This is a genomic window from Sphaerisporangium siamense (assembly GCF_014205275.1).
GTDB classification, from domain to species: domain Bacteria; phylum Actinomycetota; class Actinomycetes; order Streptosporangiales; family Streptosporangiaceae; genus Sphaerisporangium; species Sphaerisporangium siamense.
On sequence record NZ_JACHND010000001.1, the window covers coordinates 3,303,744 to 3,415,765 of the forward strand.

The window sequence follows — 112,022 nt, forward strand, 5'->3', positions numbered from 1 at the left end:
GAGGGCGTGGACGCCAACGCCAGCAAGCAGCACCTCTACAAGGTCGCGGCCAGGCTCGGCGTCGAAGGCCGCTCCAAGATGAGCAAGGACCAGCTCGTCGAGGCCATCAAGAAGGCCAACCGCAGGGCCACCGCCAAGGCGCGCTGACCCGCGGCCCGCGACGGTCCTCCGGTCCGGCGCGCCCGCCGGAAAGCCAGTTAGAGCCCTCGGCTCAGGGGTAGCGGGGGTCCATGGCAAAGGAGGACACGATGGCGGATACCACGGATCGCGCTAAGGACGCGCTGGCCGGAGTGAAGGGCGGCGCGACCGAACTCGCCACCAAGGCGGGCGACCAGGCGGGGACCGCGGCGTCCGCGGCCGGAGCGAAGGCCGCGGACCTGGCGTCGAAGGCCGGCGAGAAGGCCGGGGAGCTCGCCGCCAAGGCGGGTGACAGGGCCGGCGACCTCGCCGCGAAGATGAGCGACAAGGCCGGTGACCTGGCCGTCAAGGCCAACGGCAAGGCGGGCGAGCTGGCCACCCTGGCCGGCGATAAGGCCGGGGAGCTCGCCGGCAGGGCCAGGGAGGCCATGCCCCCCGAGGTCAAGGACGCGGCCGACAAGGTCGTCGCCGGCGCCAGGAACCGCCCGTGGCTCGCCGCCGCCGCCGCGGCCGGTCTGCTGCTCGTCTGGCGCGCGGTGCGGAGGAAGAACAGGAAGTGAAGAAGCTCGCCTACAGGTCCGTCGGTGCGCTGTCCGGCATGCTGGGCGGCTACATCTCCGGCGTGGTCTTCAAGCAGGTGTGGAAGGTGGCCGCGGGCAAGGGCGACGCGCCCCAGGCCACCTCCTCGCAGTACGGCTGGAGCGAGGTCCTGGTCGCGGCGGCGATCCAGGGCGCCATCTTCGGCGTCGTCAAGGCCGCCATCGACCGCGCCACCGCCGAGGGCATCCACAACGCCACCGGCACCTGGCCTGGCGACTGACCCGAAGGCCGCGCGGCGGGGGAGCCCGACCCGGAACTCGCCTGGCCCAGGAGACCGACCTGGAACCCGCCTGGCCGGGGTTACCCATCCCGGGGCCGTGCGGGCCGGTCGATCGAGGCGGAACTCGCCGCCCCCGGAGTCGGCCATGACGAGGTGGCCGGCGCCGAGCGGAGAAGCAGGCTCGTGATGGAGGAGCCGGGTGGCGTCGTGGAAGACGAGCCGCCCGGCCTCCGCCTCCAGGACCGAAATGCGCGCCTCCCCCCTGAACCCCGGGGCGGCGCGCACGCCGATGCGCACACACTTCCTGACCCGGGCATCTTTGGCGCCCGCCGCGAGAACAGCCGCAGCGCGACCTCCGCGAACTACGGCCTCCCTCTGGGCAGACATCGGCCCTGAGAAGCACATCACTTTTTTGGCAGCAGACTCCGCCGGCGAGAAGCCGTCACGGCGACCGCGAAGTATCCGGTGCGTGGCGAGCCGCCTCCTGCGATGAACCTCACTACGCTCGACGCCTGGCTACGGGCGCCCTGCCGGCTTCGCGCTCGCGGCGCGGGACTCGCATGAGGGGACACGAAAGGCGGCCCTTCCCGTCAAGCGAGGAAGGGCCGCGTGGGTCGCGGATCGCGTCAGCGTCTGCGGGTGGCGCGGAGGGCGAGGGCGGCGGTGGCCGTGGTGAGCAGGGCGGCGGCCAGGCGGGTGCGGTTCTGGGAGAGCCAGACCTGGAGGCTGCGGTCCTTGGAGCGCCGGTCGAAGCTGCCGTGGGCGCCGTAGTCGCGGTCCTCGTCGGCGGGCTCCCAGAGGTTGGCCACGCCGGTCGGCTGCTTCTCGTCGGTCTGCTGCGAGTTGACGCCCGTCTTGCCCAGGTAGCGGTCGATCAGTCCGGGCGCGATCCGCTCACCGATGATCGTGGCGGCCGTGCTGCCGCCCACCCAGTACTCGCGCCGCGACGGATGCTCGGCCGCGTACACGATGGCCCGCGCGGCGACCTCCGGCTGGAAGATCGGCGGCACGGGCTGCGGGTGGCGGCCCAGCCGGGACAGCACCCAGTCGAACTGCGGCGTGTTGACCGCGGGAAGCTGCACCATGGTGATCTTCACGTCGCTGTGGGCGTGCAGCAGTTCGGTGCGGACCGACTCGGTGAAGCCCTTGATCGCGTGCTTGGCCCCGCAGTACGCCGACTGCAGGGGAATGCCGCGGTAGGCGAGGGCGGAGCCGGTCTGCACGATGACGCCCTTGTTCCGGGGCCGCATCCGCCGCAGCGCGGCCCGGGTGCCCCAGACGTAGCCGAGGTAGGTCACGGCGGTGGTCCGCTCGTACTCCTCCGGCTCGACCTCGTCGAACGGGGCGAACACGGAGGAGAACGCGACGTTGATCCACACGTCGATGGGGCCGAGCTGCTCCTCGACGGCGTCGGCGGCGGCCTCGACCTGCCGATGGTCGGCGACGTCGGCGGGAAAGACCTTGGCCGTGCCGCCGGCCGCGCCGACCTCGGTGGCGCCGGCGGCCAGGCCGGTCTCGCCCCGGGCGATGAGCGCGACCTTGGCGCGTTTCTCGCCGAGGATCCTGACGACCGCCCGGCCGACGCCACCGCTGGCGCCGGTCACCACGACGACCTTTCCTTCCAGCATGCGGGCGCTCCTCAGCCGGTGGATCGCGGGCCGGTGCCGAGGCGGCGCTGCCGCCTGACGGCGATGGTGACGTCGACGGCGGCCGCCACGATCACCACGGCGGCGATGATGGCCGGGATCGGCGCCCCGGCGACCAGGCTGATCACTCCCACGGCGAACGCGAGGAAGATGACGAACGACGCCAGGCGAATGTGGACGACGTCGCGTGGTGTGGCCGTGACCATGGGCTTTCCGGTCTCGGACCGCTGTTCAGGAGTCTCGTACATCTTCCGTCCCCCTTCCCGATGGACCTTCCCCATACCCGACAAATCAGACGTCATGTGCCCTCCGGGTGATCGCTCGCCGGATACTTCCCGGCGTGTGGGTCCGTCCTCCCACTACCGCGGAGCCGGGGGCCCAAACGACCAGGCCGCCCGCGGGTGATGAGGGCGCGGTCACGGCACGGAGGCGGCGAGCAGTTCGCGGGCCGCCGTCACCACCTGGTCCGCCGGCACCTCCGAGGGTTCGCCGTGGCCTGTCAGGACCCGGTGCCAGGGCCGGTCGGCCGGCGGCCCCCAGCGGGCGGGGGAGCCCGCGCAGAAGACCACCACCGAGGGCGTGGCGTACGCCGTCGCGACGTGCGCGATCCCGGTGTCCGCGCTGACCACCAGGCGGGCCCCCGCCACCAGGGCGCACAGCTCGACGAGCGTCGTACGCCCGGCGAGCACCGCGCGCGGCGACAGCCCCGCCTGGGCGGCGACCAGCAGCGCCAGGGGACGCTCGCGCCGGCTGCCCGTGACGACGACCCGCAGCCCGTCCCCGGCGAGCTCTCTGGCGACCTGGGCGAAGCGCTCGTGCGGCCAGCGCCCCTCCGGGCCCGCGCGGCCCGGATGGACGACCACGGAGCCCGGCCACGGGTTCCGCGCGCGGGGTACGGGAAGCGCCAGGTCGGCCGGGTCGGCGCGCGAGCCGTACCAGGTGACCAGCCGGCACCAGCGGGCGACCTCGTGCTCGTCCTCGTCCCACTGCGGCCCCTTCGACCAGGGCACCGAGGGGTGGGCGAACGCCCACAGGCGCCGGGGCCGCAGGTCCATCGCCGCGCGATGGCTCCGCGGGTCCCGGCCGCGCATGTTCACGGCCAGGTCCAGCCGCCTGCCGTCCCAGGCGATCGCCTCCTGGCCACGTGTGGGGATCACCCCGCCCACCGCCCCGGACAGCAGGGCGAGGTCCCGCAGCTCGCCGGGGACGGCCAGCACGACGCTCAGCCCGCCCCGGTGCAGCGCCCGCAGGGCCGGGACGGCGGTGAGCAGCTCACCGACGCCGGGCGCGCGCAGCACCAGGGCGACGCTCATCGTCCTAAGGCCCTCCCGGCGGTCATGACGCCTTCCTTCCCGCTCCGAGGACACCCGCCGCGACGATGTTCTCCCGCAGGTTCCCGCACACGTTCTCGTACACGGCGGCGGTCGCGGCGGCGATCCTCGGCCAGGCGTAGCGGGCGCGGGCCCGCCGCGCGCCCGCCCTGCCGTAGGCGGCGCGCAGCCGGGGGTCGGCGAGCATGGTGTTCACGGCCGTGGCCAGCGCCCGCGGGTCGCGGGGCGGCACCAGCGCGCCGGTGCGCCCGTCGGCCACCGTCTCGCGGTGCCCGCCCACGTCCGAGGCCACCACGGGCAGCCCGCAGGCCATGGCCTCCAGTGCCACCATGCCGAACGGCTCGTACCACGGCACGCAGACCACCACGTCGCAGGACCGCATGAGCGCCGGCACCTTCTCGTGGGAGACCTGACCGACGAAGCGCACCCGCCCGGCCACCCCCGCCTCGGACGCGGCACGGCGCAGCCGCGTGACCTCCGGGTCGCCGTCGAGCTCCGCCGCCGGGGGCCCGCCCGCGACGATCAGCTCGGCGTCCGGGATCAGGCGCAGGGCCTCGATGATGGTCTGGACGCCCTTGCGGGGCACCAGGCGCCCGATCGACAGCAGGCGCGGCCCGCTCGGGCGCGGCGCGGCCGGGACGGCGGGGCCGAACTCCGCGCAGTCCACGCCGCACGGCACGACGGCGACCGCCTGCCGCGGCACGTCCATGGCCGCCAGCTCCGCGGCCTCGTCGGCGCAGGTGGCCACGACCCTCGCCACCCCGCGGGCGACGACGGCCTCGGCCTTGAGACGCTGGGACGGGCTCGTGTCCTCGGCCCCCTGGTGGCGCCGTTTCACCACGCCCAGGGCGTGAAAGGTGTGGACGACGGGCACGCCGGGGTCGCGGGCCGCGGCCAGCGCGGCGAGCCCGCTCATCCAGAAGTGGCTGTGCACGACGTCCGGCGGCCGGAACATCCAGCGGCGGCGCAGCCAGTGCGCGAGATCGGGGACGTGGGCGAGGATCTCGTCCTTGGAGATCCTGGCCGGGGGACCGGCGGGGACGTGCGTCACCGACACCCCTGGGGCCAGCTCCACCGTCTCGGGCAGGCCGGGGTCGTCCCTGCGGGTGTAGACGGCGACCTCGTGCCCCAGGGCCGCCAGGGCCCGTGACAGCGCCGCGACGTGGACGTTCTGGCCGCCGGAGTCCACGCTTCCCGGCACGGCCAGGGGACTCGCGTGCTCGGACACCATTGCTACCTTCACCGGTCTCCTCCAGGGGGCCGCACAGGGCCGATCACCTGGCTCGGGGGTCACGGAGCGCAGGAGGGGGACGCCCGGCGAGCCCGGGCGGGCGAGCGCGCGCGCCGGATTCGGAGAGGCCCGCACGCGCCGGCGCCGTGGCGCGTACGTCCTGGACGACTTCGCTAAGGCGCGGTTCTATCCTGAGAAACGAGGACCAAACCTCTCCCCGGTTTCGCCGCCCCCTCGACGGGCACGGCGAGACCAGGATTCGAACGGAGGGGGTGGAGATGTCCCACGAGGCACCACACCACGTGGAGGATCACGTCGCCTCGCACCACGACGCTCCCCACTACGTCGCCGCGCGCGTGCAACGGGCTCTCGCGGAGGACGAGCGCACCTACGAGCTGGGCATCCGGGTGGACATCCGGGGCGATCAGCTCTTCCTGCGCGGCCAGGTGGAGGGCGCCGAGCGCCGTGCGCAGGTGGCGGCGGTCGCCGCGGAGAACGCGCCATGGCTCACGGTCCGCAACGAGGTGACCGTGGTCGAGGTCAGGGAGCCGGGAGAGGAGGAGACCCTGTGAGGATCAGAGTGGCCGCCGTCGGCGACGTCCACCTGGGTGAGGACATCCGCGGCAGGTACCGCCGCAGACTGGAGGGTATCGAGGAGCGCGCCGACGTCCTCCTGGTGGCCGGCGACCTGACCCGCCACGGCACGCCGGACGAGGGGCGCATCGTCGCCGAGGAGTTCCGCGACCTTCCCGTGCCGGTCGTCACCGTGCTCGGCAACCACGACTACCAGTCCGACGCCGAGGACGAGATCGTGGACGTGCTGCGCGAGGCGGGCATCCAGGTGCTGCAGGACGACTCCACGGTCATCACCTGCGGGGACGTCCGGCTCGGCGTCGTCGGCGGCAAGGGGTTCTGCGGGGGGTTCGCCGGCAAGTGCGCCAGCGAGTTCGGCGAGCCGGAGATGAAGGCGTTCGTCCGCCACACCCGTGAGATCGCCGACCTGTGGCACAAGGCGCTGAAGGGCCTGGACACCGACCACCGGGTGGTGCTCAGCCACTATTCCCCCGTCAAGGACACGCTGACGGGCGAGCCCCCGGAGATCTACCCGTTCCTCGGCAGCTACTTGCTCGCCGAGGCCGTCGACGCCGAGGGCGCCGACCTGTTCGTCCACGGCCACGCGCACGCCGGGGTGGAGAAGGGCGTGACCCCGGGCGGGGTCCGGGTGCGCAACGTGGCCCTGCCGGTGCTGCAGCGGGCGTACGCGGTGTACTGCCTGGGCGACGAGTCCGACAACTGCTGACCGCCTGCACGCGGACGGCGAACCGGGCGTCCCGGTTCGCCGTTTCCGCGTCCTGAATGCCCCGGACTGGGGCCGGTGGTACCGCTATGGATGAAAAATGCTGACGCCGCCCGGGCCGACGAGGAAGCCGAGGACGATGAGGACGATCCCCCAGAGGAGATCGCGACGAGCCAGGATCACGTAAATCCCGGCGATGACCAGTACGACGGCGATGATCCAGAGTAGTGTTCCCATGCCGGTGCAACTGCCCTGACAAATCCGACCTTAACGTGTTGGCGGATCAACTCTTCCTCTAGACAGGTTCAGGTCAACGTCATGCCCAACGAGCGTCCTGAACAGGGAAAACAATGTCGGCGCCCCTCCCGTACGCCGAAGGGCGCCTCCCGGGATCGGGAGACGCCCCCTGCCGTGCGATGACCGCGGCCCGTCCTCAGACCTCCCGCAGCGGCTCACGGCGCCGGTAGCGCGACACCAGCGGCTGCACGAACCACAGCCAGCCGCTCAGTCCCGCCACTCCCGCCGCCAGGAGCGCGGCGGGCAGCACGCCGAGGAACGCCTCCACGACCAGGCCGGTCGAGCAGGACATCGCGATCGCCAGGGCGATGCCGCCGACGACGCCGAGCCGGTTGGCCCGGTGCAGCATCATCTCCTTCAGCTTCGTGCGGAACAGGATCCTGTGCTGGGTCGCGGGGGCGATGAAGCAGATGGAGGCGACGGCGGCGCTCAGCATGGCGATGTAGAACAGCCACCGCCCGGATGAGTCGACCTTGTCGAAGCCTGTGGAGAAGGGGAGGGTGAGCAGGAACGCGAACATCACCTGCACGCCCGTGGCGGCCACGCGCAGCCCTTGGAGTAACTCCCCGAGCTCGCGGTCGACCCGCTCTTTGTGGGTCTCGTCCGACTCCTGTCCCGCCATGTCACTCAACGTCATCGGTGATACCTGGATCTCTCGAACCTCTGCGAACGGACGATCCGGCGCGCGGCGAACAGGCAGCCCGCCAGCGCGGCATAAGCCATCAGGCCCAGCAGCAGCGTGAGCCAGACCACGCCCGCCAGCCCCGCCGTCACGGCGAGCATCGTGCAGGTGACCAGCCCCAGCAGGGTGATCTCCAGCAGCTTGGCGTAGCGGTTCCTGCGTAACGCCGTCAGCGTCGTGCCGGGCGGTGACAACTTCTTCATGAGCCCTCCTCGGTCGCCTTCATGAGGCGCGCGTAGGCGAGCTGGAGCCAGTCGGAGACCGCGACGGCCGACATGGTCGCCCCGGCCAGCCGGGTCAGGCCCGGCGCGAACACCATGCCGGCGGCGTACGCGGTCGCCACCCACTGCGCCAGACAGAACGGGCAGGTCACCAGCTCGCCGATGGCGTGTTTGACGCCGTGGCCGCGAACCTCCTCCTTCAGTTCGGCAGGGCCGCTCACCCCGGCGTACCGTGTGAAGGGGGCACGGAGCGGGCTCGTCACCGGGTCCTTGCTGAGGGTGCGGGACATCCGGTGCGTGGTCAGCCCCATCAGCACGAGGTCCAGCGGGGCGATCCGTTCCGGCGGCCTCGCGCCGACCAGCCGGCCGAGCCCGACGAGGCCCGCCACCGCGCCCCCGTACACCGTCAGGATGCGCAGGTAGGAGCCGAGCGGCCGATCGGTTCCGTTCTCGTAGGCCCGTTCCTCCTTACGAAGCGTATTCGTCACAGAATTGGTCATAGAGCGCCGAGTACCCTCAGGGGGCGCGCCCATGCCCCGTGTTTGAGCTGGAAGAAGGCGGGTAGCCAAGATCTTCACCAACGCGCTTCAGATGGGGGTGAGCCTTGGGAAGTCACACGCATGAGGTCACCGACGCGATCATCGACACGCTCAAGCGCGCGGGGTCGGCGTTGAAAGCCGAGGGCGTGCGGTTCGCGCTCGCCGGCGGCTGCGCGGCCTACGCCAGAGGCGCGGCGCCGTCGCTGCACGACGTCGACTTCGTGCTCGTCGAGGAGGACGTGCCCCGCGCCCTGGAGACCCTCAGGGGGCACGGGTTCCGCACGGCACGGCCGCCCGAGGACTGGCTGGTCAAGGCGTTCGACGAGGAGGACAGGCTCGTCGACCTGATCTTCAGGATCGAGGAACGCCCCATCACCGCCGAGATGATCTCACGGGCCGACATGATCAACACGGCGGCGCTGAGCCTGCCCGTGCTGGACGCCACCGACCTGGTCATCTCGTGGATCATGCCGATGTCCGAGCACAGCTGCGACTACGGGTCCATCCTGCCGCAGGTGCGAGCGCTCAGGGAGCAGGTGAACTGGGACCGCGTGGCCGAGGTCGTCTCGGTCTCCCCGTACGCCTCCACCTTCCTGACCCTGCTCGACCGCCTGGGCGTCGCCTGCCCCAAACCACCCCCGGAACCCCCCGACACCCGCTGGCCCTGACCTCGCGGACCCCGCTCGCCGGAGACGTCGCTACGACGTTCGGCGGGCGGGTTTCGCGTTTCCCGCCCGGCCGGGCACCGGCTCCGGCCCGCCGCCATCGGACCCGGACGAACGGACGAACGGACGAACGGACCCTCGGACCCTCGGACACGACGGAGGCCGCGCCCCTGGGGGCGCGGCCTCACCCTTCGTCGGGCTCCCTGCAGGGGGATCGCCGGCTAGAAGGCGCCCGTCCCGCCGTAAGGGAAGCGACCGTAGTAGTCGCCGACCTGGCTGCGGTACTCGGGTTCCTTGAATCTCGCGTCGTCGAACTCGGGAGCGTCCTTGATCTCCTGCTTGGTACGGCTCAGGAAGACCTTCTTCTCCTGCGGGTCGATCTGCGTGACGGTGCTCGCCGGGAGCATGACCTTCTTGCCGAAGATCCACGGGCCGGTGTCCACGATGAGGTAGCTCTCGCCCACCTCATAGGTGGCCTCGTCCACGGATCCGATCCGGCCGTCCGTCGCTTCGACGTGGTATCCGACCACGTCGAAGCTCTGGTGCGCGCCGGAGACGGTCGGGCTGTAGCTCCAGAGATCCTTCTGCACTTTGCCTCTCCCTTCGATTTGATTCGTCGGGCTCAGTCCGTCTACCCGCGCTCCCGCCGCCAAACGTCCACCGCCGCACCAATGTCACGGGCACCCTCTTTGTGCCGCTACGCTAGAGGGACCAAGCGCCGCTAGCTCAGTTGGTCAGAGCAGCTGACTCTTAATCAGCGGGTCCGGGGTTCGAGTCCCTGGCGGCGCACCATCGGTCACCAGGCACCTTCCGAAGATCGGAAGGTGCCGCATCGTATCTGGGGCGCCTGGGGGCTTGGCGCCCGTTCGGGCGCCGCGTAGCCCAAGGTCAGCCGGCACGGCCAGGGTGCATTTGCCCGATACTCACGTCGGTGGCCGGTCCAGCGCGCCCATCGGCCGCCACTGAGCGCTCTCGACGAAAACCGAGCACTCAAGACGCGCTCGCATCATCGAACGGGCCGCCCAGCAGGCGACTGACTGGGGCCGCTAGGCGGACACGTCGACAACGGCGCCTTAGTCATCTCCGAGTTGCGGAATCCCTCCCAGGAGAACTCGCGCGTCGTCCGGCCGATCGCGACGTTGACCATCCGAAGTCCGGCCCCACGCGAGGCGTCCGGCTTTCCCCAAGCGCGTCGACGTCTTACGATCCACGCCATATACGGTCGCGATTTCCACAGGTGTCAGCAGGCCGCTCTTCTCGGACAGCAGCAGCAGACCCGCCTCCTCTGTCTTCTGCGCCTCCTGCGCGCCTTTCCGCTCCACGTCGGTCATAGGTTCTAGGGACGATGCGGGGTCGTCAGCGAACTGGCCGGCCCGTGCCGTCGGCGCTGCAGCGTGGTGATCACGGTCTTCGTCCCGAGCGGTGAAGGAAGAGCCCGATAGGCTTTCGTTGTTCTCGCGACCGGTGGTATCTGGTCTGAACCTGACCATCTCCAAAGCGGTACGAAGTATCCTTTGGGCGTACTTGAGGGACTCTTCTGGAGCCGGGAGTAAGGGAACGGCCAATCCCGTGGATGATGGCGTAGCGGCAGAACCGTCGAACATGAAGAGGGCGGAGCGGTATTGCGGACTCTCCGTATTATCCGAAAACGGTGGCAGTGCTGGGTGGCCCCAAGTCCCAGCCGAAATCGAATAGACGGTCTGACAGTCGAGCCATAGCAGCGCCGACGCGATGTCAGTGGCTGATAGTGCAAGGTTGCTGTCCGGAGCACCCAGCAGACTAATGGCTTCTCGGAGGCAGAGAAGTGTCGTCGGTCGATCTAGGGAAGCCGGGATGCCGGGTAGTGGGATCTCGCTCCGTGCGGTGAGCTCTGTCGCTCGTAGGGAAAGCTGCATGATTCGGCTTCGCCTCCGCGCCATCATTTGCACCCACTTCACTCCTTCAGGTGCCGGCAAGGGGCGCGTGTCGGAACGGATCACGCGGTGTAGGACCAGACGGCGGATCGAGGGCATCATCCGGCCGAGTTCGACGACACCGCCAAGAGCGCTGGAACGATCGAATCGATCCCGTGGCGACAACCTCGGGTCCTCGACGTGTTGCCAGATCATGAACGGGCGTAGATCTCTCATGGCATTTCGGTGGCTGCCGTCATGAGAGCTCACCGGGATCTGATCCGTCCTGCCGTCGGCCATGGTATTCACAGCGAACATTCGCGAGGGGTCGCCAGGATCGGTGGCAGGCGGGTTCGTGCTGAGGGACCAGTCGTCAGCGTCGGCGGACGCCATTCGCTGATCGTACCTTTTGAAGGTGGATTCCCATGCGGCAGCGCATGCCAGGGGCAACACGGAGGAGGCCCCGGCAGCACTGGAGAAGGCTGTCGTCACAATGTCGCGAGCGACGTCGGAGCGGACGTCCGCAACTATTCCCTGGTTCACCAGGCGCCGTAACATGCGGGCCGCGTTGCCTGGTTGTTTGATGAATGTCATCAGAGTCCGCAGTGCAGGAGTCGTGGCGGTGGCCAGTTCAAGAGCAGGCGACGCCATGATCACGTCACGCTCTCTTGACCCACGACATGTCTTCTCCGTGACGGACGGCCAGCGTCGAAGCGATGTAGCCGGCAAGAAGCCACTCGGGCATCCAACGGTTTCGACGGACCCACCATGCTCGGCAAAGGTGGTCATCCAGGTTCTCGGCCTCTGCGCGCCGGCACAGATCTTGACCAGCAGGAGAACGAGGTCATCGATATCTCCGGGCCGATGGCGCGGGCGCCTGCCGTGGACGTGCTCTTGGGCCCGCTTCAGTTTTGTGGGCGGGACAAGGTCCTGGATTCGCCGGGCGGCTGGACTGCCTAGGGACGAAGCGTCCAATAGATCGTCGAATTCGTCACGAACGGGCACGCCGAGTTGTATGCCCTCAGGCTCGGCAACACACCGAAAGTCTCGATCACTCATGGCAGTCACCTCTCCGTGCCATCGGTACGTGCGGGGGGACGCTGGACGTCGTCCGCCGCAAGCCTTCTGCGGATACGACCGAGACGCCCTTCGGCGGCTTTGGGACTCAGGCCGACCAGTGCGGCGGCGTCCTTCTGGGTGTAGCCCTGCATCTGGTACCAGAGCAGCTGGCGCACCTGAAGGTCCTTGATCGTGGCCATGGCCCGTGTGATCTCATCGACCATGACGGCCTGAGACTCAGGAGCGCGGCCGAACGCCGGCTGAAAGACCGGCTCTATGAGGGCGAGGTCCTCGATCAGACCGACCCCCCGGGCGTACCGGTCCAAGCGCTTCTGCTTACGCCAGCGCCGGTAGACCTTTTCGAAGCTCAGCAGGCAAGCGCCGATGAAGTAAGTGTTCAATGACGCGCCGCGGCTGTGGTCCCATTGGCCTGCTTCCACCGTCCGACGGAAGCGCGTCACCCCCTCATCCACAAGATCAATAACTATCTGGTCGATGTCATCCTTCGACCACGCCTGCCAGTCGTCGTTATTACTGCGTATCAGCGGCATCTGTCGTGCGCCACGCTGAACCAAGGTGCGATTAGCCTGTTGGCGCAGCGTGTTCACCTTGCCGAAGATCTCTCTCGACCCCACCCAGGCGCTCAAGATCGGTAAAGCGTAGCCGAGCAGCCGGTTGGTCAGCCGCTTGAACAGATCGTCGTTTCCTGCTTCCAGATCCTTGCGGACCCGGTCGACGATCTTCTGGTCGACTTCACGGCGGGCTTGTCGGACTGTCTCGCTCTCTTCCTCATCCTCGGCGACCAGTTGCTGCTCAACCTCGCTCAGCATGATTTCCACGTAAGGCGAGGTCTCCTCGACCGCCTGTGGATCCTCAGGGCTGTCGCGATCAAGATCGGCGCACGCTAGACCGGCAGGCTCGGCATCGAGCTCGCTCTGGTCCGCGCCGGGCTGTCCGAGATGAGCCATCGACATACCCGCTCCCCTCGGGGGGTTGGGGGCCGAGGACGCGCACGGCCCGAGACAGTTGAGGTGTACGCCGTCGCTATATGGAGCCGGCCCGGGGTTCCCCTCGCTGGATCCGGAAGATTTTTCCTCCGGCTCTGGCCGAGGGCAGCGGCGCGCTGATCGCCTACACCTTGACCACACGAACAAGGTGTCGATGGCGCTGGAGGGTCATGATGCGAACCGCTGATCCTCACAACAGGCCCCCAGGGCCTCCTCGGGTCAGAGCCTGTAAGTCTCGCAAGCCACAGCGCTGTCCACTGGCGGTTCGGCCCAAAACGCGGGCACCCGCCCGAAGCCCTGCGAACGAAAGCACGAAGGAGACTCGGATGTTCTCGGAACGCGCTCTACTGGCGTTGTTGTGCGCCGCGATGGTCACCGCCGTCATGACGGGCCTGAGATTGGCCGACCACGCGTCCTGGCCACAGGCGCTCGGCATCGGCCTAGGGGCGGGGGGTGCCACACTTCTGGGGGTCATCAGCCTGCTCAACCGCGGCAAATAGCCTTGCGCGAGCACAGAGGAGCGAGCGCCTCTCGTCGGCCCTGACCGGCCGAGGTGGAGGCAGGGCGCCAGCTGGCGAAGGTGTTCAGCGGCGGGACAGGCGGCGGAACTCGTGGGTGCCGAGGGTCAGGGCCGTGAGGGTGAAGGCGGTCAGGGTGAGGAGCTGGGGGTACAGGGACGGGCGCCAGCCGTGGACGACGAGCGTTCGCATCGCTTCGATGGCGTAGGTCAGCGGGTTGAGGTGGGCGGTGATGGACATCCATGGGGGCATCGCCGTGACGGGGACGAAGGCGTTGGTGGTGAAGACCAGCGGGAGGCTCGCGAAGCCGGTGATGGCGAAGAAGGTGTTGTGGTCGGGGGCGCGGCAGGCCAGGGCCAGGAACAGCGCGGAGAAGGCCATGGCGAGCAGGGCCGCGACGGCGAGCAGGACGAGCCCGCCCGCGATCCCGCCGGCGGGGCGCACGCCGAGCGCCGCCGCGACCAGCAGGATCAGCGCCGCCTGCGCCACGCCGAGGCCCATCTGGAAGGCGAGGCGGCTGACGAGCAGGGAGCTGCGGGCGATGGGCATGCTCATCAGCTTGTTCAGATAGCCGGTCTCCTTGTCCCACAGTAAGGGGACGGCGCCGCTGACCCCGGTGCTGACGATCGTGAAGGCGATCACGCCGGGGAGCATGAAGCCGATGTAGTCGGCGGTGCCCACCACGCGGGCGTCGACGGCGCGGGCGATGGCGCCGCCCAGGAACACCAGCCAGATCACCGGCTGGAGCAGCGTGAACGCGAGGGACAGGCGTTCTCTGCTCACCTCCAGGTACCAGCGTCGCAGCAGCGCGAGGACCTCCTGCGTCCGCGGCCGGGACGGGCGGGCCGCGCCGTCGGAGTCGAGGGGGGCGGGGGACGGCGCGGATGGACGTGGCGCGCGGTCGAGGTCGGGGACGGCGGAGTCGGGGGAGAGCCCTCTGCCGGTGTGCAGGAGGAAGACGTCGTCGAGGGTGGGGGCGGTGTGGGTGACGCCGTGCAGGTCGATGCCGTGGGCCAGGGACGCGCGCATGATCTCGGGGACGGCCTTGGCGGCGTCGTCCACGCGGACGCGCAGGTGTTCGCGGCCGGTCAGCGTGGCCTGCCGCACCCAGGGCGCGCCCTCGACGGCGGCGAGCAGCCGGTCGGGCGCGGGGGAGGACACGTGGACGGTGTCGGCGGCCACGCCGCGCTTGAGCTCGGCCGGGGTGCCGGTGACGACCTCGCGGCCCGCGTCGATGATCGTGATGCGGTCGCACAGGCGGTCGGCCTCGTCGAGGTAGTTGGTGGCCAGCAGCACGGTGACGCCCTGGGCGCGCAGGCCGCGCAGATGGTCCCAGACGCGGTGGCGGGACTGGACGTCCAGTCCGAGCGTGGGCTCGTCGAGGATCAGCACGTCGGGCAGGTGGAGCAGGCCGCAGGCCAGGTCCAGCCGTTTCTGCATGCCGCCGGAGTACTCGGCGACGAAGCGGTCGGCGTCGGGCAGCATGCCGACGACGTCGAGCACCTCCTCCACGCGGCGGGCGCGTGACCGGCGGGGGACGTGGTTGAGGTCGGCCTCCAGCTCGACGCTCTCGCGTCCGGTGAGCCGGTGGCGCACGCCCTTCTCCTGCGAGACGTAGCCGAGGCGGCGCCGTACCTGCGCGGCCTGACGGACGACGTCCAGGCCGCACACCCGCGCCCGGCCCTCGGTGGGGGTGAGCAGCGTGGTGAGCATGTGGATGGTGGTGGACTTCCCGGCGCCGTTCGGGCCGAGCAGGCCGTAGATCTCTCCGGCGCCGATATGGAGCTCCAGATGGTCTACCGCGGGGCGGTCGCGGAACACGCGGGTCAGGCCCTCGGTCTCGATGATCTCGTGCATCCCCGATCCAATTCTGCGTCCCAGAGTGAACGATTATCCTACTTCCGATCTACAAGCCGAGGTGTTACGTTGGTCGGGCCCCCGACTGATATTTACAGGGAGGGTCGCATTTATGAGCACAGGTCCCGCGGAACAGCTCGCGGAAAACGGCTTCTGTTTGGTGCCGAAAGCGCTTGATCAATCGGTTATCGAACGCCTCGCGGAACTGGCCGCCCGGCGGCTGAAGGCCGCCGAGGGCGCCCACCTGTCCCGGTACGCCCACCACGGCAGCCTGCTGCCGCTCACCGTGGACGACCACCCCGTCCCCGAGATCCTCACCTCCGGCGCGCTGCACGGCGTCTTCGGTGCGCTCGGGTTCACCGACCCTCGCTGGATCAGCGGGTACGTCATCGCCAAGCCGCCGCGCTCGCCGGGCCTGTGGTGGCACCAGGACTGGTGGGCCTGGGGGCATCCGCGCAGTTATGTCGCCCAGCCGACGCAGATATTCGTGATGATTTATCTGGAACCGACCTCGCGGCGCAACGGCTGCCTGCGGGTGATACCGGGCACGCATATGCGGCGCCACCGCCTCCACGACGCCCTTCTGGAGCCGCACACCGTGGAAATAGAGGCGGAAGGTCCTGATTCCGTGTGCCACGCGGAAACGTCCGGGGAAATCGATATCGAGGCCGCGCCCGGCGATCTGGTCATCGGGGACGTCCGGGTGATCCACGCCACCCATTCCAATGAGACGGAATCGATGCGGACCGCGATAGACCTGCTGTTCGCCCCGCATTTCGGCACGTTGCCCGCCGAGTTCAGGGCGCATTACGTCAACCAGATCTGCCTGCCTCCCGCCGGCTGGTGGGAGGAGCCGGGCCACCCCCTCCGGGGCACCCCGCTGGGCGCGATGCTGCCCACCTACTCGGGGCCCGAGGTCGATCCCGTAGAGTTCTGCCGGCGTCCCCGCTGGCCCGCCGGGCGGCAGTCTGCACGGACCAGTTGAGGAGGAACCGTGAGCAAGCTTGAGGACACGATCGCCGCCGTCCGCCCGCTCGACGAGGCCGCGATGGCCGAGGCCCGCGCCCGCCAGGACCGCATGACCAAGCCCCGCGGCTCGCTCGGCGTCCTGGAGGACGTCTCGGTGCGGCTGGCCGGGCTCGCGGGCGCCTGTCCTCCGGAGGTTCCCGAGCCCGCCGCGGTCGCCGTCTTCGCCTCCGACCACGGCGTGCACGCCCAAGGGGTGACGCCGTGGCCGCAGGAGGTCACCGCCCAGATGGTCCTCAACTTCCTGGCCGGCGGCGCGGTCGTGAACGTGTTCGCCGCGCAGGCCGGCGCGCGGGTGACGGTCGTGGACGTCGGCGTGGCCGCCGAACTGGAGGCCGTGCCGGGCCTGCTGTCCCACAAGATCGCCCCGGGCACCGCCGACATGACCCAGGGCCCGGCGATGACCCGCGACCAGGCCCGCCAGGCCCTGGAGATCGGCATCAACGTCGCCGAGGGCCTCGCGCTGTCCGGCGTCCGCTGCCTGGCCGCCGGTGACATGGGCATCGCCAACACCACGGCCTCCGCAGCCCTGATCGCGGTCTTCACCGGGCGCGACCCCGGCGAGGTCACCGGGCGGGGCACCGGCATCGACGACGCGACGCTCGCGCGCAAGGTGGACGTCATCGGCCGCGCGCTGGCCCTGCACCGGCCGGATCCCTCCGACCCGCTCGGCGTGCTGGCCGCGGTGGGCGGGTTCGAGCACGGCGCGATCGCCGGGTTCATCCTCGGCGCGGCGGCGGCGCGCCTGCCGGTGGTGCTGGACGGCGTGATCACCGGGGCCGCGGCGCTGGTCGCGGCGGCCTTCGCGCCCGACGCGCTCGGGGCGTGCTTCGCCGGTCACAGGTCCGTCGAGCCGGGCCACGGCGCCACGCTGCGCCACCTCGGGCTCCGCCCGCTGATCGACCTGGACCTGCGGCTGGGCGAGGGCACCGGCGCCGTGCTGGCCCTGCCGATCGTGCAGAGCGCGGCCCGCGCGCTGCGCGACGTGGCCACCTTCGACTCGGCGGGCGTCACCGACAAGGACGACGTCGCCACGCTCGACGCCTAGTCCCGCGCCTGGGCCCGCGTCCGGCTTCCGGGCCGGCGCCCGGCACCTGGGCCGTCCGCCCGCACGCCGCCTCCGTGAGGAAACGGGGGCGGCGTTTTCGTGATCTCCAGTCATTGATCCCGTATACGCCGAAAGAAGATCTCATACGGGTCCGGAGAAGATCCCTTGTGTCGTGCGGTGAATCGGCCGCCATAATCCCGGGGAATTGGACGCCGCCTAATCGGCATTCCTGGCCTTATATTGTCAATCGCGCGATATGACCATGATGTCGAACCTACCCTGAATATGGCCGTGCCGGGGAAAGGAGGTGCCGCCATCAAGGACGACGGACACTATGCGCTGGACGTCGTCGGCGCTCACTACGGGCTCTCCGGCGGTGGACTGCACATCTACTTCACCGGCGACCTCCTGCATCCCCCGATGGCGGCCGACGCCCGCGTCTGGGCCGACGGGAGGCTGTGGCGGCAGGGCGCGGCCGACCACGTCATGACCATCGCGGACCTCGCCGGGCTGCGCGAGGGCGAGCGCGTCCTCGACGTCGGCTGCGGCCTCGGCGGGCCCGCCCGCCTGCTGGCCAGGGCGTGCGGGGTGACGGTCACCTCCGTCACCAACTCCCACGCCCACGCGGTGACGGCCCACTCGCTCAACCAGCGCGAACCCGACTGGCACGACCGGATCACGGTCGTGCTGGCCGACGGCCAGGAGCACCTGCCGTGCGACTCCTTCGACGTGGCGCTGAGCATCAACATGCTGTACCAGGTGCGCGACCACCGGGCGCTGTTCACGCGGGTCTTCGAGGCGCTGGCGCCCGGCGGACGGTTCGTCGTCGACGACTGGATGCTCACGTCACAGGTCACCGAGGCCGATCTGTCCGCGTTGACCGCCCACTTCACCTACCCGCATTTCGCCCGTGTCCCCACCATCGAGGACGACCTGCTCGCGGCCGGCTTCCCCCCGGCGGAGAAGATGATCGACTTCGGGCACGTGGCGCGCGGGCCGATGGCCGAGCATTTCGAGCGGCAGGTACGCGACCACTTCGCGCCACGCATAATCACCGACTGGCCGGGCGATCCGGTGAACCGCCCCGGAATTCCCGCCTACGGAGCGCTGATGGTGGAAGAATTCGTGGCCGCCGTCAACCTGACCATAGAGCTTTACCGTAACAGGCATATGACCTATCGCAGATTGATGGTGCGAAAGGGCTGAAGGAGGTGTTCGACCCCCCGCGAAGGTCATCGAAGTGAGCACCTGTTCCAGTCGTCGGGGAAAAGTCGGGGAATACATGAGTGAGGAGCATCCCTGTGAACAGATTCCCAGCGGCCAGTGCGAGGAGCCGGGCCGGCGTCGCGCTCGCGCTCGTCGCCACGATCTTCGGTGTCGGCGGCTCCGTCACCGGGGCGGAGGCCACGTCCGACCGCGCCGCCGCCTCGGCGTCCGCCGCGCCGTGCGACCGCAACGTGGCCAACCTCGCCGCGAAGCGGCAGGTCACCGGCGCCTGCGCGCAGGCGCCGCAGGGCGAGCTCATCTGGCAGGGCAAGGTGCACCTCGGTGACGAGCCCGGCATCTACGGTGACGCCACCTTCGCCGGGGGCGCCATCGAGTTCCCGATCACCCTGCAGCGCACCTCCGCGCCCGGCGACGCCAAGACCGTGCTCGTGGTCGAGACGCAGGACGCCCAGAACTTCACCGGGTACCCGGGGCACTCCATCAAGGCCATCCTGCACGTGGTCGACACGACGACGTTCAAGGCCAGGGAAGTGGTGCTGGCCACCAGGCGGCTGACCGACAACCGCAGGGAGGTCCCCATCGACCTGACCGGCTACACCGGCCCGTACTTCGTCAGCGTGCAGGTCCGCCAGGACGAGACCGTGCCGCCGGGCGCGCAGGACGACTTCCTGGTGACACGCCTGTCCAACCTCTCGGACGGTTTCCGCTTCTTCGCCAACTACGGCTACAACGTCTCCCCGTACTCCGACTGACCCTCACGCGGCCCGGCAGCGCGCCGGGCCGCGCACACGCCAGCCACACGACAGCGGGACGTCGGCGTCATGTGGTGGACTGAGGATTCAGTCCGCTATGGATGGATTCGGGGGAATCGCATGCACACGCACCTGTACGGCCTGGTGATCTGGGCCTGACGGCGGGGTCTGGCCGGGCCGGGCTGTGGCAGAGCCTCGGCCCGGCCTTCTTCGCGTGCGCCTGCGGGCGTCGGCGTCGCCGGACATCCAGGCGTGCGGCACCTTTACCGCGACGTCCTCGCCGGAGGGCGAGCGTCCGAGGTAGACCACGCCCGGCCCGGGCGCGTCACTGCCGGCGGAACGGGCCCTTGACCTCGTAGGTGATGCCGCCGCTGCCGGTGGACGAGCCGGACGTGCCGCGCTGGGAGGAGAAGTACAGGCGCGAGCCGTCGGGCGAGAACGCGGGACCGGTGATCTCCGAGGAGGACTGGCCGAGGACGCGCAGGAACGGGGCCACCACGCCGCTCGGCGTGATGATGTTGATCTCCATGTTCCCGCCGTCCTCGGCGACGAACAGGTCCCGGTTGGTGGGCGCGCCGGTGATGTTGTCCACGCCGGTCAGCGGCGCCGTGCCGCCGGTGACCAGCGAGTCGTCGTAGGCCAGGTCGAGCGCCGCGTTCACCGTGTCGTACGCCCACACCCGGTTGTCGCCCTTGGTGGTGAAGTAGCAGACGCCGTGGTCGTACCAGCAGCCCTCGCCGCCGTCGAAGTGCTTGGCCGCGCCGACCTGGTTGCGCGTGGCGATCGGGAAGCCGTCGCGGTCGGGGATGTCCTGCCAGGTCACCGGGCCCGTCACCTGCCCGGACGGCGCGCAGAGCACCTGCAGCCTCCCGGTGCGCAGGTCGCCCCAGGTGTCGGGGATGAACCGGTAGAAGCAGCCGTCGCTCTCGTCCTCGGTCAGGTAGACCACCTTCCTGACCGGGTCGCACGCGGCGGCCTCGTGCTTGAACCGCCCCATGCGCGTGCGCTCCTCGCCCGCGCGCCCGCCGCCGGGCCAGGTCTCGAAGACCCGGCCGAGCGCGATCTCCTCGCACGACAGCCAGGTGCCCCACGGGGTGGCGCCGCCCGCGCAGTTGAGGTTCGTCTCGGACAGGATGCGGTACGCGGAGGTGATAGCGCCGTCGGCGGAGAAGCGCACGGCCGAGGCGCCGCCCGCCAGCGGGATCTCGGAGTTGGACACGTAGATCCACCCGGTGCCGTCGGCGAAGCAGGCGCCGCCGTCGGGCGCCCAGTGCCAGGTGTACCCGGCGATGCGCTGGCTTGAGCGGGCGATCACCCGGCTGGTGAACCCCGCGGGGAGCTGGATGCCGCTGGCGTCGGCGGCGAGCAGGTCCCCGTACGGGCTGGGGCCGGGCTGGGCGATGGCCCCGAACGCCTCTCCCCACAGCGCTCCGGAGAACGCCGCCCCTCCCGCTCCGACGACTGCCGCGCGCAATACGGTCCGACGGTCCATCGCTGCCCTCCAGGTCCGGTTCAAGGTCATCCGCCCGAAACCTAGACCGCCCAAGCGTCGCCGGCCGCGCTCCGGAATGAACGTCGGGTGTCGCGCCGGCGGACGGCGTCCCTCACCGGGGCCTCGCGGTCATTCACCGGTTCGACGGCCGGCTGATTCAAACGGCGGTGAGCCGACCCCTCTTCGCCCCGAGGCCGGCCGGGGCCCCCGTGGATCCCGGCCGGCCTTCCGGCACCCCGTCCCCCGCGCCGGGTGATCGCGGCGGCCCGGCGTCTCAGTCCGGGCGGTGGGCCAGGTCGGGGTCGTCGGCCAGGACGGCCTGGTGAAGGCGGGCGAGTTCGTGGCCCGGGTCGATCCCGAGCTCCTCCCGCAGGAGCACGACGACGTTCCGGTACGTCTCCAGGGCCTCGGCGCGGCGGCCCGACCGGTACAGGCTGAGCATGAGCTGCGCCCACAGGCGCTCGTGCAGCGGATGCTCGGTGGTGGCGGCCCTCAGCCCCGCGACGATCCGGTCGTGCCGGCCGAGCCGCAGATGGACGTCGAAGGACCGTTCGAGCAGGCGCAGCCGCTCCTCGACGAGCTGGGGGATCTCCAGGCGGTGCAGCGGGCCGGACGGCACGTCGGCGAGCACGGGCCCGCGCCACAGCGCCAGCGCGTCCGACAGCAGCCGGGCCTCGCCCGCCAGGTCGTGCCGTTTGGCCGCCAGCGCCGCGGCGTGGGCGAGGTCGCGAAAGCGCGTCAGGTCGAGGCTTTCCGGCGGGAGCTGGATGCTGTAGCCGTCGTCGTGGGTCTCGATGAGGCGCTGGCCCTCCTCGCCCACGGTGCGCCGCAGCCGGGCGATGTGCGTCTGCATCGCGTTGCGCGCCTCGCCGGGCGCGCGGCCGTCCCAGGTGCGCTGGATGAGCTGGTCCACGGAGACGTACTGGTTGGCGCGGAGCAGAAGCGCCGCCAGGGCGATGCGCTGCTTGGCGGCACGCACCGGGACCGGCTGGCCGTCGCGGGTGACCTCCAATGAGCCGAGAACGCCGAACCGCAACGCCGTCCGTGCTTTCATGGAGTCATTCTCCAGACGATCCCGGCCGGCGTCGCCATACTTCCGGGCTCGTTGAAATGTCCGGCATGCCGCGTCCGGCGGGCTGTCCGGCGCGCCCGGCTACTCCTCCGCCAGCACGATCACGTTGTCGTCCGCGCCCAGTGAGAGGGGCTCGGTGCGTGGCGGGTTCAGGACGACCCCGTACGACGGGGCCTGGTCGCCGTCGCGCTTGCTCCGGTAGCCGATGGCCGTGTGGCCGCGCCGCCTGGCCGCCTCGATGACCGTGGCGAAGCTCGCCGCCATGCCGGGGGTGACGTAGTCGGACGCGGGCTTCAGGTAGATCTCGGAGCCCGAGGGGTCGAAGAGGTGCGCGAAGACGCCCTGCAAGTGGCGGTTCTCGGCGAGCTGGGTGAGCAGCAGGCTGATCAGCTTGGTGCTGACGATGAAGTCGTCGGCCTTGGTGACCTGGAAGACCTCGCGGTTGTCGTCGTTGTTGATCTCGGTGACGATGGAGTACGGGTCGCCGAGCCGCACCTCGATGTCGCGCAGGTGCAGCAGGGTCACCAGCGTACGGTCGTCGGCTTCCTCGACGCCGACGCCGTCGTCGGCGAGCACGATGATGTGCTTGTAGCCGCCGAGGTCCAGCGACTCCAGGGACGCCCTGCGCGTCGGCTCGCAGTGCTTGTACCCGACCGTCAGGTTCGTGTGGGCGGTCGCCAGCACCTCCTCCGGCCTGCGCGCCGCGGCGATGTCCACGACCGAGCCCGGCTCGACGAGGCGGTCCAGCAGGTCGATGATCTTCGTGGCGCGGGCGTTCCAGCCGATCAGCAGCGTGCGGTCCGGCAGGGGCCGCCGGTCGGGCGCGGTGACGATCGCCGCCTCGTCGACCGGGGCGGGGGAGTCGGCCAGCCGGATCAGCAGGTCGTCCTCCGCCAGCACGATCAGGTGGTCGCGCTCCCCGATCACGGTGTCCATCGGCGGGTTGACGACCACCCGGCCGTCGCCGCGGCGCAGCCCGGCCGGCACGCCCCGCTCGTACGCGTGCAGCGCCTCGCCGTACGTCGCGCCGACCAGGGCGGGCTCGGGGCGGATGTAGAACTCGTTGCCCGCGAAGTCCAGCAGGTCGGTGCAGACCGTGGACAGCCCGGCCTGCCGGTGCGACTGGACGACCAGGCGCACCGCGATGTCGTCGGCGTCGATCACGAGCGCCGCGTCGCCGCCCGCCAGCCGCGCCGCCGCGACGTTCTCGGAGTTCTGCACGGCCGTGACGACGTGCGGGCGCACGCCGCGCCAGGTCCGGTTGTTGAGCAGCAGCAGCGTCTTGATGACGTGGATGTCGGCGTCCTGCCCCGGCGGCGGCAGCACCATGATCGCCTTGGCGGTGTCCGGGCTCACCAGTTCGAGATCGGCCCGCTTCAGCGGGCTCCCGGTGCGGCAGATGACCCGCGTGCGGCCCGTCTCGCCGAGACGGCCCCGGATCTCGTCGTCCATGTCCACCTTGTCGCGGTCGGCGAGGATCACCACGCGCGAGCGCCGCTGCCCCTGGTTGGCCTTCACCAGTTCCTCGATGACGGTGAAGACCTGCTCCGACCAGCCGAGCACGATCGTGTGCCCGTGCTCGATGAGCCGTGAACGGCCCTTGCGGAGCTGGGCGATGCGGTTCTCCAGGCCGGTCGTCAGCACGCCGATCAGCGAGCTGACGATGAAGACGCCGCCGATCGTGATGGTCAGCATGAGCGCGAGGAACAGCGGGCGGCCCGTGTCGCCGCCCATGGTGCCGGGGTCGATGGCGCGCATGAGGTTCATCCACGCGGCGCCGCCCCAGCCGCCGTGCTCCTCGATCTCCGCTTTTGTGCCGACCGCCATGAACAGCCCGGTCACCAGCACGATGAGCAGGACGGACGCCAGGCCCAGCCAGCCGATCAGCGCGGGCGTCCCCCGGTCCATCGTGCCGTCGAACCAGTACCGCAGACGGTCCCGCCATCGCGTCCGCACCGCCGCCGCTCCCCGCGCATCATCGCCGCCCGCCGCACCTTGGAGGTGCCTGATCCCGATCATTGAACCAGCCCCGGCGACCGGACACGTCTTTCGTACACAGGTGTACGTTTAACCGTACGCCGCTGTACGGAAGCAGTCGGCCATGGACGAAAGGACGACGATGTTCGAGCTGGATGGCAAGATCGCGCTGGTGACGGGCGCCGGGCAGAACGTCGGCGCGGGGATCGCCCGCGTGCTCGCCACGCAGGGGGCCACGGTAGTGGTCAACGATTTCCACGCCGACCGCGCCGAGCGCACCGCGAAGGAGATCATCGCGGCCGGCGGCTCCGCGCGCCCCTTGAGTTTCGACGTATCCGACTTCGACGCGGTCACCGCGGCGGTCGCCGACATCGTCGCGCACGAGGGTCGCGTCGACATCCTGGTGAACAACGCCGGCAACGCCGGGCCCGACGGCCCGATGAAGATGGCGCCCTTCTCCGAGATGCCGGCCGACTCCTGGGGCAAACCCTTCGCGGTGAACGTGTACGGCATGCTGAACTGCTGCAAGGCGGTGATCGGCGGGATGATCGACCGTGGCCACGGCCGGATCGTCACCATCACCTCCGGAGCGGGCCAGCAGGGCCTGGACATCGGCGTGTCGACCTACGCGGCCGCCAAAGCCGGGCAGATCGGATTCATGCGGCACCTGGCCGCCGAGAACGGTCCGCACGGCATCACCTGCAACACCATCTCGCTGGGACTGGTGCTGTCCGACACGGAGGCGGGCGCCGTGCGGCAGCTCGTCGACTCCATCCCCGTCCGGCGGATGGGCAAGCCGGAGGACCCGGGCTATCTCATCGCGTACCTGGTCTCGGACGAGGCGAGCTGGATCACGGGACAGACCATCGCCGTGAACGGGGGCGGCCTGATGATCTGACCGCGCCGGTGGGCGCACGGCGATCGCCACCCCGCGCCCTCGTGGTCATCGGTACTCGTCCAGCCCAAGGTCCTGGCGATGTGCCGGGCGGAATCGTACAACGCTGTACGGAACGGCTACGATTCACGCATGCCAGCCGATCCCGATGAGCATGTCCTCCTTGCCAAGCGGGGCGATGCGGCGCGCAACCGCGCCCGGCTCCTCGCCGCGGCTCGGGAGGCCTTCGCCGAGCACGGACACGACGTGGCCCTGGAGGAGATCGCTCGCGCCGCGAACGTGAGCCGGACGACGCTGTACCGCAACTTCGCCACCCGCGAGGACCTGGCCGCCACCGTCTACGCCGAGGGCCTGGACCTCATCGAACGGCGCGCGGCCGAGCTCGCGGGCAGCCCCTTCGGTGTGATCGACCTGTTCGAGTTCCTGCTGGACCTGCAGGCGTCGAGCGGGTCGATCACCCCGGTGTTGTCCCGCTCGGACGCGGCGGTCTTCGCCGGTCTCACCAAGCGCACCGCGGCCGCGTTCGAGCCGCTGGTGGAGGAGGGCATCCGGTCCGGCGTGCTGCGTCCCGGAATCGAGCTGCACGACCTGCTGCTGGCCATCCTGATGGGTGACATGTCGGCGGGCAGGGCGGATTCGGAGCTGCGCGCCGAGCAGCACATGCGCAGCCGCGTGATCCTGCGCCGCGGCCTGTTCACCGACCACGCCCTGGCCACCTGGAAACCACCGGCCGAAGCGCCCGCCTCCGCGTCCTCGAACGGCCCTCCGTCCGGGCGGAACCCGCGCGCGTAGGCGCCGAACTCCTCGCCTGCTACCCCGCGCGCGCCTAGAACACGAGCATCTCCTCCACGGGACGCGTCCGACACCGGTCACATCATCGCCAGGTCAAGGTTGGCCAACCGTTGTTTCCGCTGCTCACCAGTGGCAATGACGCTGCGGGAGGGGCCGGTTCTCAAGGGGGCGCCATGACCAAGACCGGGAGACCCACCAGCCACGGCGACGGCCACCTGACGATGACCGACCGTCAAGGCCACCCCATATACGACAACACGAACCTGCGTACGGTGGGCGATCGCGGGCCCGCGACGCTGGAGAACTACAGCTATCTGGAACGCGTCGGCCATTTCACGCGCGAACGCATCCCCGAACGGGTCGTTCACGCACGCGGATTCACCGCGTTCGGCCACTTCGAGTCCTACGGCACATGGGGCGAGGAGCCGATCTCCCGCTACACCCGCGCCAGGCTGTTCCAGGAGCGGGGCAAGCGCACCGAGGTGGCGGTGCGTCTGTCGCTGGTCATCGGCGGACGTGAGTCCGAGGAGACGGCCCGCGACGTTCGCGGCTTCGCCGTGAAGTTCTACACCGAGGACGGCAACTGGGACCTGGTCGGCAACAACCTGGCGGTGTTCTTCATCCGTGACCCGGCCAAGTTCGTCGATGTGGTGCACGCCTTCAAGCCCGACCCCGTGACGTTCCACCAGGACCCCAACCGGGCCTTCGACCTGCTGTCGCTGACACCCGAAAGCATGCACCTGCTGGTCAACCTGTTCAGCCCGCGGGGCCTGCCGTCCGACCTTCGCCACATGCAGGCGTTCGGCGTCAACACCTACAAGTGGGTCAACGACCAGGGCGAGACATTCCTGGTCAAGTACCACTGGATTCCCAAGCTGGGCGTGCGCAGCATGACCGCGCAGGACGCCGCCAGGATCCAGGCCACCGAGCTCAGCCATGCCTCCAAGGATCTGCGGGCCGCGATCGAGAACGGCGAATTCCCTGAGTGGGAGATGCGGGTGCAGGTGATGAGCGACGATGAGCACCCGGAACTCGATTTCGACCCGCTCGACGCGACCAAGGCGTGGCCGGAGGAGATCTTCCCCCCGAAACCGGTCGGACGCCTGGTGCTCGACCAGAACGCCCAGGACTACTTCACGGAATCCGAGCAGATCGCGTTCGGCGCCGGTGTGATCGTGGACGGGCTCGAACTGTCAGAGGACAAGATGCTGACAGGTCGCACGTTCGCCTACGGCGACACGCAGCGTTACCGCATCGGCCCCAACTACCAGCAGGTTCCGGTCAACAGGCCGAAGAACCAGATACACACCAACCAGCGCGACTCTCAGGCGCTGATGCACCAGGATCCCAGCGGTCCGAACCCGCATGTCAACTACTCGCCCTCCGTCCTGGGAGGGCTGACCCCCGCGCCGCCTCCGCCGCACGACACGCGCGGACCGGAGTACCACGGCCGCCTGACCGGGACGCCGATCACGCGTACGAACGACTACAAGCAGGCCGGGCAGCGGTTCCGCCTGATGGAGCAGTGGGAGCGCGACGACCTGGTGAACAACCTGACCATCGCGCTGTCGGCGTGCGACCGGCCGATCCGGGAACGCATGATCTGGCACCTGCTGATGGTCGAGGACGAACTGGGGCTGCGCGTCGGCGAGGGAATCGGCGTCTCCGTGGCGGACGTCTCCCACCTGGAGCCGTTGCCGGGACAGGTGCTCACAGATGAGGACCGAGTCCGGCTGGCCAATCTGGGCGACAACGGGCCGCGCGACGTGGCCGGACTCCGGATGACCCACTGTGTCCCCAACGAGCGGGCCGAGGTCTCCGGCTGACCCGGCCCCACCCTTGGCGGCACTCCGACGCCTCCACGCTACGACCGCGGCCACTGGTGCTAGGGAACGGCGCGGTCCCTGTTCGCGGCGATGGCGCGGGCCGTGGCGGACGGGTCGCGGGCGGGGTGGGTCTTCGTGGGGAGGCCGTCGGGCCGTCTGGTCAGGTACCAGGCGCCGCCACCGCCGGGGACGTCCACCACGGTGACCGTCGTCACCAGGCGCCCGTCGCCGTAGACGTCCAGCTCGGGAGGGCGGAGGATCGCCTGGTGCGGCCCCCAGTGCATGTGCAGGTACAGGCGTTCGACCATGCGCCCGTACAGCCCGTGCGGCGCCAGCTCCGCGCGCAGGGCGCGCAGGGTCCGGCGGTGCGCTTCCGCCTGCCGCTCGGGGACGCCGTACATCATCAGGCCGGTCATGCGGCCCGACCCCGCTGAGCACGCGCTCCCATCATCCCGGCCGCGGCCTCGGACTCGGACTCGCGCATGAGGGTGCGGAGCCCGTCGATGGTGGTCGCCTGGACGAGGGGCTCGGTGACGGCGGCCGTCCGGGCGATGGCGTAGAAGCGGCGGTGGTACGGGCCGTAGAGGACCAGCCAGCCGGGTTCCAAGAGGTCCAGGTGGGCGGCTCTGGCCTTCTGGCCCCCGTCCCAGTCGCGGTGGGCCGGATGGTCCAGGTCCGGGTTCGGCTGGGAGTGCGGACGGCGCTGGCGGTGCCGTCCTGGGGAGGGGTGGGCGGACGTGCGGTCGTGCATGCGTTCGTACTCCTGATCGACTCTTGGGAAATTTCTCGAACTGACGCTGTGCAACCGGCCCGTCATTTAGGGTTACCATTACGTTGTCGAGAGGTGGGACGGGGCGGCAAGCGCTGATCCACTACGGCGATCTGCTGTCGATTTCGGCGAGCTCGGAGGGGGAAACGGCATGCCCGCACCGCGTAAGAACAGTGACCGATATCGGTCGATGGCGCACTATTTCGGGGCGCTTATCCGTGATCTTCGGGATACGTATGAGCTGCGCGTCGGCGATCCGCTCACCGTGGCCGAACTCGCAGCCAGAGCGGGCTATTCGGCCTCTATGATCGGCCAGCTCGAACGCGGCGAAAGCCTGCCGGAGTCAGGTCAACGCGTCCAGGCGCTGGACGATGCCCTGCGTGCCGATGGGCAGTTGAAAACGGTGTGGCCATTGGTGCAACGGCTCGGACATTGCTCTATAGACGACCTAGCCGCCACGACAATTCGGATAATTGCGGGTTATCGTGAGAACGGATCTGGTTCCCTCCCAGAGGGAGATGATATGGAACGTCGCCATCTCTTTCAGTTGGCTGGCCTCGGCCTGTTGGCTCAAGGACCCCTCTTCGGCGCCGGCGAGCCGGTCCGCCACATGCTCGAACGGGTCCTCAACACGGCCGAGAGCTACACGGCAGCAGACTGGGAGCTCGCCTGCTTTGAGCACATGCATGCGATCCAGACCCTGCCGCCCTCAACCGTGCGTGACGATCTCGTGCTGGACATGGCCGCTGTACAGCAGACGCTCACACGCAGCCGTGCCGACCAGGTAGGCGATTTGCAGCGAGTCGCGGCATGGCTGGCCGTGCTGCATTCGAACGTCCTCACGCGGCTCGGGGAGCACGGCGCGGCTCGTCGCTGGTGGAGGACCGCTCGCCAAGCCGCTGACGCTTCTGGTGACAAGGACATGCAGGCATGGGTGCGGGGTTATGAGGCCGTGTTCGGCCTGTACTCCCCGCGACGGACAGAGGTGATACTGGCCCTGGCTCGTAATGCCCAATCCCTCAACGGGGTCCGCGTCACGCCTGGACTGATGAAGGCTGTGGGCGCAGAGGCTCAGGCGCTTGCCGTGATGGGCAGGCAGCAGGAGGCCGTCGATCGCCTTCACCATCTCCATGAACTGGCCGAGCACTACAGCGTTCGCGAAGATTACGGCTGGACGGAGGACTCCACGTGGTTCACGTCCTCCTGGGTCCACTCGTACGGGGGGGCCACCGAGATGGCACGCGAGGCGCGCGACCGCGTGCGTTCATGCTCGCCCGGCTACCAGAACGCAGCGAACATACGTCTGCACGAGGCGATCAGCGTGGGCAGCAGCGGCGGATACAACGAGGCACTCCAACTCGCCGCGCAGGTGATGTCCGATCTAGAACCCGCGTATCGCACGCACATGATCGCTCATACGGCGCATCGGGTTCTCGACACGATCCCGCTCGACAAGCGCCGTGAGCTGCCCGCTCTCGGCGACTACCGCGAAGCGATCAGCGCGCCTGTGGCCACTTAGGGATCACGGGTTGGCGGGGGAGTCGGGCTAGGCCCGGGGCATCCTGCGCCGCGGCCTGTTCACCGACCACGCCCTGGCCGCCTGGGAACCACCGGCCGAAGCGCCCGCCTCCGCGTCCCCGACCCGCCCTCCGTCCGGGCGGAACCCGCGCGCGTAGGCGCCGAACTCCTCGTCCGCTACTCCTAGTGGGAAGTCTCTTCTCCGACGTCGTAGACGCCGGGGAGACTGCCTACCGCCCGCTCCACGCGGGCGACCGCGTCGGGAGCGTCGAGGACCAGGTGGAACGTCTCGGGGATGTAGGGGAGGGGTTTCGTGGTGCCCGGCGGGTGGGTCTCTATCACCCACATGACGTTCTTCGCGGCGTGCCCACGATCTTCCAGGTAGATCGGGCCTACGCCGTCCAGGGCGCTGAGGGTTCGGTAGACGGCGGTCCGCTCGGACGCGCTCGCCGCGCCGCGCCCGACGCACCGTGACTCCTTGACCACTGGCTTCTCCGGGCAGAGCCAGACGGCCACGTTGGTCTTGCCGGCCCAGAAGCTCGTCCCTTTCACGTAGATGTTCGAGACCCCAGGCATGTTCTCGACCTTCCGCGAGAAGTCGCCCGTCGCGGTCAGATTCACCGCGAAGGATTCAGGCATATCCGTTTCGCGCACCTCCCAGGGAAGTCGGTCACTCATACCCGAGGCATTGAAGTCTTCGAGCGCCTCCGCGCGCGACTTGAGCCGTACGGCGGACACCTCGGGCAGGCCCCGCAGGGTGCGCTCGATCGTCAGCCGCTGCGCGGATGTGGCCTCATCCTCGCCGCAGCTGTTCAGCGCGCTGTTCTCCTTGCACAGGTATACCGTCGCCGTTCCCGACGCCGGCCACGGGTCGTCAGGGGGCGGCAGCGGCCCGGCCGGTGGACGCCGTACGAACCACACCCCCGCGCCGAGCCCGACGAGCAGCAGCACGACAACGATCGGCACCACCGGGCTCCAACGCCTACCGGGGCTCTCCAGAACCTCTTCCGGACCCATACGCACGACTGTGTCGGGGGTCACGTCCCATGGTCAACTCGTTCGGCACACCGCACTTCGACGGTCTGCGGGATGCTCGTCACACGTCCTCAGGCGGCCGGGATGCGGAGGACGAGACGACCATGCGGGCCGCCACCTTCACCACGCACCGCCGCTTCGGTCGCCCGGTGTGCCTCGCGGGCCTCCGACAGCGGGAGCAGGTGTGTGCTCAGGCGCAGACCTCCGCCGGACAGGCGGCGGTTGATCCAGCCGGCGGCCTCGCCCAGCTCCCCGACGGTCGCCAGACTGATCACGAAACCCACGACGGACCGATCGTGAACGGGACGCACGCGAGCCGCGACGCCGCCCCCTGCCGCCCGCCGTGCCCCAGGCTGTTCGACCAGACCGGCGACCCGGCCGCCGGCCCCGACGTCCCGGGCTCCACCACCTCGCCGACGAGGTCACGCCCCAGCACCAGCGGAAGGGGCACGGGTGTGGGGTAGAGCCCGGACCGCACGAACGTGTCCACCCGGTTGACGGCCGTCGCGATGCCGCGCACCAGCACCTCTCCGGGGCCGGGCACCGGGTCGGGCAGCTCGCCGTACCGGATCGCGTCCACGGGCCCGAGCCGTTCGACGTAAGCGGCACGCATGACGACCCGCCCTCCCTTGACGGCACTCCGACGCCTCCACGGTACGGATCGCGGCCGACGCGCCGGACTCCTGGTCCGCCGCCGTACGCCGGGACCTGTGGAAGCGGCGGTGGTACGGGCGAGTCAGGCCGACCCGTGGCGTCGTCCCCGGGCCGTAACCGTCAGGGCCATGGCGGTCATCACGGAGAGGAGGCCCCAGGCCGGGGTGAAGCTGTGCGTCAGGTCCTTGAGGAGGCCGAGAGCGGGAGGGGCCAGGATCACGGCGATTTGGTTGACGGCCATGGCCAGCCCGAGGGCGAATCCGGTCTTGTCCGGTGGAGCCGATTCGGCCACGTAGGCCACCCATGGGCCGTACCAGCCGTACCCGAAGAAGCCGAGCCATATGAAGAGAGGGATGGCCGCGGCGGGCGTCTGTCCTGCGGGTGTCATCAGGGCTGCCATCCCGGCGATCACGGCGACCATGCAGGTCATGACGATGGCGTACCGCCCGGACCTGCCACGGTCGCTCCAGGCCGCCAGGCAGATGCGGCCGGCGACCCCCGCCCCCTGGGCCGCCAACAGCACAAGGGCCGCCGAGCCGGCCGAAAGCTTGGTGGCGTCGTGCAGGTGCAACACGGTCAGCACGAGCACACCGCTCTGCACCGAGATCAGACTCGTTCCCGACAGCATGATCTTCCTCATGGCCGGTTCCCGCAGCATCCGCAGCCGCCCGCCGACCTGCGACCTGACCGAGTCCGCCACCCCAGCGTCGCGCCGCGCTCGCCTGGACGACGCCCCTCTCGCCGCGCCATGGTCGGCGGCGGGGGTGGGTGACGTGCGGGTCGGTTCGCTCGCGGGGCCAGGGGCGTTGGCGGGCGGGGTGCGGTAGAAGGTCATGAAGACGACGGCGCCGAGCAGGGCGACGAGGCCGCCGGCCAGGAGTGTCGCGCGCCAGCCGTACGTCTGGGCGAGCAACGGCAGGACGGCCGCCGCGAGCGCGCCGCCCAGGGGGAGGCCCGCCTGGCGGATGCCCATCGCGAAGCCTCGCCGGGACGCGTCGAACCACGACGCCACCGACTTGCTCCCGCCGGGCTGCGCGCTGCTGTACCCGGCCCCCACCACCAGCAGCACGACCAGCAGGGACGCGTACCCCGGCGCCGTGCTTCCCAAGGTCAGCCCCGCCGCCACCACGCAGGCCCCGACCCCGACGACCCAGCGCTCGTTGTACCGGTCGAGCAGTACCCCGGCCACCAGCAACCCGACCAACGGAACGAACTGCGCGGCGGACAGCAGAAGACCGAGCTGCGCCGTGCTGAGCCCCAGGTCCCGTTGCAGGAAGATGCCGATCGCCCCGATGCCCTGCACGAAGAACCCGGAGGCCGCCTGGGCGAACGTGGCGATGCCGAGGACGATCCACCGGTATCCGGCCGCGTCGGCCGCCGAGCGTCCGACGCTCATGCGCCGCCCCACCACCGTCCGGACCGTCGCTTCGGCGGGACACCGGCACCTGGCAGCTCAAGATCGGCCACTATCGCAACTTAGGCGTAGGTATGTCCGTCGGCAACCGCCACGAGATCCATCCCGAGTCACGGAGTCCACTCATGTCGATCACCCGTCGACCCTGCCTTCGCCTTCGGTGCACTTTCCCGTACAGGTACGGATGGCACTACGGATAGGCAGAACGCGACCCGGCACCTAGCGTCACGGAAAAGGGCGGTTCACCAGGCCGCCCGATCCGAAGGAACCCGGTCACCCCCCAACCCCTTCACGCCGCGGGCCCGCGACGTCCGGCGGCGTGGCCCCGCCGTCCGCGTACCCCGGCGATGGACTCGGCGACGGACCCGGCGGCGGACGGCACAGAAAGGATGCGCGCATGAGGCGTAGAGCCTTGATCGCGGCAGCCGCCGGCCTGGCCGTCGTGACGTCGGCGACACCGGCGACGTTCGCGGCGTCAGAGGCGTCCTCGGCGGCGAAGCCCCCGCCCGGCGTGACCGCCCGGCCCCTGTCCTCCGACCCGCTCCACCTGGCCACGCGGGCGGCGGACCAGGCCGTCGCCGGCGGGCTGGACGACCTGCGCAAGGGCGTCGACGAGGCATGGCATCGCACCAGGATCATCCCCGGCGCGGGCGGCCTCTACTTCGCCGCCTACGAGCGCACCTACAAGGGCCTGCCCGTGATCGGCGGCGACGCGGTCGTGGTCGTCGACTCGGCCGGGCGCGTCCGCGAGACCATCTCGGCCTCCGGCCCCACCACCGGCGTGCCCACCACGGCCGCGGTGCCCGCCGCGGACGCCCTGGCCGCCGCCAGGACACGCCTGGACCGCGTGGACGACACCGCGGCCCCGCACCTGGTCGTGCTGGCCTACGGCCCCAAGGCCCGGCTCGCCTGGGAGGCCACGGTGGCGGGCGTCGCCGGCGGCAGGCCGAGCATCCGGCACGTGTACGTGGACGCGCGCACCCGCGAGATCGCCGGATCCTACGACGACGTGCGCGCCGGCACCGGCACCGGCTACTACAACGGCCAGGTCACCATCCAGACGGCCGGCACCGGCGGCTCGTACTCGATGACCGACCCCACCCGTCCCGGCATCAGATGCGGCGGCCAGAGCGGCGCGACCTACACCGGCTACGACGACATCTGGGGCAACGGTCTCGGCACCAACCTGGAGACGGCCTGCGTGGACGTCCTGTACGGGGCGCAGCGCATGTGGGACATGCTGCGTAACTGGCTGGGCTTCAACGGCATCAACGGCTCCGGCGGCGGCCACCCCGCACGCGTCGGGCTGAACGACGTGAACGCGTACTGGAACGGCAGCTACGTCAACTTCGGCCACAGCTCGGACAACCAGCGTCAGATGACCTCGATGGACTTCGTGGCGCACGAGTACAGCCACGTCATCACCGGCTACTACACTCCCTACCCGTATCCGGAGGCGGAGGCGCTCGACGAGGGGGCCGGTGACATCTTCGGCGCTCTCACCGAGCACTACGCCAACAACCCCATGGACCCGCCGGACTACCAGGTCGGCGAGAAGGTCAACCTCGTCGGACAGGGGCCGGTCCGTTACATGTACAACCCCTCGCTGATGGGGGATCTGAACTGCTACACGCAGAACTCCAATGACATCTACGAGTTGGCCGGGCCGCTGAACCACTGGTTCTACCTGCTGGCCGAGGGCTCCACCCCCGGCGGCGGCAAGCCGTCCAGCCCGATCTGCTCCGGCGGCCCCTTCTCGGTCACGGGCGTCGGCATCCAGAAGGCCGGCAAGATCTTCATGGGCGGGCTGCTGCGGAGGACCTCCTTCTGGACCTACGCGAACGCCCGGGTCATGACCTTGCTCTCGGCCGTCGCGCTGTACGGCGCCGGCAGCCGAGAGTGCGCCTCCACCCGGGACGCGTGGACCGCCGTCGGCGTGCCGGCCCAGCTGAGCGAGCCCCGGTGCACCTTCGTGACGCCCGACTTCTCGCTGTCGCCTACCCCGAACTCCGGGGACGTCCAGCCGGGCGGCTCGGTCTCCGCCACGGTCACCACGCAGACGACCGCGGGCGCCCCGCAGACGGTCGGCCTGGCCGCCTCCGGCCTGCCGAGCGGCGCGACCGCGACGTTCACCCCCGCGTCCGTCACCTCGGGAGGGTCCTCGTCCCTGACCATCGCCACCTCGGCGAGCACGCCCCAGGGCACCTACAGCGTAGTGATCAGGGGGACGGGCTCCACCGCCGCCCACACGGCGGTCTACACGTTGCGCGTCGTCGTCTGACCGAGGGGCGCCGGGCGGGCCTCAGTGGCCCAGCGTGACCTTGAGCAGCGCGATCGCGGCGGCCGCCACGGCGAGCGCCACCCCGGCGAGCAGCGTGCGCGCCGACGCCCGGCTCGACCGTAACCGCTCCACGATGAGCCCGATCAACGCCAGGCGCAGGAGCAGGTAGGCGTCGGAGGCGACGATGGCCGTCATCCCGGGCAGCCAGCCGGCCCAGGCCGCGGCCATGAGCAGGCACGGGACGAAGGCCGTCGTCGCGATCGGCCCCGCGTCGCGCAGCTCGTGCCGTATCACGGCACGGGTCGGCCGGTCGTCGGTGCGGGCGTTGTGGCCGATCAGCTCGGCGAACACGTGCGCGAGGAACGTCGAGAACGCCACGCCGGACACCAGCTGTAACGCGTGCCCGTGCGTCACGTCGTCCCGCGTCATCGGCACGATCGCGGCGAAGATGATGATGTTGCCGTACACGTAGGCGGAGATCCGCGCGGCGGCCTGCTCTCGCGTCAGTGCCTTGCTCGCGCGGTAGTGGACGACCCGCTCCCGCCAGGTGCGACCACGAGGGCTCCTGAGGCTGCTCACCCACGTAACCCTAATGTGACCTGGTAGCGCCTCTTTCGTGACCATCCCGCTCAACGGGTTACGGTGATCACATGAGCGATCCGGATCCGTCCTTCATCGCCGGGGTCGTGCTGCCCGCTTCAGCAGCAGTGGGCCTGGTCCGCGGCGGCGGGGGCGGCGGTCACGCCGGCGATGACGGTGGCGGCGCCGACGGAGATGAGGGCGGCCAGGAGGGCTGTGGCGATACGACGACGCATGGGAACTCCTTTGACAGTTGGCAATTGATCATGCAAAAGCGTAGGGGGCGGACGTAGGTCTCGCCAGGCCCAAATCGTTCCGCTTTTCGATACGAGGCATCGGCGAACGGCGTATGAATGTCATGTCCGAGGACGTGAATCCGTGGCCGTCGCGATACGCCTGATCGCATATGGTGACCGGCCATGAGATTCCTTGTCGTCGGTGGTAGCGGTTTTCTCGGCAGCGAATTGACCCGGCGGTTGTCGGCAGCCGGACATGAGGTGGCCGCGACGTACCTGACCGGGTCGGGAGGGGCGCCGGGGGTCGAGTGGCTGCGGCTCGATGTGCGCGGACGAGAAGACGTCGGCGCGTTGGTCGGCGCATTTCGCCCAGAAGTGGTCATCAACGCCGCATACCGGCAGGCGGATTGGGCGACGACCGCGAACGGCGCCGTGAACGTGGCCCTCGCCGCCGCCGCGGCGGACGCGCGTCTGGTTCACGTGTCCAGCGACGCGGTCTTTTCCGGAGCCGCCATTCACTACGACGAGACGTGCGACCCTGACCCGATCACCCCGTATGGTGCGGCCAAAGCCGCCGCCGAGACAGCCATCACCGCGATCGCGCCGACCGCGGTCATCGCCCGGACATCGCTGATCGTCGGCGACGGCGATTCTTCGCACGAGGCGTTCGTGCGTTCACTGGCGACCGGCAGGGCGAGTGGAATGCTGTTCACGGATGAGGTGCGATGCCCGGTCCATGTCGCCGATCTCGCCGCGGCGCTCATCGAACTCGCCGCATCCGACTATCACGGCGTCCACCATGTCGCCGGAAGCGACGCGGTGACCCGATACGAGCTGGGATCGCTCATCGCCCGACGTGATGGCCTCGACCCGGACCGTTTGCCTTCAGGCCGGCGAGCGGACACCGGCACGCCCCGCCCGTTGGACGTCCGTTTGGAGTGCGCGGTGACCCAACGGCGGCTCAGGACCAGACTGCGCGGCGCGCGGCAGTTCCTGGCGTGAGCTTCACCGGCAAGCCCCCGCTCAAGGAGGGGTCACTCCGCGTGGAGGATGCGTTCCAGGTGGAGGAGGCCGGATTTGAGGGCTTCGGCGGCGTCGGACAGGCGGTTTCGGGCGGTGAGGAGGTCGCCGAGGGCGCCGACGGCCCTGGCGAGCTCGTGGCGGGCGTTGCGGCGCGCGGCCAGGGTCACGGCGTCCCGGAGCCGGGTCTCGGCCTCGACCTCGTCTCCTTGGTCGAGCGCCACCAGTCCCAGCTCCCGGTACGCGCGCACGACGTACAGCGGCGGCGCACCGGCCGGATCGGCCAGGGGATGGGGGTGGTCGGTGAGGGACTCCAGGAGCAGGGCGCGCGCGGCGGCGTGGTGACCCTGGCGGCGGTGGACCTCGGCCAGGTCCACGCACACGTCCAGCGCTTCCTCGGCGTCGCCGTACACCTGGCGGGCGCGGGTGAGGTCGGCGGCGGCGGACGAGAGGTCGCCGGTGGTCCTGAGACGGCGCCCCCGGGCGCGGAAGCAGGCCGCCAGCGCCGGGAGCAGCGCCGCCCGCCGGTACGCCGACCGTGCCTGGCCGAGCGCGACGGCGGCGTCCGTGACGCGGCGGGCGGCCAGCAGGGCCCGCGCGGCGGCGAGGTGGCCCGCGCCGACGGCGACGGGGTCGCCGGGACCGGCCAGCGCGAGGGCCTCGCCGGCGGCCTCGGCGGCACGGTCGTCCGCCCCGGCCTGGAGGTATCGGGCGGCCAGGCTGCTGTGCACGGCGTAGCGCGCGTCGGGGTCGAGGTGGCCGCCCGCGCTCAGTTCCTCGCGGGCCTTCTCCAGCAGGTGGATGGCGTACTCGGTGGTGGCCTGGTCCGCCCGGGCCAGGACGAGCGGAATGCGATCGGGGAGCGGCTCCCCGGCGAGAAGGCGCGCCGCGGTGTCCAGACGCCGAAGCCGGTCCGCCTGGTCAGTGAGGCGCCCGGCGGGGGAATCGGTTCTGAGGTTCAGGGAGGCGAGGAGGGCCCAGGCTTGGCGGCGGGGGTCGCCGACGGCGGCGGCGTTCTGGGCGACCGTGGCGAAACCGGTGCCGGTCGCCATGGCTTCGACCAGGGCGAACTCCAGCTCGATGGCCGGGTCCACCGGCCGGCCGAGGGCCAGTTCGTCCTCGCTGACCCCGAGCCGTGCCGCGAAGTGCCGCAACGCGTCGCCCGACGGCGTACGGCGGCCGCTCTCGACGGACGAGACGTATCCGGCGGTGTAGTTCGGCTCGGCCAGGTCGCGCTGGGTGAGGCCGCGGGCGGTCCGCAGACGGTGGACGCGCCTGCCGACGTCCTCGTGCGCGTCGTCCATCCGGCCGCCTCCCTTCACCCGCCATGTGCCGCCGGCGATGGTCGGCCGTCGTGTCATGGTGACAGATCCCGCCGCCTCCGGGATTCCGCGTGCGTGATCCCGGAGGCGGCGCTTCAGTACGGACCCGTCAGGTCAGAGAGGAAGGGGCAGGGTCAACGGGAGGAGGGGGTGGGGGTCGGGAGGCTCTGGACGGTGAGGGTGTAGGTGGCCGAGTGGGTGGGGTCGCCGGTGGCGTTGCCCGTGCCGGTGACGGTCACCGTGTAGGTCCCCGCCGGGGTGGCGATCGTGGGCGTGAGGACCAGCGTCGACTGCCCGCCGGAGGTGACCGCGGAGGGGCTGAAGCTCGCGGTGGTCCCCGGCGGCAGGCCCGAGGCCGTCAGGGTGACGGTCTGCGGGGTTCCCGTGGTGGCACTGGTGTACACGGTGGAGGACACCGTCTGCCCCGGCAGCGCGTTGCCGGAGCTCGGGTTGAGCGCGAGCGAGAAGTCCGGCGGGTCGATGACGATCCCGCAGACCGGCTCGTTGACGCCCGCGGGGACGTTGACGGCGGTCCACGCGGCCTTCACGGCCTCGCACTCGGTGCCGCGGCCGTACAGCGCGATGGCCGCGGAGACGGAGGCGGCCCGGGCGCCGGTGTACTTCCACCCGGACGTCTTGCGCAGCAGCGTGCCCATGAAGATCTTGCCGGCCTTCTGGATGCCGATGCCGGTCAGCGAGGACGGGCCGGTGCAGACCGGGCTGTTCGGCTTGCCGCCGCCGGGGTTGGTGCCCTCGGCGAGCAGGTAGAACCAGTGGTTCTGCGGACCGGCCGCCTGGTGCACCTCGCTGCGCGGGACGGAGGCCGAGAAGCAGTTGGGGTCGCCGTTCAGCGAGGGGTTGTACATGTACCGCAGCGGGCCGTTGCCGTTGAGGTTCAGTTCCTCGCCGACGGTGTAGTCCGGCGGGTCGTTCGGGTTGTTGGCGAAGGCCTCGGTCAGCGCGCCGAAGATGTCGCCGGCGGACTCGGCGAGGCCGCCGGTCTCGATTCCGGAGCCCGTGCCGCCCGGGGTGGTGTCGAAGATCGCGTGGCCGTACTCGTGGGCCACCATGTCGAGCGTGCCGTAGTGGGGGCGCCCGGGCTGTTTGGGGCCGACGGCCAGGTAGGAGCCGGTCCAGGACGGGGGGCCGTCCGTCACGCCGACGCGCGCCGGGTAGCCGGTGCCCTGGCCGTTGATGCCGCTGCGGCCCAGCCAGTAGCGCAGCATGTCCCATTCCTTCTGCGCCGCGTACAGCACGTCGACGCAGGCGGTCTCCAGATTGCCGGCCGAGCCGTTGCCCCAGTCGTTGATGCTCTTGGTGAAGGGCCTGCCGTCCGGCCCGCCGCATGCGAGGCCGGGGCGGTTCGGGTCCTTCATGACGTAGAGCTTGCCCTGGCGGCTGGTGTCGATGGTGACGTGGCCGTTGTAGTAGCCGTGGCCGTTGGCCGGGGGGATGGCGGCGCTCTGCGCGGCGGGCGCGGCCGGTCGGACGCTGGACGCGGCGGACGCGGCGGACGCCGGCACCGTCAGTGTGGCGGCGACCACGGCGGCGCTCACGGCCAGCGCGGGTAAGACCTTGGTCTTGGTGGGGGGTGTCACGCGCTTCCTTCCTGCGGTGCCCCTCCTGGCCCGGGATCTCGGGCACGAAGCGACGCGCGCCCGAGACTGCGCTCGGAGGCGGGCACCGGATCAAAGGGCTGGGGAGATGCGGGCCCATCACGCGGAACGGGAGCCCGGTCATGCTCGACCGCGGCGTGGGGCGTCGCTCCGATGTCTCTTGGTGCTTCACTCAAGTTGCATCGCCCGCAGGACGGAAGCTAAATGCGTCCGATAAATCCGTCAAGACGCGAAATTTCATGCTATTGACCTGGGCGTTGCCGGTGTCTACGGCGACATTCTCCGGCGGGCCCGTAAAAGGCCGACCCGGCCGACCGCATCCCCACGCAGGCCGAGGCCCCGCGCCCCGCTCAGGGGGGCGAGGGCTCGGAGCCTCGGCGAGATCGGCCGGACCGGCCCGCCCCGTCGCCCGCGCATCGGCGGCGACGGGGAACCTGGCCACGCGACCGGCCGGCGCCACCCCGGAGTCCAGAGGCGGCGCCGCCCGGAGGCGTGGGTCAGAGTGCGATGCTCCAGGTGTCGAGGGTGCCGGTGTTGCCGTCCTGGAGGTTGTCCATGACCAGCAGGTACCAGGAGCCGCTCGCCGGGAAGTCCGCCGGGACGTCGAAGGAGCGCGGCCCGGACCACGGGGTGCAGCTACCGAACTCCATGTCCTTGACCGGGATGAACTCCGAGCCGCCCGGAGGCAGCAGCCACACGCTCAGGCTCTCCGAGCACGGGTGGTTCACGGTGGCCGTCACCTTCACCGGGGAGGCGGCCTGCCCGGTCGCCGTCGACTCGACCGGGCTGAACGCGTACCCGTTGTCGGTGATCGCGAAGTCGGCGTCGTTGGTGAAGACGCGGTCCCCGCCCACGCCGCTGACCGTGAGGCCGAACGTCGCCGTCCGGGTGCCGGTCTCGCCCGCGCCGGTGACGGTCACGATGTAGCTTCCGGCCGGGGTGGTGGAGGAGGTGGACACGGTCAGCGTGGCCGAACCGCCCGAACCGACCTGGGACGGGCTGACGCCGACCGACGGGCCGGACGGGCTCACGCTCGCCGACAGGTTCACCGTCTGGGCGTCGCCCGCGGTGGTCGTGGTGGAGACCGTCGCGGTGGCCTGCTGCCCCGCCCGCACGGTGCCCGAGGACGGGTTCACCGACACCGCGAAGTCCCGGTCACCGGTCGGGCTCGGGGACGGGGAGGGGCCCGGGTCGTCGCCGACGGCCTGCTTCCAGATCGCGTAGGCGGCGGCGTCGGAGGCCCGGTCGAGCACGGTGTCGTTGATGTTGGTGGTGGTGTCGCAGGCCTGGTGGTAGCAGGAGTCGAACGCCCGGTTGGCCGTGCCGCCCCACTTGGTGGCCTGCGCGGAGGTCTTGGTGGCGCTCGCGCCCGCCGCGACGCCCGAGGTGGCGATGCCCGCGTTGCGGAACGAGGCGTCGTCGGAGCGGTCGGCGCCCTCGGTGTTCTCCTCCGGTTGCAGGTTGAGTGCGGTGTAGAACGCCTTCAGCTCCGTCGCGGCGGCGGTGTTGATGTTGTTGATGAAGTAGCCGCCGTTCGGCGACCCGACCATGTCGTAGTTGAAGTACACCTTGATCTTGCTCCGCTCGGTGGAGCTGAGCGCGTTGACGTAGGACTTCGAGCCGTTGAGGCCCTGCTCCTCGTCGGTCCACCAGCCGAAGCGCACGTGCTTGAGCATGGCCGGGTTCTTGGCGGCCAGGGTCAGCGCGACCTCCAGCAGGGCGGCCGAGCCGGAGGCGTTGTCGTTGACGCCGGGCCCGGCCTGGACGCTGTCGAGGTGCGCGCCGGACATGACGACCTGGTTGGCGTCGCCGCCGGGCCAGTCGGCGATCAGGTTCGGACCGGCGCCGGCGGTGCATCCGGTGCAGTTGTTGCGGGTGACGGTGTAGCCGGCCTCACTCAGCAGATGCTCGACGTAGAGCACCGACTGCGAGTAGCCGGCGCTGGTGGAGCGGCGGTTGCCGCCATTGACGGACGCGATCGTCTGGAACTGCTGCAGGTGACGCTTGACGTTGTCCAGGCTGATGTCCGGCGGGGGGGTGCCCGGGCCGGGGCCGTTGGCGACCGTCAGCGCGTAGGACGCGGTGTGGGACGGGCTGCCGGTGCCGTTGCCCCTGCCGGTGACGGTCACCGTGTAGGAGCCGATGGGCGTGTTCGACGAGGTCGAGATGGTCAGCGTCGAGGAGCCGCCCGAGGTGACCGAGGCGGGGCTGAAGCTCGCGGTGGCGCCTGACGGCAACCCCGAGGCCGTCAGGGAGACCGTCTGCGCGGTGCCCACGGTGGTCTGGGTGGCGACGGTGGTGGTGGCCTGCCGTCCCGGCTGGACGCTGCCGGACGGCGGGTTCAGCGTCAGGGAGAAGTCCTGGTCGGCGGGGCCTGCCTGGCAGGACGGCTCGCCCGCGCCCGCCGGCACGCTGACCGCGCTCCAGGCGGCCTTGACCGTGACGCACTCGGTGCCGTTGCCGTACAACTCGACCGCCGCGGCGATCGAGGCGGACCGGACGGTGGCGTGCCGCCAGGTCGAGCCCTTGCGCATCAGCGCGCCCATGAAGATCTTTCCGGCCTTCTGGACGCCGATGCCGGTCACCGCGCCGCCCGAGCACACCGGGCTGCTCGGCTTGCCGCCGCCGGGGGCGCTTCCCTCGGCCAGCAGGTAGAACCAGTGGTTCTGCGGGCCCGCCGCCGCGTGCACCTCGGTGTTGGGGATCGAGGAGGAATAGCAGTTGGGGTCCCGGTTCACCAGCGACGGGTTGTACATGTTGCGGATCGGGCCGTTGCCGGACAGGTTCACCATCTCGCCGACGGTGTAGTCGGGAGTGTCCTTGGCGTTGTTCGCGTACGCCTCGGTCAGCGCGCCGAAGATGTCGCCGGTGGACTCGTTGAGGCCGCCGCGCTCGTTGTCGTTCTGCGAGCCCGCGCCGCCGGGAGTGTCCTGGAAGACGCCATGGCCGTACTCGTGGGCGACCACGTCGATCGAGGTGAGCTGTTTGTTGCCGGCCTGGTTGCGGCCGAAGCTGGTGTAGCTCCCGTAGAAGAAGGCGTTGACCTCCTGCAGGCCGACCCTCGCGGGGTAGGTCCTGCCCGAGCCGTTGACGCCGTTGCGGTTCAGCCAGTCCTTGAGCATGTCCCACTCGCGCTGCGCGGCGTACATGACGTCCACGCACGCGGTCTCCAGGTCGGTGCCCGAGCCGTTGCCCCAGGTGTCGCTGCTCTTGGTGTACGCACCGCCGCTCTGGCCGCCGCAGGACAGGCCGGGACGGTTGGGGTCGGTCAGCGTGTACGAGGTGCCGGAACGGCCGGTGTCGATGGTGACCTGGCCGTTGTGGTTGCCGTTCCCGGTCCCCGCCCACACCGATTCGGAGGAGTCGGCGTACTTGCCGGTGCGGGCGTCGACGTACACCTGCTGGGAGGACGGCCTGCCCTTGGCGACGCCGCTGACCGCGACCTCCCAGGTCAGGCGGAACTTCCCGCCCCACGCCAGCACGACCAGGCGCGGCGTCCCCGTCTCGGCGACGCGCGTCAGCCGCGCCCTGGCGACGGCGGCGGCCTTCTCGGGGGAGACCTGCGGGACGATCGGCAGGTCGCGCGGGGTGGGGCCGTTGGCGCCCGTGGTGTCGCGGATGCGTCCGGCCGCGTCGGTGACGACGACCGCGTCGCCGCCGACCAGCGGCAGGCCCTTGAAGGTGCGCTCGTAGGAGACGTACTGCATGCCGCCGGGGCCGGAGGCGACGCCGGCGCGCACGTAGGACTCCTCGGGGCCCTTCTTCAGCTCGTCAAGGCCGCTGGCGGCGGCCCGGTCGGCGGACGCGACGGCCAGCGCCTTGGGGTCGGTGATCTTGGGGGAGGGGTTCGCCGGCGGGGCGGCCGAGGCCAGGGCCGGGACGGTGAGCGCTCCGGCCACGACGGCGGCGGCGACGCCGGCCGCGAGCATGGCTCTGGAGTTGTTGGGGGGTTTCACGCTGTTCCTTCCTGCCGTGCCCGTCCCGTACCTGGTGATCTCGGGCGGCAGGCGACGCGGGCCGGAGACCGGTGTGTGAGGACGGGCGGTGCATGGGGGGTTGGGAAGGTGTGGGCCCGTCGCGCGGAGCCGGAGTGGGGGTCCGTCTTCCACGCGAGGGGTAGTTCGCCCCGATGTTTCGTACGGCTTTACTGAAGTTGCATCGCCTGTAGCACGGACGTTAAGGCCATGGCCGAGATCTGGTCAACACTCGAAATTTCAGCTTTTCGGCCTGAGATTTCACCCCGAGCCGGTGATGCCCGCGATGCCACGGCGGAGCACGGCCACTGCCTCCTCCAAGCGGCCCTGTCCGGCGAGCAGCTCGCCGAACACGCGGCAGGAGACGACCAACTCCCGGTTCAGCCCGGTCCTGCCGCACCGCGCGACCGCGTCGGCGAGCAACCTCTCCGCCGCGCGCGCGTCGCCGTCCTCCGCCGTGATCTGCGCGAGCACGCGGTGGGCCATCGCGACGCCCTCCTCGTAGCCGACCTCCTCGGCCAGCGCGGCGGCCTCCCGGCACATCGCGGCCGCATCCTCGGCACGCCCCCGCAGGACCAGGGCCTTCGCCAGCAGGCTCGTCGCGCCCGCGTAGCCGTGCGCCGCGCCCATCTCGCCGAAGATCTCGCGGGCCCGGACGAGCTCCTCGCACGCCTCGTCCACGCGGCCCTGCGGCATGAGGACGTACCCGCGCGCCCAGTGGCACTGCGCGATCTCGAAGCGCATACCGAGGTCGGCGAAGACCTCCAGCGCCTCGGTCAGCGCGCGCTCGGCCTCCCGCGCCTCGCCCCGCACCTCCCACACCTGGGCCGCCTGCATGGCGAAGTTGGCCACGGCCTCCCTGTCGGTCGCGCGCGGAACCAGCGCGGCCCCCTCGTTCACCAGCCGCCAGGCGCGTTCCAGCTCGCCCAACTCCATCGACGGGTGGATCAACGCGGTGAGGAGCCACAACTCGGCGTCCGGGTAGGAGCGGCCGGTGGCGCGCAGCGCGCCGAGCGCGGGCTCCAGCTCGGCCACGGCGGCGCCGAGCCTGCCGGACACGAACAGACACGTCGCGATACGCGCCCGCACACGCGCCCCCAGAACCCCGCCGTCGCCGTCCACCACCCCGCCGTCGCCCAGAACGCCGCCATCGCCCAGCACTCCGTTGTCGTTCAGCAGCCCGCCGTGGTCGAGCACGCCGCCCTCGTCCCGCCCGGCGGCCCGGCGCAGTATCGCCAGCGCGCCGGAGACGTCGCTCGCGCGCAGCAACGCCTCCCCCTGGCAGAACCGCGCGTAACACACCAGATCCGGCAGCCGGTAGCGGGCGGCCCTCGCCTCGGCGTCGGCCGCCATCGCCGCCGCCTCGGCGTGGTCGCCGAGCCAGGAACGGCGCCGGGCCTCGTCCAGCTCGGCCCGCAGCGCCTCGGCGGCCCCCGGCGGCCGGCCGAACCGCAGCTCGTCCGGCCCGACCCCGAGGCGCTCCGCCAGGTAGGCCAGCAGGTCCGCCGTCGCCGCCCTGGTCCCGGCCTCGACGGCGGCCAGCAGGGCCCGGCTGTAACGGTCCCCGGCCAGCTCGCGCTGGGTCAGACCGCGGGCGGTCCGCAGCTCGCGGATCCGGGCGCCGATCTCGGCCCGATCCGTCCCCGTGGCGCCTTCCTGGGCGGACGGCGCCTGCGGGGGAGGGAACGGCGCGGGCGGGACGGGAGACGGGGAGCCAGGGGATGCCATGGGGAGGGCGGGGGACGGCGCGGGCGGGGCCAGCAGGGACTCCAGCAGGGCGTGCGCGGCGGCCAGATCGCCGAGCACGGCGCCGATCCGGTCCCGCTCACCCTCCAGCGCGGACACCAGCTCCGCGGGCGGCGCGGGCGAAGGCACGGTCGCCACGGCAGGCGCGGAGGTCGGCAACGAGGGCGTCGGCGTGGTAGGGCCGGCGGGCACGGTCGGCACGGCGGGCGCCCGCTGTTCCCGGGGGTTCGGCGGTGGTTCGTGCTGATCCAGGAGCCGGACGATCCGCGCGATCATCGGGGTGCCGACGCCGGCGGCCAGCAGCGTCCTGATCCGCCGCACCCTGCTCACGTCGTGCTCGCCGTACTCGCGGTAGCCGCTCGGGCGGCGGGCCGGTTCGAGGAGGCCCTGCTCCTCGTAGTACCGCAGCGCCCGCTCGCTGACCCCGGTCCGCCGGGACAGCTCCCCGATGCGCATGCGTCCCTCCAAGTTTGACGTCAACGTAAGAGTTGAGAATAGTGCCAGGTGTCGACATGGCCGGCTGGTCGCGACGATACGCTTTTTGACCAGCATGGCGTCCGCGTCGGCCATCGCTCAGGGCCGCTCTGACGGGCGGAACGCGGGTCGGAGGGATCGCCTGCGTCGCGGCGAGAGACTTCCTCCGGGGCCGTGTCGATGCGTGGGCCGCTCGTTCGACGTGTGGGTGCGAGGGCCGAATGGCGGTCCCGCCGGACGAGGAGAACGCGATGCCGAAGTACCTGCTGATCATGCGGGGCACCGACGAGTCGAACGCGGCCATGATGGCCGACATCGACGAGATGATGGCCACGACCCGCCAGTTCATCGAGGAGATGGTCAAGGCCGGCGTTCTCCTCGCGGCGGAAGGGCTGGACGATCCGGGCCAGGGCGTCGTGGTCGACTTCAGCGGCGAGGCCCCGGTGGTGACGGACGGGCCGTACGGCGAGACCAAGGAACTGTTCGGGGGCTTCTTCCTGCTCGACGTCGCCTCGAAACAGGAGGCGGTCGAGTGGGCCAAGCGGGTCCCGGCGGCCCCCGGGGCGAAGGTCGAGGTCCGGCGGGTGCCCGGGAGCGACGAGGTCCCGCAGGTCGAGAGGTGATCACCAAGGACTGGGCCGGGCGCGAGAGCAACGGCCGGATGTGATGGTCACGGCCGATGTCGAGGCCGTCTGGCGGATCGAGTCGGCGCGGATCGTCGCCGCGCTGACCCGGTTCACCGGCGATTTCGGGCTGGCCGAGGACGCGGCCCAGGAGGCGGTGGCCGAGGCGCTGGTGTCGTGGCCGCTCGCCTCTCCGGCGAATCCGGCCGGCTGGCTGATGGCGACGGCCCGGCGGCGGGCGATCGACGCGATCCGCCGCCGGACCGCCCTCCAGGACCGATACGCCCTGCTGGCGGCCGACCTGGCGGCCGACTCGGCGGTTGACGAAGCAATCGATCCCGACAAGATCGATGACGACGTGCTGGCGCTGATGTTCGTCAGCTGCCACCCCGTGCTCTCCCCCGAGGCCCGGGTGGCGCTGACCCTGCGCGTGGTCGGCGGCCTGTCCAGCGAGGAGATCGCCCGCGCGTTCCTCGTACCCGTGCCGACCGTGCAGGCCCGCATCACCCGGGGCAAGAAGACGATCGCGGCGGCCGGGGTGCCGTTCGAGCTGCCGCCGGCCGCCGAGCGGCGGGAGCGGCTGGGCGGCGTGCTCAGCGTCCTCTACGTGATCTTCACCGAGGGGTCGACGGCCACGTCCGGCGACCGGCTGCTGCGCCCCGACGTCGCGTACGAGGCGATCCGGCTGGCCCGCACGCTGGCCGCGCTGCAGCCGGACGAGCCGGAGGTGCACGGCCTGCTGGCGTTGTGCGAGCTGACGGCCGCGCGTTTCCCGGCCCGGACCGGCCCGGACGGTTCGCCGGTCCTACTCGACGAGCAGGACCGGCGGCTGTGGGACTTCTCGGCGATCCGCCGTGGGCTGGCCGCGCTGGCCAAGGCATCGACCCGCGGCCTCGGCCCCTACGGCCTGCAGGCCGCGATCGCCGCCACCCACGCCTCGGCGCCCTCGGTCGAGGCGACCGACTGGGACCGGATCGTGGTGCTCTACGAGGCACTCGGCCGGGTCGCGCCCTCGCCGGTGGTCGAGCTCAACCGGGCCGTCGCCGTCGCCATGGCCTCGGGCCCCGCGCAAGCCCTGGCCATCGTGGACGAGCTGATCGCCTCGAACCGGCTCCCCGGTTCGCATCTGGTCCCGACCGTACGCGGTGAACTGCTCGCCCGGCTCGGACGACGACCGGAAGCCCGCGCCGAACTGGAGCTGGCGGCCCGGCTGTGCGCCAACCGGCGCGAACGCTCAGTGCTCCTGCGCAAGGCGGCCACGCTGAGCTGACTTCTCCAACTCGCCCGGCCGGGACTCGGGCGCGGTGAGATCACTGGCGTACGGTGCCGTAGACCCCGTACAAAGGGCATCGGTGGGCTCGGCGGACAAGAACGGGGGAATCGGGATGGGCGTGGAGAGAGGTTTCGAGCAGGCGAAGCTGTCCTATGAACGTGCTGTTTTCGTCGGCGACCTCGATGGGCTGGCAGAGGCGGCGCGGGAGTTGGACAAGGTCGAAGCCGATCTGGCGTTGGCTCGTGGTCGGATCTTGCACGCGCGGTTTCTGCATGATCGGCACGAGGATCCGCGGGAGCTGGGGCTGTTCGAGCAGGCCACGCGGTTGTATCGGATGCTCGGTGATTCGACGGGTGAGGCTGAGTCGGTGTTCTGGCTGGGCTGTTTTCACCAGGTCGTACGGAATGATCTTGACAGTGCCCTACCCCTTCTTGAGCAGTCATACGACCTGGCCACGCTGGCGGGAGACCGGTACACCCAGGCGGAGGCGCTTCGACATCTGGGGATCGCGGACCACTCGGCAGGTCGGTTGGACGCGGCCCGGGAGCGTCTGGAGGAAGCGGCGCGACTGCGTGGAGAAATCGGGCTATTGGCCGGTGTTGCCGCAGACCAGGTCGGACTAATCTACATCGCTGCTGCACAAGACCGGCGTGACGACGCGCTGGCACTGGCCGATGAGGCGTATGCCACCGCCGAAGCCTGCGGGGCTCAACGCATCCTGAGTCAGATCACGGAAGCGCGTTCCCAGATCATGGCGCCGGACGCTGATCAGAGCGAGACCCGCGATCAAAGGGCGCCATGAGCCGCTGAAGCTTCGATTCACGCCGGAGGCATGGACGCGCAAGATGCCGCCGGCGGGGTGGGCGCACCCCGCCGGCGGCGTCGTGTTCTCAGGGTCCTGTCGTGAGGGTCAGCGGTCGATGGAGTAGACCTGGGCGAGAAGTGCCGGGTTCTCGCCGCCGATGTCCTCTCTGGTCGCGACGTATTCGTACATGACATCACCGGACCACTGGTTGTGGCCCAATCCGAGCACGTGGCCGAGTTCATGCGTGACGGCGGCGTTGCGGGTGAACGTGGTGGGCGCGTACCAGTCGTTCATGTCGACCACCGCGTCGAGGATTCTGCCGTAATTCGGGGGGATGTAATAGTGCGTGGTCAGCCCGACCCATCCGGTCTCGCCGAAGTCGGCCGATCGGACGTCGACACAATGGACATTACTGGGGTTGCAGTTGTTCCAGGTGTACCAGCTGTCGATGTTGGGGGTCTGGTTCCACTTGTAAACGGCGTTGGTAACGGGCCAGGCCGCACTGGAGTGGTCGTTGAACAGGACCACGGGGTTGCTCCGGGTCTGGTTGGACCACCACGAGTTCGGGCAGGTGACCGTCCGCGCGCTTCCGTACGCGCAGTCGTTCGAGCCCAAGGTCCCGACGCCGGATGACGGCGCCGGGCCGTGCCGGACGAGTCGGACGTCGCTCTTTCCCTGCCTGCGCAGGGAGTCGGCGACCTTGGCGGGGTCGGCCCCCGGCGCGAGCGTGTAGGTACTCACGGCCACCCGCCCGTCGTCGAGCGTCTCCGTGCTGGTCAGCTCCGTGACGGCCTGTTCCACGGACGGGCCGCGGGCCGCTTTCCCGCGGTCCTCGGCGACCCTGGCGGCGAGCTGGCCGGGGGTCAGCTTGGGATACTCGGCGAGGTTCGTCAGCGGGCTGCCGGCCTTGGGCGAGCGCTCCACGCCGCCCCCGGGCGTGGTGATCACCGCCCCCGGCTGGGCCGCCGCGGGCGCCGCGGTGCCGAGGCCCCCGGTGAGGGCGGACACGGCGACCAGAACGGCTAAGAAGTATTTCCGTCGGCTGTACGTTTTGACTGCCATGGGAGGCAGCTAAACGCACGGATACCGAGGTGGACAATGCCTGAAGGCGCGGTATGGATTGAATGGCAGGAGTACGGCGCTTTTTGGCGTGGATAAATCGGTTGCACGGGCGTGCGCCGCCTGATAGCGGCTCGGGAGGAGACGATCGGCGGGTTACTGGGATGCGGGCGGATAAGCGGCCGGCACGCCCAGGCACCGCCCGGTGCCATGCGGTAACGGAACCCTCTTGGAGAGAGCACACCGATCTCATCGACGGAGAAAAAGCAGTCGTGGATGTCTTCGGCCGTGCTGTCGTGGCGCGACGATTACGCCTGTGCTCCTGCCCGCGGAGCAAGAAGGGGTTGGCCGTCGAGGGGCACGCGCCGATCACCTCGAACTGCGGGCCGAGTGGTCCGGCGCGTACGAGGCGGCTCTGGCCGAGGTGGCCGTCCTGGCCGCGAACGGGTTCCTCCCGGCCGCGATCGAGCTGGGCGAGCACGCCGTCGACCTGCTCGTGGGCCGGAACGGCCCGAGAGGTGCGGTGCCGGGAGGCGGGGACGCCCCTGAAGAGAGGACGGCCGAGAAGGATCTAGGGTGATCGTTTCGATTCACCTGTCATTCATTATTGGATCACCTCTCATATTTTTGCCAGGAACGCTGGGTAACCTCCCTCTGCATGACATGGCAGGGCAAGTTGCACAACGCATTCGGTAGATATACCGGATTTCAGATAAAGCGAGTAGGAAATACGGGACGCGTTACGGAGAAGGCCGCTCCGGCCCCCGACGCTCTGGTGCGCCCGCCCGCCGATCCCGCCGCCGACCGGTTGCTGACCGCGCCCGTCTTCGTCATGTCCCCGGTGCGATCCGGCTCGACGCTGCTGCGCGCGATGCTCAACGCGCACTCGGCCCTGCACGCCCCCCACGAGCTGCACGTCCGCAGGCTGACCGTCGGGTTCGGCACGGCCCTCGCCGAGAAGGCCATGGCCGAGCTCGGGCACAACCGGGCCGACCTGGAACACCTGCTGTGGGACCGGGTGCTGCACCGCGAGCTGGTGCGCAGCGGAAAGCGGTACATCGTCGACAAGACCCCCGCCAACGCCTTCGCCTACAAGCGGATCGCCGCCTGCTGGCCGGACGCCCGGTTCGTCTTCCTGCTGCGCCACCCGGCGTCCATCGCGGCCTCCTGGTTCGAGGCCGGCGCGGGCTCGCGCACGCCGGAGGAGGCCGCCGCCGACGCGCTGCGCTACATGAAGGCGGTGCAGCGGGCCAGGACGGCGCTGCCCGGCCCGACCGTCCGCTACGAGGACCTGACCGCCGACCCGGAGAAGGAGACCCGCGCCATCTGCGCCTTCCTGGACCTCCCCTGGGAGCCCGCGATGCTCGCGTACGGCAGGCCCGACGTGGTGGTCAAGGGCCTCGGGGACTGGAAGGACAAGATCCGCTCCGGCAGCGTGCAGCCGGGCAGGGACCTGCCCCAGGCCGAGGAGGTCCCCGAGATCCTGCGGCCGATGTGCGAGACCTGGGGCTACCTGCCCGGAACGGCGGCCTCCGCGTGAAGATCCGCTACATGCTCCTGCACGCCTACGGCATGGGAGGCACCATACGAACGGTGATCAGCCAGGCCAACGCGATGGCGTCCCTCGGCCACGAGGTCGAGATCGTCAGCGTCGTGCGCCGCCGCGACGAGCCCCAGTTCGCGGTCGACCCGCGCGTGACCCTCAGCACGCTGGCCGACCAGCGCGAGAGCGTCCCCGAGGACGGCCTCGGCCGCCGCGCGTGGCGGAGGATCCGCGGCAAGATCGTCCCGCATGGGGAGTTCGCCGCGCGCTACTTCACCGAGGCGGTCGAACGGGCCGCCATCGGCTACGTCGCCTCCCTGCGCGACGGCGTCCTCGTCACCACCCGCCCGGCGCTCAACCTCATCGCCGCGCGGCGCGGCCACAAGAGCGTCGTCCGTGTGGCGCAGGAGCACATGAGCCTGGACGCCTACCGCGAGGGCGTGCGCCACGACATCGCCAGGTACTACGGCGCCTTCGACACGATCGCCGTCCTGACCAGGACGAACCTGCGCGAGTTCCGCCGGCTGTTCCCCCGCGGGCCCATCGTGCGCGTCCCGAACGCCGTCGAGGCCGGGGACGGCAGGCACTCCGGCCAGCGGAACCCGGTCGTGGCCGCCGCGGGCAGGCTCGTCGCGCAGAAGGGCTTCGACCTGCTGATCCCGGCGTTCGCCCAGGTGGCGCTGCGGCACCCGGAGTGGCGGCTGCGCGTGTTCGGCACCGGGCCGAAGAAGGCCGCGCTCGCCGCGCTGATCGAGGAGCACGGCCTCGGCGACCACGTCACGCTGATGGGCCGCAGCACCACCCTGCAGGACGAGCTGGCCGACGCGTCCGTCTACGCGCTCAGCTCGCGCTTCGAGGGCCTGCCGATGGTCATGATCGAGGCGATGACGCACGCGCTGCCCGTCGTCGCCTTCGACTGCCCGACCGGCCCCGCCGACGTCCTCACCCACGGCCGGGACGGGCTGCTCGTCCCGCCCGGCGACGTCGACGCGCTGGCCGCCGCGCTCGACCGGCTCATCGCCGACCGCGACCTGCGGGTCCGCATGGGCGCCGCCGCCGCGGCCACGGCCGCCGACTACGCCCCCGAGATCGTCATGCCGCTCTGGGAGCACCTGTTCGAGGAACTGCTCGCCGGCAACCCCGTCGGAGGCTCGCGCTGGGCGTGACGCTCAGCCCTTCACCGGGACTTCACCGGGACGGGGGTGGTGGCGGCGCGGGCGCGCCGGGCCGCGAGGCGGCGTCCGAGGTTCTGCGCCGGCCTCTCGACGTACCGGTAGGACAGGGCGCTGACCACGAGGATCAGCGTCAGGAAGGCCACGGCGGCGGGGATCTGCACGGACGGCGGCGACCAGCGCAGGTCCCCGGTGATCTGGACGCACAGCTTCAGCAGCGGGTGGTGGACCAGGTAGAGCGAATAGCTGACCAGGCCCAGCCAGAGCAGCGCCCGGGGCATCCGCCGGCCGCGCAGCGCCATCGCCCCCGCGAACGTCGCCCCGGCCAGCGCCACGGTGGTGAGCCACACCTGCGGGCGCACCCACCACCAGCCGCCCTGGACCGCCCACACCGGCGCGACCGCCACCAGCGCCGCCGTCACCCACACCGGCCACAGGCGCCCGGCGCCCTGCTCCCACCGGCGGATCGCCGTCCCGGCGAACATGACCGCGACGATCGCCATGCCCAGCCAGGGGACCCTGCTGCCCGCCGCCACCAGCACCAGCGCCATGGCCCCCAGCGCGCACGCCGCCGCCGTGCGGAACCGGCCGGCGAGCAGGCACGCCATGCCCGCGAGGAAGACCCCGCACGACGCCCACGCGACCCACGTGCCCGTCAGGAACGCGGCGCCGACCAGCAGCCCCTCCACTACGGCCGCCACGCCGAACGCCACGGCCGGCACCCAGGCGCGGGTGTGCGTCCCCGTCGTGAACAACGCGGTCACCAGCAGGTAGAACACCATCTCGTACGACAGCGTCCACATCGTGTCGGTGACCCCGCCCACGCCGACCACGTCCAGCAGCATCGTCGCGTGCGCGGCCACCGCGGACGGGTCGCGCGGCACCGCGTCCCGGATCGCGACCCACGGGCTCAGCGCCAGCACGAACGCGGCGACCGCCAGGTAGAGCGGGTAGAGGCGGAACGCGCGCCCGATCCAGAACGCGCGGACGTCGCCGTGCCGTTCCAGCGAGCTCGGGATGATGTACCCGCTGACCAGGAAGAATACCAGGACGCCGTAGATGCCCAGGTTGAACCAGTACGGCCGCAGCCAGGGCACGACCCACGGCAGCAGATGCTCCGCGACCACCGCGATGGCGCCGATCCCGCGCAGCGCGTCAAGCCACGCCAGCCGTGAACCGTCCCTCACGAGGCACGCCCCGCCGCCGCGACCTTGATCAGCACCGCCGCCGGGACTGCGATCTGGACCACCGCTGCCACCTTGGCCGGGATCTTGCCCAGGACCGCCGCCGAGACCTTGCCCGGGACCTTGGCCGAGACCGCCGGTGGACGCCCGCGCCGTGCCGCGCCCCGTGCCGGGCCGTGCGAAATGGCGCGATGATCCATGGTTGCCCACGGTAGCAACCCGGCCCTCCCCTCATGCCGGGCACCCAGCATGATCTACCACCAGAGGCCGCATCAGGCCATCTTCCGGTCATCGGGCAGCAGTCAGGGGCGTGCGAGCCCGGACGGTGCGGCTTCGGGGCGGCGTGAGGTGGCCGGGGGTGCGTCGGCCCGGACGGTGCGGCTTCGGGGCGGTCGGGATGGGGTGTGAGAGCATTCGTTGTGTTATGGAGGCAAGCCTGGCGTTGCGGCTCGCGCGGTCGGCGGTGTTCACGGTCGTCTGCGTAGGGCTTGCCGCCGGGGCACACCGCTTCGCGGGCGCCGACGGCCCCGGCGTGGGGGCGCTGGCCTCCGGCGGGCTCGTCGTCATGGCCGCCACGACGCTCCTCGCCCGGCGCGAGCGCTCACCCGCGACTGTGGTCGCCTGGCTGCTGGCCGGGCAGCTCCTCCTGCACGAATGGTTCGGCGTCGCGGCCCCGGTTCACGGGCACGGCATGCCCGCGGCGCACGGGCAGGGGCTCGGCGTCGGCGTCGGCATGCTGGTGGCCCACCTCACGGCCGCGCTCCTCACCGGCTGGTGGCTCGCCCGCGGGGAGTCGGCGCTGTGGTCGCTGCTCCGCACGGCCGGAGCCCGCGCGGCCCGGCGCCTCGGCGTGCCGCTCGCCTTGCTCCGCCGCGAGACGGCCCCGCCGCCGCGCCCCGTCCGCGTCCGGGCCGCCCACGCCGTACGGATCCCGGCCGGCCGGGTCCTGCGGCACGCCCTCGCGCGGCGCGGCCCGCCGCCGGTCACGGTGTTCTGAGCTCTCGTCCGTTCCGACACCTTTCCGCGGCGAGCACGCGTGCCATGCCTGGCGGGCACGCGAGCCCCGCGTGCCCGCGCTTGGAGTGCCCTTCCGTGAAAACGTCTTTCTTCCGACCGCTGCTCGTGCTCTGCCTGTCCGGGGTCCTCCTCGGGCTCGCGGCCCCGTCCGCGCTGGCGCACGACAGCCTGAAAAGCAGCTCCCCGGCGAAGAACGCCGTCGTATCCGGCCTCGACAAGATAGAGCTGGAGTTCAGCGCCCGCGCGAGCTTCCCCGCGGTCGTCCTGACCGACGCGAGCGGGAAGCGGTACGAGGCCGGGCCCCCGCACGCCGAGGGCCCGAAGGTCGTGCAGAACGTCAACGGGCCGCTTCCGTCCGGCGATTACGTCATCGCCTGGAGGATCGTGTCCTCCGACGGGCACCCGGTCGAGGGGGAGATCCCGTTCAAGGTGAACGCGCCGGGCGGCGCTCCGGCGCCCTCCGCCGCGCAGGCGGCCCCCGTGGTCTCGGCGACCCCCGCCGCCGAGACGTCCCGGGGAGGGTTCCCGGTGTGGATCCTGGTCGTCGCCGTCCTCGTTGTGATCGCGGTGGTGGTGCTCTTCCGCCTCCGCGGCGGGTCCTCCTCCGACCCCGCCACGCCCGTCGCCACGCCCGAGAAGGAATGAGCCGGGCGGAACCGGCCTATTCGCGGGACACCTTCCACGTCACGGACCCGGTGAGCGCGTCGGCCCGGTAGGCAGGGTCGCGGAGGAACCGGGCCGGTACCCGGCCCCGCCGTACCTGGGGCTGTCGGCCGGCGGGGCGCGGGTACCAGAGGGGTGTGGATTTATCTGCTGCGGCGGACGAGCTGTACGGCGGCACGCCCGAGGACTTCGTCGAAACGCGCAAGCGCCTGGCGGCCGAGGCGAAGCGGTCCGGGGACGCCGGCCTGGCCCGGCGGATCGGCGGGCTCCGGCGGCCGACCGTGTCGGCGTGGGCGGTCAACCGGCTGGCCAGGTCGGCGCCCGACGAGCTCGGCCGGCTGCTCGACCTGGGCGACGAGCTGCGGTCGGCGTGGGCGGCGGGCGGGCAGATCGGCGACCTCGACCGGCGGCGCGGCGAACTGGTCGCCCGCCTGCTCCGCGCGGCCCGGCGGTCGGCGGACGAGGCCGGCCGCCCCCTGCGCGAGCCCGCCGTACGTGAGGTCGAGGACACCCTGCACGCCGCCACCATGGACCCGGCCGTCGCCGAAGAGGTACGTGCAGGCCACCTCCCCCAACCCCGAACCTACGCCGGCTTCGCCCCGGCCGGCCCCCTCCCCGAACCCGCGCCAGAAAAGCGGGGAGAGAGCGAGAAAGAGCAGCAACTCAAGCCACCCCGCACTCCGGAAAAGCCTCAACAGAACCAGAAACCCAAGCCCAAGAAACCCCCGAAGCCAGACCGCGAAGCCGGGAAGGAGCGGCGGAAGCCAGATCGCGATGCCAAGAAGCGGCAGAAAGCCGACCGCGAGGCGGAGAAGGCGCGGCAGAGGTCAGAGCGTGAGGCCGAGAAGGCGCGGCGTAAACGCGAGCGGGCTGAGAAGGAGCGGCGAGAGCGGGAGCGGGCCGAGGAGGAGCGGCGGCGCAGGCGGGCCGAGCTGGTGGAGGCCGCCGAGCGTGAGGCGCGCGACGCCGAACGGACGGCCGCCGAATGGGAGTCCGAGACCCGCGACGCCCGGCGCGCCCACGAGACCGTCACCGCCGAAGTGGACCGCCTCCACGAGGAACTCACCGCCGCCCGGACCCGCCAGGAGGCCGCCGCCCGCCGCCTGGCCACAGCAGAACACGAACACGCCACCGCCACCCGCCACGCCTCCGCCGCCCACCACCACGCCGACTCCCTCCGCGAAGACGGCTGACCCGCCTGCTCTGTTCACGAGGCCGAAGTGATCGTATGGGCGCGTTTTCCGGCACGCTGACGCTGGTCGGAGGTGGGGTGTGCGGTGGTGGCGAGTTCTTCGGGGGCCGGGTACGGCCGAGCGGGGGTGCGTACGTCCGTCGGGGGCTTCTGGTGGCGCGGTGATCGGCTTTGTCGAGGTGTCTGGCCCCGGGCCGCTCTTCATCGGGGAGGCGGGTTCGGTGGGTGTCCGGACTTGGCTCCCGGTTTCCGGAGCCGGAGGGGAGACGGCGGTGGCGGTGGGGAGATCGGCGGGGGTGGGTGCGTTAGCCTTTTGGGGATGTCGGGTGGGGGTGGGAGGTAGGTATGCGGCAGGGCAAGGTGACGGCTACCGTCTCGACGCGAGGGCGCGCCCGCTGAACGAGCAGGTCGGCGCTTCTCGCGGCGAAGCGGTCCCCCTCTCATGACCGTTCCCTCGATGAGGAGCCTTCTTTTGCATGCCCTCACGTCCGCGCGTCCCGCCGCGGACCTCACCCGCGCGGACTTCTCCGGCCCGTGTGGTTCGGAGAAGCGATGATCACTCTGCCTGACGAGCTCAGGGACGCCCTGGACGACATGATCGGCGGCTACCGCGAGCAGGACCTGGCCCGCTCGGCGGGCCGGCTCACCGCCCGCTACCGGGAGACGGGCCCCGACCCGGCGCTCCGGTCGGAGACCGACGTGGCGGCCTACACGGCCACCCGCATGCCCGCCACGTACGCGGCCGTCACCACGGCGCTCACGCAGGCCGCCGCGGCCATGCCCGAAGTATGGCCGGTGAGCCACCTGGACGTCGGCGGCGGCACGGGCGCGGCCGTCTGGGCGGCGAGCGCCGTCTGGCCGTCCCTGCGGCACGTCTCGGTGATCGAACGCGAGCCGGCCGTCATCGCGGTCGGCCGCCGCCTCGCCGCCGCCGCGGCCCACCCGGGGGTCAAGAACGCCACGTGGCAGCGGTCCGCCATCAGGACCGACCTGACGCCGCCTCCCGCCGACCTGGTCACGATCTCCTACGTGCTGGCGGAGCTGCCGGCCGCCGCGCAGGAGCCGGTCGTGCGGTGGCTGGCCGGGCGGGGCACGACGGTCGCCATCGTGGAACCCGGCACGCCGCAGGGGTACGCCCGCGTCCTCGCCGCCCGCGACCTGCTGGTCGATCTCGGGATGCGGGTCGCGGCGCCGTGCCCGCACACGTCCGCCTGCCCGCTCCCGGCGGGCGACTGGTGCCATTTCTCGGCCCGCCTGCCCCGCATGGGGCTGCACCGCCGTCTCAAGGCGGCGGAGCTGGGGTTCGAGGACGAGAAGTTCTCCTACGTCGTCGCGACCTCCGCGCCGGTCGCGCCCGCGGAGGGCAGGATCCTCCGGCATCCGCGCACCCGCAAGGGCCTGGTCACGCTGACCCTGTGCGCGGACGGGGTGACCGAGCGGAACGTGTCCAAGCGGCACGGCGACGCCTACCGCGCCGCGAGGGACGCCACCTGGGGCGACCCCTGGCCGTAGCACGGCCGTCCGCCCATGGCCGGTCGCCGGGGAGACGCCTCGGTGGCCGGCCCCGGGGCTCGCGGCTCAGCGTTCGGCGGCCGGAGGCTCGGACGGCGGGGGGGTCTCGGGGGTCTCGGGGGTGAGGTCCGGGGTGTGGCGCATGAGCTTGAACGGCATGAGCGCCGACTCGAACTGGACGCCGAGGCTCATCTTGCTGCGCCCGTCGCGCCGCTCCTCGAACCGGATCGGCACTTCCACGATCTTGAGCCCGCGCCTGATCGTGCGGTAGTTCATCTCGACCTGGAAGGCGTACCCGTTGCTCGTCACCCCGGCGACGTCGATCGCGTGCAGGGTCTCGCGCCGCCACAGCTTGAACCCGGCGGTGACGTCCCGCACGCGCATGTGCAGCAGCACGCGGACGTAGAAGTTCGCCCAGGCCGACAGCGCCTTGCGGTGCAGCGACCAGTCCTCGGCGAGCGCGCCTCCGGTGGCGTACCGGCTGCCGATCACGACGTCGGCCTCGGTCGACAGGAGCGTGCCGAGCATCTGCGGGACGGCCTCGGGCGGATGGGACAGGTCGGCGTCCATCTGGACGACGTACGCGGCCCCCTCGTCCAGCGCGTGGCTGATGCCGTGGACGTAGGCGCGGCCGAGTCCCTGCTTGCCGGGGCGGTGCAGCACCGACAGGCGGTCGGCCCCGTACTTGTCCTTGGCGAGGGTTTCCGCCAGCTCGCCGGTGCCGTCGGGCGAGTTGTCGTCGACGACGAGCACGCGCAGCGCCGGCAGGGGCAGCGCGAACAGGGCGTCCAGGATCGCGGGGAGGTTCGTGGCCTCGTTGTAGGTGGGCAGCACCACCGTCACGGCCGCCGACGCCCATGGCTCGGGCAGACGTACGGCGTTGGCGGCGCGCGCACCCGTCGCGGTGTCGCCCTCTGATATTGCTCGTGAGTCACGTTGAGTCATGGATTCCGGATTTCTGTTCGGCGGCGTGGAGGACTCACGGGCGGTCCCATCGCGGGGTGGTAGTTCAGGACCAACCGGTACCGGACGAAGCCTATCCGGCTCTACCCACCGAGTCCTTCCCTCCCGCCTCCCCGGCTTACTTCTCGCTAATCCCGGGCTCCGTAGACATGGAGCTTGTCCGCCAGGCGTCGTGCCTGGGGATCGAGGAGGAGGACGAGATGAGGTTCCGGCGGCTTGCCCTGGTGATCGGCGCGGCCCCCGTGCTCGCGGTGGCCGGATGCGGCACCGCTCAGGAGGCGCCCGGGGTCGCCTCGGCCGGGAAGGGGACGGGCGCGGCGAGCCCGTCGGCGTCCCCGGCCGTGTCAAGCGACCCGGTCAAGTTCGCGGAGTGCATGCGCGGGCACGGGATCGACATCAAGGATCCCGAGCCCGGCGGCAAGGTCCAGATCAGGATCAGGTCCGGGGACAGGGGCAAGGTGGAGGCGGCCCAGAAGGAGTGCGGCAAGTACCTGCAAGGGGGAGGGCTGCTGGGCAAGGGGAACGACCCCAAAATGCGGGACGCCGTCCTGAAGTTCACCGCCTGCATGCGCGAGCACGGCGTGGACATGCCCGACCCCAAGCCCGGCGAGGGCGCCGTGATCAAGATGCCGAAGGGCGCCGACCCGGACGGCAAGAAGTTCAAGGAGGCGCACAAGGCGTGCGAGAAGCTGCTCCCCGGCGCCCCGGGCGGCCCGGCGGAGTGACCCGGCCGGGCCTCGCCGCGGAGGGCCGGGTGCGCGCTGAGGGGCGCGTATCCGGCCCCGAGCGGGGATCCGCGGACCTGGCCGCCGGCTCGGCCCGTCCTTCCCTGCACCCGCGCACGTGATCAGCGGTCGCGTGGTGGGGGTTCGCGATCCCGGGGGGTCTCGCGCGCGAGGATCAGCGGGCCTGGAGGAGGGTGCGGGGCGCGGCGGGCAGGCGTACGGTGATCGTCAGGCCGCCCTCGGCGCGTGGCGACGCCTCGACCGTGCCGCCGTGGGCGTTGACGATGGCGCGGACGATCGACAGGCCGAGCCCCGAGCCCTGGGCGGAGCCGACGCGCTCGCGCAGCCGGTGGAACGGCTCGAACAGGTCGGCGACCTCGTGCCCCGGGATCAGCGGCCCGGTGTTCTCCACGCGGATCAGCACGTTCCCGCCGTCGGCGGCGACCTCCACCGCGACCGTGCCGTCCTTGACGTTGTACTTCAGCGCGTTCTCCACCAGGTTGAACACGCAGCGCTCGATCAGCACGGGATCGCCGCCCGCCGTCGCCGGGCCCAGCCGCTCGGTGACGGTGATCCGCCTGCGCCGGGCGGTCGGCTCCAGCAGCTCGACCACCCCTTGCGCGAGGTCCCTGACGTCCACCGGCCTGCGGGTGACCAGCTCGTGCTCGGACCGGGTGAGCAGCAGGAGGCCCTCGATGAGCCGCTCGTGCCGGGCGTTGGTGGCGAGCAGCGCCTTGCCGAGCCGGGTGAGGTCCTCCGAGGCGTCCGGCTCCTCCAGGGCGACCTCCAGCAGGGTCCGGTTGATCGCCAGCGGCGTGCGCAGCTCGTGGGAGGCGTTGAGCGCGAAGCGGCGCTGGGCGTCGAAGGCCCGTTGCAGCCGGTCCAGCATCGCGTCGAAGGTGTCGGCCAGCCGCTTGACGTCGTCGTGCGGCCCGGCCAGCGCGATGCGCTCGTGCAAGGTGCTCTCGGACAGCCGTTCGGCGGCGTCGGTGACGCGGTGCAGCGGACGCAGCGCGCGGTCGGCGACCATGTGGCCGAGGATGATCGCCAGGATCCCGATCCCGGCCATGACCAGCGCCGAGTTCTGCAAAAGATCCTGGAGCACCTGCTGCTTGCTCTGCTCGATCTGCGAGAGGTAGTCCTTGCCGATCTGGAAGGCCAGGAACTTGCGGTCCCGTCCCGGGGACGGCGCCTCCAGCGGGGGCAGGCGTATGACGAACTGACGGTTCAGCGCGCGGGCCGTCATCAGGTTCGTCGCCAGCAGCAGGGCCGTGCCCGCCGCGAAGAACAGGCCGGTGTAGATCAGCGTTAGCCGCGCCCGCAGACCGGGCCCGCGCCGCAGCGCTCTGACCCCGCGCGGCACCGCGCCGAACCATCCCGTCATCGTCGCCCTCCACCGCGCGGCACCGTGGCCGGCCGTCCCGTCATCGCCGCCCTCCGCCATGCCGCTCCCGCTCTCCGCTCCGGCCGTGCGGCTCCGGTCCGCCGCCCGTGTCCTCCGCCGTGGACGGCGCCGCGTCTCGCGGTTCTGACGGCCGGTCCACCCGGTACCCCACCCCCGGCACGGTCTCGATCACGGCCGCGCCGAGCTTCCTGCGCAGCGTGGTGATCGTGACCCGCAGCGCCCCGGTCCCCGTCTCGGCGTTCTCGTCCCACGCCCGCGCCACCACCTCGCGCGGCGCCAGCGTGGCGCCCTCGGCCCGCATCAGCTCGGCCAGCACCGCGAACTCCTTGCGGGTGAGCGCCACGGGCTCCCCGTCCCGCGTGGCCGTCCGCGCCGCCAGGTCCAGCCGGACGCCCGCGCGTTCCAGGACGGCGGGGCGCGCGGGAGCGGTCCTGCGGGCCAGCGCGCGGATCCGCGCGGCCAGCTCGGCGAACGCGAACGGCTTGGTCAGGTAGTCGTCGGCGCCGAGGGACAACCCCCGCACCCGGTCACCGACGCGGGCGGCGGCGGTGAGCATCAGCACCCGGCACGACGCGCCCGCCTCCGCCAGCCCCCGGCACACCTCGTCCCCGTGCAGCTCCGGCAGGTCGCGGTCCAGGACGACGACGTCGTACTGCACGTAGCCGAGCCGGTCCACCGCCTCGGCGCCGTCGTAGGCCACGTCCACGGCCATCGCACGGCGCCGCAGCCCGTGGGCGATGGCGTCGGCGAGCTCCTCTTCGTCCTCGACGACGAGCACCCGCATCTCACACCCTTTCCGCGCGTTTCCTCCTGCGGCTGACCAGCGTGGTCCATCGGACGTTAGGCACCGGTAAGCGCGCCCGGCCTCGCTCTCCGCTTATCCGCCGCTAATCGGCGCGCGGCTAGAAAACCGCCTGTGCTGACGGGCGTGGGACCCGTGGCGCGCGGAGGTGACACTGATGGGAGTTCGGCGCCTGGCCGCCGTGTCGGCCGGGGTGACCGCCGTCCTGGCCGGGGCGGCGACGGCGGCGGTGATGAGCACGGGCACGGGCACGGCCGAGGCGCCGCCCAAGGCCGCGCCGTCCCGTACGGCCGAGGTCACGCGCGGCGACCTGGTGGACACCACCACGGTCGACGGCAGCCTGACCTACACCGGGGAGCGCCGGGTGTACGCCGGCGCGGCGGGCACCGTGACGGCGGTCGCGGGGGAGGGCACGACGATCAGCCGCGGCCGTGCCCTGCTGAAGGTGGACCGCAGGCCGCTCGTGCTCATGTACGGCGCGCTGCCCCTCTACCGGCCGCTGTCCATCGGGGTGTCCGACGGGCCGGACGTGCGGCAGCTCGAACGCAACCTGAAGGCGCTCGGCTACGGGGACGACATGACGGTGGACGACGAGTTCACCTACGCCACCCGGCGCGCGGTCCTGGACTGGCAGGAGGACCGGGGGCTGGTCGAGACCGGGCAGGTGGACGCGGGCCAGGTGGTCTTCCTGCCCGGGCCCGTGCGCGTGTCCCGCGCCGACGTGGAGGTCGGCGACCCGGTGAACCCGGGCAGGCGGGTCCTGGCGGTGACCTCGACCCGCCGCACCGTGCACGTCGACCTGGACACCGACGACCAGTCCATGGCCAGGAAGGGGGCCCCGGTGACGATCGAGCTGCCGGGAGGCGCCCGGGTCAAGGGCACGATCAGCGAGGTCGGCACGGTGGCCCGGGCCTCGGGCGACGACGCGGGGCAGGGCGGCGGCGACGCGACCATCGACGTGGAGATCTCGCTCCGCTCGGCCGCGAAGGTGGGCCGGCTGGACCAGGCGCCGGTCAGCGTCGCCATGGAGAGCGAGCGCGTGAAGGACGTCCTGTCCGTGCCGGTCGAGGCGCTGCTCGCCCTGGCCGAGGGCGGGTTCGGCGTCGAGGTCGCCGAAGGGTCCGGCACGCGGGTCGTCGCGGTCGAGACCGGGGCGTACGGCGGCGGCAGGGTCGAGGTCTCCGGCGACGGGCTCGCCGCGGGCATGAAGGTCGGGGTGCCGGACCGGTGACCGCCATCGTTCGGCTCGCCGACGTCCGCAAGACCTACGCCGGGCACGTGGAGGCGCTGCGCGGGGTGAGCCTGACCGTCGAGCCCGGCGAGCTGCTGGCCATCGTGGGGCCGTCAGGGTCGGGCAAGTCCACGCTGCTCCACATGATCGGCACGCTGGACCGGCCGACGTCGGGCAGCGTCCGCATCGCCGGGTACGAGGTCGGGGACTTGTCGGACCGCGAGCTGTCCGCGCTGCGCGCCCGCCGTCTCGGCTTCGTCTTCCAGCAGTTCCACCTGGCCCCCGGGACGAGCGCGCTCGACAACGTGGCCGACGGCCTGCTCTACGGCGGCCCCGGGCTGCGGGAGCGGCGCGAGAGGGCCGCCGCCGCGCTGGAACGGGTGGGGCTCGGGCACCGGCTCGGGCACCGGCCGCACCAGATGTCGGGCGGTGAGCAGCAGCGGGTGGCCGTGGCCCGCGCGGTCGTCGGTGACCCTCCGCTGCTGCTGGCCGACGAGCCGACCGGCAACCTGGACTCCGCGGCGGGGGCCGAGGTGCTGGAGGTCCTCGGCGCGCTGCACGCCTCGGGCACGACCGTGGCGATCATCACGCACGACGCGGAGATCGCCGCCTGGACGCCCCGCCGGGTCCGGGTCAGGGACGGCCTGATCGCCGCCGACGACGGCCCGGGCACCGGCCGCCGCACACCCGCGGCGGCATCGGGCACGGCATCGGGCACGGCATCGGGCACGGCATCGGGCACGGCGCCGGGCACGGCATCGGACACGGCGTCCGGCGTCGCGCCGGGCAGGGCATCCGGCACGGCGTCGGGTGCGGCGACCGGACGGGGGCCGGCGTGAGGGGGCAGGCGGGGCTGGTCCCGGCCCGGCTGGGGGCGCGGGACGTGCTGCGGGTCGGCGCGGCGGGGCTGCGCACCCGCCCGGCCCGGGTCGTGCTGTCGGCCCTCGGCATCGCGATCGGCATCGCCACGATGGTCGCGGTCATCGGCATCTCCTCCTCCTCGCGGGAGGAGCTGCTGCGGCAACTCGACCGGCTCGGCACGAACCTGCTCACCGTGGCGCCCGGCCAGACCATGTTCGGCGACCGGGCCGAGCTGCCCGAGGAGTCGGTCGAGATGGTCCGCAGGATCGGCCCGGTGACGACGGCCGCCGCGACGGGGAGCACGGACGCCGCCGTCCGCAGGACCGACCGCATCCCCAAGGAGGTCACCGGCGGCATCGCCGTCCAGGCGGCCACCGAGGAGCTCGCCACGACGCTGGAGGGCACCGTCCGGCAGGGCACCTGGCTGAACGCGGCCAACGCCGACAAGCCCGCCGTGGTGCTGGGCTCGGTCGCCGCCGAGCGGCTCGGCGTCCACCGGGTGGGGCCGCGGGTGTGGATCGGGAACCGCTGGTTCACCGTGGTCGGCATCCTGGACGCGATGCCGCTCGCCCCCGAGATCGAGCGGTCCGCGCTCGTGGGCTGGCCGGCCGCCGAGCGCTACCTGGGCTTCGACGGGCACCCCACCAAGATCTACGAGCGCTCGGACGACGCGGCGGTGGAGGCGGTGCGCCAGGTGCTGCCGCGCACGGTCAACCCCGAGAACCCCGGCGAGGTGGACGTCAGCCGTCCCTCGGACGCGCTCGCCGCCCGTGCCGCGGCGGCGGGGGCGTTCACGAACCTGCTGCTCGGCCTCGGCGCGGTGGCGCTGCTGGTCGGCGGCGTGGGCGTGGCCAACACGATGGTGATCTCGGTGCTGGAGCGCCGCCGCGAGATCGGCCTGCGCCGCTCGCTGGGCGCGACCCGGGGGCAGGTGCGGCTGCAGTTCCTGTCGGAGTCGCTGCTGCTGTCCGCGCTCGGCGGCGCGGTGGGCACCGTGCTCGGCGCCGCCGCCACGCTCGGGTACGCGCTGCTCAAGGACTGGCCGGCCGTCGTGCCCGCGTGGGCGGCGGGCGGGGCACTGCTGGCGACGCTGGCCATCGGCACGGTCGCGGGGATCTACCCGGCGATGCGCGCGGCCCGGCTGTCCCCGACCGTCGCGCTCGCCACGACGTGATCGCGGGTAAACGGCGTGACAGGGGTAGTCATCTCGGCGAGGGGCGCCGCGACGCGCCCGCTTCGCCGCCAGGCCGCGCAGGGGCCAAGGGGACCAGGGGACCACGAAGGGGATACGTCATGCAGAAGTTCTCTCTCGTAGCACTAGGCCGCGTGCAGCTCGACCGCGCGGCGGAATCCTCCGGCGGGCACGCGGCGGAGACCGTGGTCGGCGGCCACGAGCGCGTGCTGCGCCAGACGGTGATCGCCCTGCTGAAGGGCTCGGTGATGAGCGAGTTCGAGAATCCCGGCGAAGGCTCCTTCCACGTCCTCGAAGGGCGGATCCGCGTGACCTCGGCCGGGGCGACCTGGGACGTCCTGGCCGGTGACCTGCTGGAGCTGCCCGACGCCCGCCAGCGCGTGGAGGCGCTGGAGGAGTCGGTGCTGTTGTTCACGGTCGCCAAGACCCTCTGACGCGGCGGGCGGGCGGCGCGGGGGAGCGGCGCACGCCCGCCGCGTCAGCCGAGCGTGGCCTCGTGGGGGTCCCAGCCCACGGGCAGCGGCTCGGGGGCCGGCACGGTCGTGCGCAGGTGGCGGAACTCGGCGTGCCGGGCGGAGCCGATGATCGAGGCCATCGTCTCCAGCACGTGCAGCGCGAGGATGCCCGTGGCGCGGTGCGGCACCCCGGCGCGCAGCGCGCGGGCCATGTCCAGCACGCCGATGCCGCGCCCCACCGTCGTCCCCTCCACCGGCAGCTCCCGCCAGCCGCCGTCGCGGGGGCCGCGCACGCACAGGGGCCCGCCGAAGGTGTTGGGATCGGGCAGCGACAGCGAGCCGTCGGTGCCGATGACCTCGATCGCGGCCATGTAGGCGGGGGAGTCGAAGCTGAACGTCGCCGACGCGGCCGCGCCGCCGACGAAGTCCAGCAGCGCCATGACGTGCGTCGGCACCTCGACGGCGAAGCTCGTCCCGCCGCGCGGCCCCGAGCCGATCACCCGGTGCGGGCGGGCCTGCCGCGCGCTCGCCGCCACCTTCGACAGCGGGCCGAGCGTCGCGACCAGCGCGGTCAGGTAGTACGGGCCCATGTCGTACAGCGGGCCCGCCCCGCCCTGGTACAGCCACTCCGGGTTGGGGTGCCAGGACTCCGGTCCGGGGCTCTGCATCACGGCGGTCGCCGCGACCGGCGTGCCGATCATGCCGGAGGCGATGGCGCGCCTGGCCGACTGCAGGCCCGCGCCGAGGAAGGTGTCCGGGGCGTTGCCGACGCGCAGCCCGCGCGTGGCGGCCTCGGCGAGCAGCTTCTCGCCCTCGCCCGGGTCGAGCGTCAGCGGCTTCTCGCCGTACACGTGCTTGCCGGCGCGCAGGGCCGCCATCGCGACGGCCGCGTGCGCCGCCGGGATCGTCAGGTTGACGACGATCTCGACCTCCGGCACCCCGAGGATGGTGTCGACGTCCCCGGACAGGGGCACGCGGTGCATCCGCGCCTTGACGTGGGCGCGCTCCTCGTCCAGGTCGGCGACGCCGAGCACCCGCACGTCGGGGAAGGTCCTCAGGTTGCGCAGGTACGCCTCGCTGATCGCGCCCGCCCCGATGACCGCGACCCCGACGGGCCCGGCCGTCACGCGCGCTCCAGACGGGAGACGCCGGTGGCGGGGGATGCCTTCGAGGGGCCGGAGGGGCCAGGGGGGCCGGAGTCGGCGAGGCCGGAGAGGTAGGCGTGGCTCGCGGCCAGCGCGTCGAAGACGTCGGTGGCGCAGTGGTCCAGTTCGACGATCCGCCAGGCGTCCGGCGCGGCGGCCAGGACGGCGGGGACGTTCATCACCCCCTCTCCGACGGCGGTGTGCGGTGCGTCCCTGACGCCGGGGCCGTCCTTGACGTGCAGGGCGAGCACCCGCCCGCCGAGACGCCCGAGCAGGGCGGGCACGTCGGCGCCGCCCACGGCGGCCCAGTAGGTGTCGATCTCCAGGAAGACCTCCGGGACCAGGGCGCGGGCCAGCGCCTCGACGGCGTGCGCGCCGTCCACGCGCGGCTCGATCTCCCACCAGTGGTTGTGGTAGCCGAGCCGCATGCCGTACCCGGCGGCGCGCTCGGCGAGCCCGTTGAGCAGGTCGGCGGTCCTGGCGATCCCGTCCCGGGTGGTGAACTCCTCGTGCGGTATCCCGGCCGGGACGACGAGCAGGCCGGCGCCGAGGACGGCGGCGGCGTCGAACACGGCGTCCGGGTCGCCGGTCAGCAGCGCGTGGGCGTGTGTGGCGGGGACGGCCAGCCCCAGGTCGTCGGCCGACCGCCGGAGTCCCTTGGGGTCGTCGGCGGGGTCGAACGCCTCGACGGCGCCGTACCCGATCTCCGCGATACGCCGGAGGACCTCGTCGCGGCCGGATCTCATGTGATCTCGCACTGTGTACAGCTGCACGCCCAGCGGCTTCGCCATGGGGGTATGGCCTCCCGTTTTTCCGGTCCCCGAAATCAGTCGCTAAAACGCTAAAACGGGTTATTAGCAATGACAACGGGTTCATTGCTTTCCGAGGGAAGGACGGCACGGCGCGGGACGGGGGCGGCGCCCGGGGGCGTGGTGACGGGCGGTGACCGGCGACGCGGCACGGGACGGTTCCCGGCCATGGTGTGGCAATTTCCGGGGGACCGCTCATAATCAGGAAGGGTGATCGGCCTGGCGTCCCAGAGCAGCCGGACGCATTCCACCATGTCCGCACTTAGCGGCAAAAAATCCTTGACCCCATCGCGGACGCGGCTTTCGCCGCCGCGGACGCGGTATCGGTGCAGGCCACGGCCGCATCGATGGGAGCGCTCCCCCCTCACGGCAGGTGGCCCGCGTGGAGAGGAAGGCAGGACATGCCAAGCAGCGCAAGCACGACAAGCGGGGTGGGTGGCGCGAAAAGCGCCAGAGAGGCCCCCGTCCTGGTCGGCGAGTTCGCCGCGGAGTTCGCGGGCACGCTGATCCTCATCCTGTTCGGCACCGCGGTCGTGGCCCAGGTGGTCGCGGGCGGGATCGGCGGGCACGACAGCATCACCTGGGCCTGGGGCCTCGGCGTCACGCTCGGTGTCTACACCGCGGGCCGGATCAGCGGCGCGCACCTCAACCCGGCCGTCACGGTCGCCCTGGCCGTCTTCAAGGGCTTCGCGTGGCGCAAGGTGCTGCCGTACGCGGCCGCGCAGCTCCTCGGCGCGTTCGCGGCCGCGCTGCTCGTCCGCTGGAACTACGCCGAGGTGCTCGCCGCGGCCGACCCCGGCCTCACCATCAAGACCCAAGGGGTGTTCTCCACGCTGCCGGGCAACGGCACGCTGCCCGTGCACCAGTGGGGCGCCTTCCGCGACCAGGTGATCGGCACGGCGATCCTGCTGTTCCTCGTCCTCGCCGTCACCGACCTCGCCAACAGCGCGCCCGCCGCGAACCTGGCGCCGTTCGTCGTCGGGCTCATCGTCGTCGGCATCGGCATGGCCTGGGGCACCAACGCCGGGTACGCCATCAACCCCGCCCGCGACCTCGGCCCGCGGCTGGCCTCGTGGCTCACGGGGTACGAGACCGCGTGGCGAGATCAGTACGGTGGCCTGTACTTCTGGGTGCCGATCGTGGCGCCCTTGATCGGCGGCGTGGCCGGCGCGGGGCTGTACCAGGCGCTCATCGCCCGCTACCTGCCGAGGCCGGGCGAGCCCGAGCCGGGGAGGATCCCCACCGAAGCCGTCTGAGGAGGAGACCATGGCTGACTTCGTCGGAGCAGTCGACCAGGGCACGACCAGCACCCGATTCATGATCTTCGACCACGGCGGCGACGAGGTCGCCCGGCACCAGCTCGAACACGAGCAGATCCTGCCGCGGGCGGGCTGGGTGGAGCACAACCCGGTGGAGATCTGGGAGCGCACCCGCGCGGTGATCGAGACCGCGCTCGGCGCGGCGAACCTCACCGCGGCCGACCTCGTCGCGCTCGGCGTCACCAACCAGCGCGAGACCACCGTCGTCTGGGACCGCAGGACCGGCCGCCCGTACCACAACGCGATCGTCTGGCAGGACACCCGCACCGACCGCATCGCCGCCGCGCTGGAGCGCGAGGGCAAGGGCGACGTCATCCGCCGCAAGGCGGGCCTTCCCCCGGCGACGTACTTCTCGGGCGGCAAGATCCAGTGGATTCTGGAGAACGTCGAGGGCGTGCGGGCCGCCGCCGAGGCCGGGCACGCGGTGTTCGGCACCACCGACACCTGGCTGCTGTGGAACCTCACCGGCGGCGCCGCGGGCGGCGCGCACGTCACCGACCCCACCAACGCCAGCCGCACGATGCTGATGAACCTGGAGACGCTCGACTGGGACGACGAGCTGCTGTCGTTCTTCGGCATCCCCCGCGCGATGCTGCCCGAGATCCGTCCATCCTCCAACCCGGACCTGTACGGGGTGACGCGCGGCGACGGGCCGCTGCGCGGCGAGGTGCCGCTGTCCGGCGACCTCGGCGACCAGCAGGCCGCGACCGTCGGCCAGGTGTGCTTCGGCGTCGGCGAGGCCAAGAACACCTACGGCACCGGCAACTTCCTGCTGCTCAACACCGGCCACGAGCCGGTGCGTTCCCGCCACGGCCTGCTCACCACGGTCTGCTACCAGTTCGGCGACGACAAGCCCGTGTACGCGCTGGAGGGTTCGATCGCCGTGACCGGCTCGGCGGTGCAGTGGCTGCGCGACCAGCTCGGCATCATCTCCGGCGCGGCGCAGAGCGAGGCGCTGGCGCGCCAGGCCCCCGACAACGGGGGCGTGTACTTCGTGCCGGCCTTCTCGGGCCTGTTCGCGCCGTACTGGCGCTCCGACGCGCGCGGCGCGATCGTCGGGCTGTCGCGGTACAACACCAACGCGCACATCGCCCGCGCCACGCTGGAGGCGATCTGCTACCAGAGCAGGGACGTCGTCGAGGCCATGGCCGGCGACTCCGGGGTGCGCCTGGACGTACTGCGCGTCGACGGCGGGGTCACGGCGAACGACCTGTGCATGCAGATCCAGGCGGACGTCCTCGGGGTGCCGGTGTCCAAGCCGGTCGTGGCCGAGACCACGGCCCTCGGCGCGGCGTACGCGGCCGGGCTGGCGCTCGGCTTCTGGTCCTCCACCGAGGAGCTGAAGCGCAACTGGAACGAGGACAGGCGCTGGCTTCCCGCCTGGTCGGAGGAGCAGCGCGCGGCGGGCTACGCCGGCTGGAAGAAGGCCGTCCAGCGCACGCTCGACTGGGTCGAGGTCGACTGAGCGCCGCGAGGGCGTCCGACCCGCCGAAGGCCCGGCCAGGTTCACCCGGCCGGGCCTTCGGCGTTCCTGGGGAGAGCCGGGCCCTCGGCCGTCGGCGGGGAGCGCCGGGCCTGGTACGACGGGGGTTCACCGTGATTTCGCCGGGACGTTCCCCGGCCCGGTGAGCGCCCGGCGGATCTTCGCCGCGGGGTCGCCGCTGCTCGGCGCGCGATGCCCGGATTGCCAGCGCATCTCCTGACCAAGCCGGAGGAATCCCGTCAGCAAAGGCTGATATTTCTCGACAATCGGTGCGGTGTAATCGTCCGTTCTGTCTCGTCAACCCCGTGGCCCGCGGCCGCACGCCGAGCCGGGCCCGGAGACAGAAGGAGAGACTCGTGAGACGAGTCCCGTTCCTCGCCGCCGCCACCGCCCTCGCTCTTGCCGCCGCCACCTTGGCGACCGCCCCCGCCCACGCCTTCACCCCGCCGAACATTCCCTCCCTCAGCACGGCCACCGCCGAGCTGAACGCGCTCACCGTGGACATCGAGCGCAACGCCGGCACCTACGACCGCGCCCTGTTCCCGCACTGGATCACGATCTCGGGCGCCTGCAACACCCGCGAGACCGTGCTGAAGCGCGACGGCACCGGCGTGGTCACCAACTCCGGTTGCGCGGCCACCTCGGGCCAGTGGTACTCCCCGTACGACGGCGGCACCTGGACCGCCGCCTCCGACGTGGACATCGACCACATGGTGCCGCTGGCGGAGGCGTGGCGCTCCGGCGCGCACGCCTGGACCACCTCGCGGCGCCAGGCGTTCGCCAACGACCTCGGCAACCCGCAGCTGTGGGCCGTGACCGACAACGTCAACCAGGCCAAGGGCGACGACGACCCCGCGCTCTGGAAGCCCCCGCTCACCTCGTTCTGGTGCACCTACGCCAAGGCGTACATCGACGTGAAGTACGAGTGGAGCCTGACCGTGGACGGCGCGGAGAAGTCGGCCCTGGCCGGCATGCTCGGCCGCTGCTGACCTCTCGCCCACTCCGCGCGCCGGCCGCCGTCCGAGGGGAGGGCGGCCGGTTACGCGCTTGACAACCGGAGTGATCTCTCCGCATGCTAGGAATCGGAGTTTTCACTCCGGTTACCCGTGTCTTCTGGAGGGGGTTTCTTCATGCCCGCATCGGATTCGCCCACGTCCATCCGCACGCCGCGCGAGGTCTTCGAGCGCCTCGCCGCCGGAATCTCGGCCGGCGAGTGGGAGGGCCTCGCCGAGCTGTACGCCGAGGACGTCGTCGTGGAGATCCCCTTGGCCATCCCCGCCCCGATGCGCATCGAGGGCAGGAAGGAGGTCGCCCGCCACTTCCACGACAGGATCGGCCTGCTGAAGCTCCGCGTCCTGGACCAGGTGGTGCACGAGACCGCCGACCCCGAGGTCGTCATCGCCGAGTTCACCCACCAGGGAGAGGTCCTCGCCACCGGCCGCACGTGGACGTCCAGGAACATCCAGGTGCTGCGCGTCCGCGACGGCCTCATCGTGTCCTCGCGCGACTACCACGACCACGTCCAGATCAACCAGGCGTTCGGCCGGCTGCCCGAGCTGCTCGGCGGCTGAGCGGCGTCACGACGCGCGCAGGTGGTCCACCGCCGCGCGGGCGACGGTGCCGATGGACGCGTCCGCCCGCGGCTGGTGCTGGGCGGTGCCGATCGAGCGGGTGAACACCGCCACCGCGTACCGCCCGCCGTCGGGGTACTCCACGACGCCGACCTCGTTGCGTATCGTCGGCAGCGACCCGGTCTTGCCGCTGACCACCACGTCGTCGTACGGGAACCCCGACGCCAGGCGGTGCGGCCAGACCTGCAGCCCGAGCAGGCGGCGGATCGCGGCGCACGACTCCGGCCCGGCCGCCTCGTCCCGCCACACCATGCCGAGCAGCCGGGTCATCTCGCGCGGGGTGCTCCGGTTGGTGCGCGCGGGGTCGAGCACCCGCAGGCGGCCGAGCGTCCGGGGGTCCAGAGGGGCGGCGGCGTCGCCCAGGTCGGCGGCGAGCGCCGCCAGAAGCCCGCGGCAGTCGTGCTCGACCCAGGTGCGCGTCAACCCGAACGCCGCCAGCATCCCGTTGACCGCGTCCAGCCCGACCCGGGCCGCCAGGACGTCCGCGGCGGCGTTGTCGCTCACGGTGATCATCAGGAACGCCAGGTCCCGCAGGGACAGGCTGGCCGCGTCCCGCATGGCCGCCAGCCCCGTGGGGCCCTCCGTACGGCCCTCGGCCGCGACCTCGCACCGCTCCGCGGGGTCGAGCAGCCCCGCCTCGGCCTGCCGGTAGAACTCCACCAGCAGCGGCAGCTTGAACACCGACGACAGCACCACCGGCTCGTCGGACCCGACGCCGACCTCCGCGCCGGTGTCCAGGTCGACCGCGTGCACCACGCCGGTGACGGCCGCCGCACGGAAGACGGCGGCCAGGTCGGGCCGCCTCATGCCAGCAGCCCGGAGGCGGGGCGGTGGGCGATCCTGCGCGCCCGCGCGGCACCGTCGTCGATCATCCCGGCATTCTCCCGCAGCACCCGCACGGCCACCGCGCCGAACTCCTCCACCGCCGGGCCCGGCCGGCGCCAGGCCGCCGACACCCGCCACGCCAGCGGGTCGCCCAGCAAGGGCCGCCAGACCACGCCCGGCTGCTCCGCCCGGGGGCCGAACGCGACGGCCGTGCCCGACATCACCAGGCCCAGCGTGAACTGGGGGTGCGCCGCGGGATGCACCTCGCCGGGCACGTACCCGTGGCGGCGGCAGTCGGTCAGCGTCTCCTCGTGCAGGCCAGGCTCGCTCTCGCGCGGCAGCAGCACGAGCGGCCGGGTGGCGAGGTCGGCCAGGTGCACCGAGGAGAACTCGGCCAGCGGATCGTCCGCCGGCAGCAGCACCCCCGGATGCTGCACGAGCATGGGCCCGTACGTCAGCCCGGCCGCGCCGGCCGGGTGGCGGATCACCCCGCCGTCGAGCTCGCCGTCGGCCAGCGCCCGCACCTGGTCGGCGGTGCACATCTCCGTCAGCGCGGGACGCAGGGGAGGGTCGGCCTCGCGCAGCGCGGCGAGCAGGGCCGCGACGGCCGTGCCGCCGAGGTCGGGCGGCACCCCGATGCGCAGGCCCGCCGCGCCGTCGCCGCCGGCCCGCGCCATGAGCTCGCGGACCCGGTCGGCCCGCGCCACGAGGTCGCGGGCCTCGGTGAGCAGCAGCCTGCCCGCCTCGGTCAGGCGGACCTGGCGGCTCGACCGGTCGAACAGCCGCACGCCGAGCTCCTCCTCCAGCCGCTTGACGCGCTGGCTGAGCGGCGGCTGCGCCATGCCGAGCCGGGCCGCCGCGTTGCCGAAGTGCAGCTCTTCCGCGACGACGACGAAGAGGCGCAGGTGCCTGATCAGGTCCATCACCAGCGAGGATATCCAAACAAGTATCAAATGCGACGAGATATCAGTATTGGACATGAACCCAGGCCATCTGCTGTCCTCTTCACTCCTGAACCGAACGGGGGATCGGATGAGGCGAACAGCGGTCGTCACGGTCGCGGTGGCCACGGTGGTGCCGCTGGCCGTGGCGGGCGGCGTCATATGGGCGCTGCGCACGCAAGGATCGGCCGAGGAGACGGCCGCGCGGTACCTGGAGGGCTGGGCGAAGGGCGACTACGCCGCGATGCGCGCCCTGACCGCCGACCCGCCCGGCGACTTCGAGCGGTGGTACCGCGACTTCCGCGCCGACCTCAAGCTCACCTCGGCGGCCTTCACGCCCGCGCGGCCGCGTGAGGGGAAGGACGCGACGACCGTCGACTTCCGCGCCGCCCTGCGCGGCCCCGTCGACTTCTCCTACACCGGCAGGCTGACGCTGGTGAAGCGCGACCGCGCCTGGCGCGTGGACTTCTCTCCGCAGGCGATCCACCGCGACCTGAAGCCCGGCAGGCGCTTCCGGGTCGCCGAGGTGCCCGCCGAGTCCGCGCCCGTCCGCGCCGCGGACGGCACGCGCATCGACACCGCCGACGCGCCCGGCTCGGTGCTGCAACTCGTCGACGCCCTGAAGGAACGCTACGGCGCCCGGCTGAAGGGCAAGCCGTCGGCCCGCGTCGAGATCGTCACGGGCGGCGGCACCGGCAAGCCCGTCAAGACGGTCGCGACCGGGGAGCGGGTGCCCGGCTCACCCCTGACCACCACCGTCGACCTGCGGGTCCACCGGGCGGGTGCGGCGGCGCTCGAAAGGATCGGCAAGCCCGCCTCGCTGGTGGCGCTGCGGCCCTCCACGGGTGAGGTGCTGGCCGTCGTCAACAAGCCCGGCGGGTTCAACCGGGCGCTGCTCGGCAAGTACCCGCCGGGTTCGACGTTCAAGGTCGTCACGGCCTCGGCGCTGGTGGCCGACGGCGTGGCCCCGGACGACGTGGTGACGTGCCCGCCCGAGCAGACGATCGGCGGGTTCGCCTTCCACAACGCCGAGTTCCACGACTACGGGCGGCTGTCGTTCCGCGACGCGTTCGCCCACTCCTGCAACACGACCTTCGCCGGCCTCGCCGTGGAGCGGCTCGGCGCCGACCGGCTCGCCGAGGTCGCGCGCGGCTTCGGGTTCGGTGCGCCGGTCACCCCCGGCGTGCCCGCCGTGCGCGCGGAGTTCCCCACGCCGCGCGACGACACCGACCTGGCCTCGGCCGCCATCGGGCAGGGCCGGGTGCTGGCCAGCCCGCTCAACATGGCCACCGTCGCCGCGGCCATCGCCTCGGGCATCTGGCGCGAGCCCCGGCTCGTGCCCGAGTCCCTGGTCCCGGACGGCGGCGCCCCGCCGCGCCGCCTGGAGCCCGCCGTCGCCGCGGCGCTGCGCGAGCTCATGCCCGCGGTGGTCAGCGAGGGCACGGCGAGCGCGGTCGCGTTCCCGCCGGGCACCGCGGGCAAGACGGGCACCGCCGAGTACGGGTCCGGCGAGGAGCCGCCGACGCACTCCTGGTTCATCGGCTACAAGGGCGACCTCGCGTTCGCGGTGATCGTGGAGGGCGGGGGCACCGGCGCGGCGGTCGCGGCGCCCATCGCGGCCCGCTTCCTGTCCGGCCTCGGCTGACCGCCTTCTCACCCGGGGCGTCCGCCCCGGTCGCCCCCTCTTGCGGCGTCCGCCCCTGCTCGGCCCTCCTCGTGGCGCCCGCTCCCGGGCGGCGCGGCAGGGTCAGTGGTGCCGGCCGGTCACCAGGTCGCGGATGCGGTCGGCGGTGCCCACGAGCGGGCTCGCGGCCTTGAGCAGCCCCGGCCTGGGCGGCGTGCGCGGGTGCGGGCGGGTGGGCGCGATCTTCTTGGCGCGCTCCATCTTCGACCCGAGCTCGTCCGCCCGCTCGGGGCTGATGACCAGGCGCAGCTCCGGCCAGACGTGCTCCTCCTCGTAGGCGATGTGCTCGCGCGCCTCGCTGATGAAGCCCATCAGCGTGTCCTCGCACCGGGGCTCGCCCGGCTGGTAGCCGATCAGCTCGTCCAGCGCGTACTTCCCGCGCTGCTCCTGGGCGATGGCGTGGTCGGCCATCGCGTCGCCGCCGGGCACCAGCTCCCGCACGACCGGCCAGAAGTACTCCTCCTCGACCGCCTCGTGCTTGGACTCCTCGGTGATGAGCCGGTCCACCTGCTGCTTGCGGGCCGACATGTGGGCGTCCCCGGCGCGCCCGGACATCGGGGGCCCGGACTCCAGCTCCGTCATCAGGCGCTTGACCATGTCGTGATCTCGTTCCAGGATTGCGAACACGTTCGCCATGGCGTTCCTCCCCCTGCCGCCGGCGTGTTCCCTCCTTTGGGCGTTGCCCGCTTCGTCCCAGGTAAACATCGGTTTCGGATCGGCCGGCCCTGTTGCGGCGCCCTGGCGGTGCCAGGACGGCGGACCGGAAGTCGGGAAATGCCGGGATTTGTCGTACGACTCCCGTACGCTCCGGGGCATTCGATCAAGAAGGGACGTCGCGATGCCGCCGCGAAGCACATATCTGGAGCTGTCCGAGGACGCCGGGAGCGCGCACAAGTTCTACGAGGTGGTGGTCGCCGACACCGAGGTCACCATCACCTACGGCAGGATCGGCGAACGCGGCCAGACCAAGGTGACCGCCTTCGCCACCGCCGGCAAGGCCGAGGCGGCCGCGGCCAAGAAGATCGCCGAGAAGGTGCGCAAGGGATACGCGCCCGCCGTGCGCGGCGTGCGGCAGCGGCGCACCGTCACCCGGCGCACCATGCTCGTGAGCTCCGTGGGCTCCGCGGGCTCAGGGTCCGGCGGCTCGGTCACGCGCGCGCACGTCCCCTCCGCGCGCAGGGCCCCGGTGCTCTGGCGGTTCTCCAGCGGCGCCGCCGCGTTCGGCATCTTCGTGGACGACCAGCGCGCCTGGGTCGGCAACCAGAACGGCGACGTCTACACCGTCGCCCACGACGGCACCGTCACCGGCCACTTCCGGCTCCCCGACGGCGTCAAGTGCATCGTCGCCGACGACTTCTGGATCTACGCGGGCGCCGACGACGGCAACGTGTACGACCTGAGCGGCAAGGTGCCGCGCCTGGCGTACGAGATCGCCGACGACGTGGACATCTACTGGCTGGACATCCACGACGGCGTGCTCGGCGTCTCCGACCGCGCCGGGCGCATCACCATGATCGACCACGAGGACGAGTTCCAGTGGGCCAGGAAGAGCGACGGCGACTCCGCCTGGATGGTCCGCTGCGACCGCGACGCCGTCTACCACGGCCACTCGCGCGGCGTCGCCCGCTACGACACCGCCGACGGCGCCCCGGTCTGGCACACCAAGGTCCGTGGGCAGGTGCTGTTCGGCTGGCAGGAGCGCGACGACGTCTACGCGGGCACCAGCCACAACCAGGTGTACCGGCTCGACAAGGCCGACGGCGCCATCGGCGCGGTCTACGACTGCGACGGCGCCGTCTTCTCCTGCGCCGCCGCCCCCGACGGCCGCTTCGTGTTCGCCGGCGACAACCACTCCTCGATCTACTGCTTCGATCGCGGCGGCGCCCGCCTGTGGAAACTCGACACCGGCTGCGGCTCGGCGTTCTCCATGCAGTACCTGGACGACCGGCTCTACATCGTGACGACCAACGGCACACTGGCCTGCGTGGACGCCAGCGAGGAGGCCATCAGGGCCGCCCAGGAGGGCAGCGTCCCCGAGCCGGTGGACGTCAAGGCGGCGGCGGGCCTGGCCGTGGTCGAACCGTCGGTCGTGCTCGACAGCGTCACCGAGAGCACCCTGATCACCGACGGCGACGGCGTCGTGGTCGAATGCGTCCGCGACGGCGACCGCCTGCGCGTCCGCGTCGTCACCCCCGGCTACGAGCCCCTGTGGAACGTCCAGTTCCCCAAGAACGTCCGCGAACCCGGCGCCCGCTACGTGGTCCAGGAAGTCCGCTCCTCCGAACGCGGCGGCTTCTACCGCGCCTACGGCGAAATCCGCCGCCTCCTCTAACCCTCGCGCACATGACCACTGCCATGGACACCCATGCACATGACCGACCGTGCATACGGATAGTGCGCGCGCTGATCGCGCGCGCAGGGTGCCCGGCGCCTCTGCGGGTCCGCGTTCGCTGTTCGCCCGTTCGGCGGTCGCGCGCATGGGCCTGGCTGATCCCCTCGCGTGGGTCGACAGGCTGGGGAGGGTATGCCCGCGCGGTTGGAGTCGTTCGGTGACGAGGTGATCTGAGTGGCTGGGGTGTGTTGAGCCCACCCGTACAGCACCGTCGTGGCTGGGCACCGCGATCCCACCCGACGAATCCGCGCACGCCGAGCTCGCCGGACACCCCGAAGCTCCAGCAGCCTCGGGTGTTCAAGGCCGGCCCACGGCCAACAGTGCCACGGGCGGGGTGGGCGTTGGCGTGCGCCGGATCACCGTGCGCCGATGAGGTCCAGTAACGCGGTGTGGGTGGGCTGGTCGGCGGCGATGAGGAGGCCGCCCGTGCCGGTGTGCGGGGGGAGGCCGTCGAGGCCGGTGACCACGCAGCCTGCGGCCTGGCACAGGGCGATGCCTGCGGCGAAGTGGACGCTGTCGTACTGGTGGCCGTCGGTGACGTAGGCGGCGCGGCGTCCGGCCGCCACCCATGCCACCGCCAGGGTGGTGGAGACGACGCGCGGGCGGAACCGCGCGGCGAAGCCCGGGTCGGCCAGGAGGGCGGTGGGATGGAAGGCGGGGGCGTTGGGGAACGGCGGGTCGAGGTTGACGTCGACCAGCCGTGACTCGGCCGACGGGCGCAGCGGCGTGTCCACCCCGCCACGGCGGGCGTGGGCGCGGACGCCGTCGGTCCAGAACACCTCGTCGCTGAACGGGTCGGCCACGGCCGCCGCCGTGAGGCTCTCGCCGACGCGGAGGGCGACGTTCACGGAGGCCAGCATGGTGTGCACGGCGTAGTTGAGCGTGCCGCACAGCGGGTCGACCAGCCACCCGCGCTCTGCCTCCGCAGGACCGGTGTGCCCTGCCCCCGCCGACCCGGTGTGTCTGATCTCCGCAGGTCCGGTATGCCCTGCCTCGGCTGGTCCGGTGCGCTCGGCCTCGGCCGGGCCGGTGCGGCCGGTTTCTTCGCCGGTCACCGTGTCGCCGGGGCGGGCCGTGCGGATCACGTCAAGGATCGCCTTTTCGGCCGCGACGTCGGCGGCCGTGGCGAAGTCGCCTTCGCCCTTCTCCACGCGTGGCAGGGACTCGCCGAACATGCGCCGGACGACCGCGGCTCCGGCCTCGGCCGCCGTCCGGGCCACCTCGACGTCCGTGATCATGGAATGCAGCATAGCGGCGGCGGCCGGGAAGCTGGAGGCCGGGCTGTTGCGGGCGGGCGCGATGGGTAGGAGGTGAGCGTCGTCGTCCCGTGAGGAGTGCCGGTGGCCGGGTCGGGTCATGCGCGAGGGGACCGCACGCCGTGGAAGGCGGTGGTCGGGGGATCCATCGGGAACATGGTGGAGTGGTATGACTGGTTCGCCTACGCGAGCTTCGCCACCTACTTCGCCGCGTCGTTCTTCCCCAAGGGGAACGCGACGGCGCAACTGCTCAACGCGGCGGGTGTGTTCGCGGTCGGGTTCTTCATGCGGCCGGTCGGCGGCTGGCTGCTCGGGCGGTACGCCGACAGGAAGGGCCGCAAGGCGGCGCTGGCGCTCACCGTCACGATGATGTCGCTGAGCGCCCTGCTCATCGCCGTCGCGCCGACCTACGCCCAGGTGGGCTACTTCGGCGCGGTGGTGCTGGTCGTGGCGCGGCTGCTGCAGGGGCTGTCGGTGGGCGGCGAGTACGCCGCGAGCGCCACCTACCTCACCGAGGCGTCCCCTCCGCGCAGGCGCGGGTTCTCCTCCAGCTTCCAGTACGTCTCGATGACCGCCGGCCAGCTCGTCGGCCTCGGCCTGCAGATGCTGCTCCAGCGCACGCTGAGCGACGCGGCCCTGCACGCCTGGGGCTGGCGTATCCCGTTCGTGGTCGGCGCGGTCGGGGCCGCCGTGGTCTTCTACATCCGCCGCGGCCTGCTGGAGACCGAGGCGTACGAAGAGGAGCGGGTGGACGAGCGGCGCGGCACGGTGCGGCTGCTGCTGGAGCACAAGCGCGAGGCGGCGCTGGTCATGGCCCTGACCATGGGCGGCACACTCGCGTACTACACCTACACCACCTATCTCACCAAGTACCTGTCCAATTCCGCCGGCCTGTCGAAGGCGGACGCCACGCTGGTCGGCTTCCTCGCGCTGTCGATCTTCTGCCTGCTGCAGCCGCTGGCCGGCGCCCTGTCGGACCGTATCGGCCGCCGGCCCCTGCTGATCATGTTCGGCGTCGGCGCCACGCTCGGCACCGTGCCCCTGCTGACCGCGCTGCGCGGCGTCACGACCGTGGGCGCGGCGCTGGCGCTGTCGCTGGTGGCGCTGGTGATCGTCACCGGCTACACCTCGGTCAACGCGTGCGTGAAGGCCGAGCTGTTCCCGACGCGGGTGCGCGCCCTCGGCGTCGCCCTGCCGTACGCGCTGGCCAACGCCCTGTTCGGCGGCACGGCCGAGTACGTGGCGCTGTGGTTCAAGAACGCCGGCGCCGAGTCCGGCTTCTATTGGTACGTCGCCGGCTGCGCGGCCGTGTCGCTGGCCGTCTACGTGACCATGCGCGAGACCCGCGACGCCGCGCTCAGCCGCGCCGAGCGCGACGGAGACGTGACCCAGCCCGCCTGACCCGGCCCGCCGACCCGGCTCGCCCGACGGAGCCCGCTCGACCCGGTCCGGCCTGGCCGTGCCCGCCTGGCCGTGCCCGCCTGGCCGGGCGGGCACGGTCAGGCGGCGGTGCCGGAGGCGTCCAGCGGGGCGAGGGCCGGGTTGACGATCAGCAGATGGCCGTGGGCGTGCCGGGCCAGCTCGCGTCCCGCGCTGGCGTCCATCAGGGCCGCGACGCCGCCGTGGGACGGCGCGCCGATCACGATCAGTCGCGCGCCGAGCTGGTTGGCGTGCTCGGCGACCATGCGTCCCGCCGCCCCGTGCCCGGCGGCGGTGAGCAGCACGTGCCCGACCGCGGGGACGTCCTGGTCGGCGAGCCGCCGCAGGTGCCGCCGGACGGCGGCGCGCGCCGCGTCGACGCTCTCGACGTCCGCCGCGGCCTCGCCGGTCACGACGCCCTCCCGCGCGTGCAGGACGTGGACGGCGCGCCCGCTCAGCGCGGCGAGCCGGGCCGCGGCGGCGGTCACCCGCTCGGCGGCGGGGGAGTCGTCGACGGCGGCCACGATCGGCGTCCCGGCGCCCTGGCCCGCCAAGGGCGGCGCGGGGTGCCCGTTGCCCTCCAGCGTGACCACCGCGACGTAGGAGGACGGCGCCTCCGCAGGCCGCGCGTCCGGCCCGGCCACCGGCCCGCTCATCGGCTCGGTCTCGTCCACCCCGGCCGCCTGGACCCGCTCGGCGTGCCGGAGGTGGCCGTGCGCGGTGGCCAGGATCGCGATGCCGAGGACCAGCGTGCCCGCGCCGATGTAGAACGGCACGTGGATGTTGGTGTGCTCGACGAGCTTGCCCGCCACGAAGGGCGCGAGCCCGCCGCCGATGAAGCGGACGAACCCGTACGCGGCCGAGGCGATCGGCCGTTCGACCGACGAGACGGTCATCACCGCCTGCGTGGTGACGGTGTTGTTCACGCCGATGAAGACGCCCGCGACGATGACGGCGGTGATCAGCACGGGAGGGTGCGTCGTCCAGATGGCGATGACCAGCACCGTGACGGCGAACAGGGCCAGGTTGACGTACAGGGTGCGGGCGATGCCGAAGCGGTTCTGCAGCCACGGCGCCCCGAACACCGCGAAGATCGCGACCAGCGCGCCCCAGCCGGTGAACACGAAGCCCAGCTGGATCGCGTCCAGCTCCATGGGGAAGGGCGCGTAGCCGAGCACGGTGAAGAACGCCCAGTTGTAGCAGAGGGCGGTGAGCGACATCGTGAGCAGACCGCGGTGCCGCAGCGCGCGCAGCGGCTCCATGATCCCGGTCTTGCGCTCCGGGCGCGGGGTGGGCTGGACGAGCACGAGGGTGGCGAGGAGGGCGAGGGCCATCAGCGCCGCGACGCCGAAGAACGGCCCGCGCCAGCTGACGTGCCCGAGCAGGCCGCCGAGCAGCGGTCCGACCGCGATGCCGACCCCGAGCGCCGCCTCGTACAGGATGATCGCGCCCACGAACCCGCCGCTGGCCGAGGCGACGATGACGGCCAGCGAGGTGGCGATGAACAGAGCGTTGCCGACGCCCCACCCGGCGCGGAACCCGACGATCGCCCCGATGCCCGGCGAGGCGCCCGCGAGCGCGCTGAACACGACGATCAGCGTGAGGCCCGCGAGCAGCGTGTTCTTGGCGCCGATCCGGCTGGACACCCAGCCGGTGATGAGCATGGCGACCGCGGTGACGACGAGGTAGCTCGTGAAGAGCAGCGTGACCTGGCTCGGCGTGGCGTTCAGCTCGTGGGAGATCGCGGGCAGGATCGGGTCCACGAGGCCGATCCCCATGAACGAGACCACGCAGGCGAAGGCGACGGCGAAGACGGCCTTGGGCTGCTTGAAGGGGCTCACGCTCGCGCCGCCGGCAGGGTGGCTGCTCATCGGTACCTCGGATTTCGCGCTGGTCGGACGGGGGTCACAGGGGGCGGCGGACGGTCCAGCGGTCCTCGGGGACGAGCCGCGTGAGGCGGTCGATGGCGGGGACGGCCGCGAGCAGGGAGGCGCGGTCGTCCTCGCCGAGCCGGTCCATCAGCTCGGCGAGCATGCCGGCGCGGGTGCCGCGGCGCTCCGCCAGGGCGGCGCGGCCCGCGTCGGTGATGTGGACCTGGACGACCCGCCGGTCCTCGGGGTCGCCCGCGCGGGCGACCAGGCCGGACTCCTGCAGGCGGGACACGAGCTGGGTCATCGCGGGCTGGGTGACGCCCTCGCGGGCGGCCAGCTCGGTCAGGCGGCACGGCCCCGAGCGCTCCAGGGTGCCGAGGGCGGCGACCGCGGTGAGGGACAGGTCGCCGCGCGCGCCGAGCCGGACCAGGAAGCGGGTCAGCCGTTCGAAGGCCGCCGTGACGTCGGTGGCGGGGAAGCCGGAGGCCGAACCGGAAATTTCCATAACACGCTTATATCACCGCATTATGCAACTTTCCAATCGCCGGAACCGGCACGTCAGATGTGGACATTCCTTCTATGGCGGAGCTGATGGACAGGGATGCCGATCCGTCCGGGTCTCCGTACCTTAGAGATCATGGCCGGGGGCGCGGGACAGGATGGGCGGTTGTGCGGTACGACGGAAGGTGTGACCGATCCCCCTCGCACTACCATCTCGCGTGACCGGAATGCTTTTGGTGTGGTCGGTACCGGAACGGTGGAGATGGACGACGGTGAACGCCGCATGCTGCCGGCCGCCGTGCGCCCGTTGTTCGGCGACGGCGGCGGTGGCGGACGCTCCCTCTCCGTGGAGCTGCCTCCCGGAGCACTGGTGTGGCCCGACCCCACCTACGCCCGCTTCCCCTCGCGACGCCGTCCCGCGTTCTGGCTCAGCGAGGAGCCCGCGTCGGGGGCGCTGTGGGCACGGCTGCGCGCCGAGCACCCGAGATCGGGCCTGTGGCCGGTCCTGCTGGAGGAGTCGGTGCAGCCCTGGTCGGTCGGGCAGATCGCCCCGGACGCCGCCGCCGAGATCGACAACTACAACGTCGGCGCGTTCATGGCCGAGGTCTGGGACGACTGGGTCGCGCGGGCGCACATCGAGCAGATCGAGACCCTGGAGCCGTTCGGCCCGGTCTGTCCGGGCCCGGCGGACCCCGGCGTGCTGCGCACCGACCCCGACGCCCTGGCCGACCAGTACGCGGCCATGCTCGCCGAACAGGGCATGCCCCTCGGCCTCGCGGCCGTCCAGCGCGGGGCGGACGCGCTGGCCGTCATGGGATGGCAGGGAGCCCTGCACCACAACGAGTGGAACGTCCCGCTGGCCGCCGTCGTGCGAAGCTGGGAGGACCGCTTCGCGGCCCGCCTGGTGAGCATGGGGTTCAACACGCTGGAGCTGAGCGTCGCCGCGCCCCCGCAGACCCCGGCGCACGCCGTGCAGGTGGCCGCCGAGCACTGGGCGTTCTGCCCCGACGCGATCGTCCAGGGCGCGGGCACGCTCGCCGACTACGCCGAGCAGATCGTCGGGAAGTACACCTGGTCCTTCTGGTGGGACTGAGCGGCGTTCGCGCTCATGAAGTCAGGCGATGTCACGACACACGTATGAACCCGAACGATGGCGCGTGAGATGATGTCCGCGGTGCTTCGCCGGATCTCGGCGTGACCGAATCGGGGGCGGGGGCCACCGTCGTCGGGCGTGCGGTCGCGTGCGTGCGAGGCCCAGTGGTTGCCCGTCCATGAGCAGGAGGTGCCGCATGTCCGCCAACGCACCGGAGCCCGAGTCGGAGTCCAAGGCTCCCGACGACGAGTTGAAGCGCAAGTTCCGCGAGGCCCTCGAACGCAAGCGCCGCACCCAGGCCGAATCCAACGCCGCCGCCCGCGGCAAGAACGGCTCCAAGATCGCCGGCGCCCACGGCCCCGTGGCCGGCAAGCGCTCCTTCCGCCGCAAGAGCGGCTGATCCCCGACGAGGCCGCCCCTGACCGGGCCCGCCTGCCGCGGCCTCCGGGCCCGCCGGGCGTGGCCGGGGCGGCCGCCGGGCGGCGAGTCGCGGGCGCCGGGGCAGGGCGGGGCGGGGGTCAGCGGAAGGCGTCCAGGCCGGTGAGGGTGCGGCCGAGGGTGAGGGCGTGGACCTCGTCGGTGCCCTCGTAGGTCGCGACCGTCTCCAGGTTCACCATGTGCCGCATCACCGGGTATTCGAGGGTGATCCCGTTCGCGCCGAGGACGCTCCGCGCCGTCGCCGCGACCCGCTGCGCGGCGCGCACGTTGGCGAGCTTGCCGAAGCTGATGTGCGCGTGCGTGGCCCGCCCCTCGTCCTTCAGGTGGCCGACGCGCAGCGCCGTCATCATCGCGTGGTTGACGTCCACCAGCATGTCGGCGAGCTTGGCCTGCGTGAGCTGGAAGCCGGCGATGGGCCGGCCGAACTGCACCCGGTGCCCGGCGTAGTCGAGCGCGTCCGCCAGGCACGCCCGCGCCGCCCCCGCGGCCCCCCACACGATGCCGTACCGCGCCTCCGACAGGCACGACAGCGGAGCCTTGAGCCCCTCCGCGCCCGGCAGCAGCGCGTCCCCGGGCAGCCGCACGCCGTCCAGGACCAGCTCGGAGGTGATCGACGCGCGCAGCGACAGCTTCCTGTGCACGACGTTCGCCGTGAAGCCCGGCGTGGAGGTGGGCACCAGGAACCCGCGGACGCCCTCGTCGGTCGCCGCCCAGACGATCGCGACGTCGGCCACCGAGCCGTTGGTGATCCACATCTTCGTGCCGTCCAGCACCCAGTCGCCGCCTTCGCGGCGCGCGCGGGTGCGCATCGAGCCCGGGTCGCTGCCGGAGTCCGGCTCGGTCAGGCCGAAGCAGCCGAGCACGTCGCCCGTCGTCATGCGCGGCAGCCACTCGTCCTTCTGCGCGGGCGAGCCGTACTTGTGGATCGCCGTCATCGCCAGCGACCCCTGCACGGACACGAAGCTGCGCAGCCCGCTGTCCACGGCCTCCAGCTCCCGGCACGCCAGGCCGTAGCTGACCGCGTTCGTGCCCGCGCAGCCGTACCCGGTCAGGTGCATGCCGAAGACGCCCAGCTTGCCGAACCCTTTGGCCAGGCCGCGCGGGTCGGGGAGGGTTCCGGCGTCGAACCAGTCGGCGACGTGCGGCAGGAGCTCGGCGCTCGCGTAGTCCCGCACCGCGTCGCGGATCGCGCGCTCCTCGTCCGAGAGCTGCCGGTCCACTTCGAGAAAGTCATGCGAATCCATACCGTCACCGTGAGAAAGGGTCGCGGAGGTGCCCGTCTGCGCCGCTCCTGTTACCAGCAGCCAATCACAGCCGCTCCCGGCACCTCCAACGTCCCCGACCCGGGGCGACGGCCTCACCCGCCGGCGCCGTCCCCGGTCTGCCAGCGCAGCAGGTCGCCCGGCTGGCATTCCAGCGCCTCGCAGAGGGCGGCCAGCGTCGTGAACCGCACCGCCTTGGCACGGCCGTTCTTCAGCACCGCCAGGTTGGCGGGTGTGATCCCGACGCGGTCCGCGAGCTCGCCCACGGACATCTTCCGTTTGGCCAGCATCACGTCGATGTCGACGACGATCGGCATCAGATCACCTCGTCCAGCTCGGCCCGCATCCGCGTCGCCTCGATGTCGCGCGCGACGGCCTGGGCGAGCAGCATGCGCAGCACGAGCACGATGAGGGCGACCCCGAAGATCGCCACCATGGCCCCGCCCATCATGAGGATCATGCCAGGGGGGACGGCCTCGCCCGGCGCCAGGAGGAACGCGAGCGCGGCCATCAGGAGGGCCGCCGCCACGACCGCGCCGATCACGATGTCCACGTACCGGAAGGCGGCGTGGGAGAAGACCGTGCCGCGCGCCACCATCGACACCAGCCGCCACACGCAGAACAGGACGACCTCGACCATGACGATGCCCAGCACCGCGATCACCAGGAACGGGACGCGCAGCGGCGCGAACGCGGGGTCGATCTCCTCCAGGTCGGTGGCCATCAGCGGCGCCATCACCGCCTGCATGAACACCGAACCGGCGAGCAGCGCCACGAGCACGGCGCGCAGCACGAGCACTGTCAGCTTCCCCATCGTCTCTCCCTCTATCGCTTAGCGATGGAAATCTATCGAGAATCGATAGCCAAGGCTAGAGGTCGAGCCGGACGACAAGGGCAAGGTGTTCATCTGCGGACATCCCCGGGTCCGTCGCCGGTCGGCGGACCCGGCCCCCGTCGCGGTCGTGGACGAGCCGCGCGGCATCGAGGGGCCGGGTCCGCGCGTCCCCCGGGCATCCGGGCTCCCGCAGTCTCCGGGCTTGGTCTAGCGCGCGCCGCCCGGGGTCGCGCCGGGCCCGCCAGGCGCCTGCGGGCCCTGCGCCTGCTGGGCCTGGGCCGGCGGCTGCCCGTCAACGGCCGCCGGCTGCGTCATGGGCCGGTCGTGGTGCGGGTGCGGGTGCGGGTGGGGATGCGGCCTGGGCAGGGGTGTCGGCAGGGGGACCGGCCGTGGGTAGTGGACATGGGGAGTGCCGCCGTACCACCAGTAAGGCGGGTACTGCGGTGTGGGATACGGCCACCCCGGGACGACGACCGGCGGATACGTCGGCGGGATGGGAGTGCCGCCGTTGGCCGGGACACACTCGTACTGAGGACACGGCGTGGTGAAGCACTGCTTGGGCGAGTACACGCAGACATAGCCGGCCGGGCACTGCACGGACCCGCAGCCCCCCGGCGCGCACGCGGCCTGCTGAGCCGCGGCCGGGGCGGACCGCGGGGCCGTGACCTGTGTCGCGGCGGCCGGCGCGGGGCGCGCCGCGTTGGCGGGCACGGTCGCCGCGGAGAACGACAGCCCGATCAGGGCGGTCGCGATGACGATTGCTGTTCGGAACATACGGAACTCCGAATCCTTTTTCCGTGCCGACTCCGTGGGCCCCACATCGGAAATCTGCACGATTGTAAGCCAGGTGGGGCACAGGCCTTTCGACCTGCTTAGATGGTCGCATTATGCGACCGTCCTCCACCGGAGATGACGGGATCGTCAAGGCCAGGAATTGGCAACGATGACGGCGATCTCGCCGCTCTGGCAGTCCCTGACCACCTGCGGCCCCACCCAATGCCAGGCAATTTACCGCAAATATCCGACATTCGGCCCGGGGAGCCCATTGTCAGCAGATTATGTAAATCGCGGTGCGGCGCCGGCCATCCGTAGGCCGCCCATTCTGTCGCCATTGTTAGTATCGACGGTGGCCGTCGATATGAAAATCTCCGGCCGGGCGGAAAAGCGTCCGGCGACGGGTCGGTCGTCCGCGCCGGAGACGTCCGGGTGCTGTCAGGCTCCGTGGGACGGCTGCCCGGCGAGGTCCTCGATGACGCGGGCCACGGTCTTCGGCGACTTCAGGTCGGCGCCGTGGTCGTACCCGGGCATGACGACCCGCTCGGCCTCCGGCATCACGCGGGCGAGGGCGTCGAGGCGTTCGGCGAGGTGGGACGGGCTGCGGTCGCCGCCGAGCAGCACCGTGCGGACGTGGATCCGTTCGTAGGCGTCGAGGCGCACGCCGAGCGCGTCGATCGCCTCCAGGTCGTCGAGCTGGCACGGGACCAGGGCGCGGTAGCGCGGGATCATCGCCGTCAGCGCGGCGGCCGGCCACGCCTGCCAGGACGGCAGGCCGACGGTGTGGCGGAAGACGAGCGCCATCGCCGTGCCCGGCCTGCCCGCGGCGACGGCGGCCCGGGCCCGCCCGAGGATCTCGCCGTTCTCTCCGCTGAGGGGCGTACCGGTCACGGACGGCGGCTCGAAGACGACCGCTCCGGTGAACGAGGACGGGGACGCGGCCAGCGCCTCCAGCGCCACGACCGCGCCCGAGGAGTGCCCGTACACGACGACCGGCCCGCCGAGGGCGGCGACGACCGCGAGGACGTCTCCGGCCTCCTGGGCGACGGCGCACGGCGCGGGGTTCGCGCGCTTGAGGTCGTTCCGGTACTGGCGGCGGTGCAGGCGGATCACGCGGAAGCGCGGCGTGAGGCACCCGGCGAGCCTTGCTGTCCGGCGTCCGTCGTCCAGCCCCGGTCCGATCACCACGACGACGGGACCACGGCCCTCGTCGTAGCCGCGGACCTCGGTCCCGTCGGTCGCGGTCGCCAGGGACCGCTCAGGTGTGGCGGACATACGTCCTCCTGTTCGTCCGCACGCCGGGACGCGCGCCGAAAAGCTTCCTTAGCAGCGCTAAATTAGACTTAGCGCTGCTAAGGTGTCAACGGTGCGGACGAACAAGAGGCCAGGGCTCACCCGGCGCGTCCTGGTCGAGACGGCGCTGCGACTGCTCGACGAGACGGGCCTGGAAGGGCTGACCGTGCGGCGCCTCGCCGCCGAGCTGGGCGTCCAGTCACCGGCCCTGTACTGGCACATCCGCACCAAGCAAGAGCTGCTCGACGAGATGGCCGACGCCATCATCCAGGCCGCCGGCATGGGGCCGCCCCGCGAGGGCGAGTCCTGGCAGAACTGGCTGTGCCGCCGCGCGACCGCCTACCGCGCCTCCCTGCTCGCCCACCGGGACGGCGCCCGCATCGTCGCCACCGCCCGCCGCCTGAGCCCCGAGACGGTCAAGCTCTTCGAGGCCGAACTGGCCGCCATGACGTCCCACGGCTTCACCCCGGCCCTGGCCCTCCGCACGATCACGACCGTGACGTACTACGTGAACGGCTTCGTCCTCCAGGAACAGTCCCAGCCGCAGGCCCAGGACGAATCCCGGCCCGAGGCCCCCTCGCCGTCGGCAGGCTCGTCCCCCGACCTCCCGGACCCCGCCGCCACGCCCACCCTGCTCGCGGCCGTCCACGAAGGCGGACCGGCCCTGGGTGACCAGGCTTTCACCCATGGCCTCCAAACCATGATCAAAGGCACCGAAGCGTCCATGAACAGCACAACACGCTGACTTGTGCGGGCTTGTACCTTCCGCCCTTACCTCGGTGGTAATCGACGTCTCGCGCGGGGACCGACAGAGTCTGCGGTATGAGCAGGGACACCCGTGACGTCGTAGAAGAGCTGTTGCGCAGGTTGGCCGAGGGCGATCATCGGCGCACCGCCGAACTGTTCGCCGAGCCGGTCGACTGGCAGCTCGCCTGGCCTGCCGAGGGATATGCGGCCGTACCGTGGATCCGGCCTCGGTCCAGCCGCTCCGATGTGGCGGACCATTTCCGGTCCCTGGAGGCCTGTCACGTACGCGAGTCGAACGGCACCTCGGTGGCGCGAATCCTCGTCGACGGAATTCACGCTGTGGTGTTCGGCGAGATCGCCCAAACGGTGAAAGCAAGCGGCACCGCCTACACCTCACCGTTCGCCCTGCACCTCACCATCGAGGACGGCCTCATCACCCGCTACCACATCTACGAGGACAGCCTCACAGTCGCACGCGCCCTCACCGCACAAGCCTGATCGCCGAGGACCGGCTCATTCCATCTCAGAAGAGCCGGTCATTTCCAAGCCGGCTGGTCATCTCCAGGGAACGGTCCTCACCTCCGGCTCGGGCTGCTATTCCGAAGAACTGTCGAACCGTCCATCCCGCCATTCATAGCAGGATCACCTCGCATGATCGCGTGGAAGATCACGAGAATACGGGCGGATCGTTACTCGGAGGCGTGTCACTCCTCGCCGGAGAACCGCTCCCATGCGGACTGGCGGGTGATGCCGAGAGACTCGCCGATCCTGCTCCAGGTGACACCGCGCCGGCGCAGTTCCTGCACCCACGAGCGCAGGTCGGCCTCGGCCTGGTCGATGTGCGCGGCGACCCGCGGAATGTGCACCAGCATCTCCTCGTCGGTCAGCGCGTCCCAGACGAGCATCTCCGACTGCGCGGGCTTCTCAGGGGTGCTCTCGATGACCGCCGCGGCGAGAGCCACACACTCGTTACAGATGTACACACCGGCGCCGGCCACGAGCTTGCCGACTTCGCTGCTCGGCTTACCGCAGAAGGAGCACTGGGCGATGTCGGCCAGCGTTTCAGGGGATGTCACAGAACACTCCTCGTCTGTCAGGGCGTCCCTGACAGGATAGCTCGTCAGGGTACCCCTGACAACCTGTATGCGGTCCCACTGTGCGAGGCCGAAGGGGGCGGGAGTCACGTGGGAAGAACAGTCCGAGCCGGAGGCGAGGGCCGTTGTCAGAGACCGCCTCGGAGGAGACGTTCGACGTCACGCCAGAATTTGTCGAAGGACGGCGCGAGTTTACGGGCCTGATCCATATCGAAGGCGTCGGCCAGGCTCGCCTGGTCCACGGTCGGTCGGTACGGCGTGCCGTCGGTCTTTCGTGCGGAAAGCCATTCCTTGGCGCCACGGATCTCCTCCGGGGCGGTGGGTGGCTCCAGCGGATCGGCAAGGGCCCGGTGTCCGGACAGGGAGGCGGCGGCTGCCAGGAACCATGCTTCGAACTCGCGATGAGCGAGGACCACCGACATGTTCTTGTCCCCGCGAGCCTGCCGGGCACGCCGTAGCAGGTCGGGCCCCAGCGAGGCCGGGCAGTCGTCGTCAGAGTCGATGAGAAGCAGAATGCCGCCCGCGCCGCTGAGCTGATAGGAGGCCTGAAGCACGGCGCTCTCGACGCCACCAGGGGCGATGAGCCTGCTTCGCGGAATTCGCCGGGGCGGGGTCGTGCGCAGGTTCCAGATCGAGAGCGCCGTGGCGATCCTGCGGAGCAGCACGGGAAGCGCGGACACCTCTCCGTCGCCCTCGACGATGGAAGCGATGGTCACGGGGCCGGTCACCTGGGAGGAGGTGGTGATCGGGTGGTTCATTCGCCTGCCTTCGGCTGGAGTTGGCCGCCGCGCATGAGCTCACCGAGGGTGGTCCGTTCGTCCTCGACCAGGCGACGGCTGATCTCGTCGACATCCGCGATCGTGGTGAGCCCATTGGCCATCTTCACCACCCGGACGCAGGACGGATCGATGTCGTCGCGGTCGAGCAGGTCGGCGCTCTGCGTGGTGGTCACCACCTGGACGCGTTCGCCTGCCTCGGTCAACGCGTCGAACAGCGCGCCGGCCGCGGCCGGATGGAGAGCCGTCTCGGGTTCCTCGATGGCGATCAGCTTGGCACGCCGGTCCAGGACGGCGGGCTGGAACAGCGCGGCCAGGACGCCCGCCGCGTGCAGCGTGCCCACCGAGATGGCCTCGGGACCGAACTTCCCGTCACGGGTACGGAGTTCCACGGTCGAGAACTTGTCGATGACGCGCTCGTCCACGCCGAGTGCCTCCGGCACGATCGCCCCGAGATAGTCGTCGACCCGTGCCTTCAGCGCCGGAAACCTGCTCGCCAGCTCACCCAGCACGGGGCCGAGGTGTTCTCCGGAGTAGCCCATGCTCCCGGTCCGCTGGCCGGGCTGGAGCCGCCGCATCTCATCGACGGCCAGATGATGGAAAAGCATGTCGCGCAGATCACGGTACACATCGCTGAAGGCTTGCCGGGTGGCGGCGAGAGGCAGGTAGAGCCGATCCCGCTCGATGCCGCCTCCGTTCAGGACCAGCCCGCCCGTCACGTCGAACCGAGTCGTCGCGGACCCGGGTTCTCCGGAAGTCCCATGGACGACGCAGTTCTCCTGTCTGACGACCAGCGGTCGGCGTCCGTTTGGGTCGCGCGCGATGGTGAATCCGTACTCGACCGAAGACGGCTCACCCGCCGCCTCGGTCACGAACTCCAGCCGCACCGAGAACTGGTCCGCGGCCTCGGGCGCCTGCCGGAGCACGCCGGCGAGCCCACCGCGTCTGGCGACGGCGTCGGCCGGTGTCGTGTTCAGCGCGTCGGCGACGAACCGTAGCGCGTCCACGAAATTGCTCTTCCCCGCTCCGTTGGGGCCCAGCAGGACCGTCAAGGGGGCGAGGCGCACGTCACAGGAGGCGATGCTCTTGTAGTTCGTCACCTGTACGCGCCGGAGAAACGGCACGGCGACCGCCATCACACGCCCCTCGTGGCCGTTATGTCGGTGTCCTCCGCCGTCACCATGATCGCCTGATCGCGGGGACGACCGGGGAAGCCACGCACCGCCACCTCGCTCATCGCCACATGAACTCCCCACCCGCTGATCGACGTCAGCACGAGGATAGGCGTCCCCGCGCGTCATGGGGGCCGATCAGGCTGTGGCGGCGGGGAGCGGGTCTCTGGGAGAGTGCCGAGCAGAGCGGCCGGGGAGCTGTGTCAGGGCCAGGACCAGCGGATGCCGATGAGGCCGGGGTGGAGGGTGGCCGCGGCCAGGTGGACGGCGTGTTGGGTGTTGAGGGTCAGTTCGGTGGCGGTGAGTTCGCCGAGGGAGGGGCCGCGGCGGGCGAAGCGGTGGATGCGGACCGGGAGTTCGTCGGGGTCGAAGGCCACGCGGAGCACGTACTGTCCGGCGGGGTGGCGGAAGCCGCGTTCGTAGTCGTGCGCCTCGACGCCGCTCAGGTCGCTGATCTCGTAGCGCATCACGTGCGTGTCGCCGACCCGCAGCACCCGGTCGAAGAGCAGCTCGGCGACGACCAGCCCGGTCGGCGCGTCGCGCCGGATCCGTCCCACCCGGCAGTCCTGCACGGCCCGGATCGTCACGAGCGCGACGTCGCACCCCGCGTCGCCCTGGTAGATCATGATGTACCGGTCGGCGCCGTCCTCGTGCGCCTGCACGACCTGCAGCGTCTCGCGGGCGGCGGTGCTGCGGTCCGGGCCGATGCGCACCGACTCGTACATGCCGAGGATGTGCAGCCGCCGGTCGTCGGCGACGGCGCCCAGCTCGCCGAGGATGTCCGCCAGCGCCCGCGCGGGCCGCAGCAGCGTCGCGTACGCCACGCCGGGGGCCCGCCCGCGCGGCCTGGGCGGGCCGAGGAGCTGGATCAGCGAGCGGGGCGGCAGCTCCAGGATCTCCTCCAGCGCGAGGACGGCCCGCAGTGACTCCGGCCGCTCGGGCCGGCGCAGTCCTTGCTGCCAGTAGCTGAGGGTGCTCACCGCGACCTGGAGCCCGCGCTGCGCGAGCCGGTGCCGCAGGCGTTCCAGGGTCAGCCCACGCGCTTCGACCGCGGCGCGCAGGGCCGCGTGAAAGGGTCCGGCGCGAAGCGCGGTTTGGAGCTCGTCCGCCACGTTGTGAATGTTCACAGATTTCCACAGATTCGGCATCTGGGGGAGAGCGTCACGAATACCGGTTTCCACAGCGATTCGTCCAGGGACTTTGACGGCACTTGTCCGCCTATCGCCGCAGGTCGAGGATCCGATGCAGCATCCCCCCAGCAAGAGGAGCTCTTATGTTCCGCCTAGCCGTGGCCCTCGCTCTGGCGGCGGTCGCCTGGATCTCGACCAGCGCCCCCGCCAACGCCTACACCTGGTACAAGCTCAACTTCACCGAACAGGCCCAGCAGTACTCGAACTGGTGCTGGGCGGCCACCGGCAACTCCGTCGCCGCCTACTACGGCTACAACTACAGCCAGAACCAGTTCTGCAACCTGGCCTTCAACCGCGGCGTCAACACGACCTGCCCCAACAACCAGGCCACCCTCGCCAACGACCAGACGGCGTTCCGCCAGATCGGCATCAACCCCGGCAGCTACGTCTCCAGCTACCTGACGTACGCGGCGATCGTCAGGGAGATCGACGCCGAGCGCCCGATCATGGCCCGCATCCAGTGGACCAGCGGCGGCGGCCACATGGAGGTGATCTACGGCTACGACAAGAGCCAGTCGTGGGTCTACTGGGCCAACCCGTGGCCGTCGAGCACCCGCTACAACTGGACGACTTACAACTACTACGTCTCGAACGGTTCGTTCTTCTGGACGCACTCACTCGACTACATCGGCGCGTGAGGGAGGCCACCGACATGAAACTCATCGCCTCGGCCGCGGTCCTGGCCGCGCTGTTCCTGTCCGTGCCGTCCGCCGCGATGGCGGAGCCCGGCCCGCCCGCCCAGGCCCCCGCCGCGGGCTCCTCCGCCCAGCCCGCCGTCCCCGCCGCGCCGGGCCCGGACGACCTCGCCGCCGCCAAGGCCGCGGCCGCGAACGCCCGGGACACGGTCGGGCGCTTCTTCGCCACCAAGGGCCGGCAGGCCAAGACCCAGGTGGCCCCGATGGCCGCCCAGGTCGACGGCCCCACGGTCGCCGTCAACGACCTCAACCCCGACTTCGTCGCCGGACGTTCCCCGCAGATCGCCCGCTTCTCGTTCCTCGCCACCCAGGCCAACGCCTCCGACGGCCAGACGGCCTCCGTCTGGACCACCCGCGCCCCGTCGGGCGGCTGGGTCGTCACCAACATCGCGAGCGGCGCCGACGAGCAGCGGTACGCCGCCCAGCCCGGCACCGTCTTCCGTGAACCGCAGATCAACGCCTGGTACGCCCTGCGTGACGGCAGGGTCGTGCCCCTGAACCCGGAGGCCACCCAGTCGATCGGCGCGGCCGGGATCGCGGCGGCCGACTACCAGCGGCTGGTCCGGCAGCGCTACGCGGCCAAGCTCCCCGGCTCGGCCTACGCCAGGGACGGCTACGCGGGCGGCTACGGCTCCTCTTCCCAGGGCCACGGCACCGCCCCGCGGGCGGCCACCACCTTCCCGTTGGCCGCGGGCGGCGCCGTCCTCGTGTTCGCCCTCGGCACGATCGGCCTGCTCCGCCGCCGCGCCACCTGACGCCGTACCGCCTGACAGGGCCGGATACGGTCATCCGCCCGCGTCCTCGGGGCCACGAACCCCGGGGGCGCGGGCTTCGGCGCCGGGCGGTCAGCTCTGGACGGCGTAGGCCCGGGTGACGGCGCGGGCCGGATCGAGATCCGGGGCGGCCGGCCGCCGGGCCACGCCGCACTGGGACCCCAGGACGGGGGCGCGCTTGGAGGGGCTTGACGGCACTTAGATAGTGACTGTTTACTATCAATTGTGGCGAACGGACGACGCCCGCGGGTGGGCGCGCAGCAGCGGCGTGAGGAGGTCCTCGCGGCCGCTCTGCAGGAGTTCAGCCACAAAGGGTTGCACGGCGGTTCGACGATGACGATCGCGCGTGCGGCCGATCTGTCGCACCCGAACCTCTTCCGGCTCTTCTCCACGAAGAAGGAACTGTTCATGGAGGTGCTCGTGCGCGCCTTCGAGATGATCGAGCGCGAGATGCTGCCCCGGGGCGCCACCGGGACGGATCCGACGAAGGCGATGGCGGACGCGTGGTGTGAGCTGATGGCTCATCGCGAGCTGATGCTCGTGCTCCTGCAGGGGTACGCGGCGAGCGACGACCCCGACATCCGTGACCTGATGCAGCGCGCGACCCAGGGAATCTTCGAGCGGGTCGAGGCGATGCCGGGCGTGGGCACGGACAAGGCGCACACCTTCGTCGCGGAGGGAACCCTCTACATGATCGCGGCGGCCATGGACCTGCCCGCTCGCGCGGCCGGCGACCCCTGGGCGGACCGTTTCCTCACCTCCGGCTGATTTTTTTTGCCGTTTTGATAGTGACCACTCACTAGCAAAGGAGTCCGACATGACCACCACGTCCCGGACCGTCCGCTCCCGCCGATGGTGGCCGCTGTGGGGCCTGATGGCCTTATCCGCGATCGGCATCGCGGGCTACGCGGTACCCCGCTATCTCACCGGGGATCCGGCCGACGTCAGCCTGCCGCTCAATCCCGAGGTCCCGCTGCACTACCTGTCCCTGGTGATGCACGCCCTCCCGGGCGGCCTGGCCCTGGTCATCGGCCCGTTCCAGTTCCTCGCCCGGCTACGCGCCGGCCGTCCCGGGCTGCACAGGATCATGGGCCGGATCTACATGATCAGCGTCCTGGCCGCCTCGGTCGCGTCGATCTTCGCCGCCACGTTCACGCTCGACGGCTTTCCGGTGCAGGTCGCGTTCTACCTGCTCGTGGCGGCCTGGCTGTACTCGCTGGTCCAGGCGTACCGCAGCATCCGCCGCGGCGACGTGCGCCTGCACCGCATCTGGATGATCCGCAACTACGCCCTGACCTTCGCCGCGGTGACCCTGCGCGTCTACCTGATGGCCGGCCTGCTGTTGCGGCCGGTCACCGGGCTGACGTTCGACGACGTGTACACCGCCAGCGCGTGGGCCTCCTTCCTGATCAACGCGGTCGTGGCCGAGTACTTCATCGTCCAGCGCACGCTCGCGCCGGCGGGCCGCCTTAGGAGCGGCGAGCCCGCCCCGGCCACCACGACCGGATGAGAGGGGCGACGAGCCGTGTGGGAGCTCGTCCGGCGGTCAGTCGTCCAGGGATCGAAGTCGCTTGGACTTCGGGGTCATCAAATTCTTCAGGGCGCGGTCGAAGGCGCTGCCGAAGGGGTTGTCCTGGACGAGGTAGGTCCAGGTGGCGGTGGGGCGTTTGAGGCCGTTGTCCAGGGCGTCGAAGCCGTCGGCGGTGATGGTGGCGCTCTCGAAGGTCTCGACCGAGCGGCGTTCGACCTCCTCCAGCAACTGCCGGTAGGCGGCGACGCCCTCGCGGTGGAACTCGTCGAGGGGCTGGAGGCGGTGGCCGAGGCCGCGCAGGTGGATGCCCTCGCGGACGTCGGACATGAAACCGAGGTGCTCGGTCCAGCCGCGGTCGAGGTGGTAGAGGACGATCTGCCGCGCGGCGTCGCGCAGGACCTGCTCGCCGGCCTGCTCGCGCAGCTCGTCCCAGCGTTCGGGGCGGGCGGCGGCGAGGGCGTCGGCGGCGGCCTCGCCGCGCAGGACCTTGTCGCGCTGTTCCAGCACCTGGGCGCGCTGCCGTTCGAGCAGGCGGGTGTAGCGCCAGGTGTTGCGGTGGATCTCCAGGTGGGCGCCCTCGGCGACGCGCTGGGCGTGGCCGACGATGTACCCGGCGCGCTTGCTGCGCACGACGCCGGTCTCGTCGTCGGCGGACGGCAGGGACTCGTGCGGCGCGTAGTGGGTGATCAGGTCGTCTTCGAGGCTCACGTAGAACACCGACCCGCCGGGGTCGCCCTGGCGTCCGGCGCGGCCGCGGAGCTGGTCGTCCAGGCGGCTGCTGGCGTGCCGGCCCGCGCCGATGACGTACAGGCCGCCGAGTTCGGCGACGCCCTCGCCGAGCCGGATGTCGGTGCCGCGCCCGGCCATCTGGGTGGACACGGTGATCGTGCCCTTCTGCCCGGCGTCGGCGATGATCGCGGCCTCTTCCGCGTCGTTCTTGGCGTTGAGGACGACGCACTCCAGGCCCTCGTGGTGCAGGTCCGCGGCGAGGCGCTCGGACTCGGAGACGTCGAGGGTGCCGATGAGGATGGGACGGCCGGTCTCGTGGACGCGGGCGATCTCTTCGACCAGGGCCATGCGCATGTCCACGACGGCGCCGAAGACGCGGTCGGGCTCGTCGACGCGGACGCAGGGACGGTTGGGCGGGATGACCGCGACCTTGAGGTTGTAGAACTCGCGGAGCTGGTCCTCCACCGCGACCGCCGTACCCGTCATGCCGCATATTTCGGGATACCGGCTGAGCAGTCCCTGAATGGTGATCGAGTCCAGCACCTCGCCGGTCTGGCTCGCCGGGAGCGCCTCCTTGGCCTCGACGGCCGCCTGCAGGCCGTCCGGCCACCGCTGCAGCGTGGCCACCCGCCCGCGCGACTGGTTGACGAGCTGGATGCGCCCGTCGCGCACGAGGTAGTCGACGTCCCGGGTGAGCAGGGCATGGGCGTGCAGGGCCAGGTTGATCTGGGTCAGGGCCTCGGGCGTCTCGTACAGGTTGATGTCGCCCATGGCCTTCTCGACCGCGTCGGTGCCCTTGGCGGTGAGGTAGACGTTGAGCCCCTGGTCGTCCACCTCGTAGTGGTAGCCGCGGGACAGGCGCCGCACCAGCTCGGCGGCCTCGGGCGCGTCGAGGCCCGGGTCGGCGGCGCCGGCGAGGACGAGCGGGACGCGCGCCTCGTCCACCAGCACCGAGTCGGCCTCGTCGATCAGCGCGACCTGCGGCTCGGGGACGATGACGTCGTCGGGGGAGGTGGCGATGCGGTCGCGCAGCACGTCGAAGCCGATCTCGCTCACCGAGGCGTAGACGACGTCCTTGGCGTAGGCGTCGCGGCGCTCGCCGGGGGTCGAGGACTGGCTGATCCAGCCGGCGGACACTCCGAGCGCCTCGTACAGCGGCCCCATCCACTCGGCGTCGCGGCGGGCGAGGTAGTCGTTGACGGAGATGACGTGGACGCGCCGGCCGCGCAGGGCGTACCCGGCGGCGGCGATCGCGCCGGAGAGGGTCTTGCCCTCACCGGTGGCCATCTCGGCCACCTGCCCGTGCAGCAGGGCCAGGGCGCCGACGAGCTGCACGTCGAACGGGCGCATGTCGATCGTGCGGCGGGCGGCCTCGCGGGCTATCGCGCAGAACTCGGCGAGATCGTCCATGCGTGGCGCGGGGAGTTCGTCGACCTCCCTGAGCCGGTCCTCATGCGTGGCGGCCTGGGTGGCCACACGCTGAAAAGGGCTGATGTTCGCGCTCCCGGGACGATCCAGGAGGTTTCTTATCAACTGCGATATCGAGGCCACATTCCCTCCAACGGCTTCCACTGTAGCGGCGTTCCCGCCGTAGATCACTCAGGTGCTGTGCGCGGCGATGTCCTGACGCGCCGGGCCCTGGCGGGTGGAGAGCGGGACCTCCTTGATGAAGAAGGCGAGGACGAGGCCGATCGCGACGATCGGCGCGACGTACAGGAAGATCGGCGGCAGCGCCTGGGCGTACGCGCGGGCGATCGCCGTGCGCACCGGCGGGGGCAGGTGCTGCACCATCTGGGGCGTGATCGCGTTGACGTCGCGCACCGGCAGTCGCGCGCCGCCGGCCGCGATGGCGTCCGACAGGCGGTTGATGAACACCGCGCCCACCAGCGAGGTGCCGAGGGACGCCCCGGTCTGCCGGAAATAGTTGACCGCCGAGGTGGCGGCGCCCACGTCGCGGTGGACGACCGAGTTCTGCACGATCAGCACGAGCGTCTGCAGGACCATGCCGAGCCCGAACCCGGCGACGAACATGTAGACGCCGTTGAGCACCATCGAGGAGCCGGCCGTCATGCGCGACAGCAGCACCAGGCCCACCACCAGCAGCGCGAGGCCGAGGATGGGGAACAGGCGGTAGCGGCCCGTGGAGGAGATGATCCGGCCGGAGCCGATCGAGGTGATCGTCATCCCGGCCACCATGGGCAGCATCAGCAGGCCGGACTGCGTGGCGCTGGCGCCGTTCACCATCTGCAGGAACGTCGGCAGGTAGGCGATCATGGCGAACATGCCGATGCCGACGAACACCGACACGGCGGCCGGCAGCGTGAACAGGTTCTCGCGGAACAGCCGCAGCGGGATGATCGGCTCCTCGGCCGCCCGCTCGGCCAGCACGAACATCGCCCCCAGCGCGACCGCGCCCACCGCGAGGCCGATGATCATGGGCGAGCCCCAGGCGTACTCCGTGCCGCCCCAGCTCGTCACGAGGACGACGCAGGTGGACGTGCCCGCGAGCAGCGCCGTCCCGAGGACGTCCAGCTTCGGCCGCACCTTGGGCTTGGGGAGCTTCAGCACGACCGCGGTGAGGGCCAGCGCCACCAGGCCGACCGGCAGGTTGACGTAGAAGCACCAGCGCCAGCTCGCGTGGTCGGTGAAGAAGCCGCCGATCAGCGGGCCGATCACCGACGACAGGCCCCAGACGGCGCCGATGATGCCCATGTACCTGCCGCGGTCGCGGGGCGGGACGAGGTCGGCCACGATCGCCTGGACGCCGATCATGAGGCCGCCCCCGCCCAGCCCTTGCAGGGCGCGGAAGATGATCAACTGGGGCATGTTCCGGGAGAGGCCGCACAGCGCCGAGGCGACCAGGAAGATCACGATGGCGGCCTGGAAGACGATCTTCCTGCCGAACAGGTCGCCGAGCTTCCCGTAGATCGGCAGGCCGATGGTCGAGGCCAGGATGTACGCCGTCACGATCCAGCCGATGTGCCGCAGGCCGTTCAGGTCGCCCACGATCGTCGGCAGCGCCGTCGAGACGATCGTCTGGTCCAGGGCGGCGAGCAGCAGGGCGACCATGAGGCCCACGAACACGAGGTTCGCCTGCCTGGGGCTGAGCCGTGACCCTTCGACGTTCATCCACGCCGCCTTTCGTCCAGGCTGGATGGCCTTCCCAGCGTATGCAGCTTAGAGACCCTCAGGTGTGGTTCACCCCCGGTTGCGCGGGAGAGCCCTCCGGGTCGCTTTCCTCTCGTGGGGGCTGCCCGGGAGGCCCCGCCGCAACCCGGGCGGCGACCGCGCCCGCGCGCGGGCACTCACCCTGCCCGCCGTGACTCGCCGAGCGCCAGGAACGCCACCGAGCCGAGCAGCACCGCCGCGCCCCCCGCCACCGCAGGGGTCAGTCGCTCGCCGAGGAGCAGGACGCCGATCGCCGTCGCCGCCGCCGGCTCCAGCAGCGCCACCACCGACGCCGTGGTGGCCCGGACGGCCGACAGGCCGGTGAAGAACAGGCCGTAGGCGACGGCCGTGGGCATCACCCCCAGGTACGCGAGCAGCGCCAGCGTCGTGGCCTGGCCCCCGCCGGGCAGCAGGCCCTCGGCCGCGGCGATCGGGGACAGCAGCAGGCCCCCGGCGGCGAACCCCCACATCGCCGTACCCCAGGAATCGCTCCCCGCCGCCCCGACGGCGCGGGGGAGCAGCGTGACGGCGGCGTAGGCGACCGCCGACAGCATCGACAGCGCCAGCCCGGCGGGCGACACCGCCGCCAGGTCGCCCGCCATCAACAGCAGCCCCGCCGGCGCGAGGACCATGCCGCCCGCCGCGGCCCGGCCGGGCCGCTCGCCCAGCCACAGCCGCGCCCCGAGCGCCACCAGCGCCGGGCTCGCGCCGAGCGTGATCACCGTGGCCATGGCGACCCCGATCTCGGCCACGGCCCCGAAGTAGGCGGCCTGCGAGACGGCCAGCCCGCACCCGGCCAGCCCCACCGTGCTCCAGCGGGGCCGCGCCGCGGCGACCCGCAGTGCCCGCGCCGCGGCGAACATCACCGCGGCCCCGAACACGAACCGCCAGAACGACACCGCGACCGGCCCGAGGCCGCTGACCTGATAGAGGACGGCCGCCGCCGGCCCGCCCGTGCCCCAGATGACGGCGGCGACGGTGACGTACAGCAGACCCCGCGGTACGGAGACATGCGTCATGAAGGTCTCTCCAAGGAAGTGGTTGGAAATGTCCCGCGAAAGCAGGCAGCAACCACCCACCGAGCCGCGCAGAGCCCGGTTGTCCGGAGAGGAACCGCCCGCTAGCGGGCGGTCGGGGGAGAGACGATCAGAGTCGGACGCATGGCGGCAGGGTAACCACCCGCCCGCCCCCGGGCCATCGGTTATCGCGCCGGAAGAACTCGTTCCTTACCTGACGGCGGCTGACAGGTATGGGGGGCAGGATGGGCGCCATGACAACGAAAGCACAGTTCGTCGCGGTGACGCTCGACTGCGCCGAGCCCAAGAGGCTGGCGGACTTCTACGCGAAGATCACCGGATATGAGAGCCAGTACGCGGACGAGAACTACGCGTACATCGGGGACGGGACGCACGCGATCGGGTTCCAGCGGGTCGATGAGCGGGTGCCCGCCTCGTGGCCGGGGCCGGCGAAGCAGTTCCACCTGGACTTCCGGGTGCCGGACGTCGACAAGGCCGTGCGCGAGTACGTGGAGCTCGGGGCCGTCAAGCCCGAGTTCCAGCCGGGGGACGGCTGGGTCGTCCTCGCCGACCCCGAGGGACACCTGTTCTGCGTCTGCCCCGAACGCTCCTGATCTCCTGGTGCCACCCGCGCACGGGCGGACGTGTGCACCGTGAGGTGGGCGTCGGCGGCGGCGCTGCCGGTCGCACCGCGTACGGGTGGACGCGTGGACCGTGGGGTGGAAGTCGGCGGCACTGCCGGTCGCACCGCGTACGGGCGGATATGCGTGGAGCTCCGCCGGGACACGGGGCCCGGGCGGAGGCGCCGTCCACGTCGTCGCCGAGCGTGCCCGTGCGGGGGCTGGGGGTCGCGTCGCGCGCCGCCTCACCGATCCGGTGGGGTTCCATGACCGTCATCGCGATTGGGGAACGAGGTACCCGGTTTGTCCCTAAGCTGACGGGGTGCTCCCTGTGATGCCCTCCAAGACCCCCAGCCCCGTCCGTTCGGAACCCGTCGCGGGCGGTCGCCCGTGATGTGGCTGGGCGTGTCGATCGCGCTGGTCGGCGCGCTCGGGTACGCCGGAGGCGCGGCGATCCAGCAGTACGAGGCGGTCCGGGGTGGCGCCACGTTCAAGCTGGTCAGGCGGCCGCGGTGGTGGATCGGCGGGGCCATCGGCTTCGCCGGCGCCTCCCTGCACGCGCTGGCCCTCAGCTTCGCCCCGCTGGTGCTGGTGCAGCCGGTCAGCGTGACGACGCTGGTCTTCGCCGTCCCGCTCGCCGCGGTGCTGCACGGCAGGCGTCCGCACCGGGCGGAGATCCTCGGCTCGATCGCCGTGTCCGCCGGGCTCCTCGGCATCATGCTGCTCGTCCCGCAGAGCCATACCCGCCCCGAGCTGTCCACGCGGGGCGCGCTGTGGTTCCTGGCGTGCATCGGCGTCGTCGTGGCCCTGTGCGAGCTGTTCGCGCGGCGTCGGGCGCGGGGCACCACCGCCAAGGCGCTGGTCACCGCGATCGGCGCCGGGGCCGTGACGGCGGCGGTGTCCACGTTCGTCCGGGTCGTCGGCGGCGGCCTCGACGGTGACCTCTCCCGTCTGTTCCACTGGTTCACGCTGGTGATCCCGGTGCTGCTGGTCGTCGCCGTCATCCTGCTGCAGAAGTCGTACGCGGTCGGGCACTTCAGCGTCGCGTACGCGGGCGTGCAGGTCATCGACCCGGTCACGTCCGTGCTGGCGGGCGTGATCCTGCTCGGCGAGCCGGTGCCGACCGACCCGGCGAGCATCATCCCCGCCCTGATCTCCGCCGCGGTGCTGATCGGCGGCACGATCACGCTCGGGCGTCTCAGCCCCGACCCGTCCACCCTCCCGTGTCACGTGGAGGCGCCCGTGCCCGTCACGACGCGGGCGGCCGCCAGGTGAACACGTCCTCGAACTGACGCAGGCTCGCGTCCCCGGCGAGGCGGCCGGCCAGCGCCATCGCGGCGTCGCGGGCGCGGACGGCGAGCGGGTTCGACCACTTGGTGAGACGGCAGAGCGTCCAGGACCTGCGCATGACGCCCGCCGCGCGGGCCAGCCGGGCGGCGGTGTAGGGCGCGAGGTCCACGGGCGCCGCGCCGACGGCGACGTGGGCGAGCACCACGGCGTCCTCGATCGCCTGGCAGGCGCCCTGGCCCATGTTGGGGGTCATGGCGTGCGCCGCGTCGCCGAGCAGCGCCACCCGTCCGGCGTGGAAGGCCGGGGGAGGAGAGGGCAGGGCGAAGACGTCGTGTTCGAGGATCTCGTCCTCCCGCGCCGCGGCCAGCAGCCGGGGGATCGGGTCGTGCCAGCCGGAGAACAGGGCGGTCAGCCGCCGCTTCCGGCCCGGCACGCCGGCCGCCCGGCCCGCCGGGGCGGTGGCGTAGCAGTACACCAGGCCGTCGGCCAGCGGCATGACGCCGAAGACCTGGCCGCGCCCCCACGTCTCGCTGCTCCGCAGGTCCCCCTCGGGCCTCGGCACGACGACGCGCCAGCTCGTCACGCCCGAATGGACCGGGGCCGGGTGTGAGGGGAACAGGGCGCGGCGGACCGCCGAGTTGATGCCGTCGGCGGCCACGATCAGGTCGGCGTCCAGCTCCCCGTCGCCGGTGACGACCCGGCCGGTGCGCGGGTCCGCGGCCTGGACGGCCGTGCCGAGGCGCAGGGCGCCCGCGGGGAGCCTGCTCGCCAGCAGGTCCACGAGCGTGGCGCGCAGCAGCAGCACCGTGGGGTCGCCGAAGCGGGCCGTCACGGCCTCGGCGCTCGTGCGGAGCAGCCACCGGCCGTCCGCGGCGCGCACCCCGGCCTGGCCCTGCATGGCGGCGAGCTCGCGCACCTCGTCGCCCGCGCCGATCGTGTCCAGCGCCTTGAGGGCGTTCGGCGCGACGGCGAGGCCGGACCCGACGGGTTCCAGCGAGGCCGCCCGCTCACAGACCGTGACGTCCCATCCCTTGAGGGACAGGGCCACGGCGGCGGTGAGCCCGCCGATCCCTCCGCCGATGACGACCGCGTGGGACATCGCCGCCTCCTTGACTACATCTGTAGTAACTACGGATGTAGTGATGCTACTACAGCTGTAGTCTGGGGCCATGCGCAGGGAGGAAGTCGTCGCGGACGCGGCCATCACGCTGCTGGTCGAAAGGGGAATGCGCGGGCTCACCCACCGCGCGGTGGACGAACAGGCCGGGCTGCCCCTCGGCTCCACGTCCAACCTGGCCCGCACCCGCGCGGCCCTGCTCGCCCTCACCCTCGCCCGTCTCACGGAGCTGGAGGAACGCCAGTTCGCCCCGCTTTCCCCCGGGACGGCCCAGGCGATCCCTCTGCCCGACGGCCCCCACCAGCTCGCCGACCTGGCCGCCCGCGTCCTCCACGCCCAGCTCACCGAGGGCCGCCGCACCACGCTGGCCCGCTACGAACTGGCCCTGGAGGCCACCCGCCGCCCCGAACTGCGCGAGGTGTACGACAAGGCGGGCACCCGCTTCCGCGACCTGGCCGTCGCCGTCCTCACCGCCGCCGGCTCCCCGGACGCGGCGCGCCAGGGGCACCGTCTCGTCGCCTACGCCGAGGGCCTCCTCTTCGACGCGATCGCCGGCGCCGGGACGACCCCCGGCCTCGACGACCTCCGCACGGCGATGCGCGAGATCCTCCACGGCATGCTGAACTCCCAGGGCATGCCGCCCGAACCTCTCCAGCGGCACGCGTGAGAGCGTGCCGAAGGTCGTGCGGTAGGTACTGACAGGCGTACCGGCCGGTCGGTACACTCCGGGCGTCGGACAAGTAGGGAGCGCTATGCCCGCGAACATCGGGACGAGCCCGCCGGGGCTGCACCTCGGACGTCTGGGGGAGCGGCTCGCCGCGCACGGACTGGCCGCGGGGCCGCTCACGGCGGAGGTCATTCACGGCGGGAAGTCCAACCTGACCTACCTCGTGCGCGACGGGGACCGCGGCTACGTCGTGCGCAGGCCGCCCCTCGGGCACGTGCTCGCCACGGCGCACGACATGGGCCGCGAGTTCCGCGTGATGACGGCGCTGCGCGACACCGGCGTGCCGGTCCCGCGCACCTACCACCTCTGCGAGGACCCGGACGTCATCGGCGCCCCGTTCTACGTGATGGAGTACGTCGAGGGCGACCGTCCCCCGGCCACGCCCGCGATCGACGCGGAGCTGGTGGCCGTCCTGGCCCGCCTGCACGAGGTGGATCCCGGGGCCGTCGGACTGGACGGGTTCGGCCGCCCCGAGGGCTTCCTGGAGCGCCAGGTGCGCCGGTGGAAGCGCCAGCTCGACGCCTCCCGCGGCCGTGACCTGCCGGGCATGGACGCCCTGCACGACCGGCTGGCCGGCACGGTGCCCGTCACCCAGCGGCACGCGATCGTGCACGGCGACTTCAAGCTCGGCAACACCATCATCTCCGCCGGCAGGGTCCGCGCCGTCCTGGACTGGGAGATGTCCACCCTCGGCGACCCCCTGACCGACCTGGCCCTGTTCCTGCTGTACGCCGAGTTCGAGGCCCTGGACATGGGCGAGGCGGCGCGGGCGGGCGAGCACATGCCCGGCGCCGAACTGGCCCGCCGGTACGCGCACGGCACCGGCCTGGACCTGTCGCGCCTCGGCTGGTACGTCGCCCTGGCCTGCTTCAAGCTCGCGGTGATCGCCGAGGGCATCCACGTCCGCCACGCGCGCGGTCTCACGGTCGGGGACGGCTTCGACGGGATCGGCGGGCACGTCGCCCCGCTGGTGTCCCACGGGCTGCGCGCGCTGGAGTCCGGGGAGGGCTGATGGATTTCGTGTTCGACGCCACCACCGAGGAGCTGCGCGCGCGGCTGACCGCCTTCATGGACGAGTGCGTGTACCCGGCGGAGGAGGAGTTCGAGCGGCAGTCCGCCGAGAGCGGCTGGAGCCCCCCGCCGCTGCTGGAGGACCTCAAGGAGGAGGCCCGCCGGCGCGGCCTGTGGAACCTGTTCCTGCCGGGCGAGCACGGCGCGGGCCTGACCAACCTGCAGTACGCCCCGCTGGCCGAGATCATGGGCCGCAGCCCGCGCATCGCCCCCGCCGCCACCAACTGCGCCGCCCCCGACACCGGCAACATGGAGCTGCTCGCGATGTTCGGCGCCGAGTGGCAGCGCAGGACCTGGCTGGAGCCGCTGCTGAGCGGTGAGATCCGCTCGGCGTTCGCGATGACCGAGCCGGACGTCGCCTCCTCCGACGCCACCAACATCGCCACCTCCATCGTCCGCGACGGCGACGAGTACGTGATCAACGGGCGCAAGTGGTTCGCCTCCGGGGCCATGAACCCGCGCTGCGCGATCTTCATCGTCATGGGCAGGACCTCCGAGGACGGCTCGCCGCACCGCAGGCAGAGCATGGTGCTGGTGCCGCGCGACACCCCCGGCCTGACCGTCCGGCGCGGCATGCGCGTGTTCGGGTACACCGACGCCGACCACGGCGGGCACGCCGAGCTGCTGTTCGAGGACGTCCGCGTCCCGGCCGGCAACCTGATCGGCGAGGAGGGCGGCGGCTTCGCCATAGCCCAGGCCAGGCTCGGCCCCGGGCGGATCCACCACTGCATGCGGCTCATCGGCATGGCCGAGCGCGCGGTCGAGCTGACGTGCGCGCGTGCCCTGCGGCGGACGACGTTCGGCACGCCGCTGGCCCGGCAGGGCGTCGTCCAGGACTGGATCGCCGAGGCCAGGGTCAGGATCGAGCAGCTGCGCCTGCTGGTGCTGAAGACGGCGTGGCTGATGGACACGGCCGGCAACCGCGGCGCGCACACCGAGATCCAGGCCATCAAGATCGCCACTCCGCGCGAGGTGGAGTGGATCCTCGACAAGGCCGTCCAGGTGCACGGCGCCGGCGGCGTCAGCCAGGACTTCCCGCTGGCCGGGCTGTGGGCGGCGGCCCGTTCGCTGCGGCTGGCCGACGGGCCGGACGAGGTGCACAAGCGGTCGCTCGCCTACCGCGAGCTGAAGAAGCACATGCCCGCCGAGTGAGGTCCCCGAGCGATTGGAAGGGATTCCCGTGACACTGGATGAGGCGGGCCTCGCCGCGCGGGCCCGCGCGTTCCTCGCGGAGCACGACCCGGAAAGCATGACCCCCGTGGAGTTCCTGAGGGCGCGCTTCGACGCGGGCATGGCCTGGGTCCACTTCCCCGAGGGCCTCGGCGGGCTCGGCGCGCCCCGTGGCGCGCAGGCCGTCGTCGACCGCGAGCTCGCCGGGACCCCGCAGCACGACGTGGGACGGCTGGCCATCGGCCTCGGCATGGCCGCGCCCACGATCCTCGCCTTCGGCACCGGCGAACAGCGCGAGCGTTTCCTGCGCCCGCTGTGGACGGGCGAGGAGATCTGGTGCCAGCTCTTCAGCGAGCCCGGCGCCGGATCCGACCTCGCCACCCTGGCCACCCGCGCGGTACGCGACGGGGACGAATGGGTGGTGGACGGGCAGAAGGTGTGGACGTCGTCCGCCCACCACGCCCGCTGGGCCCTCCTCGTGGCCCGCACCGACCCCGACGTGCCCAAACACCGGGGCCTCACCTACTTCGTGTGCGACATGCGGGCGCCGGGCGTCGAGGTGCGCCCGTTGCGCCAGATCACCGGCGAGGCCGAGTTCAACGAGGTCTTCCTCACCGGGGTGCGGCTCCCGGACTCGCTGCGGCTGGGCGAGGCCGGCGACGGCTGGCGGGTCGCGCAGGCGACGCTGATGAACGAACGCGTGGCGATCAGCGGGTCGGCGGGACGCGGCGGCGGCGTCATGGGCGCGATCCTCGACGCCTGGCGGGCACGCCCCGAGCTGCGCACCCACGACCTGCACCGGCGCCTGCTCGGCCTGTGGGTCGAGGCGGAGGTCACCCGGCTCGCCGGGGCACGGCTGCGCGAGCAGCTCGCCGCGGGCGCCCCCGGCCCGGAGGGGTCGGGCATGAAGCTGGCCTTCGCGCGGCTCAACCAGCAGGTGTCCGGCCTGGACGTCGAGATGCGCCGCGAAGAGGGCCTGGCCTACGACGACTGGACGTTCCGGCGCTCGGAGTCGGTGGACTTCTTCGGCCGCGACGCGGGCTACCGCTACCTGCGCGCCAAGGGCAACTCGATCGAGGGCGGAACCTCGGAGATCCTGCGCACCATCATCGCCGAGCGCGTGCTCGGCCTGCCCGCGGAACCCCGCGCCGACAAGGACGTCCCCTGGAAGGACCTGCCGCGATGACGCTGCTGTACTCCGGGGTCGAGGAGGAACTGCGGGCGGCCGTCCGCGCCCTGCTGGCCGACCGGCTCCCTCCCGCCGCCGTGCTCGCCGGGGTGGAGAGCGCCCCGCCGTACGACCCCGGCCTGTGGAAGGCTCTGGCCAGGGACATCGGCACGGCCGGGCTCCTGATCCCCGAGCGGTTCGGCGGCGCGGGCGCGTCCGCGCGGGAGGCGGCCGTCGTGCTGGAGGAGCTCGGGCGCGCGGTCACGCCCGTCCCGTTCCTGACCAGCGCGGTCCTGGCGACCGGCGCCCTGCTCGGCGCGGAGTCGGAGGCGGCGGGCGGGCTTCTCGCCTCGCTCGCGGCGGGCGACACCACGGCGGCGCTCGCCGTGTCCCTCGCCACCTCCCCCTACCGGGCGCCGGACGCGCCTTGGCCCGTGACCCAGAGCCGGGGACGGCTGAGCGGCCGGGTCACCGCGGTCGCGGGCGCCGAGGCCGCCGACGTGCTGCTCGTTCCCGCCGGGACGGCGCTGTACGCGGTCGCGGCGGGGGAGGTCCGCGTCGAGCCCGTCGTGTCCCTGGACCTGACCCGGCCGATCGCCACCGTGACGCTGGAGGACGCCCCCGCCACGCCCGTCGCCGACGGCCCGGCGCCGCTGCGCGCGGCCCTGGAGCTCGGCGCGGGCCTGCTCGCCTCCGAGCAGCTCGGGGTGGCCGAATGGTGCCTGGAGACGACGCTCGCCCACGTCAGGACGCGGTACCAGTTCGCCCGCCCCATCGGCTCCTTCCAGGCGCTGAAGCACCGGCTCGCCGACCTGTGGCTGGAGATCGTGCAGGCCCGCGCCGCCGCGCGCAACGCCGCCGACGCCCTCGCCACCGCCATGGAACGCGGGACGGCGGCCGCCACGGAGGTCGCGGTCGCGCAGGCGTGGTGCGGGACGGTCGCGGTGCGCGCGGCGGAGGAGTGCGTGCAGATGCACGGCGGCCTCGGCATGACCTGGGAGCACCCCGCGCACCTGTTCCTCAAGCGCGCCAAGGCCGGCGAGATCGCGCTCGGCACGCCCGGCGACCACCGCGCCGCGCTCGCCGTCCTCGCCGACCTGCCGGGGCCCGCGTGAGGGCGGCGTAGCCCGGTCAGGCCGCGGGGGCGGGGCGCAGCGAGGCGAGCAGCAGGTCGGCGAAGTGCCGTCCGATCGCCACCGCCGACAGCGCCCCGTCGGCGTGGTACCACAGGCCCAGGTGGTGCACGGAGCCGAAGAAGAAGTCCACCACCAGGTCGGCGGGCACGTCGGCGCGGAAGACCCCGTCCCGCTGACCCTCGGCCACCAGGTCGCGGAACCGCTCGTGGTAGCGGCGGCGCTCGGCCCGCACGGCCTTGCGCGTCTCGGGCGCGAGCTGGTGCATCGACCTGAAGAAGATCTTGGAGTCGTCGAGGTTCTCGATGGTGGTCGCCACGACGTCCACGGCCGCGTCGTACACGCGCCCGGCGACCGGGCCCGGCGCGTCGGCGAACCGGTCGAGCCGCTCGGTCTGCATGCGCAGCACCCGGGCGTAGATCTCGCGCAGCAGGTCGTCCTTAGAGTCGAAGTAGTGGTACATCGCCCCCTTGGTGACCCCGGCCGCGGCCACGATCTCCTGCACCGAGGTGCTCTCGAAGCCCTTGTCGGCGAACAGGCGCGTCGCCGCGCCGAGCAGCCTGCCGCGCACCGGCTCGTCGCCCGCCGCCCTGCCGCGCGCCGTCCCGCCCGGCCCGTCGCCGGCGCCCCGCCGTACCCCGTCGCGCGCCATCTCGCAGGCCTCCCTGAACGTCCTGTCCCCCAGCGTACTGAGTGGTCGGTTAACGGGCCGTGCCAATCGCCGCACCGGGCCGCCCATAACACCCGAAGGGGGGAATCGGTCACGTCCGCGCTGTGTCGCGAGTGGGTTACTTGCGTAACCTTTGACGGTTGGAGCCCCTGGTTGGGTATCCAACAAACGTAATCCGTCTGAGCCCGAAATCGTGGGGGTTTCCGGTGCCCAATGGGTCCATCTACGTGCCGCCGGACGACAAGTTCAAATGGGGCTCGCCATCGGTGATGTACGAGCTCCGCTGGCGCGAGACCCGGTCCGAACGCCGTCGCAGGCGTCACATCATGGCCGGCGCGGGCTTCGTGCTCATCACCGCGCTCTCGTTCTACCGGTCCTTCCCGATGCCGTTCCTCATCGGGCTCCTCGGCGGCGGCGCGGTCTGGGTCGCGGACGCCGTCGTCTCCTGGCGCATGTTCGAGGCCACCGCCGTGTGGCGCGGCAAACGCAGCGGCGCCACCCGCACCGGACGGCTCCTGCGCCGCAAGCTCAGCAGAGAGGGCTACCGCGTCCTCGACGGCCGTGCCGTGCCGGGCAAAGCGTCCATCGACCACCTCGTCATCGGGCCGGGCGGCGTCTGGATCGTCGACAACGAGGCGTGGCCGCCCGACACCGACATCGCCGCCTACGGAGGCAAGCTGTTCTTCGGCGAGCGGTCCGGCGGCTCGGTCGCCAAACCCCTGGTGGAGGCGGCGGCGTCCCTGGCCGAGATCCTGTCCAAGGAGTCCGGCGTCCCCATCGAGATCACGCCGCTGCTCGTCGTCCACGGCGGGCGCGTGGTCAACGGGGTGGTCGGCGCCGAAGGGCTCACACTGTTCCGCCCGCGCAGGGCCGCCAAGTGGATCCTCGGGGACGCGCACGCCGAGCTCACCGAGGAACAGGTCGAGGTGCTCGCCCGCACCGCCGCGCGCATCCTGCGCCGCATGCTCTGAGCGCACGAGAAGGGGTGTCGACGCCGGCACTCCGCCAGACCTGGCTATATTTGTGCCCGGCGATCACCGTCGCCGCCCTCCTCTCCCCGCCGTGCTTCGCTCGGTCACCCCCTGCGGCGACGCACACGCCGGGACCGATGAGTGAAAGGCAGGCACGCTCACATGGAGTCGACCACCCCGGGCACGCAGGCCACCTCCGACTACGTCCAGCTCCTGGCCCCCGACGGCACCCTCGGCGAGCACCCGGACTACCCGTTGGACCTGACCCCGGCCGAGATCACCGCCCTGTACCGCGATCTCGTCCTCGTCCGCCGCTTCGACCAGGAGGCCGTCGCCCTGCAACGCCAGGGCGAACTCGGCCTGTGGGCCTCGTGCCTCGGCCAGGAGGCCGCGCAGATCGGCTCAGGTCGTGCCCTGACCGACGCCGACATGGCGTTCCCCACCTACCGCGAGCACGGCGTGGCCTGGTGCCGCGGCGTGGACCCCGTCGACCTGCTCGGCATGTTCCGCGGCGTCAACCACGGCGGCTGGGACCCCGCCGACCACAACTTCCACCTCTACACGATCGTCATCGGCAGCCAGACCCTCCACGGCGTCGGGT

The 112,022-nt window shown here is 71.6% G+C and carries 108 protein-coding genes, 1 tRNA gene and 2 pseudogenes (2 of these 111 cut by a window edge); 57 read left to right on the top strand and 54 right to left on the bottom strand.

Annotation, left to right across the window (positions count from 1 at the left end; all coding sequences use genetic code 11):
• From BJ982_RS15145 to BJ982_RS15155, 3 genes are all read left to right on the top strand, one after another.
• On the top strand, window positions 1-147 hold the final stretch of the coding sequence (locus BJ982_RS15145) for a ChaB family protein (protein WP_184880594.1). It extends 246 nt beyond the left edge of the window; only the last 147 of its 393 coding nucleotides appear in the window; its start codon lies beyond the left edge, outside the window; its stop codon occupies window positions 145-147.
• A 101-nt stretch (window positions 148-248) separates the two neighbouring features.
• Entirely contained in the window at window positions 249-698 is a 450-nt protein-coding gene (locus BJ982_RS15150; protein WP_184880596.1) for a hypothetical protein, read from the top strand.
• Entirely contained in the window at window positions 695-958 is a 264-nt protein-coding gene (locus tag BJ982_RS15155) for a DUF4235 domain-containing protein (RefSeq protein WP_239123049.1), read from the top strand. The genes BJ982_RS15150 and BJ982_RS15155 overlap by 4 nt, the downstream gene beginning before the upstream one ends.
• Before the next feature lie 626 nt (window positions 959-1,584).
• On the opposite strand, the gene BJ982_RS15160 is transcribed toward BJ982_RS15155, so the two are convergent.
• From BJ982_RS15160 to BJ982_RS15175, 4 genes are all read right to left on the bottom strand, one after another.
• On the bottom strand, window positions 1,585-2,586 hold the full coding sequence (locus BJ982_RS15160; RefSeq protein ID WP_184880598.1) for an SDR family oxidoreductase: 1,002 nt from the start codon (window positions 2,584-2,586) through the stop codon (window positions 1,585-1,587).
• Window positions 2,587-2,597: 11 nt separating this feature from the next.
• Entirely contained in the window at window positions 2,598-2,852 is a 255-nt protein-coding gene (locus BJ982_RS15165; RefSeq protein ID WP_184880600.1) for a hypothetical protein, read from the bottom strand.
• A 168-nt stretch (window positions 2,853-3,020) separates the two neighbouring features.
• Window positions 3,021-3,917 carry a glycosyltransferase family 9 protein gene (locus BJ982_RS15170; protein ID WP_184880602.1) on the bottom strand — a complete coding sequence of 299 codons (897 nt, stop codon included), beginning with the start codon at window positions 3,915-3,917 and terminating at the stop codon, window positions 3,021-3,023.
• Window positions 3,918-3,939: 22 nt separating this feature from the next.
• Entirely contained in the window at window positions 3,940-5,178 is a 1,239-nt protein-coding gene (locus BJ982_RS15175; protein ID WP_184880604.1) for a glycosyltransferase, read from the bottom strand.
• Between the two features lie 266 nt (window positions 5,179-5,444).
• Between BJ982_RS15175 and BJ982_RS15180 the strand changes: the two genes are divergently transcribed.
• The gene (locus BJ982_RS15180) at window positions 5,445-5,738 is read left to right on the top strand and encodes a BON domain-containing protein (RefSeq protein WP_184880606.1); all 294 of its coding nucleotides are present in this window, start codon (window positions 5,445-5,447) and stop codon (window positions 5,736-5,738) included.
• Window positions 5,735-6,466 carry a metallophosphoesterase family protein gene (locus BJ982_RS15185; RefSeq protein WP_239123050.1) on the top strand — a complete coding sequence of 244 codons (732 nt, stop codon included), beginning with the start codon at window positions 5,735-5,737 and terminating at the stop codon, window positions 6,464-6,466. Before BJ982_RS15180 ends, BJ982_RS15185 begins: the two co-directional genes overlap by 4 nt.
• An 84-nt stretch (window positions 6,467-6,550) precedes the next feature.
• Here the strand turns inward: BJ982_RS15185 and BJ982_RS15190 are convergent, their stop codons facing one another.
• The 4 genes from BJ982_RS15190 to BJ982_RS15205 all read right to left on the bottom strand — a co-directional run bounded on the left by BJ982_RS15190 (window position 6,551) and on the right by BJ982_RS15205 (window position 8,163).
• Window positions 6,551-6,700 carry a GPGG-motif small membrane protein gene (locus tag BJ982_RS15190; protein ID WP_181871055.1) on the bottom strand — a complete coding sequence of 50 codons (150 nt, stop codon included), beginning with the start codon at window positions 6,698-6,700 and terminating at the stop codon, window positions 6,551-6,553.
• A 196-nt stretch (window positions 6,701-6,896) separates the two neighbouring features.
• Window positions 6,897-7,397, bottom strand: coding sequence for a DUF6328 family protein (locus tag BJ982_RS15195; RefSeq protein ID WP_184880610.1), 501 nt, complete (start codon window positions 7,395-7,397; stop codon window positions 6,897-6,899).
• Window positions 7,394-7,645, bottom strand: coding sequence for a hypothetical protein (locus BJ982_RS15200; protein WP_184880612.1), 252 nt, complete (start codon window positions 7,643-7,645; stop codon window positions 7,394-7,396). The genes BJ982_RS15195 and BJ982_RS15200 overlap by 4 nt, the downstream gene beginning before the upstream one ends.
• Window positions 7,642-8,163, bottom strand: coding sequence for a DUF1360 domain-containing protein (locus BJ982_RS15205; RefSeq protein WP_184880614.1), 522 nt, complete (start codon window positions 8,161-8,163; stop codon window positions 7,642-7,644). Before BJ982_RS15205 ends, BJ982_RS15200 begins: the two co-directional genes overlap by 4 nt.
• 104 nt (window positions 8,164-8,267) lie before the next feature.
• On the opposite strand from BJ982_RS15205, the gene BJ982_RS15210 reads away from it, so the two are divergent.
• A complete protein-coding gene (locus BJ982_RS15210) occupies window positions 8,268-8,870 on the top strand; it encodes a nucleotidyltransferase family protein (RefSeq protein WP_184880616.1) in 603 nt (200 codons plus the stop codon).
• A 218-nt stretch (window positions 8,871-9,088) separates the two neighbouring features.
• Here the strand turns inward: BJ982_RS15210 and BJ982_RS15215 are convergent, their stop codons facing one another.
• A complete protein-coding gene (locus BJ982_RS15215) occupies window positions 9,089-9,457 on the bottom strand; it encodes a PRC-barrel domain containing protein (protein WP_184612615.1) in 369 nt (122 codons plus the stop codon).
• A 125-nt stretch (window positions 9,458-9,582) separates the two neighbouring features.
• Here BJ982_RS15215 and BJ982_RS15220 point away from each other — a divergent pair.
• Window positions 9,583-9,659, top strand: a tRNA-Lys gene (locus BJ982_RS15220).
• A 281-nt stretch (window positions 9,660-9,940) separates the two neighbouring features.
• Here the strand turns inward: BJ982_RS15220 and BJ982_RS15225 are convergent.
• Both BJ982_RS15225 and BJ982_RS15230 read right to left on the bottom strand, forming a co-directional pair.
• A complete protein-coding gene (locus BJ982_RS15225; protein WP_376697691.1) occupies window positions 9,941-10,198 on the bottom strand; it encodes a hypothetical protein in 258 nt (85 codons plus the stop codon).
• 1,625 nt (window positions 10,199-11,823) lie between these two features.
• Entirely contained in the window at window positions 11,824-12,786 is a 963-nt protein-coding gene (locus tag BJ982_RS15230; RefSeq protein WP_184880618.1) for a hypothetical protein, read from the bottom strand.
• A 365-nt stretch (window positions 12,787-13,151) separates the two neighbouring features.
• Here BJ982_RS15230 and BJ982_RS15235 point away from each other — a divergent pair, with 365 nt between their 5' ends.
• On the top strand, window positions 13,152-13,325 hold the full coding sequence (locus BJ982_RS15235; protein WP_184880620.1) for a hypothetical protein: 174 nt from the start codon (window positions 13,152-13,154) through the stop codon (window positions 13,323-13,325).
• An 84-nt stretch (window positions 13,326-13,409) separates the two neighbouring features.
• On the opposite strand, the gene BJ982_RS15240 is transcribed toward BJ982_RS15235, so the two are convergent.
• Window positions 13,410-15,200: an ATP-binding cassette domain-containing protein gene (locus tag BJ982_RS15240; protein WP_184880622.1), complete on the bottom strand. Its 1,791-nt coding sequence runs from the start codon at window positions 15,198-15,200 to the stop codon at window positions 13,410-13,412.
• Window positions 15,201-15,312: 112 nt separating this feature from the next.
• On the opposite strand from BJ982_RS15240, the gene BJ982_RS15245 reads away from it, so the two are divergent.
• The 4 genes from BJ982_RS15245 to BJ982_RS15260 all read left to right on the top strand — a co-directional run bounded on the left by BJ982_RS15245 (window position 15,313) and on the right by BJ982_RS15260 (window position 19,253).
• Window positions 15,313-16,185, top strand: a complete 873-nt coding sequence (locus BJ982_RS15245) for a phytanoyl-CoA dioxygenase family protein (RefSeq protein WP_203959147.1) — start codon at window positions 15,313-15,315, stop codon at window positions 16,183-16,185.
• A gap of 9 nt (window positions 16,186-16,194) precedes the next feature.
• Window positions 16,195-17,274 (top strand): nicotinate-nucleotide--dimethylbenzimidazole phosphoribosyltransferase, encoded by a 1,080-nt coding sequence (gene cobT / locus BJ982_RS15250; protein ID WP_184880626.1) that lies wholly within the window; start codon window positions 16,195-16,197, stop codon window positions 17,272-17,274.
• Window positions 17,275-17,565: 291 nt separating this feature from the next.
• Complete coding sequence (locus BJ982_RS15255; RefSeq protein WP_184880628.1) at window positions 17,566-18,480, top strand: SAM-dependent methyltransferase; 915 nt, start codon at window positions 17,566-17,568, stop codon at window positions 18,478-18,480.
• A gap of 95 nt (window positions 18,481-18,575) precedes the next feature.
• Window positions 18,576-19,253, top strand: coding sequence for a hypothetical protein (locus tag BJ982_RS15260; protein WP_184880630.1), 678 nt, complete (start codon window positions 18,576-18,578; stop codon window positions 19,251-19,253).
• 325 nt (window positions 19,254-19,578) lie between these two features.
• On the opposite strand, the gene BJ982_RS15265 is transcribed toward BJ982_RS15260, so the two are convergent.
• The 3 genes from BJ982_RS15265 to BJ982_RS15275 form a co-directional block, all read right to left on the bottom strand.
• Complete coding sequence (locus BJ982_RS15265) at window positions 19,579-20,745, bottom strand: alkaline phosphatase PhoX (RefSeq protein ID WP_184880632.1); 1,167 nt, start codon at window positions 20,743-20,745, stop codon at window positions 19,579-19,581.
• A 274-nt stretch (window positions 20,746-21,019) separates the two neighbouring features.
• Complete coding sequence (locus BJ982_RS15270) at window positions 21,020-21,799, bottom strand: AfsR/SARP family transcriptional regulator (RefSeq protein WP_184880634.1); 780 nt, start codon at window positions 21,797-21,799, stop codon at window positions 21,020-21,022.
• A gap of 99 nt (window positions 21,800-21,898) precedes the next feature.
• Window positions 21,899-23,773, bottom strand: coding sequence for a CASTOR/POLLUX-related putative ion channel (locus BJ982_RS15275; RefSeq protein ID WP_239123052.1), 1,875 nt, complete (start codon window positions 23,771-23,773; stop codon window positions 21,899-21,901).
• A gap of 145 nt (window positions 23,774-23,918) precedes the next feature.
• Here BJ982_RS15275 and BJ982_RS15280 point away from each other — a divergent pair, with 145 nt between their 5' ends.
• From BJ982_RS15280 to BJ982_RS15290, 3 genes are all read left to right on the top strand, one after another.
• On the top strand, window positions 23,919-24,692 hold the full coding sequence (locus BJ982_RS15280; RefSeq protein ID WP_203959148.1) for an SDR family NAD(P)-dependent oxidoreductase: 774 nt from the start codon (window positions 23,919-23,921) through the stop codon (window positions 24,690-24,692).
• A 129-nt stretch (window positions 24,693-24,821) separates the two neighbouring features.
• Window positions 24,822-25,481, top strand: a complete 660-nt coding sequence (locus tag BJ982_RS15285) for a TetR/AcrR family transcriptional regulator (protein ID WP_184880638.1) — start codon at window positions 24,822-24,824, stop codon at window positions 25,479-25,481.
• 173 nt (window positions 25,482-25,654) lie between these two features.
• Window positions 25,655-27,307, top strand: coding sequence for a catalase (locus BJ982_RS15290; protein WP_184880640.1), 1,653 nt, complete (start codon window positions 25,655-25,657; stop codon window positions 27,305-27,307).
• Window positions 27,308-27,366: 59 nt separating this feature from the next.
• On the opposite strand, the gene BJ982_RS15295 is transcribed toward BJ982_RS15290, so the two are convergent.
• A complete protein-coding gene (locus BJ982_RS15295; RefSeq protein ID WP_184880642.1) occupies window positions 27,367-27,723 on the bottom strand; it encodes a hypothetical protein in 357 nt (118 codons plus the stop codon).
• Window positions 27,720-28,058: a hypothetical protein gene (locus BJ982_RS15300; protein WP_184880644.1), complete on the bottom strand. Its 339-nt coding sequence runs from the start codon at window positions 28,056-28,058 to the stop codon at window positions 27,720-27,722. The genes BJ982_RS15295 and BJ982_RS15300 overlap by 4 nt, the downstream gene beginning before the upstream one ends.
• A gap of 169 nt (window positions 28,059-28,227) precedes the next feature.
• Between BJ982_RS15300 and BJ982_RS15305 the strand changes: the two genes are divergently transcribed.
• On the top strand, window positions 28,228-29,595 hold the full coding sequence (locus BJ982_RS15305) for a helix-turn-helix domain-containing protein (RefSeq protein ID WP_184880646.1): 1,368 nt from the start codon (window positions 28,228-28,230) through the stop codon (window positions 29,593-29,595).
• Between the two features lie 182 nt (window positions 29,596-29,777).
• On the opposite strand, the gene BJ982_RS15310 is transcribed toward BJ982_RS15305, so the two are convergent.
• The 4 genes from BJ982_RS15310 to BJ982_RS15325 all read right to left on the bottom strand — a co-directional run bounded on the left by BJ982_RS15310 (window position 29,778) and on the right by BJ982_RS15325 (window position 32,679).
• Window positions 29,778-30,545 (bottom strand): permease-like cell division protein FtsX, encoded by a 768-nt coding sequence (locus tag BJ982_RS15310; RefSeq protein ID WP_184880648.1) that lies wholly within the window; start codon window positions 30,543-30,545, stop codon window positions 29,778-29,780.
• Between the two features lie 155 nt (window positions 30,546-30,700).
• Entirely contained in the window at window positions 30,701-30,904 is a 204-nt protein-coding gene (locus BJ982_RS15315; protein ID WP_184880650.1) for a hypothetical protein, read from the bottom strand.
• Complete coding sequence (locus tag BJ982_RS15320) at window positions 30,901-31,242, bottom strand: alcohol dehydrogenase catalytic domain-containing protein (protein WP_184880652.1); 342 nt, start codon at window positions 31,240-31,242, stop codon at window positions 30,901-30,903. Before BJ982_RS15320 ends, BJ982_RS15315 begins: the two co-directional genes overlap by 4 nt.
• Before the next feature lie 123 nt (window positions 31,243-31,365).
• Window positions 31,366-32,679, bottom strand: a complete 1,314-nt coding sequence (locus tag BJ982_RS15325; protein ID WP_184880654.1) for an MFS transporter — start codon at window positions 32,677-32,679, stop codon at window positions 31,366-31,368.
• A 415-nt stretch (window positions 32,680-33,094) separates the two neighbouring features.
• Here BJ982_RS15325 and BJ982_RS15330 point away from each other — a divergent pair, with 415 nt between their 5' ends.
• Window positions 33,095-34,978 carry a M4 family metallopeptidase gene (locus tag BJ982_RS15330; protein WP_184880656.1) on the top strand — a complete coding sequence of 628 codons (1,884 nt, stop codon included), beginning with the start codon at window positions 33,095-33,097 and terminating at the stop codon, window positions 34,976-34,978.
• A gap of 21 nt (window positions 34,979-34,999) precedes the next feature.
• Here BJ982_RS15330 and BJ982_RS15335 read toward each other — a convergent pair whose 3' ends face one another.
• A complete protein-coding gene (locus BJ982_RS15335; protein WP_203959149.1) occupies window positions 35,000-35,557 on the bottom strand; it encodes a hypothetical protein in 558 nt (185 codons plus the stop codon).
• 419 nt (window positions 35,558-35,976) lie between these two features.
• Between BJ982_RS15335 and BJ982_RS15340 the strand changes: the two genes are divergently transcribed.
• Entirely contained in the window at window positions 35,977-36,795 is an 819-nt protein-coding gene (locus BJ982_RS15340) for a sugar nucleotide-binding protein (RefSeq protein ID WP_184880659.1), read from the top strand.
• A 32-nt stretch (window positions 36,796-36,827) separates the two neighbouring features.
• Here the strand turns inward: BJ982_RS15340 and BJ982_RS15345 are convergent, their stop codons facing one another.
• The 4 genes from BJ982_RS15345 to BJ982_RS15360 form a co-directional block, all read right to left on the bottom strand.
• Window positions 36,828-38,117, bottom strand: a complete 1,290-nt coding sequence (locus BJ982_RS15345) for a helix-turn-helix domain-containing protein (RefSeq protein ID WP_184880661.1) — start codon at window positions 38,115-38,117, stop codon at window positions 36,828-36,830.
• Between the two features lie 152 nt (window positions 38,118-38,269).
• On the bottom strand, window positions 38,270-39,733 hold the full coding sequence (locus BJ982_RS15350) for a M4 family metallopeptidase (protein ID WP_239123053.1): 1,464 nt from the start codon (window positions 39,731-39,733) through the stop codon (window positions 38,270-38,272).
• 515 nt (window positions 39,734-40,248) lie between these two features.
• A complete protein-coding gene (locus BJ982_RS15355; protein WP_239123054.1) occupies window positions 40,249-43,707 on the bottom strand; it encodes a M28 family peptidase in 3,459 nt (1,152 codons plus the stop codon).
• Window positions 43,708-43,986: 279 nt separating this feature from the next.
• Entirely contained in the window at window positions 43,987-45,927 is a 1,941-nt protein-coding gene (locus tag BJ982_RS15360) for a MerR family transcriptional regulator (protein WP_184880663.1), read from the bottom strand.
• Between the two features lie 269 nt (window positions 45,928-46,196).
• Between BJ982_RS15360 and BJ982_RS15365 the strand changes: the two are divergent.
• The 3 genes and pseudogenes from BJ982_RS15365 (at window position 46,197) to BJ982_RS40415 (ending at window position 48,643) form a co-directional block, all read left to right on the top strand.
• A pseudogene (locus BJ982_RS15365) lies at window positions 46,197-46,612 on the top strand (YciI family protein).
• Complete coding sequence (locus tag BJ982_RS15370) at window positions 46,612-47,838, top strand: RNA polymerase sigma factor (protein ID WP_184880665.1); 1,227 nt, start codon at window positions 46,612-46,614, stop codon at window positions 47,836-47,838. Before BJ982_RS15365 ends, BJ982_RS15370 begins: the two are co-directional and overlap by 1 nt.
• A gap of 82 nt (window positions 47,839-47,920) precedes the next feature.
• Window positions 47,921-48,643 (top strand): tetratricopeptide repeat protein, encoded by a 723-nt coding sequence (locus BJ982_RS40415; RefSeq protein WP_203959150.1) that lies wholly within the window; start codon window positions 47,921-47,923, stop codon window positions 48,641-48,643.
• A 108-nt stretch (window positions 48,644-48,751) separates the two neighbouring features.
• Here the strand turns inward: BJ982_RS40415 and BJ982_RS15380 are convergent, their stop codons facing one another.
• Entirely contained in the window at window positions 48,752-49,708 is a 957-nt protein-coding gene (locus tag BJ982_RS15380; protein WP_184880667.1) for a matrixin family metalloprotease, read from the bottom strand.
• Window positions 49,709-50,021: 313 nt separating this feature from the next.
• Between BJ982_RS15380 and BJ982_RS15385 the strand changes: the two genes are divergently transcribed.
• From BJ982_RS15385 to BJ982_RS15395, 3 genes are all read left to right on the top strand, one after another.
• On the top strand, window positions 50,022-50,285 hold the full coding sequence (locus BJ982_RS15385; RefSeq protein WP_184880669.1) for a hypothetical protein: 264 nt from the start codon (window positions 50,022-50,024) through the stop codon (window positions 50,283-50,285).
• A gap of 195 nt (window positions 50,286-50,480) precedes the next feature.
• Window positions 50,481-51,245: a sulfotransferase family protein gene (locus BJ982_RS15390; protein ID WP_239123056.1), complete on the top strand. Its 765-nt coding sequence runs from the start codon at window positions 50,481-50,483 to the stop codon at window positions 51,243-51,245.
• Entirely contained in the window at window positions 51,242-52,414 is a 1,173-nt protein-coding gene (locus BJ982_RS15395) for a glycosyltransferase family 4 protein (RefSeq protein WP_184880674.1), read from the top strand. Before BJ982_RS15390 ends, BJ982_RS15395 begins: the two co-directional genes overlap by 4 nt.
• Before the next feature lie 11 nt (window positions 52,415-52,425).
• Here the strand turns inward: BJ982_RS15395 and BJ982_RS15400 are convergent, their stop codons facing one another.
• Window positions 52,426-53,607 (bottom strand): acyltransferase family protein, encoded by a 1,182-nt coding sequence (locus BJ982_RS15400; protein WP_184880676.1) that lies wholly within the window; start codon window positions 53,605-53,607, stop codon window positions 52,426-52,428.
• Window positions 53,604-53,804, bottom strand: coding sequence for a hypothetical protein (locus BJ982_RS40420; RefSeq protein ID WP_184880678.1), 201 nt, complete (start codon window positions 53,802-53,804; stop codon window positions 53,604-53,606). Before BJ982_RS40420 ends, BJ982_RS15400 begins: the two co-directional genes overlap by 4 nt.
• Before the next feature lie 224 nt (window positions 53,805-54,028).
• Between BJ982_RS40420 and BJ982_RS15410 the strand changes: the two genes are divergently transcribed.
• The 4 genes from BJ982_RS15410 to BJ982_RS15425 all read left to right on the top strand — a co-directional run bounded on the left by BJ982_RS15410 (window position 54,029) and on the right by BJ982_RS15425 (window position 57,988).
• Complete coding sequence (locus tag BJ982_RS15410) at window positions 54,029-54,601, top strand: MFS transporter (RefSeq protein ID WP_239123057.1); 573 nt, start codon at window positions 54,029-54,031, stop codon at window positions 54,599-54,601.
• A 95-nt stretch (window positions 54,602-54,696) separates the two neighbouring features.
• Window positions 54,697-55,266: a copper resistance CopC family protein gene (locus BJ982_RS15415; RefSeq protein WP_184880680.1), complete on the top strand. Its 570-nt coding sequence runs from the start codon at window positions 54,697-54,699 to the stop codon at window positions 55,264-55,266.
• A gap of 155 nt (window positions 55,267-55,421) precedes the next feature.
• Window positions 55,422-56,477, top strand: a complete 1,056-nt coding sequence (locus BJ982_RS15420) for a hypothetical protein (RefSeq protein ID WP_184880682.1) — start codon at window positions 55,422-55,424, stop codon at window positions 56,475-56,477.
• A 551-nt stretch (window positions 56,478-57,028) separates the two neighbouring features.
• Window positions 57,029-57,988, top strand: coding sequence for a small ribosomal subunit Rsm22 family protein (locus tag BJ982_RS15425; RefSeq protein WP_184880684.1), 960 nt, complete (start codon window positions 57,029-57,031; stop codon window positions 57,986-57,988).
• Between the two features lie 66 nt (window positions 57,989-58,054).
• Here BJ982_RS15425 and BJ982_RS15430 read toward each other — a convergent pair whose 3' ends face one another.
• Complete coding sequence (locus tag BJ982_RS15430; RefSeq protein ID WP_239123066.1) at window positions 58,055-58,909, bottom strand: polyprenol monophosphomannose synthase; 855 nt, start codon at window positions 58,907-58,909, stop codon at window positions 58,055-58,057.
• A 191-nt stretch (window positions 58,910-59,100) separates the two neighbouring features.
• Here BJ982_RS15430 and BJ982_RS15435 point away from each other — a divergent pair, with 191 nt between their 5' ends.
• Window positions 59,101-59,676, top strand: a complete 576-nt coding sequence (locus BJ982_RS15435; protein WP_184880688.1) for a hypothetical protein — start codon at window positions 59,101-59,103, stop codon at window positions 59,674-59,676.
• A 175-nt stretch (window positions 59,677-59,851) separates the two neighbouring features.
• Here the strand turns inward: BJ982_RS15435 and BJ982_RS15440 are convergent, their stop codons facing one another.
• Both BJ982_RS15440 and BJ982_RS15445 read right to left on the bottom strand, forming a co-directional pair.
• The gene (locus tag BJ982_RS15440) at window positions 59,852-61,060 is read right to left on the bottom strand and encodes a sensor histidine kinase (protein ID WP_184880690.1); all 1,209 of its coding nucleotides are present in this window, start codon (window positions 61,058-61,060) and stop codon (window positions 59,852-59,854) included.
• Window positions 61,061-61,217: 157 nt separating this feature from the next.
• Window positions 61,218-61,865 (bottom strand): annotated as a pseudogene (locus BJ982_RS15445) (response regulator transcription factor); the annotation flags it as partial.
• A 175-nt stretch (window positions 61,866-62,040) separates the two neighbouring features.
• Here BJ982_RS15445 and BJ982_RS15450 point away from each other — a divergent pair.
• The 4 genes from BJ982_RS15450 (at window position 62,041) to BJ982_RS15465 (ending at window position 65,601) form a co-directional block, all read left to right on the top strand.
• Window positions 62,041-63,114 (top strand): peptidoglycan-binding protein, encoded by a 1,074-nt coding sequence (locus BJ982_RS15450; protein ID WP_184880694.1) that lies wholly within the window; start codon window positions 62,041-62,043, stop codon window positions 63,112-63,114.
• Window positions 63,111-63,953 carry an ABC transporter ATP-binding protein gene (locus BJ982_RS15455; protein ID WP_373869651.1) on the top strand — a complete coding sequence of 281 codons (843 nt, stop codon included), beginning with the start codon at window positions 63,111-63,113 and terminating at the stop codon, window positions 63,951-63,953. The genes BJ982_RS15450 and BJ982_RS15455 overlap by 4 nt, the downstream gene beginning before the upstream one ends.
• Window positions 63,950-65,149, top strand: coding sequence for an ABC transporter permease (locus BJ982_RS15460; RefSeq protein ID WP_184880696.1), 1,200 nt, complete (start codon window positions 63,950-63,952; stop codon window positions 65,147-65,149). The genes BJ982_RS15455 and BJ982_RS15460 overlap by 4 nt, the downstream gene beginning before the upstream one ends.
• Before the next feature lie 119 nt (window positions 65,150-65,268).
• Window positions 65,269-65,601, top strand: coding sequence for a cupin domain-containing protein (locus BJ982_RS15465; RefSeq protein ID WP_184880698.1), 333 nt, complete (start codon window positions 65,269-65,271; stop codon window positions 65,599-65,601).
• Window positions 65,602-65,645: 44 nt separating this feature from the next.
• On the opposite strand, the gene BJ982_RS15470 is transcribed toward BJ982_RS15465, so the two are convergent.
• The gene (locus BJ982_RS15470) at window positions 65,646-66,749 is read right to left on the bottom strand and encodes a Gfo/Idh/MocA family protein (protein WP_184880700.1); all 1,104 of its coding nucleotides are present in this window, start codon (window positions 66,747-66,749) and stop codon (window positions 65,646-65,648) included.
• Window positions 66,746-67,513 carry a sugar phosphate isomerase/epimerase family protein gene (locus BJ982_RS15475; protein ID WP_239123058.1) on the bottom strand — a complete coding sequence of 256 codons (768 nt, stop codon included), beginning with the start codon at window positions 67,511-67,513 and terminating at the stop codon, window positions 66,746-66,748. Before BJ982_RS15475 ends, BJ982_RS15470 begins: the two co-directional genes overlap by 4 nt.
• A 494-nt stretch (window positions 67,514-68,007) precedes the next feature.
• Between BJ982_RS15475 and BJ982_RS15480 the strand changes: the two genes are divergently transcribed.
• The 4 genes from BJ982_RS15480 to BJ982_RS15495 all read left to right on the top strand — a co-directional run bounded on the left by BJ982_RS15480 (window position 68,008) and on the right by BJ982_RS15495 (window position 71,949).
• Window positions 68,008-68,832 (top strand): MIP/aquaporin family protein, encoded by an 825-nt coding sequence (locus BJ982_RS15480; RefSeq protein ID WP_239123059.1) that lies wholly within the window; start codon window positions 68,008-68,010, stop codon window positions 68,830-68,832.
• Window positions 68,833-68,842: 10 nt separating this feature from the next.
• A complete protein-coding gene (gene glpK / locus BJ982_RS15485; protein WP_184880706.1) occupies window positions 68,843-70,360 on the top strand; it encodes a glycerol kinase GlpK in 1,518 nt (505 codons plus the stop codon).
• Window positions 70,361-70,734: 374 nt separating this feature from the next.
• Window positions 70,735-71,367: an HNH endonuclease family protein gene (locus BJ982_RS15490; RefSeq protein ID WP_184880708.1), complete on the top strand. Its 633-nt coding sequence runs from the start codon at window positions 70,735-70,737 to the stop codon at window positions 71,365-71,367.
• Window positions 71,368-71,508: 141 nt separating this feature from the next.
• Window positions 71,509-71,949, top strand: a complete 441-nt coding sequence (locus BJ982_RS15495; RefSeq protein ID WP_184880710.1) for a nuclear transport factor 2 family protein — start codon at window positions 71,509-71,511, stop codon at window positions 71,947-71,949.
• A 6-nt stretch (window positions 71,950-71,955) separates the two neighbouring features.
• On the opposite strand, the gene BJ982_RS15500 is transcribed toward BJ982_RS15495, so the two are convergent.
• Window positions 71,956-72,816 carry a serine hydrolase gene (locus tag BJ982_RS15500; RefSeq protein WP_184880712.1) on the bottom strand — a complete coding sequence of 287 codons (861 nt, stop codon included), beginning with the start codon at window positions 72,814-72,816 and terminating at the stop codon, window positions 71,956-71,958.
• Window positions 72,813-73,757 (bottom strand): LysR family transcriptional regulator, encoded by a 945-nt coding sequence (locus tag BJ982_RS15505; protein WP_184880714.1) that lies wholly within the window; start codon window positions 73,755-73,757, stop codon window positions 72,813-72,815. The genes BJ982_RS15500 and BJ982_RS15505 overlap by 4 nt, the downstream gene beginning before the upstream one ends.
• 109 nt (window positions 73,758-73,866) lie before the next feature.
• Here BJ982_RS15505 and BJ982_RS15510 point away from each other — a divergent pair, with 109 nt between their 5' ends.
• A complete protein-coding gene (locus BJ982_RS15510) occupies window positions 73,867-75,420 on the top strand; it encodes a penicillin-binding transpeptidase domain-containing protein (RefSeq protein WP_184880716.1) in 1,554 nt (517 codons plus the stop codon).
• A 102-nt stretch (window positions 75,421-75,522) separates the two neighbouring features.
• Here the strand turns inward: BJ982_RS15510 and BJ982_RS15515 are convergent, their stop codons facing one another.
• Complete coding sequence (locus BJ982_RS15515) at window positions 75,523-76,095, bottom strand: hemerythrin domain-containing protein (protein WP_184880718.1); 573 nt, start codon at window positions 76,093-76,095, stop codon at window positions 75,523-75,525.
• A 202-nt stretch (window positions 76,096-76,297) separates the two neighbouring features.
• Between BJ982_RS15515 and BJ982_RS15520 the strand changes: the two genes are divergently transcribed.
• Window positions 76,298-77,791 (top strand): WGR domain-containing protein, encoded by a 1,494-nt coding sequence (locus tag BJ982_RS15520; protein WP_184880720.1) that lies wholly within the window; start codon window positions 76,298-76,300, stop codon window positions 77,789-77,791.
• A 416-nt stretch (window positions 77,792-78,207) separates the two neighbouring features.
• On the opposite strand, the gene BJ982_RS15525 is transcribed toward BJ982_RS15520, so the two are convergent.
• Complete coding sequence (locus BJ982_RS15525; RefSeq protein ID WP_184880722.1) at window positions 78,208-79,089, bottom strand: inositol monophosphatase family protein; 882 nt, start codon at window positions 79,087-79,089, stop codon at window positions 78,208-78,210.
• A gap of 174 nt (window positions 79,090-79,263) precedes the next feature.
• Between BJ982_RS15525 and BJ982_RS15530 the strand changes: the two genes are divergently transcribed.
• Window positions 79,264-80,508 (top strand): MFS transporter, encoded by a 1,245-nt coding sequence (locus BJ982_RS15530; RefSeq protein ID WP_184880724.1) that lies wholly within the window; start codon window positions 79,264-79,266, stop codon window positions 80,506-80,508.
• A gap of 98 nt (window positions 80,509-80,606) precedes the next feature.
• Here the strand turns inward: BJ982_RS15530 and BJ982_RS15535 are convergent, their stop codons facing one another.
• Both BJ982_RS15535 and BJ982_RS15540 read right to left on the bottom strand, forming a co-directional pair.
• Complete coding sequence (locus BJ982_RS15535) at window positions 80,607-82,397, bottom strand: MFS transporter (RefSeq protein WP_184880726.1); 1,791 nt, start codon at window positions 82,395-82,397, stop codon at window positions 80,607-80,609.
• Window positions 82,398-82,431: 34 nt separating this feature from the next.
• A complete protein-coding gene (locus BJ982_RS15540) occupies window positions 82,432-82,902 on the bottom strand; it encodes a MarR family winged helix-turn-helix transcriptional regulator (protein ID WP_184880728.1) in 471 nt (156 codons plus the stop codon).
• Window positions 82,903-83,136: 234 nt separating this feature from the next.
• Here BJ982_RS15540 and BJ982_RS15545 point away from each other — a divergent pair, with 234 nt between their 5' ends.
• The gene (locus BJ982_RS15545) at window positions 83,137-83,991 is read left to right on the top strand and encodes a DUF4253 domain-containing protein (RefSeq protein WP_239123060.1); all 855 of its coding nucleotides are present in this window, start codon (window positions 83,137-83,139) and stop codon (window positions 83,989-83,991) included.
• A 196-nt stretch (window positions 83,992-84,187) separates the two neighbouring features.
• Entirely contained in the window at window positions 84,188-84,391 is a 204-nt protein-coding gene (locus tag BJ982_RS15550) for a DUF5302 domain-containing protein (protein WP_184880730.1), read from the top strand.
• Between the two features lie 118 nt (window positions 84,392-84,509).
• On the opposite strand, the gene BJ982_RS15555 is transcribed toward BJ982_RS15550, so the two are convergent.
• The 5 genes from BJ982_RS15555 to BJ982_RS15575 all read right to left on the bottom strand — a co-directional run bounded on the left by BJ982_RS15555 (window position 84,510) and on the right by BJ982_RS15575 (window position 88,575).
• Window positions 84,510-85,673, bottom strand: a complete 1,164-nt coding sequence (locus BJ982_RS15555) for an acyl-CoA dehydrogenase family protein (RefSeq protein ID WP_184880732.1) — start codon at window positions 85,671-85,673, stop codon at window positions 84,510-84,512.
• Between the two features lie 113 nt (window positions 85,674-85,786).
• Entirely contained in the window at window positions 85,787-86,008 is a 222-nt protein-coding gene (locus tag BJ982_RS15560; protein WP_184880734.1) for a helix-turn-helix domain-containing protein, read from the bottom strand.
• Complete coding sequence (locus BJ982_RS15565; protein WP_184880736.1) at window positions 86,008-86,505, bottom strand: DUF2975 domain-containing protein; 498 nt, start codon at window positions 86,503-86,505, stop codon at window positions 86,008-86,010. Before BJ982_RS15565 ends, BJ982_RS15560 begins: the two co-directional genes overlap by 1 nt.
• Window positions 86,506-86,733: 228 nt before the next feature.
• A complete protein-coding gene (locus BJ982_RS15570) occupies window positions 86,734-87,300 on the bottom strand; it encodes a hypothetical protein (protein WP_184880738.1) in 567 nt (188 codons plus the stop codon).
• A gap of 438 nt (window positions 87,301-87,738) precedes the next feature.
• Window positions 87,739-88,575, bottom strand: coding sequence for an alpha/beta fold hydrolase (locus tag BJ982_RS15575; protein ID WP_184880740.1), 837 nt, complete (start codon window positions 88,573-88,575; stop codon window positions 87,739-87,741).
• Between the two features lie 91 nt (window positions 88,576-88,666).
• On the opposite strand from BJ982_RS15575, the gene BJ982_RS15580 reads away from it, so the two are divergent.
• A complete protein-coding gene (locus BJ982_RS15580) occupies window positions 88,667-89,338 on the top strand; it encodes a TetR/AcrR family transcriptional regulator C-terminal domain-containing protein (protein ID WP_184880743.1) in 672 nt (223 codons plus the stop codon).
• A gap of 77 nt (window positions 89,339-89,415) precedes the next feature.
• Entirely contained in the window at window positions 89,416-89,838 is a 423-nt protein-coding gene (locus tag BJ982_RS15585; protein ID WP_184880745.1) for a nuclear transport factor 2 family protein, read from the top strand.
• 206 nt (window positions 89,839-90,044) lie between these two features.
• Here the strand turns inward: BJ982_RS15585 and BJ982_RS15590 are convergent, their stop codons facing one another.
• The 4 genes from BJ982_RS15590 to BJ982_RS15605 form a co-directional block, all read right to left on the bottom strand.
• A complete protein-coding gene (locus BJ982_RS15590) occupies window positions 90,045-90,416 on the bottom strand; it encodes a ClpX C4-type zinc finger protein (protein WP_184880746.1) in 372 nt (123 codons plus the stop codon).
• Window positions 90,417-90,562: 146 nt separating this feature from the next.
• Window positions 90,563-91,192, bottom strand: coding sequence for a DUF4276 family protein (locus BJ982_RS15595; RefSeq protein WP_203959151.1), 630 nt, complete (start codon window positions 91,190-91,192; stop codon window positions 90,563-90,565).
• Window positions 91,189-92,346 carry an AAA family ATPase gene (locus tag BJ982_RS15600; protein WP_184880748.1) on the bottom strand — a complete coding sequence of 386 codons (1,158 nt, stop codon included), beginning with the start codon at window positions 92,344-92,346 and terminating at the stop codon, window positions 91,189-91,191. The genes BJ982_RS15595 and BJ982_RS15600 overlap by 4 nt, the downstream gene beginning before the upstream one ends.
• Before the next feature lie 239 nt (window positions 92,347-92,585).
• On the bottom strand, window positions 92,586-93,509 hold the full coding sequence (locus tag BJ982_RS15605) for a hypothetical protein (protein WP_203959152.1): 924 nt from the start codon (window positions 93,507-93,509) through the stop codon (window positions 92,586-92,588).
• A 146-nt stretch (window positions 93,510-93,655) separates the two neighbouring features.
• On the opposite strand from BJ982_RS15605, the gene BJ982_RS15610 reads away from it, so the two are divergent.
• The 4 genes from BJ982_RS15610 to BJ982_RS15625 all read left to right on the top strand — a co-directional run bounded on the left by BJ982_RS15610 (window position 93,656) and on the right by BJ982_RS15625 (window position 96,550).
• The gene (locus BJ982_RS15610) at window positions 93,656-94,210 is read left to right on the top strand and encodes a papain-like cysteine protease family protein (RefSeq protein ID WP_184880752.1); all 555 of its coding nucleotides are present in this window, start codon (window positions 93,656-93,658) and stop codon (window positions 94,208-94,210) included.
• A 14-nt stretch (window positions 94,211-94,224) separates the two neighbouring features.
• A complete protein-coding gene (locus BJ982_RS15615; RefSeq protein ID WP_184880754.1) occupies window positions 94,225-95,022 on the top strand; it encodes a hypothetical protein in 798 nt (265 codons plus the stop codon).
• A 243-nt stretch (window positions 95,023-95,265) separates the two neighbouring features.
• The gene (locus BJ982_RS15620; RefSeq protein WP_184880756.1) at window positions 95,266-95,808 is read left to right on the top strand and encodes a TetR/AcrR family transcriptional regulator; all 543 of its coding nucleotides are present in this window, start codon (window positions 95,266-95,268) and stop codon (window positions 95,806-95,808) included.
• 49 nt (window positions 95,809-95,857) lie between these two features.
• Window positions 95,858-96,550, top strand: coding sequence for a DUF2306 domain-containing protein (locus tag BJ982_RS15625; protein WP_184880758.1), 693 nt, complete (start codon window positions 95,858-95,860; stop codon window positions 96,548-96,550).
• A 36-nt stretch (window positions 96,551-96,586) separates the two neighbouring features.
• Here BJ982_RS15625 and secA2 read toward each other — a convergent pair whose 3' ends face one another.
• From secA2 to BJ982_RS15640, 3 genes are all read right to left on the bottom strand, one after another.
• Window positions 96,587-98,842 carry an accessory Sec system translocase SecA2 gene (secA2, locus tag BJ982_RS15630; protein WP_203959162.1) on the bottom strand — a complete coding sequence of 752 codons (2,256 nt, stop codon included), beginning with the start codon at window positions 98,840-98,842 and terminating at the stop codon, window positions 96,587-96,589.
• Window positions 98,843-98,899: 57 nt separating this feature from the next.
• A complete protein-coding gene (locus tag BJ982_RS15635; protein WP_184880761.1) occupies window positions 98,900-100,429 on the bottom strand; it encodes an MDR family MFS transporter in 1,530 nt (509 codons plus the stop codon).
• 176 nt (window positions 100,430-100,605) lie between these two features.
• The gene (locus BJ982_RS15640) at window positions 100,606-101,487 is read right to left on the bottom strand and encodes a DMT family transporter (protein WP_184880763.1); all 882 of its coding nucleotides are present in this window, start codon (window positions 101,485-101,487) and stop codon (window positions 100,606-100,608) included.
• A 251-nt stretch (window positions 101,488-101,738) separates the two neighbouring features.
• Here BJ982_RS15640 and BJ982_RS15645 point away from each other — a divergent pair, with 251 nt between their 5' ends.
• Together BJ982_RS15645 and BJ982_RS15650 are read left to right on the top strand one after the other, a co-directional pair.
• On the top strand, window positions 101,739-102,098 hold the full coding sequence (locus tag BJ982_RS15645; protein WP_184880764.1) for a VOC family protein: 360 nt from the start codon (window positions 101,739-101,741) through the stop codon (window positions 102,096-102,098).
• A gap of 411 nt (window positions 102,099-102,509) precedes the next feature.
• Entirely contained in the window at window positions 102,510-103,379 is an 870-nt protein-coding gene (locus BJ982_RS15650; RefSeq protein ID WP_239123061.1) for a DMT family transporter, read from the top strand.
• On the opposite strand, the gene BJ982_RS15655 is transcribed toward BJ982_RS15650, so the two are convergent.
• Window positions 103,354-104,493: an FAD-dependent monooxygenase gene (locus BJ982_RS15655; protein ID WP_184880768.1), complete on the bottom strand. Its 1,140-nt coding sequence runs from the start codon at window positions 104,491-104,493 to the stop codon at window positions 103,354-103,356. The two genes, BJ982_RS15650 and BJ982_RS15655, sit on opposite strands and share 26 nt — an antisense overlap.
• A gap of 70 nt (window positions 104,494-104,563) precedes the next feature.
• Here BJ982_RS15655 and BJ982_RS15660 point away from each other — a divergent pair, with 70 nt between their 5' ends.
• From BJ982_RS15660 to BJ982_RS15680, 5 genes are all read left to right on the top strand, one after another.
• Window positions 104,564-105,178: a TetR/AcrR family transcriptional regulator gene (locus BJ982_RS15660; protein WP_184880770.1), complete on the top strand. Its 615-nt coding sequence runs from the start codon at window positions 104,564-104,566 to the stop codon at window positions 105,176-105,178.
• A gap of 85 nt (window positions 105,179-105,263) precedes the next feature.
• The gene (locus BJ982_RS15665) at window positions 105,264-106,250 is read left to right on the top strand and encodes a phosphotransferase family protein (protein ID WP_184880772.1); all 987 of its coding nucleotides are present in this window, start codon (window positions 105,264-105,266) and stop codon (window positions 106,248-106,250) included.
• The gene (locus BJ982_RS15670; protein ID WP_184880774.1) at window positions 106,250-107,461 is read left to right on the top strand and encodes an acyl-CoA dehydrogenase family protein; all 1,212 of its coding nucleotides are present in this window, start codon (window positions 106,250-106,252) and stop codon (window positions 107,459-107,461) included. Before BJ982_RS15665 ends, BJ982_RS15670 begins: the two co-directional genes overlap by 1 nt.
• Window positions 107,462-107,489: 28 nt before the next feature.
• On the top strand, window positions 107,490-108,665 hold the full coding sequence (locus tag BJ982_RS15675; RefSeq protein WP_203959153.1) for an acyl-CoA dehydrogenase family protein: 1,176 nt from the start codon (window positions 107,490-107,492) through the stop codon (window positions 108,663-108,665).
• Entirely contained in the window at window positions 108,662-109,762 is a 1,101-nt protein-coding gene (locus BJ982_RS15680; RefSeq protein WP_184880776.1) for an acyl-CoA dehydrogenase family protein, read from the top strand. The genes BJ982_RS15675 and BJ982_RS15680 overlap by 4 nt, the downstream gene beginning before the upstream one ends.
• Before the next feature lie 16 nt (window positions 109,763-109,778).
• Here the strand turns inward: BJ982_RS15680 and BJ982_RS15685 are convergent, their stop codons facing one another.
• Window positions 109,779-110,432, bottom strand: coding sequence for a TetR/AcrR family transcriptional regulator (locus tag BJ982_RS15685; protein WP_184880778.1), 654 nt, complete (start codon window positions 110,430-110,432; stop codon window positions 109,779-109,781).
• A gap of 224 nt (window positions 110,433-110,656) precedes the next feature.
• On the opposite strand from BJ982_RS15685, the gene BJ982_RS15690 reads away from it, so the two are divergent.
• Window positions 110,657-111,421 (top strand): nuclease-related domain-containing protein, encoded by a 765-nt coding sequence (locus BJ982_RS15690; protein WP_184880780.1) that lies wholly within the window; start codon window positions 110,657-110,659, stop codon window positions 111,419-111,421.
• A gap of 162 nt (window positions 111,422-111,583) precedes the next feature.
• Window positions 111,584-112,022 carry the start of a pyruvate dehydrogenase (acetyl-transferring) E1 component subunit alpha gene (gene pdhA, locus BJ982_RS15695; protein ID WP_184880781.1) on the top strand. Its footprint extends 653 nt past the window's final position, so 439 of the gene's 1,092 nt are visible here — the first part of the coding sequence; the start codon lies at window positions 111,584-111,586; its stop codon lies beyond the right edge, outside the window.

Excerpts from the sequence above, each read along its gene's own strand:
- BJ982_RS15150 (WP_184880596.1), top strand. The coding sequence starts at position 249 with ATGGCGGATACCACGGATCGCGCTAAGGACGCGCTGGCCGGAGTGAAG.
- BJ982_RS15160 (WP_184880598.1), bottom strand. The coding sequence starts at position 2,586 with ATGCTGGAAGGAAAGGTCGTCGTGGTGACCGGCGCCAGCGGTGGCGTC.
- BJ982_RS15165 (WP_184880600.1), bottom strand. The coding sequence starts at position 2,852 with ATGTACGAGACTCCTGAACAGCGGTCCGAGACCGGAAAGCCCATGGTC.
- BJ982_RS15170 (WP_184880602.1), bottom strand. The coding sequence starts at position 3,917 with ATGAGCGTCGCCCTGGTGCTGCGCGCGCCCGGCGTCGGTGAGCTGCTC.
- BJ982_RS15180 (WP_184880606.1), top strand. The coding sequence starts at position 5,445 with ATGTCCCACGAGGCACCACACCACGTGGAGGATCACGTCGCCTCGCAC.
- BJ982_RS15190 (WP_181871055.1), bottom strand. The coding sequence starts at position 6,700 with ATGGGAACACTACTCTGGATCATCGCCGTCGTACTGGTCATCGCCGGG.
- BJ982_RS15195 (WP_184880610.1), bottom strand. The coding sequence starts at position 7,397 with ATGACGTTGAGTGACATGGCGGGACAGGAGTCGGACGAGACCCACAAA.
- BJ982_RS15200 (WP_184880612.1), bottom strand. The coding sequence starts at position 7,645 with ATGAAGAAGTTGTCACCGCCCGGCACGACGCTGACGGCGTTACGCAGG.
- BJ982_RS15205 (WP_184880614.1), bottom strand. The coding sequence starts at position 8,163 with ATGACCAATTCTGTGACGAATACGCTTCGTAAGGAGGAACGGGCCTAC.
- BJ982_RS15225 (WP_376697691.1), bottom strand. The coding sequence starts at position 10,198 with ATGACCGACGTGGAGCGGAAAGGCGCGCAGGAGGCGCAGAAGACAGAG.
- BJ982_RS15230 (WP_184880618.1), bottom strand. The coding sequence starts at position 12,786 with ATGGCTCATCTCGGACAGCCCGGCGCGGACCAGAGCGAGCTCGATGCC.
- BJ982_RS15235 (WP_184880620.1), top strand. The coding sequence starts at position 13,152 with ATGTTCTCGGAACGCGCTCTACTGGCGTTGTTGTGCGCCGCGATGGTC.
- BJ982_RS15240 (WP_184880622.1), bottom strand. The coding sequence starts at position 15,200 with ATGCACGAGATCATCGAGACCGAGGGCCTGACCCGCGTGTTCCGCGAC.
- BJ982_RS15245 (WP_203959147.1), top strand. The coding sequence starts at position 15,313 with ATGAGCACAGGTCCCGCGGAACAGCTCGCGGAAAACGGCTTCTGTTTG.
- BJ982_RS15265 (WP_184880632.1), bottom strand. The coding sequence starts at position 20,745 with ATGGACCGTCGGACCGTATTGCGCGCGGCAGTCGTCGGAGCGGGAGGG.
- BJ982_RS15270 (WP_184880634.1), bottom strand. The coding sequence starts at position 21,799 with ATGAAAGCACGGACGGCGTTGCGGTTCGGCGTTCTCGGCTCATTGGAG.
- BJ982_RS15280 (WP_203959148.1), top strand. The coding sequence starts at position 23,919 with ATGGACGAAAGGACGACGATGTTCGAGCTGGATGGCAAGATCGCGCTG.
- BJ982_RS15285 (WP_184880638.1), top strand. The coding sequence starts at position 24,822 with ATGCCAGCCGATCCCGATGAGCATGTCCTCCTTGCCAAGCGGGGCGAT.
- BJ982_RS15290 (WP_184880640.1), top strand. The coding sequence starts at position 25,655 with ATGACCAAGACCGGGAGACCCACCAGCCACGGCGACGGCCACCTGACG.
- BJ982_RS15295 (WP_184880642.1), bottom strand. The coding sequence starts at position 27,723 with ATGACCGGCCTGATGATGTACGGCGTCCCCGAGCGGCAGGCGGAAGCG.
- BJ982_RS15300 (WP_184880644.1), bottom strand. The coding sequence starts at position 28,058 with ATGCACGACCGCACGTCCGCCCACCCCTCCCCAGGACGGCACCGCCAG.
- BJ982_RS15305 (WP_184880646.1), top strand. The coding sequence starts at position 28,228 with ATGCCCGCACCGCGTAAGAACAGTGACCGATATCGGTCGATGGCGCAC.
- BJ982_RS15320 (WP_184880652.1), bottom strand. The coding sequence starts at position 31,242 with ATGCGTGCCGCTTACGTCGAACGGCTCGGGCCCGTGGACGCGATCCGG.
- BJ982_RS15325 (WP_184880654.1), bottom strand. The coding sequence starts at position 32,679 with ATGAGCGTCGGACGCTCGGCGGCCGACGCGGCCGGATACCGGTGGATC.
- BJ982_RS15330 (WP_184880656.1), top strand. The coding sequence starts at position 33,095 with ATGAGGCGTAGAGCCTTGATCGCGGCAGCCGCCGGCCTGGCCGTCGTG.
- BJ982_RS15340 (WP_184880659.1), top strand. The coding sequence starts at position 35,977 with ATGAGATTCCTTGTCGTCGGTGGTAGCGGTTTTCTCGGCAGCGAATTG.
- BJ982_RS15345 (WP_184880661.1), bottom strand. The coding sequence starts at position 38,117 with ATGGACGACGCGCACGAGGACGTCGGCAGGCGCGTCCACCGTCTGCGG.
- BJ982_RS15360 (WP_184880663.1), bottom strand. The coding sequence starts at position 45,927 with ATGCGCATCGGGGAGCTGTCCCGGCGGACCGGGGTCAGCGAGCGGGCG.
- BJ982_RS15370 (WP_184880665.1), top strand. The coding sequence starts at position 46,612 with ATGGTCACGGCCGATGTCGAGGCCGTCTGGCGGATCGAGTCGGCGCGG.
- BJ982_RS15380 (WP_184880667.1), bottom strand. The coding sequence starts at position 49,708 with ATGGCAGTCAAAACGTACAGCCGACGGAAATACTTCTTAGCCGTTCTG.
- BJ982_RS40420 (WP_184880678.1), bottom strand. The coding sequence starts at position 53,804 with ATGGATCATCGCGCCATTTCGCACGGCCCGGCACGGGGCGCGGCACGG.
- BJ982_RS15410 (WP_239123057.1), top strand. The coding sequence starts at position 54,029 with ATGGAGGCAAGCCTGGCGTTGCGGCTCGCGCGGTCGGCGGTGTTCACG.
- BJ982_RS15425 (WP_184880684.1), top strand. The coding sequence starts at position 57,029 with ATGATCACTCTGCCTGACGAGCTCAGGGACGCCCTGGACGACATGATC.
- BJ982_RS15435 (WP_184880688.1), top strand. The coding sequence starts at position 59,101 with ATGGAGCTTGTCCGCCAGGCGTCGTGCCTGGGGATCGAGGAGGAGGAC.
- BJ982_RS15440 (WP_184880690.1), bottom strand. The coding sequence starts at position 61,060 with ATGACGGGATGGTTCGGCGCGGTGCCGCGCGGGGTCAGAGCGCTGCGG.
- BJ982_RS15450 (WP_184880694.1), top strand. The coding sequence starts at position 62,041 with ATGGGAGTTCGGCGCCTGGCCGCCGTGTCGGCCGGGGTGACCGCCGTC.
- BJ982_RS15465 (WP_184880698.1), top strand. The coding sequence starts at position 65,269 with ATGCAGAAGTTCTCTCTCGTAGCACTAGGCCGCGTGCAGCTCGACCGC.
- BJ982_RS15475 (WP_239123058.1), bottom strand. The coding sequence starts at position 67,513 with ATGAGATCCGGCCGCGACGAGGTCCTCCGGCGTATCGCGGAGATCGGG.
- glpK (WP_184880706.1), top strand. The coding sequence starts at position 68,843 with ATGGCTGACTTCGTCGGAGCAGTCGACCAGGGCACGACCAGCACCCGA.
- BJ982_RS15495 (WP_184880710.1), top strand. The coding sequence starts at position 71,509 with ATGCCCGCATCGGATTCGCCCACGTCCATCCGCACGCCGCGCGAGGTC.
- BJ982_RS15500 (WP_184880712.1), bottom strand. The coding sequence starts at position 72,816 with ATGAGGCGGCCCGACCTGGCCGCCGTCTTCCGTGCGGCGGCCGTCACC.
- BJ982_RS15505 (WP_184880714.1), bottom strand. The coding sequence starts at position 73,757 with ATGGACCTGATCAGGCACCTGCGCCTCTTCGTCGTCGTCGCGGAAGAG.
- BJ982_RS15510 (WP_184880716.1), top strand. The coding sequence starts at position 73,867 with ATGAGGCGAACAGCGGTCGTCACGGTCGCGGTGGCCACGGTGGTGCCG.
- BJ982_RS15515 (WP_184880718.1), bottom strand. The coding sequence starts at position 76,095 with ATGGCGAACGTGTTCGCAATCCTGGAACGAGATCACGACATGGTCAAG.
- BJ982_RS15520 (WP_184880720.1), top strand. The coding sequence starts at position 76,298 with ATGCCGCCGCGAAGCACATATCTGGAGCTGTCCGAGGACGCCGGGAGC.
- BJ982_RS15525 (WP_184880722.1), bottom strand. The coding sequence starts at position 79,089 with ATGATCACGGACGTCGAGGTGGCCCGGACGGCGGCCGAGGCCGGAGCC.
- BJ982_RS15530 (WP_184880724.1), top strand. The coding sequence starts at position 79,264 with ATGGTGGAGTGGTATGACTGGTTCGCCTACGCGAGCTTCGCCACCTAC.
- BJ982_RS15535 (WP_184880726.1), bottom strand. The coding sequence starts at position 82,397 with ATGAGCAGCCACCCTGCCGGCGGCGCGAGCGTGAGCCCCTTCAAGCAG.
- BJ982_RS15540 (WP_184880728.1), bottom strand. The coding sequence starts at position 82,902 with ATGGAAATTTCCGGTTCGGCCTCCGGCTTCCCCGCCACCGACGTCACG.
- BJ982_RS15550 (WP_184880730.1), top strand. The coding sequence starts at position 84,188 with ATGTCCGCCAACGCACCGGAGCCCGAGTCGGAGTCCAAGGCTCCCGAC.
- BJ982_RS15555 (WP_184880732.1), bottom strand. The coding sequence starts at position 85,673 with ATGGATTCGCATGACTTTCTCGAAGTGGACCGGCAGCTCTCGGACGAG.
- BJ982_RS15560 (WP_184880734.1), bottom strand. The coding sequence starts at position 86,008 with ATGCCGATCGTCGTCGACATCGACGTGATGCTGGCCAAACGGAAGATG.
- BJ982_RS15565 (WP_184880736.1), bottom strand. The coding sequence starts at position 86,505 with ATGGGGAAGCTGACAGTGCTCGTGCTGCGCGCCGTGCTCGTGGCGCTG.
- BJ982_RS15570 (WP_184880738.1), bottom strand. The coding sequence starts at position 87,300 with ATGTTCCGAACAGCAATCGTCATCGCGACCGCCCTGATCGGGCTGTCG.
- BJ982_RS15575 (WP_184880740.1), bottom strand. The coding sequence starts at position 88,575 with ATGTCCGCCACACCTGAGCGGTCCCTGGCGACCGCGACCGACGGGACC.
- BJ982_RS15585 (WP_184880745.1), top strand. The coding sequence starts at position 89,416 with ATGAGCAGGGACACCCGTGACGTCGTAGAAGAGCTGTTGCGCAGGTTG.
- BJ982_RS15595 (WP_203959151.1), bottom strand. The coding sequence starts at position 91,192 with ATGAACCACCCGATCACCACCTCCTCCCAGGTGACCGGCCCCGTGACC.
- BJ982_RS15600 (WP_184880748.1), bottom strand. The coding sequence starts at position 92,346 with ATGGCGGTCGCCGTGCCGTTTCTCCGGCGCGTACAGGTGACGAACTAC.
- BJ982_RS15610 (WP_184880752.1), top strand. The coding sequence starts at position 93,656 with ATGTTCCGCCTAGCCGTGGCCCTCGCTCTGGCGGCGGTCGCCTGGATC.
- BJ982_RS15615 (WP_184880754.1), top strand. The coding sequence starts at position 94,225 with ATGAAACTCATCGCCTCGGCCGCGGTCCTGGCCGCGCTGTTCCTGTCC.
- BJ982_RS15625 (WP_184880758.1), top strand. The coding sequence starts at position 95,858 with ATGACCACCACGTCCCGGACCGTCCGCTCCCGCCGATGGTGGCCGCTG.
- BJ982_RS15635 (WP_184880761.1), bottom strand. The coding sequence starts at position 100,429 with ATGAACGTCGAAGGGTCACGGCTCAGCCCCAGGCAGGCGAACCTCGTG.
- BJ982_RS15640 (WP_184880763.1), bottom strand. The coding sequence starts at position 101,487 with ATGACGCATGTCTCCGTACCGCGGGGTCTGCTGTACGTCACCGTCGCC.
- BJ982_RS15645 (WP_184880764.1), top strand. The coding sequence starts at position 101,739 with ATGACAACGAAAGCACAGTTCGTCGCGGTGACGCTCGACTGCGCCGAG.
- BJ982_RS15655 (WP_184880768.1), bottom strand. The coding sequence starts at position 104,493 with ATGTCCCACGCGGTCGTCATCGGCGGAGGGATCGGCGGGCTCACCGCC.
- BJ982_RS15660 (WP_184880770.1), top strand. The coding sequence starts at position 104,564 with ATGCGCAGGGAGGAAGTCGTCGCGGACGCGGCCATCACGCTGCTGGTC.
- BJ982_RS15665 (WP_184880772.1), top strand. The coding sequence starts at position 105,264 with ATGCCCGCGAACATCGGGACGAGCCCGCCGGGGCTGCACCTCGGACGT.
- BJ982_RS15670 (WP_184880774.1), top strand. The coding sequence starts at position 106,250 with ATGGATTTCGTGTTCGACGCCACCACCGAGGAGCTGCGCGCGCGGCTG.
- BJ982_RS15680 (WP_184880776.1), top strand. The coding sequence starts at position 108,662 with ATGACGCTGCTGTACTCCGGGGTCGAGGAGGAACTGCGGGCGGCCGTC.
- BJ982_RS15685 (WP_184880778.1), bottom strand. The coding sequence starts at position 110,432 with ATGGCGCGCGACGGGGTACGGCGGGGCGCCGGCGACGGGCCGGGCGGG.